This is a genomic window from Gordonia mangrovi (genome assembly GCF_024734075.1).
Classification (GTDB): Bacteria; Actinomycetota; Actinomycetes; order Mycobacteriales; family Mycobacteriaceae; genus Gordonia; species Gordonia mangrovi.
Genome location: NZ_CP102850.1, coordinates 3,160,819 through 3,276,161, shown reverse-complemented (window position 1 = coordinate 3,276,161; position 115,343 = coordinate 3,160,819). Strand labels below are relative to the sequence as shown.

Below are 115,343 nucleotides of genomic sequence, written 5' to 3'. Positions count from 1 at the left end.
GAGACGCCGCGTCGCAGCGACCCCGCGGCACTGTCCGGCAGCCCTGACCACGGGCCGCCGAAGTGATCCCTATCGGCTATTCAGACAGCCAGGACACCGGATTGTCGACCATCGCCGGAAACTCACGACCAAAGGTCTCGATGCTCTCGTGCATGTGTTTGCTCATGAGCTCCGACGCGAGCGTCTCGTCACCTGCCGCGATCGCCTCGGCAATACCTCGGTGTACATCGACGGTCGACCGCATCACACCCGGGTCGCCGGCGCGGTCACCGTAGACGTCGAAGAGCCCCCCGAGCGAGGTCGTCATCAACGACAGCACCCGGTTGTGCCTACCGCCGATATCAGAAACGAGTTCGTGGAATTCGTGCGCGTAGTGGACAAGCTCGTCGGTCGACCGCGCCTGCTCATGCCTGACCAGATTGGCCTCGAGCGAAGCGAGTTGTTCGTCGGTTCGACGGTGCGCCGCCAGCTGCGCCATCCGTGGCTCCAACACGACGCGCGCCTCGCCGAGCTGGCGGTAGCTCACACCGGCCATATGGAAATGCAGGGTGGCCATACGCGCGAAGTCGCGCGAGGTCAGCTCGGTCAGCTCCGGGCCGCCCTTCGGCCCCGATCGGACGCGGATCAGTCCGTGCACCTCGAGGATGCGCAACGCCTCACGCAAGGTCGTGCGGCTGACACCCTGCTCTTGGGCCATCACGACCTCGGAGGGAAGCCGATCTCCGGGCTGCAGACCCGAGCGCGAGATGTCGGTGACGATCTCGTGCGCCAACTGCTCTGCGAGCTTCATGCCGCGCCGAGGACGTCCGGGGGCCGCAGCCATCGTGCTCCCCTCCGCTCGTAGCTGTGCCTGTTCTTTGACCAATCATTGCACGAGATTTCGCCGGAACGACAGTGCAGAAGCGGTGTGGCCCACAATCCGCTGCCCGAGCGCTCTTGACCACGGAGCGATCGAGAAGTAGCGTTCCCCTATATTTATTACAGTAAATAGGCGAAGGAGCGGCCTGATGGCAGCGGAAGCAACGCGTGGTGGCCTACGAATCGGGAACTTCTCGGGCTTCTACGGCGACAGACACGACAGCATCAGCGAACTGCTCGACGCCGGTGTGGACTACCTGACCGGCGACTACCTCGCCGAACTGACCATGCTGATCCTCCGAAAGAACCAGCGCGCCGGTCGGCCGGCATACGCAGCCGGGTTCGTCGGCCAGTTGCGTTCGGTCCTGCCCCGCATCGCCGACGACGGCGTGAAACTGGTGTGCAACGCCGGTGGCCTCGATCCCCTCGGGTGCGCCGACGCGGTGCGCGAACTCTGCGACGAGTTGGGCGTGAACCTGACCGTCGCCGCGATCACCGGCGACGACGTGCTCGGCGATATCCCCCGCCTGGTCTCCGACGACCCGCAATCGCTGCGCAACATCGACACCGGCACCGATCTACCGGTGGAGCCGGACAGCGTGCTGGCCGCCAACGCCTATCTCGGCGCCTGGCCGATCGCCGCCGCCCTTCGCGGCGGTGCCGACATCGTGATCTGCCCGCGCGTCACCGATGCATCATTGGTGATCGGCCCGGCTGCCCATCACTTCGGATGGAAGGCAGACGACTTCGATCGTCTCGCGGGCGCATTGTGGGCCGGGCATGCCATCGAGTGCGGCGGCCAGGTCACCGGTGGCAACTACTCGTTCTTCTATGAGGAACCGGCGATGGGCATCCCGCCCATGCCGATTGCCGAACTCTTCGACGACGGCACCTCAATCATCACGAAGTCGAAGCCCGACGCCGGGGCGATGACCATCGACACGGTGAAATCCCAACTGCTCTACGAGGTTTCGGGACCGCTGTATCACAATCCTGATGTCATCGGCGATCTGCGCACGGTCCAGCTCGAAGCAGCCGGACCGGACGCCGTCCGGATCTTCGGCGCCACCGGGTATGCACCGACGGACACCGCGAAGCTCTCGGTGTGTTTCGACGGCGGGTACCGCAACTCGATCACCATCGGCCTGACGGGTCTGCGCGTCGATGAGAAGTTGACGTGGCTCGGCGCCCAGATCGACGCCCTCATGCCGAAGATCGACGAGCTCGACAGCTACCGCTGGACAGTGATCGGACCGAAAGATCCCGAACACGGAACCATCGCCGATGCCACCGCATGGCTGGTCATCACCGCCCGGTCGACGAATGCCGCAGCGGTCGGTCGTCGTGCGTTCACCGGCGCCATCACCCAACTCGGCGTGTCCAGCATCCCCGGCTGCTACTTCGCCGGGCCGCCCCAATCAGAACGGAGTGCCGCAGTCCAGTGGCCGTGTCTGATCCACAAACACCGAGTCGAGGCCCGCGTCCATCTGACCGCCGATGACGACGGAGAGCACGTCGACTGGCCTGCGTTCACGTCGGCGACCAAGCCTCCTGCCCTGGCCGCCGAAGATGCCGCCTCGGTTGCCCAGAGCCCGACCGAAGGACTCGTCGAGATCCATCTGAGTGACCACTTCGGCACCCGCTCCGGCGACAAGGCCGGCCTGGCGAACATCGGTGTGTGGGCGCGCGATGCCGAGAGCTTCGAGTGGCTGCGCAGGGAGCTGACCGTGGAGCTGTTCTCCTCGCTCGTTCCCGAGACCGCCGGCATGAAGATCGACCGCCACGTGATGCCCGGCATCCTCGGGATCAACTTCGTGGTGCACGGATGGCTCGAAGACGGCGCCGCATCGAGCACCAACATCGACAACCAAGCGAAGGGGCTCGGCGAGTACCTCGGGTCCCGAATCGTCGTGGTTCCCGCTCGCCTACTCGGTCCGACCGGCGGAAACGCAAACAAGTCCATCGGCCTGGACATCGCCCAGAACGCGGCGGTCACCGGCTGACGGTCGACCGGCGTTCATCCCCACTCATCCAACAGCACGACAACAAGGAGATCAGCTCATGCGGTCCGGATCCTTCCCACACCTCGAGACGAACAAGGACATCCGCGAGGCGGTGCGCGCCTTGTGCTCCAAGTTCCCCGCGGAGTACTGGGAACAGCACGACCGCGACCATGAATACGCCGCCGATTTCGTGCAGGCCTTCGCCGACGCCGGATTCCTCGGCATCCTCATCCCCGAGGAGTACGGCGGCGGTGGCGGCACGATCGCCGAGTTCTGCGCGGCGCTCGAGGAAGTCGCAGCAAGCGGCGGCGCCCTCAATGCCTGCTCCAGCGTGCACACACCGCTGCTGGCTGTCCCGGCGATTCTCGCTTTCGGCACCGAGGAGCAGCGCAAGACCTTGCTGCCCGAGGTTGCCGCGGGGCGTCTCCTGATCACCTTCGGCGTCACTGAACCCGACGCCGGCACCGACACCACCCAGATCGGCCTGGCCGCCACCCGCAAGGGTGACGGGTGGGTGCTCAACGGGCAGAAGGTGTGGAACTCCGGTGCACCGTACGCGCAGAAGGTCTTGGTGCTCGCCCGGACCGCCACGCCGGGCCCCGATGATCGGCGCGGCGACGGCCTGACGCTGTTCGTCACCGATCTGGATCGGCCGACCCTCGACATGCGCACGATCCCGAAGATCGGCCGCAACGCCTTCGGGTCGTCCGAACTGTTCTTCCACGACCACGAGGTTTCTCCTGACGATGTGGTCGGCGAGGTCGGTCAAGGCTTCTACCACCTGCTGCACAGCCTCAACGCCGAACGCCTCTACCTGTCGTCGGTCGCGATGGGCATCGGGCGCTGGTGCCTGGAGGCCGCCACCCGCTACGCCTCCGAGCGCGTCGTGTTCGGCCGTCCGATCGGAAAGAACCAGGCGGTGCAGCACCCGCTGGCGGCCGACTATCTCCAGTTGCTGGCCGCCGGACAGGTGTTGCAGGCAGCCGTCGACGCGTGTACCGCACAGGGCGCAGGAAGCATTGGAACGCTGGCGAACTCCGCCAAGTACCTGACCACCGAGGCGGCCTGGAAGACCGCGGACGACGCCATGCAGACCTTCGGCGGGTTCTCGTTCGCCCGCGAGTACCACATCGGCCGGCACTGGACCGAGGTCCGACTCCAGCGGATCGCACCGGTGAACAACCAGATGGTGCTCAACTACATCGCCGAGCGAGTCCTCGGCCTGGAAAAGAGCTACTGATGACGACACGTACACCGAGCGTGGTCTCGGCCGATGAAGCTCTGTCGGTAGTTCGGCCGGGCATGACGGTGGCGACCACCAGCCTCAGCGCCGAGCCCGTCGCATTGCTCGAAGCGCTGGCCCGCCGATGCGAGCAGGCCGCACCGATCACACTGGTCAGCGGCATGCTGATCAAGGGCTACCAGGCGCTGACTCCCCACCTCGGCAACGAGATCGAACTGCAGACCTGGTTCATGCCGCAGACACTGCTGGGTGACGTCGGTCTGGGCCCGAACGTCGACTTCCTCCCGCTGACGTGGGTGCAGACTTACCACTACGCGGCGGCCCGCGAATTCGATGTGTGCCTGATCCAGGTGTCGCCGGCCGATGCCGACGGCAACCACAGCGTCGGCATCAGCTCCAGCATGACCCGACTCCTCACCCAAATGGCGAAAGTGGTTATTGCGCAACTTAATTCAGAGATGCCCTACACCACCGGCGACACCTTGATCCACTCCTCGGAGATCGACTTCCTGGTCGAGCACGCCTCACCGCTTCACGCGTTCCCACATCGCACACCCGACGATCGCAGTGCCACGATCGCCGGCCATGTCGCCGACCTCATCCCGGACGGCGCGACGGTGCAAGCCGGTGTCGGCACGATCCCCGAATCGGTGCTCGCCGCGCTCGCCGAAGCCGGACGACGCGACCTGTTGCTCACTTCGATCTTCACCGATGGCGGTCGTGCGCTCATCGAAGCCGGATGCTGTGTGGACGACGGGCCCGCCGCCATCGTCGGCGAGATCATGGGCACCACCGACCTCTACCGCTGGATGGACCACAATCCCCGGGTGTCGATGCAGCACACCCTCAACACCCACTCGCTACCTGCGCTCGCGCAACGCTCGTCGCTGGTCTCGATCAACTCGACCCTCGAGGTCGACCTCTACGGCCAACTCAACTCCGAAGTCGTGGGCACCGGACAGGCCGGCGGCATCGGCGGCAGCGTCGATTTCATGATGGGAGCGCAACTGCCCGGTCACAAGAGCGTCATCGCCCTGCCCAGTACCACCAATCGCGGCGCACCCAAGATCGTGCCCGTGATCGACCGGGGCCTGGTCACCGTGCCGCGCAGTCTCGTTCAGTACGTGGTCACCGAGTTCGGGATCGCCGACCTGCGCGGCAAGACAGCGCGCGAACGGGCCCGGGAGATGATCGCCATCAGTCATCCCGATCATCGCGAACAGCTGCTGGTGGCGGCGAAGGAGCTGTAGGCGGACGGGGAGGCGACACTGCCACGTGAGCAGTGCCCTCACCTCGGGACGTCGTACGCCGGAAACTCCCCGGGCACGTTGCATGCGCCCGGGGAGTGACTGTCACGGTGCGGTTCTCAGGCAGCGGTGACGCTGGCGCTCCAGGTGACGCCGAAACGATCGGTCAGCATGCCGAATCCGGCGCTCCATGCCGATGCCGCGAGCGGTTCGACGATCGTGGCCTCGACCACGAGGAGATCCCAGAACGTTTGCAACTCTTCGAGGGAGTCCGCACCGAGCGACACGAACATGGCCTGGTCGGTCACCGTCGTGTTGTTCTCCCGACGAGTCGAACCGCCGCCGGCGATCGAACCATTGGTCTCGCCTGGAATGTCGTAACCCATGATGCTGAACCCGTTCTCGGCTGTGACGAGCCCAAAAACGACCTTGTCCGACCCGGGCACGTCGGCCGGCATGCCGACATCGGCGTAGGTGTTGATCGTGAGGTGTCCACCGAACACCGAGCTGTAGAACTCCAGCGCCGCTCGGGCGTCGCCGCGGAAGTTCAGGTGGGTGGTCGTCCGGATCGTCATCTCGTACTCCTTGATCGTGTCGGACCCCTTCGGCCCGACGACTCAAGGGTCCTGCCCGTATAGGTCAGTTCATGTCCTACAAGTCGCCTAGTCTCGGACAATGTCGAACACGACCACCCGGCTCCTCAGTCTTTTGTCGCTGCTTCAGACCCAGCGCGCATGGCCGGGGTCTCTTCTCGCCAGTCGACTCAGCATCAGTGCCCGGACCGTCCGGCGAGACATCGACCGGCTTCGGGAGATGGGATACAGCATCCACGCCACCATGGGCCCAGATGGTGGCTACCGCCTACAGGCTGGAAGCGAACTCCCCCCGCTGCTCTTCGAAGACGACCAGGCAGTGGCGGTGGCAGTCGCCTTGCAGACCGTCACCACTTCGGGTGTCGGTATCGAGGACGCCGCGATCCGGGCACTGGCCACCATCCGTCAGGTCATGCCGTCGCGACTGCGCCATCGCCTCGATTCGCTCGATATCGTTTCCGTCCCTTCGACTGCAGGTCACGGCCAACCCATGACCGTGTCAGCAGAGCTGCTGATCAGTCTGGCCAACACCATCCGAGTCAGGGAGGTCCTGCGCTTCGACTACGCGCCCCGCGGAGAACCGCAGCCATCAGACATAATTGTTCCGCCGCGCCGAGTAGAGCCGCACCACATCGTCACCGCGCACGGAAAGTGGTACCTCGTCGCGTGGGATCTCGAGCGCAAAGACTGGCGACTGTTCAGCGTCGACCGAATCACACCTCGGATTCCGACTGGTCCGGGTTTCACACCCCGCGAAGTACCCGGCGGCGACCTCAATGAGTTTGTCTCGGCACGATTCAAAGGCTCAGATGTCAACGAATGGCCATGTCGCGGGTCGGTCATCCTCGACATGCCTGTTCGCTCAGTGCTCCCCTTCGCCGGCGACGGCTCGGCTCGCGCCCTCACCGATGACAGATGCATCCTCGAGGCAGGTTCGTGGTCATGGGGCGCCCTCGCTGCTTCCTTCGGGAGGTTCGAGGTGCCGATGGAGGTGGTCGGCCCACCCGAACTGGCCAAGGCGTTTGCGACACTCTCCGATCGCTACGCCGCTGCCGCCGTTTCTGGCTAAGAGCTGCGCTCAGTCGTCACGATGCCCCAACGCTACGTGCTGTACGTGCTGCGCGTCCCTGCGAAGTGCTCTCGCGACGCGAGGGTCTTCCGCGTCATCTGCCGCCGCGTTCAACAGTTGCGCGATTCGGGGAAACAGTTCCGGCGGTGTGGAGATGCAGCCGCTGGAAGGACCTTCTGCCTGCAGCAGCCCACACACCGACACCGCTGACGCAAGTTCGATGATTCGCCGGTCCGCACCAATGTCATCACCTGACAGACCCGGTGGCAGTGACACGCAGATGCGCAGCGCCTCGGCGAGCGCCGCGACGAGCCGCCCCATGGCACTGACTTCAATGTCTATGGTGCGGTCGAGTTCGAAGAACTGCTCGGCCGCGCGTGTCGTAGGCACGGGCTCTGTCTGGGATGCCATCTGTCTCGTCCACCTCAACTCGATTGCGACGCCACCAGGCGCCTCGGATGTGCGGCCGGCCCCGCGATGAACGCGGCCTGCGCCAGTCCGCACCACACCGCGGTGAAGCACTTCACACCTGTAGCTAAATACTATGCCAGTCTGGTATAAAATAGCGCAAGGCCCGCAGAAAGTGGTGAAGTGTGACGACTACACAGATGAATTCCCTGATGGTCCGCGTAGCGGAAGTTGTACCCGAAACCGCCGACGCGGTGTCGATAGTCTTCGAGGAGAACGAGCTACTTCCCGCGTACCGCCCTGGCCAATACCTCACGTTGCGAGTGCCCAGCGACCTGACCGGCTCGGTCGCACGCTGCTACTCTCTCGCGAGTTCGCCCCACTCGGGCGAACCCGCACGTGTCATCGTGAAGCGCACGGCATCGGGGTACGCCTCAAATTGGTTGTGCGACAATCTCGCAGCAGGCGCCGAGATCGAGATCAAACCACCGGCAGGGGTGTTCACGCCCAAGTCGCTCGAGCACGACCTGCTGTTGTTTGCCGGCGGCAGCGGCATCACGCCGGCTTTGTCGATCGCCAAATCCGTGCTCCTCGCGGGCACCGGATCGATAGACCTCTTCTACGCCAATCGAGACGAAGCATCGGTGATCGCGGCGGACGAGCTGAAAGCACTCGAGCAGCGATTCCCTGAGCGCTTGTCTGTGCGACATTGGCTGGAATCGCTCCAAGGTTTGCCACACCCTGACGTCCTCCGCCGCATGATCGACTCCGCACCGACTCGACAGGCGTTCGTCTGCGGGCCGGCCCCCTTCATGGATGCAGTGCGGTCCGCGTGGACTGCCTCAGGCCGCTTACACTCGGAGATCCATATGGAGGTCTTCACGTCACTTTCCGGCGACCCCTTCGCTGAACGTGTACCGGCTCCCGCGGCCGCGGCAGATGCCGAGACGGTCCCCACCGAGGTCGAGCTCGAGGGTGAGGTCCACACCATCGAATGGCCGAAGGGCGTCACCTTGGTCGATCATCTGCTCAGCGTCGGCATCGAGGTACCCTACATGTGCCGCGATGGTGATTGTGGAACATGCATCGCCACCTGCACAGAAGGCAGCGTGGAGATGGTGGGCAACAATCTGCTCGAAGAAGAGGACATCGCGAACGGAGACGTCCTGACGTGCCAGTTGATGTGCGTCGGAGACAGCCCGGTGAAGGTTGTGTACTGACGCCGCGAGACCCCGAGGAATGAGATGAGTAGCGCTGAGCTGTCCGAGGACACCGTCGAGGTAGCGCGTGTCGGGCCGGGGAGGCCGCGGGATCCGCATGTCAATGACCGACTCCTCGAAGCTGCCCGAAATGAACTGGCTGAACGCGGTGTCGCGGCGTTCAGCATGCGCCGGGTCGCCGAGCGCGCAGGTGTGTCACGCCCGAGTCTGCTACTTCGCTGGCCTGATGCGGACAGCTTGATCGTGGACGCGCTCGACAGCTTGGCGCTGCCCGACCTGCCCAATCTCCCGGGACGCCTGGAAGATGACCTCATCGTCCTGGTCGACCTGGTAGCCGAGCAGTTCGGGTCCGCGATGCTCGATCTGCAGATGCGTATGGTCACCGAGGCCCGAGCGCACCCAGGATTGCTGGAACGTTTCCAGGAACGCGTCATCAAGCCCACTGCCGCGCGCTTCGACGAAGTGTTGAGCGCGGCAATCGACCGAGGTGAACTATCACCCGCCACCGACCGGGCCCTGTTGGCAGACGGGATCATCGGAGTTCTGCTGATCCGTACGTCTGCTTCGAAAGACCGGCGCCCGCCGGGTCCCGAGGCGCGCAGACGCCTGGTGCGCAAGATCATTCGATCGGTGACAACCGAGTAGCGACCGGACGACCACAGCTCAATTGCCGAACACGGAGTTTCCGGTTCGGCTATTGGCATTCCCAGAGTCAGGTCCGACACCCACAGCGAGCGCATACACCGTGTGGCAAAGGCAGGAGCCCATCATCTCGATGAATCGAGATGATGGGCTCCGCCTACGGCCGCAGTGGATCTCAGGTCGGTATCAGGACACTTGTCTCGCGCTCCCCGAGCACGCGGGTCTCGCGTTCGGCGGTGGCTTGTTCGGCCGCCTTCTGCGCCTCCTCTGGATGATCCAGCGGATAGAACCGCTTCGACCACTGACGCAGCTCTCGATACCCGGCAGTCTCCATGGCGGCCAGCGCCGGCGGATCGAGATAGATCTGGTTCTCCCAGATCTGCAGGTCACGTTCCACCTGCAGGTTCGCCATATCCATCCGCTTCTGCAGCTTCTCCGGAACTACGGGACCGTCTGCCAGGTCACGCTTCGGTAGCCACACAGTGGACCGCAGGGTCGAACGTGTGGAGTCAACCGGTGTGACACAGACGATCGTGCGCATGGTGTCGGCACCCCAGAACAAGGCCGAACCGATTCCCAGTCCGATAGACCGCGAGTTCGTGCCCCCCTTGATGGCACCATTAGGGGTCAGGGCAGTCGGTGCTTTGCCCTCGCCGAAGGTCATCGAAACCTCGAAAACCGAATCGTAGGCCCGGAAGTCACGCCCGACGAGTTCGGGCAGGCTCCCGGCCTTGTGCACGTACTGGAAATGCGCGAAGTCGACGCCATTTTCCATGACCCACTGGGGATGCAGGCTGACCTCCGAACGGATCATGGTGCCTTCGGGGTATGCGCGATAGTACTGATCAGCTGTGGCTTCGTCATCGAACAGTCCGTCGAAGACATCCGGAATATCAAACAGGGGGTCGCGCCCCAGCGCGTCGTTCCACATGAAGATGCACTCGTTCTGCTCGCGAACGTGTTTCGTCTCGATCCGGCGAACCTTGTTGGGGCGGTTCGCCTGGTAAGGGATAAGCTTGTTGCGCCCGTTGGCATCCCAGCGCCATCCGTGGAAAGGACACTGGATGCAGTTGTCCTCGGTGACCGTGCCGCCATGCCCGAGGTGTGCGCCGAGATGCTGGCAGAACGCGTTCTGGATGTGCACCACACCGTCGTTGTCTCGCCAGGCGACGAGTTCTTCGTCGAAGTAGTGCATGGGCTTGACCTCGCCAACGGCAAGCTCCTCGGACCACAAGACCTGGAACCAACCGGTGATGTCGGTCGTGGGCGTCGGGGATTGGTTCGGAACCGGTTTCATGAGTGCCTCTCGTTCACTTCCATCGGTCATCCGCGGGGCTGTCTCACGGATGAGGCATGCGCAGCAACACTGCGTGTACCTGCACAGATAATTGTGCCACTCTGGTCAGGTATTGTCGAGATGCGGCCGAGCCCGAGTTTGCGACATCCCCTCAGCCCGGCTGTCGGCCGAGTGTTGGACAAGGCTGAAGCCGCGCATGAGTTGACAACGCAGGTCACGAGCACGTCATACGTCCTCGGCTCTCCAGATACTGGACGGATCAGACGCTTCGCGGCGTGGAGCTGTAGGCGTAGACGGGGAGCTACGGGAGAATCGCGGTGCTGGTCGGTGTTGGTGAACTCCGTCGATCTCGACCATGGACTCTCTGGCGACGATGTGCTCATGGCTCGCAGTTTCCGCGAAGGTGAGCACCGGAGTCACGCACGCGTCCGACTGCGCGAAGATGTCCGCCCACTCATCGCGTGTACGGGACCGGAAGGATTCGGCAAACGTCTCGTAGAGGGACGCCCAGTTTTCCCGGTCGAATCGATCCGGCAGATCTTGGGCGTCGAGGCCAAGCCCGGCAACGAACTGTGTATAGAAGCCCTCTTCGAGGGCACCCACGGCGACGTATCCTCCATCGCCGGTTTCGTAGGTGCGGTAGAACGGGGCCGAGCCGTCCAACAGATTCGTGCCGCGCTCGTCCGAGAATTGGTCGATCGCCCGGAGGCTGCGAATGAAGTGCGACAGAGACAGCGTGCCGTCGACCATCGCGGCGTCGACCACCTGTCCTGCGCCCGACCGCTCCCGCTCGACGATCGCAGCAAGGACACCGATGACCAGGTAGAGCGAACCACCGCCGAAATCGCCAATCATGTTGAGGGGCGGCTGCGGGGTGTCGTGCGCCGGACCCATCGCATGCAAAACGCCCGACAATGCGATGTAGTTGATGTCGTGGCCGGCGTTCATGGCCAGCGGTCCCGCCTGTCCCCACCCGGTCATTCGGGCGTAGATCAACCGCGGGTTGCCCTCAAGGCAGGCATCCGGACCGAGCCCGAGCCGTTCCACCACACCTGGGCGAAAGCCTTCGATCACGACGTCCGCCCTATTGATCAGCGCACGAATCTCGGCTATGTCGTTCGGCGATTTGAGATCTGCCTCGACGACGTGACTCCGTCCGCGCTCCTGTTGGTCGGCGGTACGTCCAGGAGGGGGCAACAAACCAGGCCGTTGCACACGAACAACGTCTGCTCCCAGATCGGCGAGCAGCATGGCCGCATGCGGCCCCGGCCCGATACCGGCAAACTCGACCACTCGGATGCCGGCGATGGGCCCCGACCTGACGTCATTGTTGATCACGAGTCACTCCTGTTCACTCAAGCGCCGTGCGGGCGCCGGATTGCGTTGTTGCCGTCGACTTCCAACTGCCGCGCCACTGCGTTCCGAGCCGTCCCGAAACGCACCCGTGGTGCCCGCGAGGTATCGCGAGCACCACGAGTGCAACGGTTCGCCGGCCGAGTTCCGGGCTCGGCCGACCACATCCGCTTTAGCTGCTCGGCATGGTGAACAGACTAGGATCGTTGAAGGACTGGTAGTCACGCAATGATCCGTCCTCATTGGCGGTGGCGCGAATACCGCCAACACTGCAATCGTTCTTGGACAGCGGGAACGCCTCTCCATTGCACTGGAACATGATCCCATCCGTCAACGGATACTCTTGCGCGGGCGCCGAGGCCAGCCCGCTCTTGACGGTTTCGGGCGTCAGGTCCGAGACCTCGGCGGCATTCATCGCGCGCGCGAAACCGAGCAGGGGCGCCCAGCCGTAGCCGGAGGTCGCGGACACAGCCGTACCGTCCGAGTACTTGTCGAGAGCAGCAGCGAACAGCTTCACATCGTCGGTGTCCGGATCGAGGTTGACCGTGGTTCCCACTCGAACCCCTTCGTAACCACCCGGAATCGACTTGGCCGCACCGGGATCGATACAGCGATCGATAACGGAGAGGACTGCATCCGGCGCGATGCTTCGAATCGACTTGATGACCGGTGCACAGAAGTCCGCTGTTCCCAGGACCGAATAGATGCCGGGGTCGGCTTGGCTGGCCGCGGTGATCTGCGAGGTCGGGTCGGGAACGCCCGGCGCGATGGTGACGACATCGGTCTGGGCTCCGGCGTTCCCGAAGGTGAGTTTGCCGAGGTTGTTCGCTCCGGCCACCGCAGCCGGAACGTCGATTGTCACGATGGCCGCCTTCGTGATGCCCTCGTCTTTCGCGATCTCTGCGGGAGCACCGAAGTTGGAGGCGTTTCCGTTCATGAGTCCCCAGATCCCCGGTGTCGTCAGTGTCTTGGGCGAAGTGAGGTAGTGCAGAACCAGCGGTATCTGCGCCTTGGTCAGCACATCGACGGTTGCATCGACGGAACCCATGGCTCCCTCGAGGACGGCCGGTACCTGCTCGGTCACCATCTGGTTCGCGCAGTCCGTCGCCTCGGCGGGGTTGCCATGCGCCACACACACCTTCAGGTCGATTGGGTGTCCGTTGAGGCCGCCGAGATACTCGTTGATGTAACTCACCGCTGCCTGGGCACCGGCGATCTCATCGGTGTTGTCGAAGTAGCCGGTCTTGCCGTCGCTGATGAAGCCGAGCGTCACCGGTGTGCCGGTCGCCTGGTTCGGTTCGCCGAGAGCTGCCGGATCGACAGCGGCCGATGACCCTGCTGCCGAGTCGTCGCTGGTCGACGTGCAACCGGCAACGCCGACGACGACCGCCGCGGACACCGCGCAGGTGGCAGCCAACCTGCGGCGAAGCGAATGTGTCTTCATTCCTTGTTCTCCTTTATCTGACTGCGCCAACCGTTGCACCGGATGGGTCACAGGATCTTGATGGTGATGCGATCGCCGGCGTTCACGCCCCGCCGGAGTATGAACTGTCACAACGTGCTGCTGAGGTAAATCTTCTGCAATCTGTGCGGATCGGCGGAAAACTCTTCCGCCGGTCCGCGATCACGTACCTCGCCGTGCACCAGAACCATTGCCTCGTCAGCGATTTCCAAGGCGAGATGTACGTGTTGCTCGACCAGGATGATCACCGAGCCGATGTCGTCGGCAATCCGTCGCACCACCGGCAGAAGTTCCTCGACGATGACCGGTGCCAGCCCCATGCTCATCTCATCGATGAGCAAGACTTTCGGATCCTGCATGAGGGCGCGAGCGACCGCGAGCATTTGTTGCTCACCGCCGGACAACTCGCCCGCAGTGATATTCCGCCGACGCCCCAGGCTCGGGAACAGTTCGACGATGTCGTCGAACGACAGGCGTTTCGCCGAGTTCGCCACTCGCAGGTTCTCGCGAACGGTCAGGCTCGTGAACAGAGCCCGATCATCGGGCACCAGCACCACTCCGCGTTTGTTCGCCACTCGGGCGCGCCCTGACGGCAGCTTGACGCCGTCCACGCGGATCTCCCCTTCCAACGCCGGTAGCAAACCGGCCAGCGTCGACAGTAAGGTGGTCTTGCCCGCACCGTTGGGGCCCAGGAGCGCCAACACCTGACCACGGGATAGTGCGACGTCGATGTCCCGGGCCACGTTGACCGAGCCGTATCCGACGCCGAGTCCCCGGCATTCGATGACCACATCGGATCGCTGCCGATCCCGGACGGCAGCGTTCACCGAATTGACCTCATCCATTGACCGCCGCCTTTCCCAAGTATGCTTCGGCCACTACAGGATTCGCGCTGATCTCGTCAGGTGTCCCGAACGCGATCACCTTCCCGAAGTTGACCACGTACACCAGATCACAGGCGCCGAACACCAAGTCCATGTCGTGATCGACCATCAGTATCCCGATGCCGGAGTCACGTACCACCTGCAATCTTTGGCCCAACCATTCGCTCTCGGTGCTGTCCAGTCCGCCGCCGGGTTCATCGAGCAGCAGCACCTCTGGTCGCGCGGCGAGCGCACGCGCTATTGATACGAGCTGACGCTGCCCTTGCGACAGCTCACCCGCCTGCCGGTTTCGATCACCAGCGAGCCCCAGCAGCGCGAGTACTTTGCTGATCCGCTCTTCTCCGTCGGACCGCTTCTGCCCCGCCTCCAGCCGCAGGCCCACCTTCACGTTCTCGACAACCGACAAATCGTCGTACAGTTCGATGGCTTGGAAGGTCCTGCTCATGCCGGCGTCCACTCGGCGATGCGGAGCGAGTGTGTGGATTGGTCTCTCGTCGAGAAGTACCTCGCCGGTACAGTTGGCGAAGCCGCTCACAGCGTCGATCACGCTGGTCTTGCCCGCTCCGTTCGGACCGATGAGACCGACCATCTTGCCGGCCGGAACCGTGAGCGACACACCGTCGACCGCCGTGACGCCGCCATAGTGGACAGAGACGTCACGCAGTTCGAGCGCTGCGCGAGACACTGGCTCGGTCAGTGGCTGTGGATCCGGTAGCGCAGAGTCGATGCTGTCCAACAGAGTCGTCGATGCCGGCGCCTGTCGGGACGCTCGACGACGACTCCACCACTGCTGAGGCGGACCGACGATACCTTCCGGATTCAGGATGACGGTGAGGATCAACAACAGCGCCATGACCGCCGGGTACCAATCGCCAATCCCGATGACCTCGTCGAAAATGATGAAGAAGACTCCGCTGGCGGCCATCACACCTGCCAACAAGCCACCGGACACCGACGTTGCGCCGGCAAGGTAGACAGTGGCGAAGAACGCCACAGATGCCATTGCCGAGAAGGCCTCAAAGGTGACGGTTTGTTGCTGATACGCCAGTAGTGAGCCCCCGAGGCCGGCGATGAACGCAGCGATGGAGAACGCGAGGATCTTCACCCGCACCACGTGCACACCGGCGGCCGCGGCCGACTTCTCATTGGCCCGCACGGCGAGCATCTGCGAACCGAGTCGGCTGCGCCGCAGCAGGGCAACTCCGACGGCGACCGCGATGAGCACCACCAGACACAACACCCCGAAAGTGACACGCGGATAGTCGAGTCCGACGCCGATACTCAGATCGATGCCGAACAGTTGCGGAGGTGGCACTGCGACACCCGAGGACCCGACGATGTCGACGTTGCGGAACCAGATGGCCTCGACGGCGAAGGCCATGGCCAATGTCACCACCGCGACCGAAAGGCCTCGTATCCGCAGCGCGGGGATGCCGATCAAGACCCCGATGACCGCCGCAACGACCGCCGCGAGCAGTGGGGACCACGGAAACCCCAGGTTCCAGTTGTTCGCGATCGGCCCGACGAGGAAGCCGGCCACACCGGCGATGGTCAGCTGCGCCAGCGACACCTGCCCCGCGTACCCGGTCACCACCACCACCGACAGGCCGATGATGGCCATGATCATCGAGAGAATGAGACCCGCTCGCAGGCGTTCGTCGAGCAGGAGAAGTGCCAGGACCGCGATCACACCGAGTATCGCCGCGGGCGCCACGATGTGGTTCGGGCGCGGGGCCCGACCCAAGGTCTGCAAAACGATCGCGCCGCGCGTGGGCAAGGGCTTCGACCGCAGGAACAGCACAACCATGATCAGTACCAGCGGAACAAGCTCCGGCAGACCGGAACTCGGCAGAGCCTCGTGTGTGGCGGCGAGATTCTGAACCCACGACTGCAACATTCCGATCGCCAGGCCGGCCACGACCGCCACGACCACCATGTCGAAGCGCGCGAGCACCGCTGCGGCCAGCGCAGGCACGATGAACAGCGTGTACGCCACCGGCACCACGGGCACGATGGGCGTGATCAGGATGCCGGCGAACCCGGCCACTGCCGAGCTGATCATCCAGTTGACAGCAGCAAGACGATCGGGCGACAGACCGCTGACGTACGCGCCGCGCTCGGTCTCGGCTGCTGCGCGTGTGGCCAATCCGAAAGAGGTGTATCGGAACGCCAACCAGAGCAGAACGGCCAGCAACAACACGGTCAGCGCGAAGTAGACCCGGTCCAGTGGGACTGCGGCGTTACCAAGGCGAAAGGAGTTCGTCGGAAAGATCGGCGAGGCGGCGACGGCGCTTGTGCCCATTCGGACGACGAACATTGCCGAGAGGAGCAGGGAGACACCGAGGGCGGCCACAGCCTTGGCGACCGCAGGTGCGGTTCGCAGCGGCCGGAACACCAGCACGTACAGGATCAGCCCGAGGATGGCGCAACATGCGACGCTGACCAGCGCGGCGGGCACCATGTCCAGCTTGTAGCCCAGGTCGATGGTCGAGTCCATGCCGGGGATCAGGTTGATCAGTTCGCCCTCACGGAGATAGGCGTAAACGTAGGCACCGAAGAGCGCAATCGATCCTGTTGCGAAGTTCACCACTCCGGAACTGCGGTAGGTCAGCACGATACCGAGAGCGAGCGCTCCGAAAACGGCGCCGCTGCCGAGCCCGAGAAGTAGGAACGTGAGTTGGTCGATCATGTGCTGGGCACCTCACACGGTCGCACGGATCCCGTGACAACCACCGGACGACTGATGCTCATCTACCCTCCAGATTCAACTAAATCAGATAACTGATTGTTCTCTTTATAGTGACTTGTCTCACGAAGTGCAACCCGGGTTGTAGCACTCACACATAAACGGGAGTGTCGGCCACCTCGCGGGACGGCTCTCGGCCGCGTGATTCCTGTCTTTCTGGGAGCGACTCGGCGTCGTGCAATCGAGGACGGCATCGGCTGAGGCAACCCGTCGAGATCGCCTGGTCGCAGCTGTAGCCGAAATTCAGTCCGCCACTCGGACAGTAGATTTGGACACAACCATTGGGAGACTGCTGGCCCGAGGGTCTCGCCACGGCAAGTCGAGGCCGAGTTGCGAGCCAGGGGTTGCGCTACGAGAACAGGCTGCGTGGGCGAAACGAGTAGAGGGCGCGCACGGGTGCACAAGTCACCGACGAGGATTCACCAGACACGGGGCGCAGTGAGCCTGGCGACGCTGGAGCACTCAACGACAAACGAACAGCCCTAGCGGGACAGCGATTCGAAAGCCCTGTTGATCACCCGATGTCGCAAATGCCGACACCACCGATCGATTTCGAGCAGGCAATGATGTTCGCCTACAGTTGACCAACTGCGTTCACCGCCTCGGCGACAGTGGCCGAGGCGGCGAGTACGCGGTGGAGGTCACCACCAAGACGGTCGGATCAGCGACCGCTGTCGGTGATCACGTGCCACAACGAGTCTGCGCGACCGTCGTCAAGTGCGCCGAGCGCGAGCTGACCAAGGCGAACATTCCACTCACGCGCATCGCCGAACTCCTTGGCAGCGGCCATTGAGCGCAATGTGAAGTGCCGCAACTGGTGATCAAGCGTGAATCCTATCGCCCCGTGAACCTGATGGGCATGTTTCGAGACTGCAGATGCCGCACGAGCGGCCTGCGCCTTGGCGGCTGCAACAGCGAATTCCGCTGCCTTGGAGTCTATTCCGCATGCCACCGCGGCTGCGACCGCCGCGTTGTGAGCGGCCTGCGTCGCGGTCACCTCGCCGGCGATTGCCGATATCATGTGTTGCACGGCCTGGAACTTGGCAATCGGCCGCCCGAACTGAGTCCGTTGTGACGCATGGTCCACCGTGAGCCCAAGGATCCGGTCGAGGTATCCGACAGTCGACGCCGTCAGACCGAAGGCACCACGAACCCGCCACTCACGTAATGTATCCCGCGAGACTTCGACGATTGCGGTGTCGTCAAGGGTTGCATCGATGCGGACAGTGTCGCGCGGTTCGTAGGCGACGTTGGCCCCCTCCACCACCGTGAATTCGCCACGCGGGACTGTCATCACCACGGCGCGCGGGCCTGCTTCTCCCAGGACCACGACATGCTCGGCGACGCGCGCCCACGCAACACGTGGGAGCACTGCAGTGACCGCGGATCGCCCCTCCCCCGCCGGCGTTATCTCTAGCTGTCCGTGGGCTGATGCAAGCGGTCCGGCAGGAACGGACATCCCGGCGCGACGCAGCAACCAGGAGGCGAGTAGATCGGTGTCTGCGATGGGAGCGGGCGCTGCACTTCGCGCAGCGGACTCCAGAACAACCGATAGCTCGGCGAGTCCGGCCCCGCTCCCGCCACAGTCAATCGGCGTGGTGAGCAGAGTCAGGCCGGAGTCTTCCAGTGTCTTCCACAACTCCGCGTTCCAGCCGATCTCGGTGTGCGGAATCATCAGAGCGTCCGCGGCAAGGCCGTCGAAGATCGAGTCGGCGAGTTGGCGGAGTTCGCGAAGATCGGATTCTGCTGGCATCGTCATGGATATCACTCTCGTAGCGGCACTCATCGAAGACCCATTCCCCGTGCGATCACCCCGCGTAGCACCTCAGTGGTGCCGCCTCGAAGCGTGAAACCCGGCGCATGCAAGATACCTTCGGCCAGCAGGCGGGCGAGTTCGTCCTCACCGTCTGGTTCGGGCTCCAGTGGGGCGGCATCTGACACCGATTCGATGACCTCATGCTCGAACTGGGTGCCGAGATCCTTGACCACAGCCGCAGGAACATCCACCGGCAGCCCCTCGGTCAGCGCACCGGCAACCGACAGCGAGAGCTGCCGGAGGGTTGCGCCACGACCGACGATCTGGCCCAGTGTTTCGAGATCACGTTCGTCTGCAGACTTACCCTGCACCCAGGCCGCGTACGCCGACGCCAGCGGGAAGCTCGACAGGATGCGTTCGGGTCCGCTGCGTTCGACCCCCAGCTCGGAGGTGACCTGACTCCACCCGTCCCCGATATTGCCGAGCACGAGTTCATCGGGCACGAACACCCGGTCCAGGACGACCTCGTTGAAGTGATGATGTCCGGTGAGCAATTTGATCGGTCTGATCTCGATCCCCGGACTGTCGAGATCGACGATGAACTGGCTCAGGCCGTCATGGCGGTGGTTGGTGTCCAACGGCGCGGACCGGGCCAGCACGAAGAAGGCATCGGCGTGGTGAGCACCTGAGGTCCACACCTTGGTGCCGGTGATCTCCCAACCGCCCTCGACCTGCTTCGCGCGCGTCCGAACGCTGGCCAGGTCCGATCCCGATTCCGGCTCACTCATCCCGATCGCGAAGAACACCTCGCCCCGAGCGATGCCGGGCAAATAGCGGCGCCGCTGATAATCCGAACCGTGGCGCATCAACGATGGCCCCACCTGCCGGTCGGCGACCCAGTGCGCGGCGACCGGCGCTCCGGCGGCGAGCAACTCCTCGGTCACCACATACCGCTCGAGATGCGAACGACCATGCCCGCCGTATTCGGTGGGGATGGTCATGCCCAGCCAGCCCCGTGCTCCCAGCCGTGCGCTGAACTCGGGGTCCCAGCCGGCAATCCACGAATCGACCTGTGGCCTGAACCGTTCCGCGCCGAGCTCCTCCGCCAGAAACTGCCGCACCTCACCGCGTAGTTCCTCCATCGCCGGCGATATCGCCGGCGCAGCAGGCACCAGCCGCGCGCTCATGCGCAGTGCTCCGGGTTCGCCGCGCGGATGGCCGTTATGTGCGGCGCGACAGGGCGCGAAGCCAACGACTGAATATCTGCGCGGTCAGCCATCGATCTTGGCAATGTGGTCACGTTCGTCTCCTTGACGACTCTGGATAAGGTGCACCCGGACAATCTATTTCGGGAGTCCGAGGACCCGTTCACCGATGATGTTCCGCTGGATCTCGGACGTTCCTCCGTAGATGGTCTCCGCCCGCGACAGCAGGAGCAGACGCTGCGCGAAGGTGAGTCCCTCGACGCCGGGTCCGGAGGTGATGCCGCCGGCGGCGCCGGCCACATCCATCGCCAGTTCGCCCAGGACCTGATGCGCCTGCGACGCGAACAGCTTGCTGATCGCTGCTGCGGCGTCTGCCGAGGAATCATTGTTCATGACGCTCTCGACCACACGCATCGTCGTGGCGCGCATCAGCGATACGGAGATGTAGGACTGCGCAATCCGGTCGGGCAGACGCGGATCGTCGGGCTCGGCGAGGTTCTTCGCGGCCTCGACGATGGAGAGCACCTCGCGTTCCATCGACAACTGGACCGGCAGAAGTGCCGAACCGCGCTCGCGTCCCAGGGTGGACATGACGACCTTCCAACCGCCGTCTACGTCTCCGACGACCATCGACGCGTCGGTGCGGGCATCGGTGAAGAAGCACTCGCTGAACTCGCCCGACCCGGCCAGATTCTTGATGGGCCGCACGTCCACACCGGGCTGATCGACCGGCACGAGGAGCAGGCTCAGCCCGCGATGACGCAACGACTGATCCGGGTTCGTTCGGCACAGCACGTAGAGCCAGTCGGCCCTGTCGCCGAAGGTGGTCCAGACCTTCTGACCGTTGATGACCCATTCGTCGCCGTCGAGGCGCGCCTTGGTCGATACCGCCGCCAGGTCTGAGCCCGCGGTCGGTTCGCTGAATCCTTGGCCCCAGTGTTCCTCGGCGGAAAGGATTTTCGGGATGAACCGGCGCTTCTGCTCCTCGGTGCCGAAGTCGAGGAGTGTTGGGCCGAGAAGTTCCAGGGCTTGTTGGTTGACCCGAGCCGGCGCCGCACTTCGGGCGTACTCGTACTCGAACACGATCTCCTCGGTCAGTGACGCGCCGCGGCCACCGTATTCTTTGGGCCAGGTCAGCCCTAGCCAACCGCCCGCCGAGAGTTCCTTCTCCCAGGCGACTCGAATGTCCCATGCCGAGTTGTCGGTGGGGCTCCCGACACCGCGATGCGCCGCGAAATCACCGACGAGGTGTTCGTCCAGCCAGGTGCGGACTTCCTCGGCGAAGTCGGCGTGGTCGGCTCCGAAGTCGATTTCCATCGGGTGCCTTTCAGATGTTGAGGGGGCGATACGGGTTGAACTGTGGTGGCCGCTGCTCCACGAGAGCCCGAACTCCTTCTTGGAAGTCCGGCTGCGCCTTGGCCAACGTCAGCAGGTACTGCGCGCGCACCCTGGCTTGTTCCATGGTTTGTTCGCTGTCGCGCCACACCTGCGACTTGATCATCGAGATGGACACCGGCGACACGCTCGCCGCAACCGAGCGCGCGTACGCGACCGCATCGTCGAGCACAGATTCCGGTTCGCTGATGCGCTGCACCACACCGAGTTCAAACGCTTCGTCGCCGGTGAACACGCGGCCGGAGATCATCAGATCCATGGCGTGCGCAGGTCCCACCAGCCGCGTGAGCAGCCATGCCGACGCATCCTCGGCCGGCAGACCACGCTTGGAGAACGCCGTGGTGAACTTGGCCTTGGCGGTCGCGAATCGATAATCGAAACAGAGTGCCTGAACCAGGCCGATACCGGCACACGCCCCGTTGATCGCACCGATGATGAACTTCGGGACCGAAGTGGCGTAGGTCTGCGGCCGACGGTTGGTGGTGTAGGCCGATCCGGCCCGGACGTTGTCGAGCACGGCGGGATCCAGTCCCGGGCAGAAGGAGGTGCCGTGGCCGGTCACCACGATGACCCGAACGCGGTCATCATCGGTTGCACGGTCCAGCGCCGCGTAGAACGCATCCTCCATGTCCGCGGTCCACATGTTGCGGCGCTCGGGGCGGTGCAGCGTGAGGATGGCGACACCGTGGTCGTCGACCTCGTAGAGTACCGGCGCGTCGTTCTCGACCGCCACGTCCTGACTCCTCAACTCAGACATCCGGTGCCTCCCACAGTTCGGTCGCCTCGGGAGGTGCGGCGTGTTTGTCGCCGGTGAATTGCGGCGGTCGCTTCTCGATGAACGAGGCGACGCCTTCGGCCGAGTCCGGCTGACGTCCCATCCACCGGAAGATCTCCCACTCACGATGGAATGCGGCTTCCCGGTCGGTGGCCTGCAGCATCTCGTAGGCCAGTTGTTTGGTCAACCCGACAGCGAGCGGTGAGGTGTGCGTGGCGATCTCATCCGCGATCGCCAGCGCCCGCGGCAGCACTTCCTCAGCCGGAACCGCTTCGGTCGCCAGGCCCATGACCTTGGCGTCGGCCCCGCTGAACAGTCGCCCGGTGAGCAGCAGGTCCATCGCGGTGGACAAGCCGACCAGTTTGGGCAGCAGCCAGAGCGAATTCTGTTCGGGGATGAGTCCCCGCCTGGTGAAGACGAATCCGTACTTCGCCGTCTCGTTCATCACTCGGATGTCCCACTGCAGCGGGAAGGTCAGACCGAGGCCGACCGCCGAGCCGTTCATGGCGGCGATGATCGGAGTGCGAAGCTTCCACGGCCGCGGCCGCGCGGCCATCATGTTGCGGGCGCGGGCTGTGTGCTCGGCATCGAACGCGAAGTTCGCTCCGCCGGGCTCCATGTCCGCACCGGTGGAGAAGAATCGTCCACGCCCGGTCACCACGATCGCCCGGATGCCGCTGTCGGCATCCAGTTCGGCCAGCCGATCATGTAATTCGATCTGCATGTCGGAGATGAAGCCGTTGCCGCGGTCGGGTCGGTCGAGCCAAACGGTGGCTACCGCACCGGAGCGCTCGACACTGATCCCGTGAACAGGCGTCGCGTTGTCCGAGGTTGACTTGACAGCGGCCATTGTCAGCTCCGCGGTTGGCCTGAGCCGTCGGAGTTGGGCCGCGCCTGGGCAACCAGCTTCGGGATCACCTCACCGAGTTCGCCGGGAGCCCACTGCGACAGCTTCTCCTCGGACGGTCCGGCAACCCAGGTCTCCGCGACTCCGATGAGCCCGCCCTTGACGTTGAAAACGCGTCCGGTGATACCAACCGCCTCCGGCGAGGCCAACCACACCACGGGCGGCGCGATATTGGCAGGGGATCCGGCATCGAACCCCGTGCGTTCCTTGATCTCTTCCATCTTCGCGACGTACTGATCGAGGCCGGCGGTCATCTGGGTCAGTGCACTCGGCGCGATCGCATTCACGGTGATCCCGAGACGACCCAATTCGTCGGCCAGGATGACGGTGAACGCCGCGATTGCGGCCTTGGCCGCACCGTAGTTCGACTGCCCGACGTTGCCATAGAGACCTGAAGGCGACGAGGTGTTGATGATTCGCGGGTGCGCGACGGGTTGTCCGGCCTTGTGCCGTTCACGCCAGTAGTTCACCGCATGCTTCGTGGGGCAGAAGGTGCCGCGCAGGTGTACGCGCATCACGTCGTCCCACATCTGCATGTCCATGTTCACGAACATCTTGTCCCGCAGAATGCCTGCGTTGTTCACCAGAACGTGCAGATCACCGAAGGTGTCGAGTGCCGTGGCGATCAGTCGTGCGGCGCCGTCCCAATCGGAGATGTCATCGTTGTTGGCGACGGCCTCGCCGCCGGCGGCGATGATCTCGTCGACGGTCTCCTGTGCCGGTCCGAGGTCGTTGACGACGACCTTGGCTCCTTCGCGAGCGAAGGAAAGTGCGTGCTCGCGCCCGATTCCACCCGCAGCGCCGGTGACGACGACGACCCTTCCGTCATGCAATCCCATTGTGTCTCCCGTAAGTCAGTGTGTTTGGTCGATGAGTCAGGCGGCCGGCGGTTCGCCGAATACGCGAAGAGCGTTGAGTCCGAGGAAGTTTGCCCGCGATTCGGCCGGCAGGTCGATAGCGCGTCCTTCGTTGATGGTGCGCTCGAACGGCAGGATCGGGTAGTCCGAGGACCACATGAGCTTGGTGTTGTTGCGCTTGCGTTGCACATTCCAGATCTCCTCCGGAATGTACTTGGGCGCCCAGCCCGAGGTCATCGCGAACACGTTGGGATGCTTGATCAGCATCGCGACGGTCTCGCTGATCCACGGGTCGCCCATGTGAGTCATGACGATCTTGAGTTCGGGGAACGCAAGTGCCACCTCGTCGATGAGAATGGTGCGCTGCAGCTTCGCCGGCTTCATCGGGCCCGGTGCCCCCACGTTGAAGGTCATCACTGCACCTTCGTCACAGGCCGCCGTGTACATCGGATACGCGAGTTTGTCGTCGATCGGGATGCCGGTGAACATCGGGCATACGCGGATGCACTTGATGCCGTACTCGCGTACCGCGATCCGCACCAGTTTCGCCGCGTCATAGGCGAGGCGGGGATCGATTCCGACGGCGGTGACGAACCGTCCGGGATACTCCGCCTGGATCGAGGCCAGTCGCTCGCACGCGTTGCGCACGACCTCTTCACCGCTCTGGATACCGTGCACAAACGGGGGGGTGATATCACGTGGATACTTGGTGAGCACACCACCCGAGATGCCCAGACGATCCATCTCGGCAACGACATCGGCCATGGACTGACCGCCCTCATAGGCACTGTCGCCGCGTTTGAATCGCTGCACCACCGACGGGTCGGGCACGACCTCGCCGGGCGCGTAGGGAAGGTTGATCCACGTATCGAACACGCGGGGTTCGGTTTCCGCGGTCGTCGAATCGTCGGATGTCGGGTCAGACACCGTGGAGGTCATCGAGCACCTGCTTCCTGGGGTTGTCCGGTTGCGGCCACGGCCGCCTATCGACCGGTGAAATTGGGAGTACGTTTCTCCGACATCGCGGAGAGCGCTTCAGCTGCGTCGTCGGTGGCGGCGACCACCGCGAAGTGCGACGAGATCAGATCGAGAGCCGTCCGCAGATCGATGTTTGCGGACTGGTAGGTGGCACGTTTGATCATCCGTATGGTGACCGGCGGGCCGGCCGCGATCTGGGCGGCAAGGGCCCGGGTCGCGTCGGCGAGGTCGTCATCGTCGACCACCCGGTTGACCAGGCCGATACGGAGCGCCTCGTCGGCGTCGATGAAATCGCCGGTCAGCAGCAGTTCGAGCGCCTTCGACGTGCCGACCAGACGCGGCAGATAGTAGGCGCCGCCGTCACCGGGTGTCAGGCCGACTTTCACGTACCCCTCGGACAGCTTCGCGCTGCGCGCAGCGACGCGCAGGTCGCACATCAGTGCCATGTCGAGCCCGGCGCCGACTGCGGCGCCGTTGATCGACGCGATGACCGGCTTGTCGAGCGCCTCCAATTCCAACGCGACCCGATGGATCTCGTCGTGCAGTTGCGACTTACGCTCCAGCGGAGTCAGATGTGGATTGGCGTTCGAGATGCTGGAGAGATCAACTCCCGAGCAGAACGCCTTGTTTCCCGTGCCGGTGAGGACCACTACCCGGACGTCCGGGTCGGTTCGCGCCAGTCGCAGGTACTCAGCCCACTCCCGCACCATGTCCAGCGTGAATGCATTGCGTCGTTCGGGCCGGTTCAAGCGGATGATGGCGACACCATCGGCGACTGACCACTCGAGATCTGACACGGATTCACCTCCTCGCGCATATCGCTTAATTCGCTAATTATTTGTACTATAGATCGCCAGAGATGCCAACAGGCTCACGGCAGCCGAGAGAGGAACAGCCATGACCGACAGCGGCACCGCATTGCCACTCACCGCGGCCGATCGAGAATTCCGCGATGAGTTGCGCAACTGGTTGGCCGAAAACCTGACCGGCGAGTTCGTCGGTCAGAGCCATCGAGGCGGCCCTGACGATGACGACAATTGGGAACTGCGCCGCGCGTGGGAGCGCAAGCTCGGCGAGGGAAACTGGCTCGGCCTCTCCTGGCCGGTCGAATACGGCGGGCGCGGCGCCACCATGTCGCAGGAAATCCTGTTCGCCCTCGAGTACGCCAACGCGGGCGCACCACCACGCGCCGCATTCCACGGCGAGACCTTGATGGCCCCGACGGCGCTGCACTACGGGACGCCTGAGCAGAAGCAGCGATTGTTGCTGCCCATGTCGCGGGGTGAGGTGGTGTGGTGTCAGGGTTATTCCGAGCCCGGTGCCGGTTCCGACCTCGCCGCCATCAGCACGCGTGCACGGCTCGACGGCGACGAATGGGTGATCAACGGGCAGAAGATCTGGACGACGTTTGCCCACCATGCGGACTGGATCTTCGCGATCGTGCGCACCGAGCCCGGTTCGACTCGCCACTCCGGTCTGTCCTACATGTTGATTCCACTTGACCAGCCGGGTGTACGTGTCGTACCGATCCGCACGATGTTGGGCGACAGTGGGTTCAACGAGGTCTATTTCGACAATGCACGCACCACCACCGACAACGTGTTGGCACCGATCGGCGAGGGCTGGAAGGCGGCGATGACCACGCTCGGCCACGAGCGGGCCACCTCGGTACTCAACTACCAGTTCTCGTTTCGGCGCGAGATGGAGTCACTGCGGCGGGTTGCCGCGCGGCGTGGCGCCGGTCGTGACCCGATCATCCGTGACCGTATCGTCGATTCGATCATCGGCCTGGAGATCATGGGCTACAACAACCAACGGACGCTCGACAACGCCCTGCGCGCCGGCGAATTCGGGCCCGAAGCATCGATCGGCAAGTACTACTGGTCCACATGGCACAAGCAGTTCACCGAACTGGCGATGGACATACTCGACACCGATGGATGGCTCGGGAGCGAGTGGGGCTCCGGCCCCGACGAGGAAGCCGAGACGCTACGCCGCGCGTTCGTTCGTGCCAGGGCCGAGTCCATCTACGCGGGTACCAGTGAGATTCAGAAGAACATCATCGGCGAGCGCGTGCTCGGGCTTCCCCGCGAGCCGCGTGTCACCAAGGAGGCAGTGCGATGAGCAATACCAACCATCCGCCGCTGCGTGGAATCAAGGTTCTCGACCTCAGCCGCATCCTCGCGGCCCCGCTCGCCGCGCAGATGCTCGGCGACCTCGGGGCCGACGTGATCAAGGTCGAGCGTCCCAGCACCGGCGACGATTCCCGTAGCTACGGTCCGCCCTTCCTCACCGATGAGAACGGCGAAGAGAGCGACGAAGCCGGGTTCTACCTCAGCTGCAACCGCAACAAGCGATCCATCACCGTCGACCACTCGACGCCGGAAGGCGCCGACGTCATCAGGAGACTGGCGGCTGACGCCGACGTCCTCATCGAGAACTTCCGCACCGGGGTCTTGGCCAAGTACGGACTGGATTTCGAATCCCTCCGCGCGAACAACCCCCGCCTCGTCTACTGCTCGATCACCGGTTTCGGACAGGACGGCCCCTACGCGCGGCGGCCCGGGTACGACGGCATCTTCCAGGCGATGAGCGGGATGATGAGTGTCTCCGGCATCCCCGACGGCGAACCCGGTGCCGGACCGATGAAGATGGGGGTGTCCATGGTCGACGTGCTCACCAGCCTGTACGCGTCGAACGCAATCGTCGCAGCGCTGTGGAGCCGTGACCACGGCGACGGCGCGGGCCAGCACATCGACATCTCGCTGCTCGACTGCGGGCTCGCCTCGCTGTCGCACTACGCACAGAACTACCTGGTCTCCGGTGTTGCGGCTCCGCGCCGCGGGAACGGCGGGTTCGGCGGGATTCCCTCACAGACCTTTACCGGCTCGGACGGTGAGGAGTTCTTCCTCGTCGCCAGTACACCCAAGCAGTGGCAGGGCGTGACCGAGGTCATCGAACGTCCCGACCTTCTGGAGGACGAGAGGTTCGGTACTGTGTCCGCCCGGATCGCCAACCGTGATCTCGTTCTCCAGACGCTTCGAAACGCATTCGGTGCACGGCCGGCACACGACTGGGTGGTGGCGCTCGAGGCCAAGGAGGTCCCGGTCAGCCCGGTCAACGACATGGACGGTGTCTTCGCGAATCCACAGATTGCTCATCGCGACATGCGGATGCGGCTGGATCATCCGGTCTCGGGCACCGTCGATCTTCTGAGGAATCCGATCATGATGTCGGACACGCCGCTCAACGAATACCGGACGCCACCTATGCTGGGTGAGCACACCCGGGAGATCCTGGCGGGTGAGCTCGGCATGACCGACACGCAGATCGACAAACTGATCGCGAATAAGGCGGTCTGAGTCGACCTACACCAACGCACATGCGCACCAAATGAATCCGGCGCACCCAACTCGACATTCGAGGAGGTGCGCCGGATTCCGCGTCGTCAGGACAGCAGTTCGACCAGGGTCGTATCGGAGTCGCCGACCATGTGCTGCTCGACCTTTTTCAGATGCCTGCGCCACGCCTCGGCAGCTGTCGTGGCGTCGCCTGCACGCAGGTGCATCACGAGCTTCTTGTACGCGCGGTAGGCATGCTGATCGGCCTGCCATTCATTTTCTGCCCCATGCACCGACATGTACAGATCGTTGTGGGCATCCATGATGTTCAGCAACATGCCGGCGAGAACTGCGAGGGTTCGCAACCCGGACAGATCGACGATCGCCTGATGTATTTGGGTGTCGATCCGAGCGAACGCGAGCGGGTCATCCAGGGCCTCGCCCGCCTGATCCACCAGTTCCACGAGCGGCGCCAGTCGCTTTGCGGACACTCCGCTCAACGCCTGGACCGACGCGACTTCGATCTCGGTTCGGGTGCGGTACACATCGGCGAGTGGGACGCCCTGGAACTGCAGGAGCAAGCCGAGGTTGCGTGCCGCGATGGACGCATCCGGCGCGAGCGCACGCGCGCCACCATGGGCACCCCGTAATACGGTGATGATCGCCTCGGACTCGAGGATGCGAAACGCCTCGCGCATCGTCGGCCGCGACACCCCGTAGCGCTCCATGAGTACCGTCTCGCTGGGCAACGGGTCGCCCGGGCTGATTTCGCCAGTGACTATCTGTCGCCGCAACTCCCCCGCGACCAACTCGCCCGCTTTGGGCACGCGCACGACACTCGAACCATTTGTTGCCGCCATGACACCCCTCCGCGACTTTCCCATACGAGCATTACGATTGTTGCCGAGTATATCCGACTGCGACGTCACCGCTGATCAGCCAAGACCATGATGATTGCATTGATCTGCCGGATTCGATGCATCGCCTGATTCACAATCATTGTGCCGTTGTGGTGGCGGCACGCTGCTCAGCGCGCTCGATCAGTTTCCGGGTCAACTCGGCGTGTTCGACCGAGTTGACGCTCGCCCGCTCACAGGCCAGCGCTTGGTCGAGTAGCCCCGTCAGCACCCGCGTCGTGTGGACATTCAACAGGCGCTTGGTGTCGCGCACCGCCCGGATGGGGAGGGCGGCAACACGCTCGGCGAGTTCCGTCGCGGACGCGAGCACCTCGCCGGCGGGCACGACTGAGTTGACGAGGCCCAGTTCTTTCGCCGTGGTTGCGGGGATACGCGCACCGGTGAAGATGTACTCCTTTGCGCGCATCAGTCCGATCGTCATCGGCCACAACAGCGCGGCGCCATCAGCCGGCACCAATCCGACTCCCAGATGCGGGTCCGCGAGGAATGCCGTGTCTGCGGCCACCGCCATGTCACACAGGGCCACAAGGCTTGCACCCAGTCCCACCGCCGGTCCGTTCACCGCCGCGATGATCGGCTGAGGCAGTTCGACCATCGCATGCACCGTGCGACGAGCTTCGGCGAAGACCTCGTCTTGAACGTCCTGGTCCACCTGCGTCTCGACCATCCGCGGGAAGTCGCCGCCTGCCGAGAACGCCCGCCCCGCGCCGGTCAGCACCACCGCACGGCAGGCCGGGTCGGCACCGATTGCTTCCCACACCTCGGCGAGCTCGCGATGCATGACCGCATCTGCCGCATTCATCGCATCTGGCCGATTGAGCGTGACGACGGTGATCGACCCGTCGGACTTCACCTCGATCGTGTCGAACGTGGGACTGGTTGCGGTTCCGGGCATTTTCCCGCCTCTCGATGGTCGATCAACAATTGCCTTAATTAGTTCACCTATTGTACTGTTTATGCAACCGTCCTGACGAGATTCACAAGGAGTGCACCGATGAGCCTCACCCCCAGTCCTGAACGAGAGGAACTCCGCTCGGTCGTCCGGAAGTTCATGGCGACGCACTCGGATGAATCCCAGGTACGTCGCCAGATGGATCTCGGTGAAGGCTACGACACCGCGGTCTGGCGGAAGATGGCCGAGCAACTCGGCGTGCAATCACTGATGATCCCGGAGGAGTACGGCGGCGCGGGTTTCGGGTTCGGTGAACTCGCGATCGTGCTCGAAGAAGCCGGCCGGGCACTGTTGTGCGCACCGCTCATGTCGACCGCTGTACTTGCCACCAGCGCGCTGTTGTACTCGAACGACGAAACCGCCGCCAAGGATCACCTACCCGGCATCGCCGAGGGGACCACGGTGGCGACGGTGGCGATCATCGAGGATGGCGGCAACTGGGCCGAGGACGGCATCACGCTGCAAGCGAAGGCAACCGACGACGGATGGCACCTCACCGGCGTCAAACCTTATGTGCTCGACGGCACCGATGCCGGCCTGATCATCGTCGCCGCTCGGACCGAGTCGGGGGTATCGCTGTTCCTCGTGGATGCCGGCGCGCCCGGGTTCACCGCCACCAATCTGTCCACGCTGGATCTGACCCGGCGCCAAGCACGACTCGAGTTCTCCGACACTCCGGCACGGTTGCTGGGCACCGACGGCAGCGGTTGGGAAGTTCTGGAGAAGGTGCTGCGCGTCGCCGCCATCGCGCTGGCGTGTGAGCAGGTCGGAGGCTCGGCGCAAGTGCTCGAGACCACCGTCGAGTACGCCAAGACACGCGAGCAGTTCGGCCGGCAGATCGGGTCATTCCAGGCGGTCAAGCACAAGCTCGCCGACATGCTCGTCGAACTCGAATCGTCGCGATCGGCTGCCTACTTCGCGACGGCAGCGCTGGAATCCGATTCCGACGACTCCTCTGTGGCGGCATCCATCGCCAAGTCGTACTGTTCGACCGCGTTCTATGACATCGCCGCCGAGAGTATCCAGTTGCACGGCGGTATCGGCTTCACCTGGGAACACACCGCCCATATGTATTTCAAACGCGCCCGAGGCTCGCACAGTCTTTTCGGCACGCCCGCCTATCACCGCGCACTCATCGCGGCTCAGCTCGGTGTCTGAGTACCAGTACCCCGCGGCCGCCCCGGTCAGGAGCCTCGCGGACGCACTCTCGGTGACCCAGAATGGCGAAACAACCTTCGAGAGCGCTCTCCCGGACAGCAATCTCGCACGGCTGTTCGGCGGTCAGGTCATCGCCCAGGCGCTGGCAGCCGCCGGACACGGCGTCACCGACGAGCGACCGCCACACTCACTGCACGCGTACTTCCTCCGACCCGGCCGGGTCGACACGCCGGTCCGTTACGATGTCGAAACCCTCCGCGACGGACGATCATTCACCTCACGCGTGGTCACCGCTAGCCAGCAGGGTAAGCCCATCCTGACGATGAGCACATCCTTTCACGCACATGAACCCGGGATGGGACACCAGATCCCGATGCCGGACGCGCCAGACCCGGAAGGCCTGCGCAGCGTCCATGACATGTACGAGTCGGAACCGGCCATCTACCAAGAGTGGCCGTGGGTGGACCTACGGCGGGTGCCCCGCGCGGCCGGCGACTCGAACACTCATATGCAGGTGTGGATGCGCACGGACGAGCCGGGCACGCCCACTGCACTGGCCCGCGCCTGCGTGCTGGCAGCGCTGAGCGACCTGAGCTTCCTGTCGGTGGTTCTCGGTGCACATGGGATCGACACCCTGCACACCGACCACCAGATCGCCTCCCTCGACCACGCCATGTGGTTCCACCGTGATACGCCTGCAGACGACTGGCTTCTCTACGACCAGACCACGCCGGCGGCCTCCCACGGCCTTGGGTTGGCACACGGTTCGATCTTCACGCGGGACGGACTCATGGTGGCATCGGTCGCACAAGAGGGACTCGTCCGGCCGATCACGTCCGGCTGACGGACCACCCGGCCGCACTTGAAACCAGTACCCATTTCATCGTCACTCACCAATCGACCCCCGGACGTCGTTCTCCGGGGGTCGATTGCGTTGAAGTATCGGGCTGCCTACTGCAGTCGTTCCAGGATCATGGCCATGCCCTGACCACCACCCACACACATCGTCTCGAGCCCGAACTGCTTGTCATGCCAGCGCATCGAGTTGATCAGGGTGGTCGCGATCCGTGCACCGGTCATGCCGAAGGGGTGTCCGGCGGCGATGCCGCCTCCGTTCACGTTCAGCCGATCAAGCGGGATGTCCAGCTGCTTGTACGAGGGGATCACCTGAGCCGCGAACGCCTCGTTGATCTCGACGAGATCGATGTCACCGATCGTCAGTCCCGCATTGCGCAACGCATCCCGACTTGCCTCGACGGGACCGAGCCCCATGATCTCCGGAGATAGTCCCGATACACCTGTCGACACGATGCGCGCCAGCGGCGAGAGCCCGAGTTCTGCGGCCCTGACGTCCGACATGATGATCAGGGCGGCCGCACCGTCGTTGAGCGGACAGGCGTTGCCCGCGGTGACGGTGCCGTTCGGACGGAAGACCGGAGCCAGCCCGGCGAGCTTCTCCACGGTGGTACCGGCTCGGGGGCTCTCGTCGGCGTCGATCACCGTACCGTCAGCCAATGTGACCGGGCTGATCTCGCGCTTCCAGAAACCTGTCTGGGCAGCGCGTTCATAGAGCTGCTGGGAACGCGCCGCGAACTCGTCCTGCTCCTGTCTGGATACCCCACAGATCTGCGCGACGTTCTCGGCAGTCTGCCCCATCGCGATGTAGACATCGGGAAGCTCACCCGCCTCTCGCGGGTCGCGCCACTCGTCGGCGACCTCAGCTTCGGCACGTGATCGTGTACGCGCCTGGGCATCCGCGAAACGCGCATTGGTCCACGGGTTGCGGCTGCGATCGCGTGGATCTGCGTCCGGGGCCACCGGCGGCGTGTCCGAGTGTCCCAGGCGGCCACGGCTGATGGCTTCTACACCGGCTGCGATGAACACGTCGCCTTCGCCGGCTCGCACGGCGTGCATGGCCATCCGTGCGGTTTGGACGCTCGACGCGCAGTAACGGGTGATCGTCGTACCCGGCACATCGTCGAGACCGAGCAAGGTGGCCACCACCCGCCCCATGTTGAATCCCTGCTCCCCGCCCGGCGCGCCACAGCCGAGCATCAGATCACGCACCGAATGCGGGTCCAGGGCGGGAACCTGGTCCAGCGCAGCCCGAATGGCTTGCGCGGCCAAATCATCCGGGCGCATGTCCTTCATCGCCCCCTTGTACGCGCGTCCGATCGGCGTTCGCGCGGCCGCGACGATGACTGCTTCGGGCATGAGAACTCTCCTTATGTTGCTGCCGCGAGTCTCGCGGTCCTAGTACCTCATGTGAATGCCGGCGGCGATGTTGACGATCTCGCCGGTGATGGCCCCGGAGCTGTCGGAGATCAAGAACGCACCGGCGTCGACAACGTCCTCGACGGTGGCGAGTCGACCCAGCGGAGATTTCTTGATCTCCCCCTCCTTCATATCCGGGTGCAGTGCGTCGATGAACCTGGTGCCGGTGACCATGCCCATCGACAAGGTGTTCACCCGGATGCCGAAGGGGCCTCCCTCGTGTGCGCAGGCACGCGTCAATGTGTTGAGTCCACCCTTGGACACGGCATACGGCGCCTCGATCCCTTCGCCACCGACGTCCGGCGCATACGTCGAGACGTTGAGGATCACCCCTGGGGTTCTCGCATCTCGCATCTGCGTCATCGCGAGCTTCGACAGCATCCACGGACCGCTGAGGTTCACCGCGAGAACACGGTCCCAATCAGCCGGGTCGTAATCGAAGATCGGTCCCATGATGTTGTACGCGGCATTGTTGACCAGGATGGAGATCGGACCGAGCTCGCGGCCCACCCACTCGACGACCTCGACGATCTGATCACGATCGCCGACGTCGAGCTGCTTCGCCACTGCGCGCCCGCCATAAGTGTCCGCGATGGAGTCGGCGACGGCCACCACCCGCTTGGCGTGCGAATCGGTGACCACCACCGTCGCTCCGTCTGCGGCAAGCCGTGTGGCCAACGCCTGGCCGATCCCGCCACCGGCCGCCCCGGTCACCAAAGCTATGCGTCCTTGCAGGGCGTCACTCATTCGTCCTCCATCGAATTCCCACCTGGTCACCTCACCGAGCTCTGCCCGTGTTGACAACACGAACCCGGCTGACGGCGAAGGTCAAGTCGCGGGGCTCGCCACCGTCCGATCCCACGTCGCGAGGCGCACGGAGTTCTCGACCTTGCCCGCACCGAAGGATGCACAGCACCGTTCCCGACGGGCGTGCATCCGCACCAAGCCCACCCACGTCCCATCGATCGCGATCGGCTCGACGTCGTATCAACGACGTCGGAACGCGACCGTACCTGTCCGTGGACTCGCTGGTGCGACCTCAGCGTGACATGATCGCCACGGCGCCGGTCCCCGGCGAGCCGTAGAGATGTGTGTAACCCACCTTGTGTGGCCCGGCGATCTGCCGTTCACCGGCTTCACCGCGCAATTGCACAACGATCTCGTGCACCTGCCGCAGACCGGAAGCGCCGATGGGCTCCCCGTTGGCCATCAAGCCGCCGTCGGTGTTCACCGGAAGTCCACCGTCGATATTCGTCCAGCCCTCGGCGATCAGCTTCTCCTGGTCGCCGTCGGCGCAGAAACCGTTCTCCGCGAGGTGAATGATCTCCGAGCCGGCATCGGTGTCCTGCAGTTGGGCGACGTGGACGTCTTCCGGCCCGACACCGGCCACGGCGAAGGCTGCGCGCGACGCGTCGACCGTCGGGCTGGGCGTTCCGTTGGCCGGCAGCGATGGGCTCTGCATCTCGAACGCACCGAACCGACGCGTGCGGAGCTCACTGGCCAGCAGGTGAACTGCCCGATCCGTGTATTTGGAGGCCTGATCGCGACGGCACAGGACCACGGCCGCAGCGCCCTCATTCGGAGCGCAGTACATGTATTGCGTCAAGGGATAGTTGAGGTAGGGCGCGTCCAGGATCGCGTCCTCGTCCATCGCAGTGCGACGCCATGCCTTCTCGTTGCGCGCTCCGTTGCCGAAGTTCTTCGCCGCGACCCTGGCGAGGGTTCGTTGCGTGATGCCGTACTGGTTCATGTAGCGGTTGATCTTCATGCCGAAGAAGTGCGTCGTCAGGAACAGGCCGGTTTCGCCGTACCACGCAGGCAGCCCGAGGACCGACGGGTCGCCCCCGAACGCGCCACGGGGGTGCTTGTCGAAACCGACCGCGATGGCGATGTCGGCCTCGCCGTTCTCGATGGCATTGGCGGCCATGGTCAGCGAGGTGTTGCCTGTTGCGCAGCCGTTGAACACCCCGAAGAAGGGGATGCCGGTCAGGCCCATCTTGCCCACGATGGCGTCGGGATTGGAGACCTCATGGCTACCGGCGAAACCGCGCTGCACCTGGTCCCAGGAGATACCTGCGTCTGCCAAGGCGAGGTTGATGGCGTCGCGGCCCATCTCCAGTGCTTGCTTGTCGCCGAATCGGCCGAACGGATGCAGGCCCACACCGATGATCGAAACATTCTTCATTACCGGGCTCCCGTCTCTGCCGCATCCACGCCTGCTTCATCACGTGCACCCGCCGGGGCAAACGCAAACGTCTCGACCTCGTGGGGCGATTCGCCGGCGACGGTGAACGGCACGAGAACCACCGTCATCTCCTGACCGATCGTCAGCTGTTCCGGGTCGCGCACGGTGAGCCGGCCTTCTACCAGGACGCCTTCCGGGAACTCGACGTATCCGACCGCGTACGGCTCGAACGACGTCTTGTCGACGACGCCGGCGTACGGCGGAGACGGCGGCGGGAACTGCTGAGTTGTCCAGGTGAACAACGTTCCGGTCGAAGACAGCAAGATGGTCTCGACGTCGTCACCCTCCGGGGCAGCGGGGAATGACACCGAACCGTCACTCAACCGTCGAGAGGCAATCAATTGCGCCTCGCCGTCCGCTCGGGTGAACAACCCCTCCGCAACGGGAGTTCTCGTGGTCTCCACAGCGCCCTCCTCCAAACTCGAATCAGCATAATTAGCTAGCTATTTATAGCTTCGGCGCGACCGCTTCGTCAACCCGGCGTGCATCGCTGTTGACTCTTATTAGTTAATGCATTGTACTTATTAGATCTGCGACGGTCGCCAACTGGAGCGCCGCCAGGGCCGACACGGGTCGGCCGCAGACGTTGAAGAAGGAGAATCACATGCGCGATGCCGTCATCGTGGAAGCGGTCCGCAGCCCTATCGGGAAACGAAATGGTGCGCTGAGTGGTGTGCACGCGGTCGACCTGTCTGCCCAGATCCTCACCGCCCTTGCCGAACGATCGGGTATCGATGTCAATCTCATCGAGGACGTGCACTGGGGCAACGTCATCAGTATCGGGCAGCAATCGGGCAACATCGGACGTATGGCCGTGCTCGGCGCCGGCTGGCCCGAAGCCATCCCGGGCTTCACCGTGGACCGTCAGTGCGGATCGTCGCAGCAGGCGATTTCAACCGCTGCCGCCACCATCGTGTCGGGCCAGGCCGACATCATCGTCGCCGGTGGTGTGGAGATGATGTCGAATGTGCCGATGGGCGCCGCCAGCGTCGAGGGCACCGGAGAGATGGGTGGGCCGGCGGTGGACCGCTATGCCGACGAACTCAGCCGCTTTCCCGGCTTCCACGGCCGATTCAACCAGGGTGCCGGCGCGGAGAAGATCGCTGCCGACTACAAGCTGACACGCAGTCAGGTCGACGAATACTCCGTCCAATCGCATGAGCGGGCCGCCCAGGCACGTGAGACCGGACTCTTCGAGGACGAGATCACCACCGTCAGCGCGAACGGCACCGCATTTGCCGCCGACGAGGGCATCCGGCCGGGTTCCACCGTCGAGAAGCTCGGCGGGCTCAAAACCCCCTTCCTGGCCGACGGTGTGATCACCGCGGGCAATGCGTCGCAGATCTCCGACGGTGCCGCGGCACTGCTCATGATGACATCTGAGAAAGCCGCCTCACTGGGGCTCAAGCCCCTGGCCCGTGTGCACACCGCAGTGGTGACAGGTGACGATCCGGTGAAGATGCTGACCGGCCCCATCCCGGCGACGGCACTGGCCCTGAAGCGGTCGGGCCTGTCGATCACCGACATCGACGCGTTCGAGATCAACGAAGCGTTCGCGCCGGTACCGTTGGCCTGGCAGATCGAGACCGGCGCAAGCGGCAAGCGTCTCAATCCGCTCGGTGGCGCGATCGCGCTCGGTCATCCGCTCGGCGCATCGGGTGCACGTCTTGCGGTGACGCTCGTCCACCACCTCAAGCACACCGGTGGCCGCTACGGACTGCAGTCCATGTGCGAAGGTGGCGGCACCGCCAATGCGACCATCTACGAAGCCCTCTGAGCATGAGTGAGCCCGAGGTGATCGTCGAGCAGCGCGGGCGTGTGCTGACGATCACGATCAACCGGCCGAATGCACGCAACGCCATCAACCGCGCGGTGAGCCACGGTCTCGCTGCTGCGATCGATCGACTCGACAGCGACCCCGGCCTCTCGGTGGCCGTTGTTCATGGGGCAGGCGGATCGTTCAGCGCTGGAATGGATTTGAAGGCCTTCGCCCGCGGCGAAGACATCCTGGCGGGCGACCGCGGATTGGGATTCACCGGCAGAGGGCCGGTCAAACCGCTGATCGCCGCAGTCGAGGGCCCCGCGCTGGGCGGCGGCTGCGAGTTGGCTCTGGCCGCCGACCTCATCGTCGCAGCCGAATCCGCGCGATTCGGATTGCCAGAGGTCAAGCGCGGGCTGGTGGCCGGCGGCGGGGGGCTCATCCGTCTCCCCCAACGCATTCCGCGACAGTTCGCCATGGAAATGGTCCTGACCGGGGCGGACATGCCGGCGACCCGCGCTCACGAACTCGGCTTGGTCAATCGGATCACCGAGGCAGGCGCGGCGTTCGATGGAGCGCTTGCGCTGGCCGAGGAGATCACCGCGAATGGTCCACTCGCGGTCGCCGCATCAAAGCAGGTCATGGTCGAATCCCAGGACTGGCCTGCCGCAACGATGTTCGAGAGTCAGGACAAGATCATCGTGCCCGTCTTCTCGTCCGCCGACGCCCGCGAAGGCGCTGCGGCATTCGCCGAGAAGCGCGCGCCGCAGTGGACTGGCGCCTGAGCGAGGACATGATCGAACGACTCCGGGGCCATGCGGATCGCATGGCCCCGGAGTCGTTTTGCGTAGTTCGACGAACTCGGACGGTCAGAACATGATGCGGCTGAGGGTCTCGGCGACGACGGCCGGCTTGTCGTGCCCCTTGATCTCGATCGTCTGGCCAACCGCGAGTTGCAGCGCGCCACCGCCGACCTCGTCGATGGAGTTCAGTACGCACCGGAGTCGAACCTCCGAACCCACCGGCACGGGACTGGGGAATCTCACCTTGTTGGAACCGTAGTTGATGCCGAGTTTGGTGTTCTCGATCGTGTAGATCGTCCAACCGAGTCCCGGCAGCAGTGAGAGAGTGAGGTATCCGTGCGCGATCGTCCCTCCGAATGGACTCTCCCGGGCAGCCCGTTCGACGTCGACGTGAATCCACTGGTGATCATTCGTGGCGTCGGCAAAGGTGTTGACCTGCTCCTGAGTGATGGTCACCCAGTCGCTCACACCGAGTTCGGTGCCGACGGCCGCACGCAGGTCGTCAGCGGATGAGAATACTCGCATAAATTGCCCTTCCTAGGTGTCGTGCGGTGGACCGTTCGGCTTACTTCGGACCAAACCGTTGCGCGCCGTCGAGTCGGATCACCTCACCGTTGACATAGCCGTTGGTGGCCAGGAAGAGCGCGGCGTCGGCAAACTCGGAGGGGTCGCCGAGCCGCTTGGGGAACGGGACGTTCTTCGCGAATTGCGCAAGCGCTTCCTCGCCAACGCTCTCCATCATGGCGGTACGCATCGTACCCGGGGCGATCGTGTTGTATCGGACCTTGGTGGCACTGAGGTCGCGGGCCGCGGCGATCGTCAAACCGATGACGCCGGCCTTTGCCGCGGCATAGGAGGCCTGACCGATCTGCCCCTCGTAGCCTGCGATGGAAGCGGTCGTGATGATCGCGCCACGTTCGCCTGTCTCCTGCTCCGGCAGCTTCGACATATGGGCCGCAGCAAGTCGGGCGACGTTGTAGGTACCCGACAGGTAGAGGTCGAGGGTCTTGGAGAAGTTCTCCAAGGGAGCTGGGGTGCCATCGCGCGAGACGATCCGCTCCGTGACGCCCCAGCCACCATGCGAGACAACGACGGTACGCAGATCGCCCTTCGAGGACGCGAGTTCGATGGCGGCGAGAAGGTCGGCTTCTTCAAGAACGCTGGCTCGCGCATAGGTAACCGAGTCGCCGAGCTCGTTCGCCAGCTTCTCACCTCGCTCATCGGCCAGGTCGGCGATGACGACCGAGGCCCCCTCGTCGTGGAAGCGACGTACGACTGCCTCGCCGAGGCCACCGGCGCCACCGGTGACCAGCGCAACGGTTCCGTCAAGTTTACTCATGTTCTCCCTTTCACCAACGAATCATGGCCTAATTCACTAATTAATTGTACTATACAACCTGGACGTAGCCGATGGAACCCCGAGCCGCGACCCGAGACGGCCGACGGTCACCGACGACAGGAAAGCCAGGAACAACAAGTGCCCGAATACATCACCGAGGAACGTCTGAGTGACGGACGCATCGCGCGGATCACCCTGAATCGACCCGAAGCACGCAACGCCCAGAATCGCGGGATGTTGGTCGAACTCGACGAGGCACTCCGCCGGGCAGAGCGCGACGACGAGGTGGCGGTCATCATCCTCGCCGGCAGCGGCAAGAGTTTCTCCGCCGGACACGACATGGGTTCGCAGGTAGCGGCCGACGAAGAGCTGCCCGGACCCCGTCAGCATCCCACCTTCCGCATCGACGGCGGCACCGCGCAGTCCCACGTCGAACGCCGAACCCTGCAGGAATGGCACTACTACTTCGACTGCACTCGGCGCTGGCGCGATCTACGCAAGATCACCATCGCCCAGGTGCACGGCAACGTCATCTCCGCCGGCCTGATGCTGATGTGGGCCTGCGACCTGATCGTCGCGTCCGAGAACACCACATTCGCCGACATCGTTGCGAATCGACTGGGGATGCCGGGTGTCGAATACCTGGCCCATCCATGGGAGTTCGGCCCACGCAAGGCGAAGGAACTGCTTCTCACCGGCGACTCGATCGATGCCGAGGAAGGGCACCGGCTCGGCATGGTCTCCAAGGTCTTCCCCGACGACGAGCTCGCGACGCGCACACTCGCCTTTGCCGAGCGAATCGCACATCGCCCGGCGATGGCTCGCTTGTTGATCAAGGACTCGGTCAACGACGCCGTCGACGCCATGGGATTCTCCGAATCCCTCAAACACAGCTTCTACCTCCACCAACTGGGCCACGCTCACTGGACCGCACTGCACGACGACAAGTTCCCGGCCGCAAAGCCGGGCCCCGACATAGAGGACTGGCGCGCAGCCGGCCCCATTCGCCCGAGCCGACGCGATGAGCCATAACCCTCGTATCGGCACACGACGCCCCAGTCGCCCGAGAACGGGTCTGGATCGATCCCCCTTAATCAGCTAACGTATTAGACTAATTGGCCGCGTTTGCGCGCGGCAACGCAACCAACACTCATCGGAGGCATGAGCCATGGAACGAAAGATCTTTGAACCCGAACACGACGAATTCCGGTCCACCGCACGCGCATTTTTCGAGACCGAGTGCGTACCGCACGTCGAAGAATGGGAGGAGCGCGGTTACGCCGACCGGGAGGCCTGGTTGAAGGCCGGCAAGTTGGGCCTGCTCGGGTGGGAGATGCCCGAAGAGTACGGCGGCGCCGACATGCAGGACTTTCGCTTCAACGCGATCCTCAACGAGGAGTATCACGCGACCGGCGCGGTCGGTATCGGACTGGGCGTCCAGAATGACATCCTCTCGGGCTACTTCCGCGACCTCACCACCGATGAGCAGAAGGCGCGGTGGCTGCCCAAGTACATCAGCGGTGAATACATCACGGCGATCGCCATGTCGGAGCCCGGCGCCGGATCGGACCTGGCCAATGTGAAGACCTCGGCCCGTCGGGATGGTGACCACTATGTCGTCAACGGGTCCAAGACGTTCATCTCCAACGGGCTGCTCGCCGATCTCGTGGTGGTCGTGTGTCGGACCGATCCCGATGCCGAGAAGCCCCACAAGGGGATCAGTCTGATCGTCGTCGAAACCGGCATGGAGGGCTTCACTCGCGGTCGCAAGCTGGACAAGATCGGCCAGAAGGCCGCGGATACCGCCGAACTCTTCTTCGAAGACGTCCGGGTGCCCGTCACCAACCTCCTCGGCGAGGAGAACCGCGGGTTCTACCACCTGATGCGCAACCTGCCGGCCGAGCGCCTCGGTATCGCAGTGCACGCCGCGGCTCAGGCTCGTCGCGCGGTGAAGCTGGCCACCGATTACGCGCATGAGCGCAAGGCGTTCGGGGAGCCGATCGGGAACTTCCAGGTGAATCGGCACGCACTCGCGCAGATGCACGTCGAGGTCGACGTGATGCAGCACTACATCGACCAATGCATCCTGGCGGTCAACGCAAACGAGCTCACCGCCGAGGAAGCGGCGGGCGCAAAGTGGTGGGCCACCGAGACCCAGTGGCGGATCATCGATCGCTGCCTCCAGTTGCACGGCGGCTACGGATACATGAACGAGTACGAGATCGCGCGCCTGTGGCGCGACGCCCGCGTACAGCGAATCTATGGCGGCACCAACGAGATCATGCTCGATATCATCGGGCGCAAACTCGGCTTCTAGACGGGTGTCCCAAACACCACGCACGACAGTCGCCGGACGGCCCGGTATGACCAACGGCTCGGCAACGTCGCCGACCGGAGAGAAGGAACCCGCATGCGAGTAGGCCTCTACTTCGATCTCCGCAACCCGCCGCAATGGCAGACCGACCCACAGCGGCTGTACTCGTTCACACTCGAGTTGTGCGAAGAGGCCGACCGGCTCGGCATCGATTCGCTCTGGTTCACCGAACACCACAAGTTCGACGACGGGTACCTGTCGCAGCCGTTGACTCTTGCGGCCGCGGCAGCGGCACGCACGAAGCAGGCACGCATCGGGACGGGCATAGTCGTGGCCCCCTTGCATCACCCGGCAGAGTTGGCCGAGCAAGCAGCGATCGTCGACCTGATATCGGGTGGTCGACTCGACCTCGGAATCGGAGCTGGATACCGCCACCCCGAGTTCGAGCTCTACGGCGCAGAGCACAAGAAGCGCTACGGGACCACGGACGCCCGGGTCGGTGAACTGCGTGACCTGTGGTCGACAGGTGGTGTCACACCGGGCCCCGTGCAGCAGCCGATTCCCATCTGGATGGGCTATCTCGGACCCAAGGGAGCCGCCCGTGCCGGTCGCCTCGGCGCGTCATTGTTGACACCCAACGCGGAGATGTGGCCGCACTATCGCGCCGCCCTGAGTGAAGCCGGCCATCCGATCGAGCTGGCGCAGATGGGTGGCGGCATTCAGGGATGGGCGACCGAGGATCCCGACAAGGACTGGCCGACGGTCTCCAAACATCTTGCATATCAGCTCGATTCATATCGTCGCCATATGGTTCAGGGGACCGATGCGCCGATACCGCGACCGGTCGACCCGGAACGGGTCGCCGGGCGTCACCCTCGCGCCAGCCTCGACTACTTCTTCTATGGCACGCCTGAATCGGTGGCGGATCGTGTCCGCGCATACAGCGACGGCGCGCCGGTGGACACGGTCTATTTCTGGGCTTCGTTGGGCGGTATGCCGGAGGAGATGGTGCGCCGCAACGTCACCCTCATCTGCGAACGGATGCGCCCCCTCCTCGCCGACGCTCCGGCAGAAGATACGTAGGGGCAGCGCCGAACCCTCGGCAGCTTGCGCCACCGGTAACCCACAACCAGACAAGCCCAACTACTCCGGCTCAGCAGTCATCGATCACGAACGTTCTCGAACTGTTGACCCTCAGGAAAGAGGAGACAGTGCACACCAAACGCGACCTGCTCGCAGGCATCCGAGTCGTCGAATCGGCATCGTTGCTCAATGGCGACACCCTGGGGATGTTGCTGGGCGATCTCGGGGCCGATGTGATCAAACTCGAGAGCCCGGGTCGCGGCGACTACCTGCGCGACTTCATGGGTCAGATCACTCCGCATAACAGCCCCGCGCATGTTCAGGTGAACAGGAACAAGCGCAGCGTCGCGATCAATGCGAGATCGGAGTCCGGAAGCCAGGCCGTGTGGCGACTGCTGGAGAGTGCAGACGTCTTTGTGGACGGCAATGCGGGCGGCGCCATGGACCGTCTCGGGATCGGGTACGCCGCCCAGCGTGAACGCAACCCGGGGGTCGTATACGCCGCCGTGTCCGGATTCGGCATTCTCGGGCCCTACGCCACGATCCCCACGCACGGGATGCTGATGACCGCACTCGCCGGCGCGAACCCGGTCGAACGGGGCGCCGACGGACTCATGCATCCCATTCCTCCATCGGGAATCGGGGGAGCCGAACAGGGCGGGCAGGCGACCACCGCCGCGGCCGCACACGCCGCGATGAACATCTGCGCGGCCCTGGTGGCGCGATCACGCACTGGCGAAGGGTGCATGATCGACGTGGCCGGTTCCGACGCCGTCGTCGCCCAGGCGTTGACCGGAGTGACTTACCAGCTCAATGATTCTCGGCTCACCGACCGAAGCTCGCTGCCCACGGTTGACGGCGGAGTGTGGACGGGCGCCAAGTATCAGTTCTACGAAACCAAAGACGATCGCGTCGTCATCCTCGCCGCCATCGAAGACAAGTTCTGGCAGAGCTTCTGCACGGCGATCGATCGGCCGGATCTCATCACCGACGCCACCACGAATACCGGCGGCGTCGACTTCGGTGCAGACGAGAACGCGCTCCGCGAGGAACTGAATGAGGTGTTCCGGACCCGGACGAGCGACGAGTGGGTCGAGCTGGCGATCGCCTACAGATTCCCGCTCGGGCCGGCCCCGTCAACACTGCTGGAGATGGCACAGGACCGCCACATCCGGTCGAGGTCCATCATCGTCGACGGCGAGCACCCCGACGCCGGGCCGTTCACGTACGTGGGTTCACCGGCGATGATCGACGGTGAGCGATTCACCGTCAACAGGCCTGCACCTGCGCTGGGACAGCACACCCGGGAGGTACTGGCCGAATTGTCGTATTCCGAGACCGACATCGACGCCATGATCTCGGCGGGGGACGCGGCGCAATAGGCGTCTCCCGCGTCCACGGCTCACGCGTGTTTACGCGGAGCGAGGCCATTGACGTGGCCCAATGCCCAAAATATAGTAATTTTATTAAGCTAATTAAGAGGCCGTAGGAGGACTCGGTGTCACACGTGGAATCCGCACCCTACTCACGAGGTCGGTCGCTGGACCGCACCATTCTCGACATCGGGAGCCGTCGATGAGAACCGAGACGCAACGACTCGAGCGCATCGAGGCTCAGCTCGACATCCAGCAGCTCGCGATCCGATACGCCATCGCAGTGGATGAACGCGACGTGGAATCGTGGATCAATCTGTTCGTACCGGATGTGGGCGCCGGCCCCTATGGCTCCGGGCGCGACGCGCTGCGTGAGTTCATCACACCGCAGATCAAACAGTTCTACCGCTCGATCCACAACATCATGGGACATCGGATCATCCTCGACGACAGCGACTCCGCGCACGGCCATGTGTACTGCCGCGCCGAGCACGAGGTCGGCGATCGATGGATCGCGATGGCAATCCGCTACGACGACCGCTACCGACGAGTAGACGGAGAGTGGCTGTTCAAGGGCCGCCGCGAATACCACTGGTACGCCGCAGACGTCACCAGAACCCCCCAGCAGGCAGGCTTCGACGAGTGGCACACGTCGCCACATCCGCCCACCGTACCCCTGTCGACGCCCTCGACCTGGCATGAGTTCTGGTCGGGACACGACACATCCGGCATCACTGCTTCGCCGCTCGATTCCTGATGGACAGCGTGTCCCTTCCGCGGGGGGATTTCGCACCTCCTGCATTCACCAACGACCTAGATGAAGCCGACAAGGAGTCGAAATGAGTGGTGTTCTGGCTGAACACGTTGCCTTGGTAACCGGAGGCGGGCAAGGAATCGGGCGTGGCGTGAGCCACGCACTGGCGAAGGCGGGCGCGGCCGTCGCGGTCGTCGGTCGAACGGAGTCGAAGTGTGTGGCCGTCGTCGACGAGCTGACCGCGCTGGGCGCGCGAGCCATCGCGGTAAAGTGCGATGTCACCAAGCGTGAAGACGTGGACGCGGCGGTGTCGCGAACGGTCGAGGAGCTCGGCGGACTCGACATCCTCGTGAACAACGCACAGTCCTCCAATCAGGGAGCACTGGTCGACGTGACCGTCGAGGACATCGAACTGTCGTGGAACAGCGGCGCCATGGCAACCTTTTTCGCCATGCAGGCAGCGTTCCCCCACCTGAAGGCGAGCGCCAATCCGTGCATCGTCAATTTCGGGTCAACTACCGCGATTGAGGGCAACAAGGGGTTCGGTGCGTACGCGATGGCCAAAGAGGCCATTCGCGGACTGAGTCGCGTCGCGGCCCGCGAGTGGGGCCCACACGGCATTCGGGTCAACATCATCGTCCCCAATGCCCTCTCCCCCGCGATGGAAGAGTTCCGCGATGCGAATCCGGAACGGTTCGAACGGATGCAGAAGGCCGTGCCGTTGGGGCGGGTCGGCGATCCCGAGACCGACATCGGCGGCGCGGTTGTTGCGCTGGCAGACAAGAACCTCACCTATATGTCGGGCCAGACGCTGATGCTGACGGGGGGTGCATGACAGCTTGCTCCGAAAAGCTTCCCGCAGAGCGAGCCTCAGGATCTCACCCTCGGTCCGCACAGACGAACGCACTGTAAACGACATAGTCACATCAGGAGAGAACAATGGCTGACCTCGAAGGCAAAGTAGCAATCATCACCGGTTCCGGATCGGGGATCGGTGAGACGACCGCAGAACTGTTCGCGGCAGAGGGCGCATCGGTTGTCGTCGCCGACATCAATACCGACGCCGCCGAACGAGTCGCGAAGTCCATCGTCGCGGCAGGCGGACAGGCGTCGGCATGCACGTTCGACCTCGGTGACCACCAGTCGATCGCGGCACTGTTCGACTACACCACTGACACCTACGGCGGTCTCGACGCGATCTTCAACAACGCCTCGGCCACCCACATCGCGAAGAACCTCGATCACGACATCGCGCGCGCCGACGCCTCGGCATGGGACGAGACGTTTCGCATAAACGTCAGCGGCACGATGTTGTGCACCAAGATGGCGGCCGAGCGCATCCGGGAGCGCGGCCGCGGTTCCATCATCAACGCCACCTCGGATGCGGGTGCGACCGGCGATCTCGGACATCCTGCCTACGGCGCGGGCAAGGCGGCGATCGCGCGCCTGACAACCTATGCGGCCGTGGAGTACGGACGCCACGGGATCCGGTGCAATGCGATCTCACCCGGCCTCATCGTCACCCCGGCCACCGAGAAGGACTGGGCGGCAGGAAAAATGGCCGAGATCATGACCCGCCAGCACTTGATGGGCCGACTGGGCGCTCGCGAGGACATCGCCCATGCCGCGATCTTCCTGGCGTCGGACAAATCGAGCTTCATCACCGGCCAGGTCATCCACGTGGACGGCGGCCTGCTGGCGCACGCGCCCTACGTCGCCGACATCAGCGACCTCATGGCCGGCGCCGGTTCCTGAAACCACCGAGACGTTTGCGGGCCGGCAACGGTCGGGCACCCTGGGCCTTCGCGGACAAGTCCGTTCGTTACGAACAGACTTGTCCGCGAGGTGTTTCCGGCGCTTCAACACGCTTCTGAGCAGCCCGTACCCACTGTGGCCCAATTCCGACAATTAGCGCGCGTGTGGTTGACGCCACACCGATCATATAGTTTAATAATTACGTCACATTGATCCGCGATGAGTCCCGCCCCGACGAGGGCCGACACTGGCAACGAAGAGAGTGCGAAGATATGACAACAGATCCCCTGAACAATCTCGCCCACCGCATTCCTGTCGATGTGCTCCGACTTCAGGCCGAGGAGCGGAGCGAACAGGTTTTCCTGCGGGACGCTGATACGTCATTGACCTACGGGGAGGTCGACGCACTGGCCGATCGCTTCGCCAAGGGGTTCAGCGACCTCGGTGTGGGTGTCGGTTCACGCGTCGCGCTGTTCATGGACAACTCCGCCGACCTGGCGGTCACAGCATTCGGAGTGAACCGGGCCGGCGGCGTCTGGTCGCCGTTCTCGACCGAGTATCGGGGCGACTGGCTCGCCGAACTGTTCAGGGCCAGCAAGGCCGAGGTCCTCGTCGTCGAGGCGCATCACCTGGCCGAAGTGGCGAAGCTCAATGATCTCCCGTTCAAGCACGTCATCGTTCGCGGAAGCGGTGGAAGCGAACTCGAGGGAGTGGTGTCGCATGACTTCGCGGATCTCGCGAAGAACGAGCGCTGGGAGGGATCGATCACACACGATCCACTCGACACCAGCGCCGTGCTGTGGACCTCGGGCACCACCGGCCGATCGAAGGGCGTCATGCAACCGCATGCCGTCTGGATGCTGTGGGCACAGCGCCACAATGACGTCTTCCGCAAGGTGCAGGGACCGGGCGAGGTGTTCTACTACCCCATGCCGATGTACAACTCCGGCGGTTGGGTCATGAACATCTTCCCCGCACTCGTCAGCGGCGGTACGGCATGTATCGATTCCCGCTTCTCCGTCTCCGACTACTGGGATCGCATCCGCCATTTCGGAGCCGAGCACACGATGACGCTGGGCACCATGCACATCTACCTGATGAACCAGCCGCCCAAGCCCGATGACGCCGACAATCCGCTGCGGTCGCTGGTGATGGCGCCGATCGTGCCGCAGATCATGAAGCCGTTCATGGAGCGTTTCGGTGTCGAACGGATCGCCGCCGGGTTCGGCACCAGCGAAGTGATGGGGGCCACGCTTTACACCTCCGATATGCCGCTGAAGTCGGGGTCGTCCGGGTACACCGTTGACGACGATCTGGTCGAAACCCGACTCCTGGACCACAACGACGCCGAGGTAGGGGTTGGCGAGGTCGGCGAGTTCTGCGTGCGGCCGCGCGTACCCGGTTCCCTGTTCAGCGGGTACCTCGATGAGCCCGAGAAGACCATCGAGGCCTTCCGCAATCTGTGGTTCCACACCGGTGACCTCGGACGCCGCGACGAAGACGGTGAGCTCTTCTTCGTGGACCGCAAGAAGGATGCGCTGCGCCACAAGGGTCGCAACACCTCCACCTTCGAGGTAGAGCACATCGCGCTGCGGCATCCGGATGTCGCAAATGCCGCCGCCGTCGGGGTCAAACTCGCCGACCTCGAGCATGAGGAAGAACTGATGCTGGTGCTGCAGCCGAACGAGGGGGCGGTGATCGACCCGCTCGAGTTCTGCAAGTTCATCGACGAGAATGCGCCGTACTTCTTCGTCCCGCGTTATGTGAAGATCGTGCAGGACTTCCCGATGACACCGACCGGGAAGATCCAGAAGTACGTCCTGCGGGACTTCGGCGTGACCAGCGACACCTGGGACCGTACAAAGGAAGCGCCGGACTGGGCTGAGCGTCGTCCCGCCAAGGCCGCCGCCATGAGCTGAGCGGAATAGTCTGTTACTGGCAATACGGCCGCGGTCGCGACGACGCGGCCGTATTGCCATGCGGGTACTGGGCGCCGAACCCCCTCACAGAGGAGCAACTGAATGGAACGCACGGCTCACGCGAACGCCGATCCGGTCGAGTTTCGCGGTGGCGCGGGCACAGTCCGCGGCGACCGCTGGCGCGTCGCGGAAGGTGTGGCACCGCGCGGCCGGATTCTGATGCTGCACGGCGGTGGCCAGACCCGGCACTCGTGGGACCGGTCCGCACGGGCATTGCAGGCCATCGGCTGGGAGGTCATCACCCTCGACGCACGGGGGCACGCGCAGAGTGACTGGTCACCCGAGGGCGACTATCGAATCGGCGTCCTGGTCGATGATCTGCTCGCCATCGTCGATCAAGTGTCCGACCTCGACGGCCCAGATCTCGGCCGCCCGGTCGTGGTCGGCGCATCCATGGGCGGGATGACGGGACTCATTGCCGAGGGCGAGCACCCGGGTCTGCTCCGCGCGTTGGTGTTGGTCGACATCACCCCCCGCATCGAGCCGGAGGGCGTGGCACGGATCGCCGAGTTCATGCGTTCGGCTCCGGACGGCTTTGCCGATCTCGAGGCGGTTGCCGACGCGGTATCCGCGTACCGCCCGAACCATCCGCGCCCCAAGAACATCGAGGGCCTTCGGAAGAATGTGCGGACGGGAGAGGACGGGAGGCTCTACTGGCACTGGGATCCCGCATTCCACCGGCTGGGGGCCAATCTCGACAACCCCGTGGACCGACGCGACCGGATGATAGCCGCGTGCGCGGGAATCACCGTTCCCACGGTCTTGGTGTCCGGCGGAAAATCCGACATCGTCAGTGACGACGGGGTCGACGAACTCCGCGCGCTGGTGCCGCATGCGTCCAGCGTGGTGGTTGCCGATGCGACGCATATGGTCGCCGGCGACGACAACGACGTCTTCGTCGCGTCGATCTCCGACTTTCTCGACGGGGTGTAGCCGCAGCACCTGTTGAATGCACCGCTGAACCGGTGCACGGTTACGTGGCTTGCCGCCGCGCGCTCACCTCATTGCCGAGCGCCAAGGAGCCTCTGGTACACGATGGCATCTTCGGCGAATGCAAAGGCGCGCAGATGATAAGGGCGCGCGGCCCACCCGAGACTGGTGTTGTGACCCGACGCAGCCTGCACGTCGGACCGCACCAACGGCGAGTTGACGAACAGGCCCGCGAACTCGTCGATATCGTCCGGCTGCACCGCCCAGTTGTACTCTTGCTCGGCGAAGGTCAGATGCACCGGGACAGTGACCCGTGCGGCCTCGTGAGCGACGCGTTCGGGCCATCGCACCGCGTCGATTCGTTCGACTTGGGGCACCGGCGCATGTGGACGCAGATCCAGTGAGCGGTCAAACGTCGCGGGTGGGTAGAACTCCTCGTCCCCCCAGTGCGATCGCCTGCTACGGAATTCGGTGGGCAGTTCTGCGTCACCGAATGTGGAGCTGTGCAGGTGAGCCCGGAGGCCATCGTCATACTTTGCGCCGACACCATTGACGTCCAGCCCGAGCAGCCGCGTGTCGTCGCCGAGCGCGGCTGCGAGCGTGATCGCGGTGATACCGCCGAAGGAATGGCCGACCAGGAAGATGCCTGCGCCGACGTCATAAGCCGACGCCAAGTGGCCTATCGCCTCAACCAGCAGGGCAACCTGGCCGCTGAGGCTGACGTGCTCGTCCTCGATATCTGTTGTCGTTCCGTACCCGGGCCTGTCGAGCGCGATCACCGAGTACCCGAGTTGATGTCCGAGGGTCAGCAGCGAGAGGTCCTCGTGGGCACCCCCATGGAAATAGCCGGCGTGCAGGCCCCCACCGTGTAGAGCCAGCACGAGCGCTCGTGGCGAGTCATGCAGCGCCGCCAATCCGGAGAGCGACACCGACCCCACGGGTACGCGGATCACCTCAACGGGACTGTCAGCGGCAGTCAATGCCTCACTCATCTGATTCGTCATCAGTCACCAATCTCCTGTTCTGCATGACTGCGTATCTGCGCCCCGTGGAGTGGCTGGTCGAGGTCCAACCGTCGGGCGAGATCGCTCTTGCGGATTTTTCCGGTGGATGTTCGGGGGAAGTCGTCGACGACGAACCACTCCGCCGGCTGCTTCTTGCGTGGAAGTCGCTCCGCTGCGAATGCCTGCAGATCGGCCACGTCCACCTGCGCATCGGGCGCCGGCCTGACCGCGGCCACCAGCCGCTCCCCCAGCCGTTGGTCCGGCAACCCGAAAACCGAGACTTCTCCCACGGATTCGCAGTCGGCGAGGATGGGCTCGATCTCGGCCGGGTACAAATTCTCGCCGCCGCGGATCACGACGTCCCGGAGACGCGAGTGAAACGTGACGATCCCGTCGGCCATCGAACAGAGGTCCCCGGTCCTCATCCAGCCGGCCGAGTCGGTCTCCGTCCGCACGGTGCCATCGGATTGGAGATAGCCGGACATGATCAGCGGGCCACGCACGCAGAGTTCACCGACCTCGCCGTCGCGGACGACCGCTCCATCGGCGATGATGCAGTAATCGCGCCCACCCAGCGGTCGGCCTATCGTCCGAGTCCTCGCCAGCACGGAGTCCGTCAGTCCGCTCAAGGACATGCACGGTGCTTCGCTCTGCCCGTATCCCACCAGGAAGCGGATTCCCAGGTCGCGTTCGATTCTGTCGATCAAACCCGCGTCCACTCGCGTCGCGCCACCGATCACCGAGGTCACCGACGCGAAGTCCGCCGCCGTTGCGGTACCTCGTTCCAGGAGATCGACCATCAGCGTCGGCACCAACCCGATCACGTCCGGCGAGGTGTGGCGGATGGCCCGCGTGATCGCATCGGGGTCGATGCTCGGCACCGCGACATAGGTCCCGTCGACGCTCAGTGCCCCGATCACCCCGGCCACCGACCCGCCGACATGATCGAGCGGCAGTGGGTTCACCAACACAGCGCCATCCTTGCCGCCGGCCCCGCGTACATAGCCTTCCGCCGAGCCGAGGACGGCCCGGTGGGACAACACCGCGACCTTGGGAGTGCCCGTGGTACCCGAGGTGAACTGGAAGAGGAACGCGTCGTCGGCTCGTGTCGGTGCCCGCTGCAGGCCGTCGACCGGGGGTGCGGTGTCAGCCATGGCGGACACACTCACCACCCGCACCCCGGGCAGCGCCTGGGCCGCGAACTGCAGGGTGTCATCTGTCGCGATCACCAGGTCGACACCTGTCTGCCCACAGCGTTTCATCAGGTCGTCCGCGGTGTCGGAGGGCGGCAGTGGGACCACGCCGTATCCGACGCACGCCGCGCCGAAGACAGCCTCGACCCATTGCACCCGATCGCGGCCGAGTACGCCGACTCGCGAATGCGCCGGCGTGTACGCCCGCAGTGAGCTACCCACGCGGATCGCCCGCGCATACATCTCTCGCCAGCTGACCGACCATACGGTGTCGTTGTCGTCCACCCACGACACCGCAGCTCTGGCGGGATGCCGCCCGGCCGCGATCGCGATGCGCTCGCCCACTGTGCTGCCGGCCTCACGTGCCACCTCGTCAGCGCGCAACCGCGCATAGGACCAACCAGAGCGAGGAGGTTCTGTCGGTCCCGGCAGCGAGGAGGATTCAGACATCGATGGTCCTGCCGTAGAGAATTGAGGGATCACAGCCGCGTATTAATATACAGATAATTAATCTATATCAACAGCGGACTCACGCCGAGGCGAGGCCGGCGGTTCGACCCCGGACCCTTGAATTAGTTAACGGATTGCTCTATATATGAATGGGGTGCCACAAAGCCCCACATACTCCCGCAACAGGGAGGAGTCCGTCGGCACAGTCGACGCGGCGCCTCGACTACTCCAGGTAGCCCACCGTCACAGGAAGACCAGGATGACAACCGACACGATCAATCTCAACGCCCAGTCGCCGACCGGCTGCTTCAACCATGCCTCGATCGTTTCATCCCGGGCGTTCGACCCGGCCGCGGCGCTCGATGTCGACCGAACCATTCATGGACTGACCCCAGAAGCCGGATACATGTGGGGCTCCCTGCGCGACGACGACGGCAACCTCTACTCGATCATGAGGCGCATCCCAGCCGTGCGCGACCCCGAGGCGAACGCCGACATCAAATCGCTCGGCGGAAAACTCATCCTGCTCGAGGGCGGCCAAGGATCGCAGATGCGACTGCGCCGCGAACCGCGACACGCGCCGGACAGCAACGAACTCGTCCGCGAAGTGATCGAGGATGGTTCGGCCGTGCAGTTCACCGGCACATCGAGCACGTCGACGCAGACGACACGGCTGTCGCTGTCGCCAGAACGCTTCGAATACGCGGAGAGTGGGGTCATCGACGTGACCGGCTCCTCCCTCGCAGCACCTCCGCTGCAATGGTTCCTGCCCGGTCCGGAATCGTCGCTGCTGTATCTCACCCAGACGTGGTTGGTGGAAGGACAATTACTCGACCGACATGTCCGCGGATTCCTCTTCTGGGAGGAGGCCTGGATGCCCCCGAACGCACGCCTCTACGTCAGCAAAGACCCGCTGCACGATGCCGAGTACACCACCTGGTACTCCTGGGCGAACCACTGGGACGACGGGTCGTGCGAGGTGGGACACTTTCTGTTCGGCAACGGCGATTTCCATGTGGCGGTCAGCGCTCGAAGCGACGGCACCGTCTCTGTCGGCAAGTCGATGGATACCACCATCATTCGCGATGCTGAAGGCTACTGGCACAACGGAATCGACTACACGATCGATGGCGAGCGCTGGCGCTGCGAGCCGGACCCGCACGGACGGATGGAAGGCCTTGGCGCCATCCCCAACCCACAGCAGGAAGGCCGCATCCACCGCGTCTCCGACACACGCACTCCCGACGTCTGGATGGCCTGGGGCGAATCCGTCCCTGCCAACGGCGAACGACGCCGATGGTGACATCCGCCCGGGCGTAGCGTCTCGCTCATGACGAACACCGACGAGCAGCCCCCGGCCGGCCGGCCGGGGGCAGAACCTTTCGCGCCCTACGCGCTACTCACAGAACTCGCCGCCCACCGCACCCCGGACCGTCCGGCGCTGACCTTCCAGGGGCGCACCTGGACGTATGCGCAGCTCGACGCTGTGGTGCGCAATGCCGTCGCGACGCTCGAGCACGCGGGCATCACCGCCGGTATGCGCGTGTTGCTCCTCATGGAGAACCGGCCCGAGTATCTCGTCTGCCAGTTCGCGCTCGCACGAATCGGAGCCGCGTTCGCCTGCCCGAACCCGTATTGGACGGCGCATGAAATCGGTCATGCGGCAGCGACACTCGACGCTGCCGCAGCGATTCATTCAGATCGGCATCGTGGTACGGCGGAGGGATATCGCATTGCCGTCGATGTGGCGGCGATCGTGCTCGATGCCGACACCACACCTCCGGGCGAACCGGTCCGCGAGCAACCGGATCCTGCCGGCGAGTTGTGCATTCCGTTCTCGTCGGGCACGACCGGACTCCCCAAGGGTGTGGTGCACACCCACGCGAGTCTCAGCGGCGGCATCGGGATCCTCGTCGATCAGCTCGCGCTGACCGACCGCGACAAACTCCAGATCTCCCTGCCGCTGTGCCATATCTTCGGGACGTCGATGCTGGGCGCCGCCATTGCCGCCGGGGCGCACGTCACCCTGTTCGAGCGTTTCGACTTCGACGAATGCCTTCGTCAACTCAAGACCGGTGAGGTCACGGTATGGCCGCTGGCCGGAACGGTGGCACACCGGCTCGCCTCCATGCCGCAGATCAGCCGAGCGGACTTCCCGGCGCTGCGCTACTTCATGTGGGGTGGCAGTGCGGTGCCCCAGCAGTTGGCCGCTGCAATCACCGGCAAGACCGGGGTCGGATTCCTGTGCTCCTACGGCATGACCGAGGCATTCGCGCCGGTGTTCAATCCGGTCGGCGAGCCGGAGCAGTGGCGGCTGGACTCACCCGGCTTCCCAGCACCGGGTATGGAGATCAGACTCGGCACCGACGACGAGATCGAGCTTCGCGGCCCGTGCGTCGCCCGGTCGTACACAGTGCAGCCGAGTCGAGAAGAAGACGACCCATTCGGTCCCGACGGCTGGTTCCGAACCGGTGACATCGGCCGCATCGATGACGACGGTCGGGTGTGGATCGTCGACCGACGTAAGGACATGATCAAGGTCTCCGGATTCCAGGTCGCCCCCACCGAAGTGGAGGCCGAACTGCTGCGGCACCCATCGGTCACCGACGCCGCCGTGATCGGCGAACCAGACGACCGCCGCGGCGAGCGGGTCGTCGCCTATGTCGTCACCTCGGCACCGGCCGCACTCGATGAGGTGCGCGCCACCGCATCGGAGCGACTTGCGACGTACAAGATCCCCGACCAGATCATCGCCGTCGACAGCTTGCCGCGCAGCGACTCCGGCAAACTCCAGCGCGCCCGCCTACGCCGCGCCTGAGACGCGCAGACCTGAGACGCGCAGCACCTACAGCAACGGCCGGTGGCGGCTGATCGCCACCACCGGCCGTCGGACGGCGCGTCGTCGGTCAGCGACCGGCGATCAGATCCAATCCGTTGTCACGCAAGAACAGTTTGCGGGTGTCGTCGCCGAGACCCTCCACGCGCGAGAAGAAGTCGGCGGGCTCGCGCAGCCCCTCCGCATGCGGCCAATCCGACCCCATCAGCAGGGTCTCGGTGGAGCCGAGCTTCTCCACCATGCCGACCGTGTCGTCCTCCGGGTAGGGAACGACCCGCACGTGCTTCTTGAAGATCTCGCTGGGGCGCTCCGACAGCTGGCCTCCCAGCCAGCGGCCGTTGCGCGCCATGCCGCGGCTCTTGTCCATGTGACGGATGAAGTGCGGCACCCACTCAGCACCGAACTCGCTGACCAGCACCTTGATGTTGGGGAATCGGCCGAAGAGGTTGTCGAAGATCAGGGCCGACAACGTGTCGGTGATCGGTCGCTCGCCGTACGCGTTCTGCCACTGCCACGCCGAGAACTGGAACGGCGGGACGAGACCCCAGCCCCAGTCCACCGAAACGTTCGACTGATAGTAGAACTCTGAAATGTGATAGCACACCACGGCTTTCGCCTCGTTGATCCGAGCCCAGAAGGGATCGAAATACGGGTCACCGGGCGACCGACCGTAGGCCGGACCGGCCGGCATGACGATGAACCGAGCACCCTTGTCCAGCACTCGATCGAGTTCCTGACATGCGCGATCGAGGTCACGCATGGAGATCATGGCCGGCGCATAGATGGTGTCCTTGTACGCGAAGCCCCAGTCCTCGTCGATCCACTTGTTGAACGATTCGATGTTGTCGTACAGCGGGTCGATACCGTCGAGGTATGCCTCGGCGAGCAGCGCCCAGCCGCCGGGGTACATGATCGCCTTTTCGATCTGCTGCTCACCCAGCTGGATGATGCGCTTGTCGCGATCTCGATACTCGGGCTGAATGGGTTCATAGAATCGGCCCGAGTCGGTGGTCTCTCCGGAGGCGCGCTGCTTGAGCATCTCCACCAGCGAGCCCGGAACGTACGCCTCGTCGAGATCGTTCTCGAGCGCGGTGACGATCTTGTCGTTGGCCAGCAGGACCTTTCGGTCATATCCGGGCACCTGGACCGGCCGGACGGCGGTGTGCAGCTTGTTCTTCGGCATGAATCGCGTGAACGCGTCGGTCGCCTCGTATGAATGCTGGTCAAAATCTGTCATCAGGTAGGGCAGGGTGCCCACGGTGTTCTCGATCAGGGCCATCGGGATTTCCTTCCTCGTGGTGGCGGTGGATGCGACGTTGCGTGATCGCCGGCCACCCACTTCCGGGGGGCTACTGGGACCGGCCGATCAACCCGAACCACTCATGAGAGAGGTTATCATCACGAGAGCTTCTCTCACAAGAGAGTAAGGCTGTTTTATTTAACTGATTGCCCGACGTGCACACCACCCGATCGGACTACAGTGAGAGTAAGTCTCATCATGATAGGATCTCGCACATGTCTACCCCGTCCACGACGACGCCGATGTCGCAACGCGACAAGAACCGCGCCCGTACCCGGCGCGACATCGAAACGGCTGCGCTCGAAATGTTCGAGACCCAGGGTTACCACGCGACGACCGTGGACCAGATCACCCGGCTGGCCGGGTGCTCCAACGCGACATTCTTCCGTCATTTTCGCTCCAAGGAGGACGTGCTGTTCGCCAATGACGACGCTGCGGCCCGTGAGCTCGCACGCTTCGTCGACGAGCGAGTCGATCGCGCCCATACACTCGGCGCACTGGCCGAACCTTTCGCGGCCTACGCGACGAGCCTTCTGGTCGAGGCCACATCTGATGCACAGCGTCTGACGCGGCTGGTGATGACGACCCCGGACCTGGAAGCACGTAGTCTACGAATGCGACTCAAATGGGAGCATGCGGTGTCGAGGACCCTGGCATCCGAGTCGGATAGCGACAGAACGTCCTTCGACGATGTACTCCTCGCGTCCTTGGCAGTGTCGTGCCTGTCGACAGCGTTGTGGCGCTGGCAGGAAGTCGATATCTCCGACGATGTCGGGACGCTGACGAAGGCGGCATTCGAATCTGCCGTGCGCCTCGGATCGCGCTGATTGAGTAGATAACTCGGGCTTCACCAAGCCGGCGGGCTCAGCTGGGCGCGTCTGCCGGTTGCGGCCGATAGAACAACGCCAGCTGAGCCAGGCCTGCGCCGACGCCCACGACCAGCGCGATGAGCGCACTCTGCCAGGAACCCGTCCCGAACCCGGCGACTTCGTCGATCGATGCGCTGCCCGGACCAGTTGTCGCGACGCTGAAGGCGATGACGGCGAGGATGAAGTTGTACTCCCACCCGTTGGAGACAATGAAGAATCCGTTCTCGCGGTGCGACGTCCACGCAGCGACGATCATCAGTGCGATCATCGCTGCCGCGGCCAGTGGAGTGAGGAAGCCCAGCGCGAAGAGCACACCGGCGACGACCTCGGTCGACGCTGCCAAGAGCGCGTGCACCCTGCCTGGCCTCATGCCCATGGAGTCGAACCATCGGCCAGTACCTGCAATCTTGCCGCCACGGAAGAACTTCACGTAACCGTGGGCAGCAAGAGTCAGGCCAGTGGCGACCCGCAGCACCAGGAGACCCATATCAAGGGCGGTCATTCAGAGGTCCTCTCTCTCCTCCGAGTCCTCAGCGGTCCGCCAGAAGATGCTTGCGCAGCTTGCCGGTCGGGGTGCGCGGAAGCTCGGTGACAATCCGAAACTCTTTCGGTTGTTTGAATCGCGCCAGCTCCTGCGTGCACAGGTCAGACAGTCCCGCGATCAGCTCGGTGGGGTCATCATCCGCTGTGACAGGTTGGACGTAGGCAACAACGCGATGTCCCATCTCGGCGTCTTCAACACCGACGACCGCGACGTCCAGTACGGCATCGTGCGCGATCAGTACATCTTCGATCTCGCGCGGGTAGATGTTCACCCCGCCAGAAATGATGAGATCCGAGCGCCGGTCCGCGAGGAACAGGTAGCCGTCCTCGTCGACCCATCCCATGTCGCCCACCGTGGCTCGTCCGTCTCCATCGTGTGCCGCCGAGGTCTTGTCGGCGTCCCCGTGATACTGGAAGTCGACGCCTCCGGCGAACCAGATCGTTCCGATCTCCCCCACGGCCATGGGCGCTCCGGCGTCATCGAGAATGACCGGCTCTCCCAGCAATGGCTTTCCCACGGAGCCCGGCTTCTGGAGCCACTCCTCGGAGAAGATGCTGGTGGCTCCGACCCCCTCGGTAGAACTGTAGAACTCGAAGAGAATTGGTCCCCACCAGTCGATCATCGAGCGCTTCACTTCGACCGGGCATGCCGCAGCGGCATGGACTGCGGTCCGATGTGACGAGAGGTCGAACTTGTCACGGACTTCTGGTGGTAGCTTCAGCATCCGCACGAACATCGTGGGTACCCATTGACTGTGGGTGACCTTGTACAGCTCGATGAGTTCAAGCGCATGCGCGGCATCGAACGACCGCATGACGACTACGGTTGCGCCATGTCGGAGTGCGCCCATCGACCATGCCAGCGGTGCGGCATGGTAGAGCGGGGCCGGCGACAGGTACACGTCGCCGGGTACGAGCCCGAGGAGTCCGGAGAGCCAACGCCCCGGGAGGTCCGGGTAACTTCCGAACTCCCCGCCCACGAGTTTGCGCTCGATGCCCTTGGGCCGGCCGGTGGTACCAGAGGAGTAGAGCAGGAAGTCACCTTCGGCCTGGTCCTCGATCGGGACACCGGGAAAGTCATCCAACCTCAGCGACTCCCAACCGTCGGGTAGGGAGGAGTCGTCGACAGAGAACTTCCGCACCTCATGACCTGCAACGGAGACCAACTCGCGACACTGATCCGATGAGATCACCAGCTTCGCACCACAGTCGCCGATGATGTAACCGGCCTCCGCAGGCGTGAGGTGTGTGTTCACGGCGGCATAGTAGAGACCGCTGCGCTGCGCCCCGAAGGCGAGGACGAGCAACTCGAGTCGGTTCTCCAGGACGAGAGCAACGGTATCCCCGGTGCGCAGGCCCTGCTCTCGGAAGAAATGGGCGGCCTGATTGGACTTCGCCTCGAGTTCGCCGAAGGTCAAGGAGTCCCCGCCGGGCTCCACCACGATCGCAGTACGCGACCACCACTCGCTTGGGAATACTCCAGCAGACATCGCCACCTCTTCGCCGCGTACGCCGTCGGTCGACCCCGGCACACCAGGACCATCCATCATCTAACTAATTACTATAGTCTAACTGATTAAGGGCCGGTCGCCTATACCCTATGCACCAGGGGATCTGTTCGCGATCACGCAACGAGACGTCTGGACATACCGCCCAGCAGGCGATGGGCCGTAGTCCACCCCGTCGGCGAGGTCGGGCCGCTCAGGGAGCACCTACCTCAGGCACCAACCGATCATGCAGTTCTGCCATGCGGCCGATGTAGGCATCATAGTCAGGGAACTTGCTCGAGAAGTCCTCGACCACGGCAGGATGGGTGATACCGAGGAAGTGACCAGACTCGATCGTGTCGAACAACATTGTCGCGGCAGCCTCCGGTGTGACCGCAGTGGCCATGGCATCGCGCCCGTATGCGGTTGCGCCGGCACCGGCTTTCATCATCGGTGTGAGCATCCCTTTGGGACAGAAGCACGAGGCTTCGATGCGCCGCGACGCATAGGTGAACGCGAGCCACTCGGCCAACGCCAGTTGCGCATGCTTGGTCACCGAGTACGCCAGCGCGACCGGATTCGAGGTGAGGGCGTTCGCGGATGCCACGGCGGCCAGGTGACCGCTGGACCGCGCCAGCATGCCCGGGAGCAGGGCTCGCGCGGCGTACACATTGGACATCACATGAATCGCATATTCCCGAAGCCAGTGGTCGTCTGATGTAAAGGGATCGCTGAACCCTCCGACGCCGGCGTTGGAGATGAAGATGTCGATGGCGCCGAGTTCACCTTGAGCCGAATCGATCGCGTTGCGTAGATCAGCCTCGCTGGAGACATCGCATCTCACCGCCAGGCCACCCACCTCACTGGCCACCGCAGCGGCCGCGTCGCCGTCGATGTCGAGTACAGCGATTGCCGCCGCTCCGAGTTCTTCGGCGCGCCGACAGGCGGCCGCCCCCAATCCGGCGCCACCGCCGGTGATTGCGACAACGCGGTCGTGAACCATCATTACTGCTGCCCTTCGCCCTTCCCCCTGGTCCTCGGCATCGGTATCCACGTCGGAACTCGTCGTCCGATATAGCCGCGTTGTGTGGAGGTCACACCAGATCACCCCCGGCGGCCAAAGCCGTCGAGCCGTGTTTCTCGTACGACGACAACACGTTACGGCCGACTCGCCATCGATGGACCTCGTCCGGACCATCGACGAGGTGTTGCATCCTGGCTTCTGCGTACCAGGCAGCGAGTGGTGTGTCCATCGTGTAGCCGAGCGACCCATGGATCTGCAGTGAGGTGTCGACCACGTTGCTGAGCATGTCTGCCATGAAGTTCTTGGCGATCGAGTTCTCGTTGGAGATGTCGAGTCCGCTCTCCATCCGGTAGGCGATGTGCATGACCATCAGTCGCGCGATGTAGAGGTCACGAGCGCAGTCGGCGAGCATCCACTGAATCCCCTGACGGTCGGCTAGTGGACGACCGAACGTGTTGCGCGACAGCGCCCGTTCGGCCGCCATGTCGAGCGCTCGCTGCGCACGTGCGATGCTCCACATCCCGTGGCGTATGCGCCCATAGCCGAGTCGGTGCTGACCCGACGCAAACCCTCCGCCTCGCTCGCCGACGATGTTCTCGACCGGAACGCGAACATCGGTGAGGGTGATCTCCGCGTGACCCGTCACGTACTCACCCTGATAGCCGGGGTCGACGGTGTCGTGCAGAGTCGGAACATCACGAACGATGGTGAGTCCCTCGGCGGGTAGTTCGACGAGAAAGGTGGTGAACTGTTCGTGCCGGGGAGCATCGGGATCTGTCTTGGCCATCAACAGCATGTAGTCAGACCGGCTGGCCCCGCTGGTGAACCACTTCTCGCCGTTGATGACCCAGTGGTCGCCGTCGAGGACCGCGGTGGTCTGCATACCCGTCGCATCGGCGCCGGCGCTGCGCTCGGTCATCGCGAAGCAGATGCGTTTGTCGCCGTCGATGAGCGGCTTGAGGTACTGCTGCTTCTGGTCTTCGGTACCGAGTTCCAAGAGCGTGAGCATGGTGGCATCTTGTGGTCCCATGCAGTTCATCGCCCAGCCTGCGAGCGAGGATCGTCCCACCTCCAACTGGATGACCGCGTTGGCCACATGACCCTGGCCCATGCCGCCCCACTCGACGGGAATGAATGGACACCACAACCCCGCTTCTTTCGCGCGCGTTTGGAGCTCGGCGACGATGCCGGCGAACGGCTCCTTGCCGACGCGCCCTTCGTGGGGAATGACCTCGCGGTCAATGAATTCTGCCACCCGGCCACGCAACTCGCGCACCGAATCGGGCAGGCTGAAATCGATCATGGCTACCGCCACCCTTCTTGTGGAAAAACTCTGCGCCGTAGCGTCAGCTGGTCTGCCGGTATCGGCCACCGTCGATTCGGATCAGTTCGCCGGTCACGAAGGACGACGAGTCACTGGCCAGCCACAGCGCCGCCCCGACGAAATCCTGGGGAGTGCCCATCCGCTTCAGGGGCGTCGCATACGTGGCGTCGCGCAACAGTTCGTCTGACCACACGCCGGCGATATCCGTTGCGACCGCTCCCGGCAGAATCGCATTCACACGTACCGAGGGCGCGGCAGCTTCCGCCAGACCGACCGTCAAGGCGTTCAAACCGGCTTTCGCACAGGCATAGACGAGCTCGTCTTTGCCTGGTCGCAACGAACCGATCGTGCTGATGTTGATGATGCTGCCACCCTGGCCGTTTGCCATCCTGTCTGCGAACAATGCGGAAAGACGAAAGGGGCCTTTGAGGTTGACGGCGCTCACCTTGTCGTAGTATTCCTCGGTGATCTCGACGATCGACGGGTATCGCGGTGACATTCCGGCGTTGTTGACGAGGATGTCGCAGCGGTCGAACTCGTCGAAGACACGCTGTGCCAATGCATCACATTCGCCCCAATGACCGACGTGGCAGCCAACTGCCAACGTGCGAACGCCGGTCTCCGCGGAGATCTCGGCGGCAGCTGCCGTGCAGGCATCGACCTTACGGCTGGCAATGACGACCGATGCCCCGGCCTGCGCGAGGCCGGACGCGATGGCACGGCCGATGCCTCTGCTGCCACCGGTGACCACCGCGGTCTTGCCGGCGAGGTCACCGACGAACCCGGTGCCGGTTGTTCGCGACGCGTTTCCTTGTGGCCTATCCATTGTCGATCCCTTCCCACGACGCAGTGAGAATCGCAAATGCATCCGCCAGCGCATCGGCCGGGTTGGTTCCGGTCTCGCCCTCTACCCAGCTCTGCCAGACGTCGTAGGCGACTGCGGATACTGCGGAGGCGATGACGCGCAGCTCGATTGCCCGCCCACCGTCGGAATCGCGACGGCGCGCGAGTATTTCACTGAGATCTGCCACACTGTTGACGATCTCCCCGTTGGTTCGCGACTTCAGATACGAACTCGATGCCAGCAGTTTTCCGCGCTGGCGCACCCATCCACGCATGTCCGACGGGGTAGACGACGTCTCGATGTACGCGCGAGTCAGCGCGGTCACCGGACCTTCATCGGACGGTCGACGCTCCAGCGCGTCGCGTAGGCGATCCAGCAGTGATCGTTCGTATTGCAGTACGATCTCGTCCTTGGATGCGAAGTAGCGAAACACCGTCCGTTGCGAGACACCGGCGCGGCCCGCAATCTCTTCCACCGACACCCCGTCGTACCCGTGGTCATCGAACAACTCCAGTGCGCATGCGCTGATTCGCTCCCGGACCGATACAGCGTGTAGCTCACGGGCCCGGCTCGCCACCGAGTTCATGCTCGGGTTCCCGAAGCGAACTGATACGCGACGTCCACCAGTCGATCCACCATCGCCACCCACGTGGCGGCCGTGTCCTGGTCGCGTGATCTCGTCGCCCGGGCCACTCGACCCTCCAGGATCGAGGCCAACTTGAACAACGCCAGAGCCTGATAGAACGGCAGATACGACATGTCCCGCCCGGTGCGTTCGACGTAGCGATCGGCCAGTTCCGCCCGGCTCGGCAGGCCTGCCCGAAGCTCGGCGACACCGTCGCCGATGTCCCAGGCGCCGATCGCCGGCTGCTCTCCCGGCTCGGTCCACCGAGCAATCAGATGACCGATGTCGAGCAATGGGTCGCCGATCGTGCCCGTGTCCCAGTCGACGACGGCCGCCAGCCGCCGCGTGTCGACCGGCGAGGCCATCACGTTGAAGGGGCTGTAGTCGCCGTGCATCAGCCCGACGTCGTAGGTTCTCGGGCGATTGTCGTTCAACCAGTGAGCCAGCTTGTCGTATCCGGGAATGTCTCGTGTCCGGTAGCCGTCGACCTGGCCCGACCACCGCGCGACTTGCCGCTCGAGGAAACCGTCCGGCCGGCCGAGGTCCTCGATCCCCGCCGCACGGTAGTCGAGATCACCGATGGCGGCCACCGCGTCGACCATCGCGAATCCCAAGTCCCTGCGCGAACTCGGACGGTCGTAGGGCGGCGGTAATGGTCCCACCGGTGTGAAACCGTCCACCTCGGCCATGATGATGAACGCGGACCCGAGCGGGCTGTGCTCCGCTGTGCCTTCCAGCAGCGGCGTCGGATGCGGAACATCCGACCCTTCCAGTGCCGTGAGAATCCGCCACTCCCGCTCCATATTTGACGCGCTCGGCACATCTTTCACAGCGGGTGGTGCGCGCAGCACCCACGTGTGTCCGCCTCGGCGCAACCAGAACAGCTGGTTCGCAACGCCCGTCCCATTGCCCAGTGCTTCTATCGACAGCGGATACCCGTGACCAGGGAGACGATCGGCGATCCATTCGTCCAGGGTCGAAACATCGACATCCGCCGTATTCTTGGCCGCACCCACCAGGGGTCACCTCGCATCCGCGATCTCATGACGACGTCATGCCCAGATGAGTCTGGACCGCGGATCCCAGAACGAGACGCGCTGACGCTTACCCTGTAATCAGTAATCTATATGTCAGCGTGTGTCAACCGTCGATCCTTGCCGTCACGACAGCCTCGGCGCCCGCGTCGTCACCACGCGAGCGGCAGGTATCGCCTTCCCCAGAAGTTGAAGGGTGTGATTCGTTCACTGAAGCCATCCAGTCGAAGGTCCGGGAACCGGTCCAGGAGTCCGTTCATCGCGATCGTGACCTCGAGGCGCGTGAGCGGCGCACCTGGACATGCATGTGGACCGCGACCAAAAGCCATATGCTGCAACACCTCACCGCGAGGGCGGTCGAGGCGGAACTCGTCAGGTTCGCTGAACTTCTCCGGATCTCGATTGGCCGACCCGTACGTCGCCATGATCTTCGTTTTCGCCGGTATCCCCACCCCGCCGAGCTCCGTCTCCGTCAGACTTGTACGGAACATGCCCAGTACCGGAGCGTCAAACCGCAGACTTTCCTCGATTGCGTTCGGAAGGAGCGACCGGTCGTCCTGAACGGTCTCCCATCGCGACCTGTCTTCGAGCAGACGCCACACGAGGTTCGTCAAGAGCGACGTGGTGGTCTCGTTGCCGGCGAGCAACATGTTCATCAGAGTGTTGTTGATCTCGAATTCACTGAGCGCCTCGCCGTCGTCGTTGCGGAAGAGAAGCAGGCGGGACATGATGTCGTCCGGTAGCTCGGCCCCCAGGTGGCTGGGGTTGGGATCGTCTACTTCGGAAAGCAGTGCGCGACGGGGCGCCAGCTGCTCGGCCCAGTAGGAGTTCAACTCGGCGAGAACCCGACGGAATCCCGCCCCGTCCGAATCGGCGTTGTTCATCCCCTCCTCCATCAGCGCATCGGACAGCTTCTTGAAGTGCCCGAGGTCGCCGGTGATGCCCATGAGTCGGGCGATGACACCGATCGGCAGCGGGGCCGCGAACATCTCGTGGAAATCTCCGGATGTCGTAGCTGCCATGTTGCCGAGGAGCTCATCCACGAGTTGACGGATCTCCGGCTCGACGACCTTCAGGTTCCGTGGGGTGAGGCTATCGACTGTGGCCTTGCGGAACTTGCGGTGCTCGGACCCCTCGTTGTTGAAGCCGACACCGCGCTGAAACCGTGGCGACAACCCGTATGTCGCTGTCCACTCATCGGGATTGGACACGACGGCCACCACGTCGTCGTAGCGGAATGCAGTGTAGAAGCCAGGTTCCTGCTCGGTGAAGTGATGAACGGGACAGCTACCGCGGGCCTCCCGGTAAGCGGGGAACGGATCGTCTAAAACCTCCCGATCGAACGGGTTGTAAGGGCAGTTTGTGGTGGTCAACGCATCTCTCCAATTTAGGTACCAGTGTGGTCCTTAATAGTGAGCGTCACGGGATACGTTGTCAATGGGAGACTGGGGACGTGACGAATGCGAGGACACGAGGGCGTCCCAAGGACGAGTCACTGCGGCCTCGAATCCTGAACGCCGCACGCGGTGAACTGGCGGATGCCGGCGTCGAGGGCTTCAGCATGCGGAGTGTGGCGGCGCGAGCGGGAGTGTCACGCAACGCCGTCGCCGCCCGGTGGTCATCGACAGAGTCGCTTCTGGAGGACGCCCTGGGCGAGATCGCACCGTTCACGTTCGAGACCTCGGGAGATCTGCGCACCGACCTTCTGGACCTCGGCGCACGGTTCATCGACAACCTCGCGTCGGGCGCGTTGGACCTACAGCTGCGTGTGGCGGCAGACGCGCAGCGGCATCCGGACACGTTCGCACGGTTGCAGCAGCGGGTACTCCAACCAATGTCTGAGGCCCTGGTGACCGCGTTCGAATCTGCCCAGAATTCTGGGCAGATTCAGCCGGGTGACGTCACCTGGCTGGTCCGGGCATTTGTGGGAGCGATCCTGGCGAGGACCTTCCAGCGCCACGACCGGGAGGTACCGACGCCAACAGATCTGCGGGAACTCGTCGACGAAGTGCTGAGGTGGAGTAACGCCACGCGATAGGTGGTGTTCGGTGCCAGATGTGGAGACACGACCTCCCGGTCGCCATCGAGAGCGAGGCGCTCAATTACTGATCGCCGGCGCGGCACCGGCATAGCGGTCGTCATCGACCTGCGCGGCAGTGAAATCCGCGATATCCGCACGGGTCACCGCGAAGCCGATCTTGTCGGTGCCGAAGAAACCGACCCGCAGATCACCCACGGCGGGACCATCTTTGGGCGCGGTGAAGCGGATGATTGTCCACCGCAGTCCCGAGTTGGTGATGAGGTCGGTCATGCCGAGTAGCTCGCGGTAGGCACGCGGGTACATCGTGCGGCCCATCAAGGAGATGAGTCGCGTCTGCAGCGTCGGCTTCTCACGAGGATCGAGGATGCTCGGGGTTGCGTGCCCCACAAAGCGATCGACGCCGTGCCGCTTCATCGAGTCCAGAATGTGTCGCGTGCCCTCGATCAGCGGATGACCGGAGGCTTTGCGGTCCAGACTCGGCCCCAGAGCACTGACCACGCAGTCCGCGCCAGCCACAGCGTCATCGATCGCACTCGTATCCGACATCTCGCCGATCACGACCCGCACGCGGTCGCGCCAGCTTGCCGGGAGCTTGTCGGGATTGCGGGCGTACGCGGTGACGTTGTGGCCGCGATCCAGAAGATCGGTGACGGTGAGTGTTCCGATGGCGCCGGTGGCGCCGAAGACGGTGACATTCATGACCTGTTCCCTGCCGGCCGCCTCACCGGACGGTGATCACGATCTTGCCGAGAGTGCCGCCGGCGAAGGCGTCGAACGCGGCGGCAGCCTCGTCGAGGGTGAAGGTGCGCTGCACGCTGACATTCGCGTCGCCCGCAGCGACGCTCTCGCCGAGCCGACCAAGGGTCGCAGCATCGGGTTGCGCGTAGATCCCGACGGTCTCCACATTCTCCGCGAGCTGCTGGCCGGGCGGGACGATGGTGGACACGATCCGTCCACCCGAGCGCACCAGGTCCACGAGAGCGGTGGGGTCACCGGCGAGGTGGACGACCACGTCGACCCCGGCGGGATGGGCACTCTTGACAGCGGCGCCGAGATCGTCGGTGTGGTCGACGATCTCGGCGGCACCGAGGCCGGTGAGATGTTGCGTCGCCTCCTCGGTGGCAGCGGTGGCGAGCACTTGCGCGCCGGCGCGTGCGGCCAGCTGGACCACCTGGTTGCCGACACCTCCGGTCGCTCCGACGACGAGCAACCGCTGCCCCTCGGACAGTTCGGCGGCGTCGACGGCCGCGAGCGCCGCCGAGCCCGCTAGTCCCAGTCCGGCGCCGGTGACGAAGTCGATGCCCTCGGGAAGCTTGGCGAGGCCGACAGCCGTGGGAACGGTGACGTACTCGGCGAACGACCCATCACCGAGGTAGGGCTTGGTCACCACACCGAACACTCGATCGCCGATGCGATAGTCGGTGACACCCGCCCCGACGGCGTCGATCTCGCCGGCGAAGTCCTTGCCCAGCACGACCGGGAAGCGGTGATCCATCATGCCGTTGAGTGAACCGCCCGCTACCGCGAGGTCGAAGCCGTTGATCGATGCGGCGTGAATTCGTACGCGCACCTCCCCCTCGGCTGGCTCGGGGATATCGACATCGATGACGTCGGGGGCGACGTCGAACTCGGGAAGCACGAATGCGCGCATGGTTTCTCCTTCATGAATGATGTTGCACCCCACCGCGACGAGATACGAACCGTTCGGTACCGGTCGTCCTTCGGCGCAGTAGAGCGATTGCTCCGCCTGCCACGTGTCAACCAAGCAAATGGAGCCGATATTCCACATATACCACATCGGTGACGCCAACCGGAAGAACCGCTCCGGATTGCTACCATAGGCCGATGGCACAAACAGAGGGCGCAGGCCCCAAACCGTTGCGCGCCGACGCCGAGCGCAATCGCCAGGCCATCATCTGCGCCGCCGCAAACGTGTTCGCCGAGAAGGGAACAACGGTCACCCTGGAGCACATCGCGGATATCGCCGGCGTCGGGGTCGGCACGATCTATCGCCGCTTCCCCACCATCGACGACCTCGTCGCCGTCGTGATGGAGGCGAAGATCACCCACTACGCCGACCGTTCCGAGCAAGCAGCTGAGCAGGCCGTCGACGACCCGTGGCTCGCGTTCGAGGAGTACGTCTTCTTCATCCTCGAACAGCAGGCCACCGACCTGGCATTCAGCGAGCTGATCTTGCGTCCCGACGAGGCCACCGCACTCTTCCGCAGCGAGATCACGCGCGCGTTCGAGGCCAGCGTGCTGCTGGTGGACCGAGCCACAGCCGCCGGCGCGTTGCGACCAGACTTCGACCACAGCGACCTGTATCTGGTGCTCAACGCCAACGCGGGCATCGTCGCCAACATCGGGCGAGAATCACCCGACAGTTGGCGCCGATTTGCTCAGTACATGCTACAGGCGTTCGGCCACGCGGGCCAACAGCAACTTGTCCCGCCTCCTCGGGAGTGGAAGCGGGACAGTTGATTGCGGCGCAATGACGGTCAGCTGACCGAGGTGGCCTCCGACGACTGGGAGGATTCGGTGGTCGCGGAACCCTCACCCGACTCCGTTCGGGTGGTTCCGACGAGAACCGAAGCGACCGTGCAGGGTTCAGTACCCTCGTTGCGCCAGTTGTGCCACGCACCGCGCATGATGATGGTGTCGCCCTTCTTGACCAGCACCTCGCGGCGGTCGAGTTCCAGGATCATCTCACCGGAGAGCACATGCACGAAGTCGATCGAGTCGGTGATGTGCATACCCGGTCGATCCTCGCTGAACGATTCCGCCAAACCCGGCATGTCCGAGGCACTTTCGGTGTCCTCGACCCGGTAACGGTCGATGTCGCCCGATCCCTCGGACTTGGGCAGGAAGGTGAAGAAGACGAAACGCACGCCGCCCACCGGCGGAAAGAACGGGTCGGTTTCCGGTTCGGGATTCTGACCCGGCCCCACCGTGCCGATCCCTTCTGAGGTCCCCCACAGCAGGCTGCCCTTGAAGAGCGGATTCTGGTCGGCGTCGTATTCGGTCAGCGCCTCCACTGTGCGCTCGTAGTAGTCCGAGGTACCGTCGTCCTCCACGCGGGTAACGACGACGCGTGCCGTGTCTGGGTGATGCATGAGACCTTCCTTCCGTTGGGCCGGTGTCGGCGCACGGCACCGGCACCGGCTCTCTCCACTACTTCGTGGTTTCGCCGGTCAAGGTGGACAGGTAGTCGGCGGGCAATCCGATCGCTCGTGGCTCCACATACGAGTCGAAGCCCTCCAGACCTGCCTCGCGACCCAATCCGCTCTGCTTGAAACCACCGATCGGGGCATGGAATCCGGACGGATTGCCGTTCAGTTCGACTGTGCCCGTGCGAATCCTGCTGGCTATGGCGAGGCCACGATCGATATCTGTGGTGAACACCGCACCGTTGAGGCCGTAGTCGGAGTTGTTCGCGATCGCGAGCGCCTCATCTTCGTCCCGATAGGTCAGTACTGCGAGCACCGGCCCGAAGATCTCTTCTTGCGCGATACGCATGTCCGGGTCGACATCGGCGAAAATGGTCGGCTCCACGAACCAACCGCGGTCGATGTCCGGCCGCCCGCCACCGGCCACCACCGTCGCGCCCTGCTCGCGGCCCGACGCGATGTAGCCCTCGACGACACCACGGTGTCGCTGAGTGACCATAGGTCCGATCTGGGTGACCGGGTGTGTCGGGTCACCGACGGGCATGGACTCGATGAGGGCCGTCAGGCGGTCGAGCACCTCGTCCTTGAGACCCTGCGGCACCACCAGACGCGTCTTGAGGCTGCAGACCTGCCCACTGTTACGCAGCGAGAGATAACGCAGCGACTCGACCGCCGAATCCAGGTCGGCATCGTCGAGGAAGATGGCCGCCGATTTTCCGCCGAGCTCGAGCGTGAGCCGCTTGAGATCCTGACCGCACACGCTGGCGAGATGTCGACCCACTGCGGTCGAACCAGTAAAAGCAACCTTGTCCACGTCGGGATGGGTGGCGAGGTACTCGCTACCCTCGCGACCGGCCGGCAGCATGTTGACCACACCCGGCGGTATCCCGGCCTCCTGCAGCAACTCCGACACAAGATAGGCGTCGAGCGGCGTCTCGGGCGACGGCTTGATCACAATGCTGCAGCCCGTCAGTAGCGCCGGCGCGAGCTTCATCATCAAGACACTCTGCGGCACATTCCACGGAACCACCGCGGCCACCACGCCGATCGGCTCCTTGGTGACCAACGCGCCACCCTTGGCCGACCGACGAATGGTGCGGAACGGATACTCGAGTGCCAGCTCCAGGTACGCATCGAGGATCGCCAACGGCGTGCCCGTCTGGATGACCGGGGACATGCTGATCGGACATCCCATCTCATGCGTGATCAGCGCGGAGAGGGTGTCCGCGCTGTCAGCATAGAGTGCACGGAACCTGTGCATCACCTCCAGTCGATGCTCCAGAGATGCCGTCGCCCACGGCCCCCGATCGAACGCGGCACGCGCCGCAGCAACAGCCCGGTCGACGTCCTCACGCCCGGCTTCGGCGACCGACGCAACCACGCGTTCGGTCACCGGTGAGATGACATCGATACGCTGATCTCCCACCGGGTCAACCCATTCACCATTGATGAACAGTTGGTCGAATCGTCCGGTCCAGGGCAGGTTCGACGCGCCGGCGGTGACGTCGGGGGCGGCTTGTGTTGTCACGTGGTTTCCCTTTGCATGCGGTGCGGCCGGAGGCCGATGGTCAGAGTGAGTGGGGTGGCCGGAAGTTCGACGCTGACACCCACGTCAGAATCGAATCGCGCCACGGATGAGCTTCCCGGCGCGCAGGTCGTCGACGAGGTCATTGACCTCATCGAGCGTGTAGTACTTGGTGATCAGCTCGTCGAGCTTGAGTTGTCCGGAGTCATACATCCGCAACAGTTTGATGATGTCGTACTGCGGGTTGCAGCTTCCGTACTGCGAACCCACGAATGACCTTCTCGTAGCGGACCATCTCTGCGCTGGGCACCTGGACGGTGAGCTTGCCCGGGTGCGCCTGGCCGGTCACCACCAGGGTGCCACCCTTGCCGATTGCGGCGAACGCGTCGGCGATCACTTCCTCGTCGACGACACCGACCGTGACCAGCGCCTGGTCGGCCCCCTGCCCCCAGGTGAGTTCGTTGACCTTCTCCCCTGCGGCCTTGGCGTCCGTGAACGCATGTGTCGCACCGAACTTCAGCGCTGTGTCGAGTTTGAACTGCACCGGGTCGACGACGACGACGAACTTTGCGCCGGCCGCGACGGCACCTTGCACGGCGTTGATCCCGACACCGCCGATGCCGTAGACGATGACTGTGTCGCCGGCTGTCACGCCGCCCGCATTCACCGCGGTGCCCCAGCCGGTGGGGACCCCGCATCCGACCAGGACGGCGACGTCGAGGGGCAGCCAATCGTCGATCTTGACCACCGACAGCTCCGAGAGGGTGGCGCGCTCGGAGAATGTACCCAGCATGGAGAAACTGCCGTAGTCCTTGCCGTCGGCGTGGTAGCGGAATGTTCCGTCGAATGCCGTGCCGTTCACGAGAGTGGCACCGTTGTCACACATGTTGGATCGCCCGGTGGCGCAGTAGCGGCAACGGCCGCAGGCCGGGATGAAGCTGCACACCACGTGGTCACCAGGTTGGACCTTGGTGACGCCGGGCCCGACCTCTTCGACGACGCCCGATCCCTCGTGACCGGCCACGATCGGGAACCGCGGCACGATGTCACCGTCGATCAGATGCAGATCGGAGTGGCACAGCCCGGCTGCCACGAATTTCACATGGACCTCGCCGGGGCCCGGCGGATCGACGTCGAGTTCCTTGATCTCGAACCTGGTGCTTCCTTCTTCCAGAACGGCGGCCCTGGTCTTCATCTACTCCACCTCACACGAGTTGCTGACGAAACGAAGCTCATCATCGGCGACAATTCCCTACAATAAATAGACATACTGATGTTGTCAACGTCACAGGCCATAGGCCGTCGATGCGGCGTCACAACCAACGGCAACACCGTCGATCTCACCGACTTATCCGATCAAGCAGGCCTGCGTGGGCGCCATGCGCGCGCACTCCCCGGGCACATCCGCCCAGCGGGTCGCCCGCGAGCCCGCGCGTTCGCACCCTATATTTACTACAATAAATACGCCGCGCTGCCGGATGCGCCACCTCTAATTTGGACACACGGCCTACCCAGGCGCGGCGCGCTTGATGCAGTAGATTCGGTGCGGATCCACTATCGGAGGCAGTCAGATGAGCGTGACCCCGCCAACGCGGGCCAGGCGCGGCGTGAAGCTCGCCGAGCAGCTGGCACAGGAGATCGTCGCGCAGATCTCGCAATCGGGGATGAAGGCAGGCGACCGGCTCCAATCCGAATTGTTGATGGCGCAGCAACGTGGTGTGAGCCGCGCATCGCTTCGCGAAGCCCTCCGAATACTGGAAGTTCACGGCCTCATCACCATCCGCACCGGCCCTAACGGCGGGCCCGAGCTGGCCGAGCTCACCGCACGCGACTTCTCCCGCATGGCGACCCTGCACTTCAACGCCGCTGGCGTCACATTCCGCGAACTCCTGGAAGCGCGGGTCGTGCTCGAACCGCGCATGGCCGAGCTCGCGGCCGTCAACCGGACACCCCAGCAGATGCTGGCGCTGCGGTCGAACGTCCGCGAGCATCGACGGGCGGACGATCTGGTGGAACTCGTCCGCTACGCCCATGACTTCCACGAACTGGTGGCGGACATGGCCGGTACCGATAATCGGGCATTGTCACTGATGACGGCCTCGATCCACGGGATCTTCGACGTGTACCTCCACCGCGGCCGCAGCGTCGAGGCGATGCAGTCGACGGCGGGCGTGCACGCCGAGATTTCCGATGCGATCGAGGAGGGCGATGCCGAGCGTGCCGCGTCATTGATGGAGTCGCACATGCAAGCGAGCGCCGACACGTTCGAGCGGGAGAATCCCACCCTGATCGACCAGACCGTCTCCTGGCTTTCCACCTGATCTCAGCAGCGACTCGCCCCGCCCCCGAACCGATCTGCCGAAGGATCTTCCTGCGCTCCGGGGGTTGACGAACAGGCCCGCCTCGGTTCACTGTATTTATTGCAATGAATACCGGGTGCGTTGGAACGGCACTCCGATGAAGGAGTTCAAGTGGAGATCATCAGGGGCCGTGTGCCCGACACCCCTACGCAGGAGCGGACCGGACCCTTCACGGGTACCGCCTGGGGTGACCACCTCCTCAACACCGACGACGTGGCGATGAGCACGGTGTACTTCGCACCCGGCGCGCGCACGTTCTGGCACCACCACGAACGGGGACAGTTGCTCACAATCACTTCCGGTGAGGGACTGGTCGTTTCGCGCGATGGCACGGTGGCGCGAGTCCGAGCCGGCGACATGGTGTGGACACGACCCGGCGAACAGCACTGGCATGGCGCATGCCATGACTCCTTCATGGCCCACACATCGACCACGCTGGGTGCCACCACGTGGCTCGAAGAGGTGTCGTGCCCGGATTACACGCACGCCAACGACGGCGTGACCGCAGAGTAGGGAGATTCGACATGTCCGAACGCCGTTACATCGTGACCGGTGCCGCCAGCGGCATCGGTCGGGCGGTCGCCGAGCAGGCAGCGGCCGAAGGTGCCGCACTCAGTCTGGTGGACATCTCCGCCGACGCTCTCGAGGATGTCGCCGCCAAGCTGCGGGCCAACGGCAATCGCGTTACCACCGTGGTCGCCGACCTGACGTCGGCCGACGAACCGGCCCGTGTGGTCGAGGAGTCGGTGAGCTTCCTCGGTGGACTCGACGTGCTCGTCAGCAACGCCGGTGCACCGGAGCTCTATCTGCTCAAAGATCTTCCGATCGAGGCATTCGACCGTGCGATCGCACTCAATGTGCGAGCGACCTGGTTGCTCGCGCAAGCTGCGCGCCCACACCTCATCGAGGCCGGGGGCGGCAGCGTGGTGGCCACCGGATCGGTCTGCGGACACCACCCCGCCCCACCGCAAGGCGCCTACGGCGTGGCAAAGGCCGGTCTGTTCATGCTCATCCGTCACATGGCGCTCGAGTGGGGACCCGAGGGCATCCGGGCCAACAGCGTCTCCCCCGGCCCGACGATGACCGGGCTCACCGAGGGGGTCTTCAACGACCTCAACGACCCGCAGCAACGCGCCGTCCGCGAGATGCGGGAGTCGAAACTGCCGCTTCGCAAGCTCGGCACCCCCGACGAGGTCGCCGCGGCCATCGTGTTCCTGGCGAGTCCGGCCGCTTCCCAGATCACGGGTATCGACATCGTCGTCGACGGCGGCATGTCGACGGTGTTGATGCCGTCGGCGGGCGTGTCGACCGGACAGACATAGGCCAAGTCGTCGACGCGCCTTCGGCGCGTCGGCGCACCGCCCGGAGCGCTGACCATCGCGGCGGTCAGGAACCGATCACCTGCCGGACCGCCGGCGCGACCACCTCGCCGAGCCGACGGATCGAACCGAGCACCAGTGGCCGCGGCAACCCGCCCAGATCGACCTGGCCGAGGAAGCGGTCCACGCCCAACTCGGCGTGCAGGTCGAGGATCTTCTCGGCGATCTCCCGGGGGCCGCCTACCATGAGCGCGCCGCGTCGACTCGCCAGGTTCGACATGTCGGCGCGGTCGACGTGCCAGCCTCGACCACCGTTGGTGTTAGGAGAGAGATATCGCTGGTAGTACGGAAAGAACTCGTCCAGCGCGGCCTCCCGCGACTCGCCGACATAGAAATGACTGGTGATCCCGACTTTCAACATGTCATCGGAGTGACCGGCGGCGCGGCCCGCCGCGCGGTAGGTGTCGACGAGCCGCTTGGCGTGATCGAGCGTGCCGCCGATGAGTCCGAGCGCCATGGGCAGTCCGAGCTGACCGGCGCGCTGCGCGCTGGACGGAGTTCCGCCCACCGCGACCCAGATCGGCAGATCTTCGCGCATGGGCGGATTCGGGGCGGCATCGCGCAGCGGTGGCCGATGGGCTCCGCGCCAGGTGACCTGTTGTTCCCCACGCAGGCGTATCAAGAGGTCGAGCTTCTCGGCGAACAAGCTGTCGAGGTCGCCGATGTTCTCCCCGAACAGGGCGAACGGCTCGGCGAATGCGCTGCGACCGGCGTAGATCTCGGTTCGGCCGTGGCTGATCATGTCGAGCGTGGCGAAATCCTGATAGGTCCGCACCGGGTCGAGCACGGACAACACCGTCGCCGTCGTGGTCAGCTGGATACGAGAGGTCGCCTGCGCGATCGCGGCAAGGTTGACCGCCGGCGACGAGACGGCGAACTGCCGCGAATGATGCTCTCCGATCCCGAAGACATCGAGTCCCGCCCGCTCCGCGGCGATTCCGTATGCGGTGATGTCGTCGGTGCGCGACGCCGCCGTATCGGTGGAGCCGGCATAGATGTCGGTCAGGGAGAAGACTCCGAGTTCCATAGGTGGTGTCCTTTGTCGTGTCCTGGCGCCGGCTGTTGAGGGCCGTAACCACACTGCCCTCGACGCACACATACCAGCGCATCAAATGGAGAAAGTATTCCACATGTACACTTCGGGGGTCTGCTAAGCCCTCCCACGGAGAGCTACCCGGGCATAGCCTTGGGGACATGACCATCAAGGACGATGTCCGCGAGTTCCTGATCACCCGCCGGGCCCAGGTTCGACCCGATCAGGTCGGTCTGCCCGAGTTCGGAAACGACCGACGCGTGCCGGGATTGCGACGTGAGGAAGTGGCGATGCTTGCCGGTGTGAGCCTGGACTACTACACACGTCTCGAGCGCGGCAACATCAAGGGCGCCTCGGACAGTGTGTTGAACGCCATTGCCAGTGCGCTGCGCCTCGACGACATCGAGCGGTCGCACCTGTTCGACCTCGCCCGACGCGCAGGTACACAGCGCTCCAGCCGCACTCCTGCCCGGCGACCGGCAGCGGTGCGTGTTTCGGTGCAGCGGGTGCTGGACAGCATGGCCCTGCCGGCGGTCGTCTACAACGCCGCCCACGACATCGTCGGGGTGAATGAGGCGGGACGCGCACTGTATTTCATCCATTTCGACACCGAGGCGACGCCGAACATCGCCCGCACCACCTTTCTCGACCCTCGCGCACGCACGTTCTACGCGGATTGGTCCGAAGCGCGTCGGATGACTGCTGCGATGCTCCGATTCGAGGTGGGCCGCAACCCACTGGACGAGGAACTCACCGCCCTGATCGGTGAACTGTCAACGCGCAGTACACTCTTCCGAGAGAGTTGGGCCGAGCACGACGTCCACGAGCATCGCAGCGGCGTGAAGACCTTCAACCACCCCGGCGTCGGCGCGATCACGGTGAGCTACGACGGGTGGCAGTTGCCGGGTGAGGACGGGCTGTCGATCGTGACATACAGTGCCGAGCCGGGCTCTGCGGACGCCGACCGCCTTGCGCTGCTTCCCGCCTGGGCGGCACAGCACACCGCGTCCGCACCGGAGAGCGCCGTCGACCACGGGTCAACGAAAGCGACGTCAACGCCCGAGTAGACACGGGCACAGGCGAACCGCGCTCCGCATGACAATCACAGTCGCGGGCGGAGCCGCCAAGCGTCAGAGAGGACACACATGAAGACACGCAGAATTGGTTCGATCGATGTCAGCGCGATCGGGCTGGGAGCGATGCCGCTGTCGCTGGGCAACCGCCCCGACGAGACACGCGCCATCGCAACAATTCACGCCGCGCTGGATTCGGGGGTCACCCTCATCGACACCGCCGACGCCTACCAAACCGGCGCCGACGAGGAGAACCACAACGAGATCCTGGTCGCGAACGCGCTGGGCCGGTATTCGGGCGACTTGTCGAAAGTAGTGGTGGCGACCAAGGGCGGCTATGAGCGCCCGGCGGACGGCAGTTGGGTCAACAACGGCAGGCCCGAACACCTCAAGGCCGCAGCCCGGGTCTCGGCGAAGAACCTCGGCGTGGATGCCATCGCGCTCTACCAGTTCCATCACCCCGACCCGGCGGTGCCGTTCGAGGACTCGATCGGCGCTCTCAAGGACCTCATCGACGACGGACTGATCCGCGCCGCTGGGATATCCAACGTCGACACCTCCCAAATCCGTACTGCGCATGGAATTCTCGGCGACCACCTGGTGTCAGTGCAGAACCAGTTCTCGCCTGCGCACCAGGACTCACGCCGCGAACTGGAGTTGTCCGCGGAGCTGGGGTTGGCGTTTCTTCCCTGGAGTCCGCTGGGCGGTATGAGTCGCGGCGGCACCCTTGCGGATGCGAACGCCGCGTTCGCGGCCATCGCCGCAGAGCGCGGTGTGAGCCCTCAGCAGGTGGCGTTGGCGTGGGAGCTGTCGCTGTCGTCGACGGTGATCCCGATTCCCGGTGCATCACGTCCCGAGAGCATCTCCGATTCCGCCTGCGCGGCCGACCTGCAACTCACCGACGCCGAACTCGCCCGCCTGAACGGCTGACCGGGACGCACAACCAGACGACCGACACGAAAGCGAAGGACAGACATGCGTGGAGTAATTCTCGAGGGACCTCGCGATATCCGGGTCATCGACCGCGAGGACCCGAAGGTCATCGAACCGACCGATGCGGTCATCCGGATCACCGCCACCTGCATCTGCGGGTCGGACCTGTGGCCCTACCGCGGCGACGACGACAGTGAGCACCAGGTGATGGGCCACGAGTACGTCGGTGTCGTCACCGAGATCGGCGACGACATCACGACGCTGAAGGTCGGCGACCATGTGGTGGGATCGTTTGTGATCTCCGACAACACCTGTGAGATCTGCCAGGCCGGGTACCAGTCCAAGTGCGTGCACGCCGAATTCGTCGCCGAGGCGATCGGAACGCAGGCCGAGTACGCCCGAATCCCCTATGCCGACGGCACATTGGTCGTCACACCGGGTGAGCCCGACCCCGCCATTGTCCCGTCGTTGCTGGCGGCTTCCGACGTGCTGGGGACCGGCTGGTTCGCCGCGGTGGCGGCCGAGACCGGCCCGGGCAAGACCGTCGCCGTGGTGGGCGATGGTGCCGTCGGACTCATGGGTGTGCTGGCCGCGAAACAACTGGGCGCGGAACGGATCATCATCTCCAGCCGCCACGCCGACCGGCAGGCACTGGCAAGGGAGTTCGGCGCGACCGATGTCCTCGCCGAACGTGGCGAGGAGTTCGTCGACAAGGTCAAAGAGCTCACGAACGGCTACGGCGCACACAGCGTCATCGAAGCCGTCGGCACCGCCGAGGCATTCACGCAGGCTCGCAAGTCGGTTCGCCCGGGCGGGCACGTCGGGTTCGTCGGCATCGCCCACGACGTGCAGATCCCCGGCGACGAACTGTTCTTCGACGAGATCCACCTCCACGGTGGGCCCGCCCCGGTCCGGCGCTTCCTGCCCGATCTGATCCAGCTGATCTGGGATCGCAAGATCGATCCGGGCAAGGTCTTCGATCTCACCCTTCCTCTGGCCGAGGCCGCCGAAGGGTACAAGGCGATGGATGAGCGCCGCGCCACCAAGGTGCTCCTGACCGTCTGAGATAGTCGCCGAGGCAGGCATTTCCGACGACTTTCGGGGCCGCGACGTTCACGTCGCGGCCCCGAACTGTATCCGCCGACTCAGACCGCCGCGCGTCCCCCATCAACGGGAAGCAAAGCGCCCGTGATGAAGCCGGCCCGGTCCGACGCCAGGAAGACCACCGCGTCGGCGACGTCGGTTGTCTTGCCGATCCGCCCCATCGGGATCGACTGGGCGATCAGGTCGAGGTTCTCGCCCATCGCCTCCACGACGGCCTGACTACCGGTCGCGCCCGGTGCGACCGTGTTCACCCGGACCCCGGCGTGTGCGAATTCCGCAGCCCAGCTGCGGGTCAACGATTCCAGGGCGGCCTTCGACGCCCCATACACCGACATGTTCGGAGTGCCGTGTCGGGCGACGAGGGAACTGACATTGATGATGCTGCCGCCACCCTGCGCGATCATGTGCGGCGCGAGCGCGGCGGTCAGGAAGAACGGCCCTCGGACATTGGTGGCGAACTCGGCGTCGAAGGCGTCCACACTCTGGTCGGTGGTGGGAGCGGCCGTCGCGGACGCGGCGTTGTTGACGAGGATGTCGACCGGGCCCGCCTGATCGGCCAGTCGCCGAACACTGTCGATGTCGGTGACGTCCGCGGTGATGAACTGCACGTCGTCGCCGAGTTCGGCCGCTGCAGCACGCCCACGCTCCTCGTTGCGTCCACTCAGGATGACCCGAGCGCCCGCCTGACGCAGGGCGGCGGCAATCTGAAATCCGATGCCACCGGTGGCTCCTGCGCCGGTGACCAATGCCGTCTTCTTGCCAAGTTCCATGCTCGCTGCATTCCTTCTGTCTCGGCTCGGCGCGTTATGCGCCTCGCCACACTCGGCGGGTCCAATCGGAGCCCGCGCTCCATTTCGCGGTAGCGTAGGGTTAACTGGAAAACATGCTCCATATATTCCCGTGGAGCGCATTCGGCTCGAAAGGAGCTCATCTGATGCCGACCATCGCAATCGTCGGAGCCGGCCCCGGCATGGGACTGGCCATCGCCCGCACATTCGGGGCGCACGGGTTCGACGTCGCTCTCATCTCCCGCACCCAGAAGAATCTCGACGCGCTCGCGGCCGAGCTGGCAGGCGAGGGTATCACCGCCAAAGGATTCGCCGCCGACGTGTGCGATCACACTGCCCTGACCGGGGCGTTGCGCTCGGCCGCAACCGAATTCGGACAGATTGACGTCCTCGAGTACTCGCCCGTCGACGCTGCGGGCACGCAGATGGTGTCACCGTCGACGGCGTCGCCCGCCGACATCCAAGCGCAGATCGAGCAGCAACTCTATGGTGCCATCGCCGCCACCCAGGCCGTGCTGCCGGCGATGCGTGAAGCCGGTTCCGGAACTCTGTTGTTCACGACCGGAGGCGGGTCGGTGGACCCCAACCCGATGCTCGGCAACGTGAACGCGGCCGCAGCGGCGTTGCGAAACTGGACTCTCAACCTACACAAGGAGCTCGCGGACACCGGTGTGCAGGCGACCCACGTCGCGATCAGCGTCTGGATCGGTGACGGCCCGGAAGGCGTACCCACCGCCTCCGCCGACCAGATCGCGCCGGTGTACTGGGATCTGCATATCGAGCGTGATCGAGCGGAGCATGTCTTCACCGGTTGAAATCCCCTGCTCCACAGCCACTGCGAGCATGCCAGAACCGTGAGTAGGCGTGAGTGCGCTCTCACCAGAAAACCACCGGTACAGGTACGGGTGGCGACGCGCCTGATCACATAACACGACGAATCGCCCCGGGAACCCCGGGGCGATTCGTTCATCGGACCAGTGTGAGTGCTCGCGCCGCCTACGAGGTCACGGCCGTCGGAACTCCATCGTCAGCGGCTTGCCGTTTCGACAGCGGACGGCGACGCCATACCTCGGCGAGGGCGAGACCGGTGATGGTGTCGACAATGCCCCAGTATGCGGCCGCCAATGCCGCACCACCGAATCCCTCGAAGTACATCAGGACCAGTGCGAGAGACAACGCGCTGTTTCGGACGCCACTCTCGAACGCAACCGCGCGGGCATCGGCGACGGGAAGACGGCAGGCACGAGCGACGCCGTAGCCGATCGAGAGTGACAGCACGTTCTGTACCAGGACAACGCCCAAGACCGCCGACAACCCGGTGATCAAGGCGCTCGCCTGACCGGCAAAGCCGCCCACCGCGATCATCAGCAACACGACCAGGGTCGCGATGTCCACCGGCTTGCGCGCAGCGAGGGCGAATCCCGGATACCGACGCGCAACAAGCATGCCCAGCGCGAACGGCACCGCGATCATGATGCCCACCTCGACCAGCATGTCTGAAATGCTGATCTGAATGTCCTCCAGGAGCGCCGAGACGTCAGACGACATCCCGCCCCACAGGGCGAACGACAATGGTGTCAGCACAACGCACAGTGCGCTCGAGACCGTGGTCAGGGACACCGACATGGTTACGTTGCCGTGCGATCGGTGGGTGAACAAATTGGACAACGTGCCCGACGGGCAGCATGCGACGAACAAAATCCCTAGTGCAACAGTCGGATTCGGGTTCATTATCGCAATGACACCCAAAGTCACGGCGGGCATCAGCACGTATTGCGTTCCGAGCGTGGCAGCCAGGGCGATCGGACGACGGAGAACGTTGCGGAAGTCGGAGGGCCGACTATCCAGGGCGACTCCAAAGAGGATAAAAGCGATCAGCACTTTCATGAGGAGGCTGAGCGCCGGGCTCAGCGTGAACTCGACGCTGTCGATGTCCGACGCGGCTATTGACTGAACAATCAAGGCATTACTCCGTAGGATCTGGTGGTCCGGATGGTCCCCGTGCCGACTCGCCCCTCCGGACACCAGTGGCGAGCGCACTCACGCGATGCCACGCCCCGATCGCCCCCACTGGGGCGTCCGCAGAAGACATGGCGGGTAACCCTGCCTCAGAGTGCGACGTCCGGACGGCGATCGGCCCACGGGAAGGCGGCCTCGAAGGCCCGACTGGCCCGCAGAACCAACGATTCATCGTTGGGTCGTCCGATCACGTGCAGTCCGACGGGGAGGCCGTCGATGAAACCGCAGGGAACAGACGCTGCGGTGAACCCGGTGAAGTTGATCGGTTCGGTGAAGCCGTAGTAGGCCAGGTTGGCGGCAGGATCGTCCAGTCCGACGGTATCGAGACCCGTCGCCGCCTGCGCGGGAAGCGCAGTGGTCGGAGTGAGCAGAAGGTCGTAGCCCTCCATGGCTTCGGTCAGGCGTCGTCGCGCGCCGAACTGCTTTTGAACCGCCCGCGAGTAGTCCGCTGCGCTGGTCGTGCTCGCCTGAGCAAATGTCCCCGCGCTATACATCGTGAGTTTCTCCCACCGTGCTGGGTCCTGGTGGATCGACTCACCCAGAGCCGCGTAGCGATCTGCTCCCGAGAGGACATGCGACGCCCAGGAATTGTCGCCGAGGTCCAGGTCCACCGCCTCGACCGTGGCGCCCAACTCCGCGAAACGATCGGCTGCTCGCCTGGCCATTGCCACGTACTCGGCATTGCCCGGGGCCGAACCGTCCCATCCGTAGGACTCGGTCCATCCGACACGAAGTCCGGTGATGCCACTTTCGAGCTCGCTCAGGTAGTCGGGCGGGTCGATCAGGACGCACGACGGATCCCGCGGATCCTGACCCGCGAGGACACTGAACATGATCGTCGCGTCGCGCACGTCGCGCGCGACCGGTCCGACACCGGAGGTGGTCAGCGAACCACCGAAACTGCCATGCCGCGGCACCCGGCCGCTACTCGGGTGCATGCCGAAGAGTCCGCAATAGGCGGCCGGCAGGCGGATCGAGCCGCCGCCGTCACTCGCGACGGCCGTCGGCATCATCCCGGCGGCGACTGCTGCGGCCGATCCGCCGCTGGATCCGCCGCTGGTCCGAGAAGGATCCCACGGGTTGCGGCACTCGCCGGCGACGCGATTCACCGTCCGCGGGTAGAGGCCGAACTCGGGGGTGTTCGTCTTCCCGAGGATCACCGCATCGGCGCTCCGCATTCTTTCTGCGTGGACCGAGTCTTCTTCGGGCACATAATCATCGAAGGCGAGCGATCCACCGGTGGTGCGCAGACCCTTGGTCCAGAACTGATCCTTGATGCCTAGAGGAACGCCCGCCAGCGGGCCGACCTCTTCCTTGGCGAGGATCTTCTTCTCGACTGCCGCAGCCTGTTTGAGGGCCCCATCCGCGTCCACGGTGATGAAGGCATGGAGGGTGCTCTCCAGCTTGTCGATGCGCCTCAAGAAGTGCTCGGTGACTTCCACCGGCGAGACTTCCTTCGCCACCATCATCTCGCGGAGCCGCCACGCGGGCTCCCACGTCAAGTCGTCCATGTCGCCTTGATTCCTTTCGCACTGCCGAAGCGAACCGACGGCGAATTCAACTATATGCCCTTCCGGGACCCGATTGGCTTGGATTCGACTTCCTGAGACATGCCGCACCAGAAAGCGGAACACAATTGACGGTAACCAAGCCCATGAGCAGCGTCAACGGGTTTCATCTCAATTAACAGAACAGAAACGTATAAACTCTCGAATATGGATAGACACTCGCCTGCGGGCACGGCCGAGACCATGACCGCGGAGACCGCGACAGCCGAGAGCGGGTCCTCCTATGCACGGGCGGACCTCGATGGCGACAGTCCGGCCATCCGGCTGTTCGGACTGATGGAACTCATCGTCGCGAAGGACTCATTCGTCTCTCTGCAGAGCCTCACGACCGAGACCCAGATCCCCAAGCCGACTCTGCATCGCATGCTCCAGCAGCTCGAGGGCGCCGATCTCCTGATCCGACAGGGGGACGGCCGCCACTACGGCACCGGTCCACGGCTCCGCCGGTTCGCGGAGTCCCTGCTTCTCAACGCGACCCAGCACGGCGCGCGCCGGGCCGTGCTCCGTGATCTCGTCAACGATCTGGGAGAAACCTGTGTCGTAGCGACGATCTCGGGCAATGAGGTCCTCTACGTAGACGTCATCGACACTCCACAGCCGCTTCGGTTCGTCGTCGAGGCCGGGTCCCGGGCGCCGATCCATTGCACAGCCAGCGGGAAGATGGGCCTGTCCCAGATGTCTCCGAGCCAGCGGCGCCGACTACTGGAGCCGGCCCGCCTGATTGCATCGACGCCGCGCACCATCACCGACCTCGACATCCTCGAGGAGGAACTCCTCAGCACCCGCCAGCGCGGTTGGGCTCTCGACGTGGAGGAGTATCTGCCCAGTCTGGTCTGCGCGGCCGTGCCGATCCCACAGACAGGACGGTCGAACCTGTTCCTTGCGGTCCAGGCGCCGGCGCTCCGAATGGCGGAGACCCGCGTCCTCGAGATCCTCCCGGCGCTCGAAGAAGCAGCTCGAGCGATCCGCAAGATCGAAGACGAAGGGATCGCCTGACGGCGCAAGCGCCTCAGTCTGCAGCCTCACCTGTCAACGGTGATCGTTTCAACGGTCAGGCTACTGTCCGCACGAGGAGCACGCTGCCGGCGATCAAGATCACGAGCGATGTGACCCTGCGTGCGCCGGAGACCGATATCCGGTTCGCGATCCGACCACCGGTGGCCCCCCCGAGTGCCACCGCTGGAGCCAGGACCGCCATGCTGCGCCAGTCGAATACCTCAGCACCGCCGGCAACATGCAGCATGATCAGCGAAACCACCGATACCGCAAGGAAGTACACAGATAGAGTCGCCCGCAGGGTGCGTCTATCGTCCGGGGCGTACGCCAGTGCGAGTGGGGGGCCCGGAAGTGCGGCGATCACCCCCATGAGACCACCGAGTGCTCCGGCGCCGGTGAGGATCGACTTCCGCTGAGGCAGCCGGGCTCCCGCGAATGCCGCCACGGCTGCGGCGATCGACATCGCGGCGGTCACCGCGGTCAGGACAACAGGGTCGACAGCGGAGATCAGCCATACTCCCACGAGGACCCCGGGCAACAACGCAATACCGAGCCGCACTGTTGTCCGCAGGTCGCAGTATCGTCCGTCACGCCAGAGGACCGAAGCCATCGCGACCACAGTGAGTACGAGCAGCGGGCCGGGTACGAGATCCGGATCAACCATCAGCAACAGTGGCGCCGCGACGAGGCCGAATCCGGAACCGGTGATGGACTGCAGCATCGAAGCGAAGAACAGTACTGCGATCGCTGCGAGGAGCGACGTCATGCGCGCGCTCTCAGTGCCCGAGACCGCGAGCCAGACACGCCTCCGCGACCCTGGCCACCGCGATATCGGTCGCCGCGGCACGCAAGCCGGTTCCGTCGGCGGCAGCCTTGCTGACGACCTGTTCCCAGGCCTGCGTCATCCGGAGATCGAGTCGACCACGAACCTCGTCGGCTTCCCACCACAGACCCTGTTGCGCCTGAACCCATTCGAAGTAGGAGACCACCACCCCACCCGCGTTCGCGAGGCTGTCCGGAACCAGCACGACCCCAGCCTCATTCAGAAATTCGCCCGCGGCGGTGGTGATCGGTCCGTTCGCACCCTCGACAACAACCGTCGCCTGAACCTGGCGGACATTGCCGTCGTGAATCACTCGCTCCACCGACGCCGGAATGAGAAGATCCACATCGAGGGAGAGAACATCGTCGGAACAACCGAGCGGCTCGGCCTCCCGGTAGCCCAGAACCGTTCCGGTCTCCGCGACGTGACGGCGCAGATCCGGGATGTCGAGTCCGGAAGCGTTGAACACCGCACCGAACCGATCGGCGACGGCGACCACTGAATGCCCCTTCTCGTGAAGCAAACTCGCGGTCCAGGCACCGACATTGCCGAACCCGTGTACCGCTGCGGTCGCCGGACGATGTCGTAGGCCGGCATGGTGCAGGGCCAAGCCGGCCACGTGCACGACCCCGTGCGCGGTTGCCGAGACGCGTCCCTGTGATCCGCCGAGCGCCAGCGGTTTCCCGGTCACCACGCCGGGCACCGACCGACCGGCACTGGTGGAGAAGGCATCCATGATCCATGCCATCGTGCGCTCATCCGTGCCGATATCCGGAGCCGGGATATCGGTGTCCGGGCCGATGATGGGCCCGATGCCGCTGACGAAGTTTCGGGTCACCCGTTCCAGTTCGGCAGCGGTGCAAGCGGCGGGATCGATCGTCACACCGCCCTTGGCACCTCCGTACGGGATGTCGAGCAGCGCACATTTCCATGTCATCCACATGGCCAGCGCCCGAACCTCGTTCAGGTCCACCAGCGGGCTATACCGGATGCCCCCCTTGCCGGGTCCGCGAGCCAGGTTGTGCTGCACACGATACCCGGTCAGCATCTCCAGACGACCGTCGTCACGTAGCAGCGGAACCGCCACTGACATCTCGCGCCGCGGATGCTCCAGCACCGAACGCACTCCCGGTTCCAGAGACAGCCGTTCGGCGGATGCCCGGTATTGGGACAACGCATCCTCGTACGGTCCTGTCGTCGACTCGACGGAATCTAGAATCGTCACCGGTCACTCACGGTGTGCGAGTCCGCGACGTCGAGAGCCGCGTCGAGAATCGCGAGACCCTCCCGGACTTCGTCGGGCGTGATGATACACGGCGGGACGATGTGCAGGCGATGGTACTGATTGAACACCAGCAATCCGTTATCCTTTGCCGCCGCAAGGGTTTCACCGATCGCCGGGCTGGTGCCGCCGTACGGGGCCAACGGCTCCTTTGTTTCGCGGTCACGCACCAGATCCAGTGCCCAGAACACTCCGAGTCCGCGGACGTCGCCGACGCTCGGGTGTTTGTCGGCGAGAGCGCGCAGCCCGGGACCGAGCACGTCACGACCGATTGCGGCGGCGTTCTCGACGATACCTTCGTCGCGCATTGTCTCGATGGTGGCGACCGCCGCAGCGCACGCCAGCGGGTGCCCCGAGTAGGTAAGTCCCCCCTGGTAGACGCGATCGTCGAAGGTCGACGCGATGCGCTCGCCGATGATGACGCCGCCCAATGGCACGTACCCCGAGTTGACGCCCTTGGCGAACGTGATGAGGTCGGGCGTGACGTCGTAGTGGTCGACAGCGAGCCACGCCCCGGTACGACCGAATCCGGCCATCACCTCGTCGCAGATCATCACGATGCCGTAGCGATCGCAGATCTCGCGGACGCCCGCGAGATATCCGGGCGGCGGCGGCATGATTCCCGAGGTGCCGGGAATGGTCTCGATCAGCAGAGCTGCGAAGGCTTGGGGGCCCTCGAACCGGATCAGCGAGTCGAGGTGCTCGAGCGCCCGCTCGCATTCCTGTTGCTCGGTCTCCGAGTGGAATTCGGATCGGTAGAGGAATGGGGCATGGAAGTGGACCGCACCGGCGCTGCCATAGTCGTTGATCCAGCGGCGATGATCGCCGGAGAAGTTGATGGTCTCGGCGGTGGCGCCGTGATACGACCGGAAGGCCGAGAGCACCTTGTAACGGCCGGTGTGCAAACGCGCCATGCGCACAGCGTGCTCGTTGGCATCGGCGCCACCGTTGGTGAAGAACACCTTGTCCATCCCGTCCGGTGCCACCTCGGCCACCAAACGTGCCGCCTCCGCACGCGCGTCATTCGCGTGGGCAGGGGCGATCGTGCACAACTTTGCTGCTTGCTCCTGGATCGCGGCGACGACCCGGGGGTGCTGATGCCCGATGTTGGTGAACACCAGCTGAGAGGTGAAGTCGAGATAGCTGCGTCCATCCCCATCCCAGAGCCGACATCCTTCGGAACGTTCGATCACCATCGGACGCAACGACTTCTGCGCTGACCACGAATGAAAGACGTGTGCACGATCGGTGTCGTAGGTCACTTGTGCGGTGGAGATGACTGGCGCGGCCACGGGCCCTCCTCTTGTGGATGGATGTATTCCACCCCATGGTGGGGCCGTACGATTCGATGCACCAGAGCCAGACCAGGACTTGAATGAGGGTGCCAGCGTTGCGGTGCAGCTGGCACCCTTGGATCACCCAGTCAGTGGCCCTGTCAGTTCAGCCGATTGTGCTTCACGATGGATTCATGAGTGAATCCATCCTTCCCAGTGACAGTTCGACGACGGTCGATCACCGGCCCTCGTCGACCACAGCATCCGACGATGCACATACCCCGGTCGCGGTGGTGACGGGCGCGAGCAGTGGCATTGGCGCCGCAACTGTCCGTCATCTGAGCAAGCTCGGCTTCCAGGTGGTGATGGGTGCACGCCGACTCGACCGCCTCGAGGCACTGGCCGAGGAGACCGGCGCAATCGCCCATCATCTGGACGTCACCGACAACGCATCGGTCGACGCCTTTTGCGCCGCGATCGGACGCTGCGACGTGCTGGTAAACAATGCCGGCGGCGCACTCGGCGCTGACCCCATCGAATCGGCCGACGAGGCCGATTGGATCGCGATGTTCGACGTCAACGTGCTGGGAGTGCTTCGGGTCACCAAGGGCTTGCTGCCCCGGCTGCGCGAGAGCACCAACGCCACTGTGGTCACCATCGGCTCCATCGCGGCCCGCGAACCATACCTCGGCGGCGGTGGGTACAACGCTGCCAAGCACGCGGTGGGCGCGCTGACGAGGGTCCTGCGTCTCGAGCTCCTCGGCGAGCCCATCCGTGTCTGTCAGATCGACCCCGGCCTTGTCGAGACGGAATTCTCGGTTGTTCGATTCCGCGGCGATCAGGACCGCGCGGATGCGGTCTACGCCGGCATCGAGCCGTTGACCGCCGATGACATCGCCGAATGCGTGACGTGGATCGTCTCCCGGCCCCCGCACGTGAACATCGACTCCATGCTCGTCCTCACGCGTGATCAGACGTCCGCCCAGCGAGTGCACCGGCGCACTGCCTGACACATGCATCAGCCACCGTCTCGTCGCGCCGCCAATGTCGCCGGCGCCACGTGACGGTTCCACAACACCACACCACCCGACGCTGGATCCGTCCTTGCACAGATTCAGGTGCGATAGCCTGGTACCAGCTCGCCGTCGGGAGGGGTATGCATGTCGGAGGACCCCGGGCCGATACCTGTGTATCGCCGTGTTCGCGCGCTGCTGGAAGAACGACTCACCGCGGGGTTGTACGACAACGGACGCCCCCTGCCGTCGACACGTTTCCTCGCCCAGGAGCTCGGTGTCTCGCGCAACACCGTGACCGCCGCCTACGACGAGCTGATCGCGCTCGGTGTGATCGAGAGCCGACCACGGATCGGACTGTTTGCGGCAGCACCGCTGGCAGCGCAGAGCTCACCGCAACCCGGTCCCGCCGCCTCGACTGCAGTGGACTGGTCGACGATCCTTCGTGTCCGTCAATCGCCGGAGCTGACTCGGACACTCGGCTACCCCGATGCCTTCGACTACCCGTACCCGTTCATCAGCTCTCAACCCGAGCTCCGGTCGTTCCCCGTGCGGGCCTGGATGCGGGCACTGAACGACGCCATGAGCGGGCCGCACCTGCGCTACAGCATCCGGGATTCGGTCGACGAGGACGATCCGCTCCTGGTCGAATCGCTATGCAGTGAGGTGTTGCCGGCCCGTGGCATCTCTGCCACCCCCGATCACGTCCTCATCACGAGTGGTGCGCAGCAAGGCTTGTCGTTGGTCACCGACGTGTTGCTCGGGCCCGACAAAGTCATCGGGGTGGAGAATCCCGGCTACCTTGACGCGATGCACATCTTCGCCCGGTCCGGCGCGAAACTTCTCCCCATGCCGGTCGATTCGCATGGCGCAGCAATCGACCAGGCCGAGCATTTCGATGCGGCGTATCTGACGCCTTCACATCACCACCCGACCAACGTGACCCTCAGTCTTCAGCGTCGAAATCTGCTGCTTCAGTTACTCGCTCAACGCAACGGCTTCGCAATCGAGGACGACTATGACAGTGAGTTCAGATTTCGCGGACGCCCAACCCCCTCGCTGAAATCGCTCGACACCGCAGGGCGGGTCATCTACCTCGGCTCGTTCACGAAGTTCCTTTCCGCCGGCCTCCGGATCGGTTTTGTGGTTGCCGAACCCGAAGTGATCGATGCCCTCCGCGCTGAGCGACACCATCGCACCAAACACCTACCAGGACAGATCCAGCGGGCATTGGGTCTGTTCATCCAGTCCGGCGAGTACCACAAGGTACTGCGGGCCCAACGCCGGCGACTCAAACAGAATTGGGCGACCATCACCACAGCAACCGTCCGGCACCTACCGGCCGACGAGATCGCGACATTCCCGCCCGGCGGGATGTGCATCTGGTACCGGGGCCCGAATTGGCTGAATGCCGAGGACGTTGCTCGGCGCGCTCATCAGAAAGGCATCCTCGTGGCCGACGGTTCGCGGTACTATCTCCCTGGCACCGAGCAGCCCAACTACCTCCGATTGGGATTCGGCTCGATCCCTCACGACGCCATCGAGCCGGGCATCGCACTCCTCGGGGAACTGATCCGCGAATCACGCGCCGCCACACAGGGCTAAGTGACTTCACCTACAGATTGTTCGATCTCATCGCCACTGCACCCTCCCGCCGGAACAACAGCAACAGAGGTAGGAAGTAGAGCGCGGCGACACCTGCCCCGACGACGATCGGTCCGGTGGCCCCGAGGGACGTGGCGAGGGCACGTCCGGCGAGCCACGATCCGACCGCAGTGCCCGCGTTGAACGACGCCGTGCTGAGCGCCGCGGCGAGCGTGGGCGCCTGATCTGCGAAGCGGACGGCCATGCCGACGAGGATCGGGTTGGTGGACATGCCGAACAAGCCCAGCAACACCACCAGCACAATCGTCGCAACCACATTGTGGGACAACAATGCGAGGGCAACCAGCACAAGCAGCGTGGCTGTGGCCGAGGTGAACAGGACGGCGAACGGCTTTCTCGCGCCGAAGGACCCGCCGAGGTTGGACCCGACGAAGGCGCCGACACCATAGCCGACGAGCACGAGGGGCACCGCAGACGGCGAGAGCCCCGTATTCTGCGTCAGCAGCGGCGCGATGAAACTGTATGCGGCCAGCGATGATCCGCACACAATCGCGGCGCCGGCCAGCACGAGCCAGACCCGCATGTCGCGAAGGCCGGAGAGTTCGGCACGCACGGATGGGGTCGAGTTCGGATCACGGTCGGCGGGGACCTGCCGATAGATCACGACAGCTGCGACCACCGCGAGGACAGCGAGCGCCCAGAAGGGGCCGCGCCATCCGATGGCCTGACCGGCGAAAGCGCCGATCGGGACGCCGATGACGTTGGCGAGCATTCCGCCGCCCAGCACGATGCCGAGCGCCTTGGACGCCCTCGCGGGCCCGGCGGCCTTGGCACCCACCACCGCGGAGACGGCCCAGAAGGCGCCGGTGGCCAAGGCGGTGAGAAACCGAGCCCCGAGGACCACTGCGAAACTGTCGGTCACAGCTACGATCAGGTGTCCGACGGCGAACACCGCCAGTGCGAGGGTCAGGGTGAGTCGGCGCGACAGCCGCAGCGTGAGAATGGCCATCGACGGGGTGCCGACGATCATGCCGACGGCGAACACGGTGATCATCAGGCCCGCGTGGGCGACGGTCACATTCATCCCGTCGGCGATTTCCGGCAGGATGCCGGCAACGACGAACTCCGTGGTGCCCATGAGGAATACCCCGGCGGCGAGTACGTAGATGACCGATGGCAACCGGCCGACCCGGGTGTCGTCGACGGTGGCAGCGGTTGTTGACATGGCAGAAGCGTCTTTCGTCGGTTGAGCGATGGTGAATGGTCTGTAGCGGCGAGAGCATCGCGGCCGACCACAACCGCTCGGGCGCGGACGTCGCGGACCACCCGAGAACCAGCATGAAGCCACTCGCTCCCCGTTGGGAGGTTCAGGCAGGCCCCCTCAGTGCGCGCGCAGGTCGTTGGCCACACCTCTCAGGTCGGTCCGTGCTATCGATCCGCCCGATACCACCTGACGCCACGGCGCGGCTACGGCGCGAACGAGCAGCTATGTCGCCGACTGGGTGGCCGACACCTTCACGAACTCACGGCGGGCGCCGACCGGTCGACCGACGACACGGTGGCAGCCACGCGCTCACCACGAGGCGGACGATGAGGTGGGGCGGGGCGAATCCACTTCGGCCCGGCCACCGCCTTGCCGCCCGGACCGACGGTGGGGCGGTCAGCGTGAATCCCGCAGACGCACCGACAGTTGCTGTGCCGAATCGAGGAGGAGCCGCCCCATCGCGATACGGCGTTCATCGGTGAAGCGTGTCTGCACCCCGGTCACGCTCAACGCCCACGCGGGCAGCCCGCGGCTGTCGAAGACCGCCGCGCCCAGTCCCCAACTGCCCTCGACGAGCAGCGCCGGATTCGTGGCATATCCGTCAAGACGCGTGCGGCCGATGCGCTCTCGCACGGCACTCTCGGAATGCGCCGGTCCCCACGCCGACTCCAGCTCGGCGCGGGCAAAGTAGTCGTCGATGTCGCGGTCGGGAAGATGCCCGAGGATCGCCAGACCGGCCGAGGCCACCCCCAGCGGGAACCGGACGCCCTCGTGCAACACATGCGATCTCAACGGGAAGCTGCCCTCCCGCCCGAGGAGACAGACCGTCTCGTCGCCGCGCCGGGCCGAGAGGAACGCACTCTCGCCGGTCTCACGTGCCAGACGCTCGACGATGTCACCCGCGGTGCCGGTGATGTCGTACCGAAGTGCGGCGCCGGCACCCAACAGATACAGCTCCGGGCCCAGCGACCATCGACCGCTGGACAGGTCCCGGTCCACCATCCCCTCCGCGGCCAGCGCGTTCAACAGTCGGTGCACCGTCGGCCGGGCGAGGTCGGTCGCCCGTGCCAGTTCCGAGGTGGTGGCGCCACCCACATCGGTGGCACCCACTGTGCGCAGCAACGCGGCCACGCGGGCGATGACCTGATTGTTCGACTCGGCGGGCATACCTCACCATAGCGTCCACTGAATGAACGCCAGGGTCCCAACCAGGTCAGCATGCGAGCAATTCCACTCCACGACGCAAGCGATATTGCAGGTTCTACCTGCTATGCAGAACACTCGGCGCCAGAGAAGTTGGGCGTTCACTGAACGAACAGAAAGGAACACGGTGTCTTCGAAGGTATTCGACACGCCGGATGAGGCGGTCGCCGACATCGGCGCGGGCGCGACGCTCGCGGTCGGCGGATTCGGGTTGTGCGGCATTCCCGACCGACTCATCGAAGCGATCGCAGAATCGGGAGCAGCCGATCTCGAAGTCTTCTCCAACAATTGCGGAGTGGACGACCACGGCCTGGGAATCCTCCTCTCACGCGGACGGATTCGTCGGGTCACCGCATCCTACGTCGGCGAGAACAAGGAGTTCGCCCGCCAGTACCTGGCCGGTGAACTCGAGGTGGAACTCACCCCGCAGGGCACCCTCGCCGAACGACTGCGCGCGGGCGGCACCGGCGTCCCGGCGTTCTACACCCCCGCCGGCGTCGGCACCCCGATCGCCGACGGCGGGATGCCATGGCGCTACGCGGCCGACGGCTCAGTGGCCATCGCGTCACCACCCAAGGAGACCAGGCTGTTCGGGGACACCCGGTACGTCCTCGAATCGGCGATCACCGCCGACTTCGCGCTCGTACACGCCCGCGTCGGCGACACCGCGGGCAACCTCGTCTTCGAGAAGACGGCCATGAACTTCAACCCGCTGGCCGCGATGGCCGGCCGGATCACGATCGCGCAGGTCGAAGAACTCGTCGAACCCGGCACCCTCGATCCCGGAAACGTCCACCTGCCGGGCGTCTTCGTCCAGCGAGTCGTGCACACCGGCCGACAGAACAAACGAATCGAGAAGCGCACCACCAGCTCGCCTCAGGAGGGCACCCGATGAGCACCGCCACCGTCACCGGCTGGACACGGCAGCAGATGGCCGCCCGGGGTGCACGCGAGCTGACCGACGGCGAATACGTGAACCTGGGTATCGGCCTGCCGACCCTGATCCCAGGACATCTCGACGCCGGTGTCCAGGTCACGCTGCATTCGGAGAACGGCATCCTCGGCACCGGCGGATACCCGGCGGACGACGAGGTGGACCCCGACCTGATCAACGCGGGCAAGGAAACGGTCACGGTGAACGCGGGAGCCGCCTTCTTCGACTCGTCGCTCTCGTTCGGAATGATCCGCGGCGGCCACATCGACACCGCCGTCCTGGGCGGCATGCAGGTGTCGCGCACCGGCGACCTCGCCAACTGGATGGTCCCCGGTGCGATGGTCAAGGGCATGGGCGGCGCAATGGACCTCGTTCACGGCGCCCGCCGCGTCATCGTGCTGATGGAACACACCACCCGCACCGGGGAACCGAAGATCCTCGACACATGCACGTTGCCACTCACCGGAGCAGGTGTCGTCAACCGGGTGATCACCGACCTCGGGGTGATCGACGTGGTCGGCGACGGCGTCCTGACGCTGACCGAAGTCGCTCCGGGGGTCACCGTGGAACACGTGATCGCCAGTACCGGAGCCGAACTCACCGTCGCGGTGGACTGAGATGTCGGCGCGCGAGGTACGCGCCGACATCCACACAGGCTCAGCTCACGTCAACCAACCGCTCCGACGCCCAACAGCGCCGTCGACGGCTCGCTGCGTAGCGCGAACGATCTGAGGCAGGACTTCCGGCTCGATCCGCAGTGTTGTCCGGCGGGGTGGTTGTCGCCGCGCACAGCTCGCGCGCAGTCCATCGCGCACCGCAGCCATTCGGGCTCCACTACCTCACTGGAACGCTCGAGCAGTATCATCCGCTGCGCACGCGTCCGGTTGCCGAATCGTCCACAGCCCGGACTGTGTCCGGAGACCGAGCCAGGTGGAGCTAGGTGGGAGCTAGGTGGAGCTAGGTGTGGGAAAGCGACCGGTCGCCCGGTGGGGAGGTCGACATGCCGATCCCCGGCCCGACCATCGCCGCGCCTGCGATATCCGGCACGTCGTCCGTCGAGCATCCCCTGCTGCACGAGCCAGGGCGCAGCACCTCCTCTGGGTCGCGCAAAAGAACTTTGGGTCGCAAGGACCCGCGGAACGGAGTGGACCGACTGGCGGCGATGCGCCTCGGACAGCGCCGGGCCACCTTGCGCATCGCGCTGGCGAACGCCCTTGCATCCAGGTGCCCGGCGCCGGCCAAATAGGGATGGCGTCTCTGCGACGGTCAGGCCGTTCAGGTCCGTGCGACGGCCTGGCAGCAACGCGACACGCCGTGCCGTGCCGAGCGGTTGGCGAACTGAACCGGACGTTCGTCGACGCCCTGAGTGGGTGCGCCGGTGCGGTGACCGCGCGCATCCGCGGATCGGGTGCCGGGATTCGGCGGCATAGGATGGATCCTTGTGTCCCGTCGACGTACGCCCGAGCTGAGAGCGGACGGCGAAACACCGACGGGCGCTTTGGCCTCTTTGTCCAACCCGAACTATCGGCTGTACTTCGCCGGACAGTCCCTGTCGCTGACTGGCACCTGGATGCAGATGACAGCCCAGGCGTGGCTGGTTCTGACGCTCAGCGGGTCGGCCTCGGTGCTGGGTGCGATCGTCGCCCTGCAGGCTCTCCCCATCCTACTGCTCGGGCCGTACGCGGGGGTGATCGCCGACCGGGTCGACCGCCGCAGGCTGATGATCGTGCTGCAGGCGATCATGGGGGTCCTCGCCGGCATCCTGGCGATACTCACGCTCGGCGGGTGGGTGCAGATCTGGCACGTCGCCGTGCTGGCTCTTCTCGTGGGCCTCAACAACGCCTTCGAGAACCCGGCCCGCCAGGCGTTCATCCATCAGGTGGTCGGCGAGGCGCTGATCCGCAACGCCGTCACGCTGAACTCGGTGATGGTCAACGCGGCGAGAGCCGTCGGCCCCGGCGTCGCCGGGCTCGTTCTCGCAGCGGTCGGCGCCGGATGGTGCTTTGCGATCAACGCGCTCAGTTTTGTGGCGGTGGTCGTGTCCCTGGTCGCGATGAACACTGCGACCATCCAGCACGAGGAACCCATCGTCCGAGCGAGGGGCCAACTGCGCGACGGGCTGCGTTACGTCCGCGGCTCCCCTGCGCTGTGGATTCCGTTGGTGATGATGGCGCTGGTCGGCACGCTGGCCTACGAGTTCCAGGTGTCGTTGCCGGCGGCCGCGGCGGGTACGTTCGACGGTGGCCCCGAGGCTCTCGGGTTCATGACCTCGGCGATGGGGGTCGGCGCCGTTGTCGGCGGTCTGATCGTCGCCGCGCGTGGCACCACCGGCCTGCGCCCGCTGACCATCGCGGCGGCGGGGTTGGGCGTGACAATCGCGGCCACGGCGATCGCGCCCTCGCTGCCGGTCGCGATCGGTGCATTGTTCTTTGTCGGATGGCTCAGCGTGACGTTCATGTCCACGGGCAACGCGACACTGCAACTCAACGCAGACCCGCAGATGCGTGGACGGGTGATGTCGCTGTGGTCGGTGGCATTCATGGGTTCGACCCCGATCGGCGGACCCATCATCGGCGCCATCAGCGAGGTCACCGATGCCCGTGTGGGTCTCGGCGTGGGCGCCGCCTCGTGTTTTGTGGCGGCTGCGCTCGGGGCAGCGGTGTGGCGCCGCGGGAATCGACAGGGGCCGGTGCGGATGACGTCGACCGAACAATGACGCTGATGGAACTCGGATAGCCGGGTTCACGTCGCCGGCGGCCGATATCGCCGAAACCGCCCACTCCCTCGACAACCGACGCTAAGTTGATTGGATCAACTGTCCAACTCTCTGGGGAGTCGGCTGTGTCTCACCGATCGCTGCTCGTCGACGCGCATCGATCCTCGCCCGGCCACCGGGCGCTGGTGTCGTGCGCACTGTTCGCCATTGCCGTGACGCTCGCGACGATGAGCGCCGCTGCCGCGAGCGCCGCCACCCACTACTTCCCCGACATCTCGGAGAAGTCGGTCGCGAGAGCGGAATGCGGCCCCGGCGACCTGCCCGAACGCGGGCTGCAGGGCGACGTGAGCGCCGAGGACCGCAACTCGGGGCGGTCCCGGCTTGGCTACCGCTGCAACATGTCCGCGCTCGGGAAGGTGCGCGGCTCCGGTGGCGGCATAGTTTCGGCGACCTTCGATCACTGCAGCTACACCGGCAGCCTGTTTCCCGGCACCAACCTGGTGCCGCAGCCCGGCGTGCAAGTGGTCGACGTGGCCGATCCCCGCAATCCCCGGATCGTCGGCTCACTGACCGAGCCCGCGATGCGCGGGGGAACCTGGGAGACGCTGAAGGTCAACAAGAAACGCAAACTGCTGGCCGCCACGTCTGTTCCGCTGCTCTGGGGTGGCGGCTTCTTCTCGGTGTACGACATCTCCGATTGCGCGCACCCAAAACTGCTGAACCGCGGCCCGGGCACGGCAACACCGCTGCCGTTCACCTCCCATGAGGGCGGGTTCTCACCCGATGGCCGAACCTACTGGGCGTCGGGCATCTTCCCCGGCCACCTGACCGCCATCGACATCTCGAATCCTGCTGTGCCACGCGTCATCTGGCAAGGTTTGCACAGCTTCCTCGGCCATGGCTTCGGCATCACCCCCGACGGAAACCGAATGTTCCTGTCCAATGCGGCGGGCGTGACCGTTCTCGACATCAGCGACGTACAGCGTCGTGCCCCCTACCCGCAGGTCCCGCACGAGGCGGCATACCTCTGGCCGGACGGGCAGGTGAATCAGCACACCATCCCGGTGACCTACCGGGGCCGCCCGCACATCATCACCGTCGACGAACTCGGTTCCGGCGGTGTGAAATTCTTCGATGTGAGCCGGGTGAACAAGCCCGGATACGTCGCCCAGATCAAACTCGAGATCAACCTGCCCGAAAACCTCGACACCAACCTGCGGTCATCGATGGGCGGCGGTGTCTTCAGCAGCAACCCGCACTACTGCGCGGTCGATCGACGCGACAACCCCACCGCACTCGCGTGTTCGTGGGAGTCGTCGGGCATCCGCGTGTTCGACATCCGGAACATCAAGAAGATCAAGGAGATCGGCTACTTCAATCCGCCGGCCCAGAAGAATGCGACGGTCGTCGACCTGCCCAACTCTCCGCATGTGTTGGCGTCGGCGTCGGGCGTGCCCGCCGTCGAGTTCCTCAGCCTGGGCATGTCGATCCTGAACGGGAAGGTCCGATTCGAGGAGATGATCGGGCCGCGCACGGGCATGCTGGTCGGCGGTGACATGGCCACCGACTGGTGCTTCTCACCGCCGGAGTGGCGCGGCAATCAGATCTGGACCACCTGCGCAGACGGTGGTTTCTACGCCATGAAACTGAGTTCCCGGGTGTACACCCCGCCGCCCGACCAGGACTCATACCTCGGATGAGCTCTGCGGTACGCATTCTCGGCACCCTGGGCGTCGCCACATTGCTGGTCACGGTGGGTGTGGTGTTCGGCATGGCCTGGCAGACCCACACTGATTCCGACGCACAGCCACCGGCGCCGAGCATCGTCGATGTGGGCTTCGCCCAGGACATGTCGACACACCACGATCAGGCAATCCTGATGTGCGCGAGTCTGTCCCGTGATGCGGCCCCGCAGATTCGCGGACTCGCCGACCGCATGACGGCTGCGCAGGCCGCGGAAGCCGCCACCATGCGCGGCTGGCTGACCTGGTTCTCACTGCCCGTGACCACCGAGCACCCGATGTCCTGGATGGCCACGACCGACGGGCACTCCCACGCATCGACCGCCGACGCACCGCCGATGCCCGGCATGGCCAGCATCGACGAACTGGACCGACTGGCCGCCGCACACGGCCGCGACGCGGAGATCCTGTTCCTGCAGTTGATGATCCGACATCATCGTGGAGGGCTGGAGATGGCCCAGGCGGCATACAACGACCCTCGGTCGAGCTCGCCGACCAAGCAGCTCGCGCTCACCATGATCGGGGAGCAGGGCGACGAGATCGGCCAGATGACGCTGATGCTGCGGGAGCGTGACGCGCAGCCCCTGCCGACGTGACACCCCCGAGCCGTCAGAAGATGTCCGGCAGGTCTGTGGAGACGCGGTCGGTGAAGGTGGCGGGCCGCTTCTCCAAGAACGAGGTGACGCCCTCGGCGACGTCGGCCATGGTGCCGCGGTAATAGATCGCCTTGGAGTCGGCGCGATGGGCGTCCCACGGGCTGGGCGCGCCGGCCATCCGCCACAGCAGTTGCCTGGTCAACGCCACCGAGACCGGGGCCGTCGTCGACGTCATCTCACGCGCCGTCGCGATCGCCGTCGAGAGCACCTCGTCCTTGGGCACCACCTGCTGCACCAGCCCCCGCTCATGCGCCTCGGCGACGGGCACCATCTTGGCGCCCATCGTCCACTGCAGGGCCGTCGGCAGTCCGACCAGTTTCGGCAGGAACCACGTCGAGGCCGCCTCGGGCACCAATCCCCGTTGGGCGAAGACGAAGCCGAACTTCGCGTCGTCGGAGGCGATGCGAACGTCGGCGGGCAAGGTCATGGTCACCCCGACGCCGGCGGCCGCACCATTGACGGCCATCACCACCGGTTTGAGTGATTCGAAGATGCGCAGTGTGACCTGCCCGCCCATGTCACGGGGCACCTCACCCGGTTCCTGCTGTTCGAGTTCGAACGTGGTGGCGCCGCCACCGAGGTCGGCGCCGGCGCAGAACGCACGGCCGGTCCCGGTGATCACCACGGCCCGCACCGAGTCGTCGGCGTCGGTCTCGTCGAAAACGGCGATCAGTTCCTCCCCCATCTGGTGGGTGAAGGCGTTGAGCCGGTCGGGTCGGTTGAGGCGGATGATCGCGACATCACCGTCGCGTTCGAGGACGGTGTGCTGTTCGGCGGTCTGCTCGGTCGGAGAGGTCACCGATTCAACGTACTCGACGACCGAGCGATCGTTCGTGAAGTCTCGCGAATGGGGCCCGGCACTCCACCAGACAGCCTCCGCGGCCGGCCGTCGAGAAATTATTCTGGGCGCAGTGTCGATCTGCGCTCGTCTCGTTCGACGTAGTGATGAGGGGCATCGAACGAGCCCTGATTCCCGAGAGATGTTCACCAGAGAAAGGCAAGACCATGAAGTACATGCTGATCATGCGCTCCACCGCCGAAGCCGAAGCCGCAGCCGCCGATGTCGACTTCACCGAGATCATCAACGCGATGGGCCGCTACAACGAGGAGATGATCAACGCCGGTGTGCTGCTTGCGGGCGAGGGACTTACGGATGCGTCAGAGGGTTTCGTGGTGAGCTTTTCCGCCGACGAGGACCCCCTGGTCACCGACGGCCCCTACGGGGAGATCCACGAACTGTTCAACGGCTTCTGGATTCTGCAGGTCTCCAGCAAGGAGGAGGCCGCGCAATGGGCGAAGAAGGCACCACTCGGTCCGGGCGTGAAACTCGAGGTGCGACGCGTGAGCGATGAAACCGACTTCGAGGAGTACTCCGACAACGAGTACGTCCAAAAGGAGAAGGGGTGGCGCGAACAGCTCGGGACGGCGTGACCGATCCCGAGATCCGACGCACGATCGATGCGGTGTGGCGCATCGAGGGCAGTCGTGTTGTGGCGACACTGGCCCGCATCGTCGGCGACGTCGGCCTCGCCGAGGATCTCGCTCAGGAGGCGGTGGCCGAGGCACTCGAGAAGTGGCCGGGCGCCGGCGTTCCGCGCAACGCCGGCGCCTGGCTGACCTCAGTGGCCAAGCGGCGGGCCATCGACGGATGGCGCAGGCAGGAACGGCTCGACGAGCGCTATCAGATGATCGCCCGCGACCTCTCCGAAGTCGACGACGACGAGTGGGTGCCCGTCCGCGACGACGTGCTGAAGCTGGTGTTCGTCGCATGCCACCCAGTCCTGAAGCGGGACGCGCAGGTGGCGCTCACGCTGCGGGTGGTCGGTGGCCTGAGTTCCGAGGAACTCGCCCGGTTGTTCCTCACCTCGGTCCCGACGATCCAGCAGCGGATCGTGCGCGCCAAGAAGACGTTGTCGGCGGCGCGAGTGCCCTACGAGGTGCCCGACCCGGCGCAATGGCCGCAACGGCTCAACGGTGTGCTCGCGGTCATCTACCTCATCTTCACAGAGGGATACGCCGCCACAGCCGGCGATAGCTGGATGCGGCAGGATCTGGCGGCGGAAGCCCTGCGGTTGGGCCGGGTGCTCGCCGCACTGGTGCCGCGGGAACCGGAGGTGCACGGTCTCGTCGCGTTGATGGAACTGCAGTCGTCACGGTTCGCTGCGCGGCGCGATGCCGATGGCCGTCCAGTCCTGCTCGCCGAGCAGGATCGTCACCGGTGGGATCGTGGTCAGATCTCCCGGGGGCTCGCGGCGCTCGACCGCGTCGACACCCTCGGTCGGGGTCGCGGACCGTACTCGTTGCAGGCGGCAATCGCGGCCTGCCACTCCCGCGCCACGACGGTAGAGGACACCGACTGGCCACAGATCGTGATCCTGTACGAGGCACTCGAACAGCTCACCGGCAATCCGGTGGTCACCTTGAACAAGGTGGTCGCGGTGTCGATGGCGGCCAGCGCGCACGACGCGCTCACGGTGCTCGACGCGGAGGTCGACGTGGCGAAACTGGCCGGATCTCATCTGTTGCCGAGCGTGCGCGGTGAGTTGCTCGCGCAGTTGGGCCGGACCGAGGAGGCGCGAGCCGAACTGTGCCGGGCCCGCGAGCTGGCCACCAACGGCGCTCAACGTCGGGTGCTGGAGGACAAGATCGCGGCGTTGTGACTGGTGTTCGAACCCTGGTCGAGTAGGCCTGCAGCGCAATCCGCTGATCGAGACATCCCTGAAGGTTTGATGTCAAGCCGCGGCGGTGGTTTGGTCCTTCCATGCGGTGGCGGGGTCGTAGGGGATACCGCGGGCCAGGCAGCCATGGAGTATGCCGACGAGGCGGTTGGCGAGTTGGCGTAGCGCGGCGTTGTGGTCGACGTCTCGGGCTCGTTGTTTGCGGTAGTAGGCGCGGGCGCCGTCGTCGTGCATGAAGGCTCCGTGGGCCTGGGCCATCAGGGCGTCGACGAGTCGGTCGTTGTGGACGTAGCGGGCGGAGACGATCCGCGATTTGCCCGACTGTTTCGTGATGGGGCTGGTGCCCGCCGCGTTGCGGCGGGCTTTGCTGTTGCGGAAACGTAACGGGTCGTCCCCGAACTCGGCGAGCACCCGGGGTCCCACGGTCGGCCCCATGCCGGGCTGGCTGAGGTAGATCTCATGGTCCGGGTGCTGGGAAAAATGGGCATCGACCTCGCCGGCGAGCTCGTCGATCTGCTCGATCACCACACCCAGCACCGCCACCGAGGCGCGCACCGAGGCCGCGTAGGCGTCGGTGACCCGATCAGGTTGGCCGAGGTGCTGTCCGCGTAGGATCTGTTGTATCTCAACAGCTTTGGTGTCTTTGTTGCGGCGACCCTTGAGGAGGGGCAGGATCTGGCTTTTGGTCAGCTTCGCCGCCCGCGCCGGGGTCGGCGGGAGGTGTCAGATGTTCTGTGTAAGTCCGGTGCTCGGTAGTGAGAGGAAGATCTATGAGCATGGCGACAGACAGCGACAATCAGCACGACGAGGAGCAGCTGCCGGAGTTGGCTGAGCCTCGCTCGACCGCGGAGGTGGCGCAGGCGTTGGAGGCCTCGGGCATGATCGATGGGCTGCTGGCCCAGATCGACTCTGGTCAGATCCAGATCACCGGCGAAGGTGGCCTGATCCCGGGGCTGATCAAAGTCGCTCTCGAGCGCGGCTTGAGGGCCGAGCTGACCGATCATCTCGGCTACGAGAAGGGCGATCCGGCCGGCCGGGAGCTACCGAACGCCCGTAACGGGACGACGGCGAAAACGGTGGCGTCGGAGGTCGGGCCGGTCACGTTGAACATCCCCCGCGACCGTGACGGCTCGTTCACCCCGCGTCTGGTGCCGCGCGGATCTCGGCGGCTCGGCGGGCTCGATGACATCATCATCTCGCTGTATGCCGGCGGGATGACAGCGCGACCCAGGCGTTCGACCGTGCCTGGGACCGGTTCATCCCGTTCTTGGAGTTCCCGCCGGAACTGCGCAAGGTCATCTACACCACCAACTCGATCGAGTCGCTGAACTATCAGCTCCGCAAGATCATCAAGAACCGCGGCCACTTCCCGAACGATGCCGCGGTCCGCAAACTGCTCTGGTTGGCGATCTGCGACATCGAGGACAAACGAGCCATCGCACGGGATAAACAACGCGGCAAACGCGGCCAGGGCAGCCCACAGGCCCCCGGACGGCTCGTCGAGGGCCAAGTCGTCACCAACTGGAAACGGGCCCTCGGCCAGCTCGCCCTGGCCTACCCCGAACGCATCGAACCGCACCTGAACTGACCCGCAGCAACCGACAGAAAATCAAGGAGCGACGTTCTTACACAGACATCTTGACAAGCTCGGTCGGCGCCTTGGTCAGCAAGCCCAGGATCGGCCGGCTCGTCAATTCCAGATCCAACGCCGAACACACCAGCAGGATCGCCGGGAAGTACTCGCGCAGCGCCGCACGCACCCGCAGCATGTGGCGCGTGCGTTCCCAGATCATCGTCTGATGCGCGCGGGCCACCACCTTGACCGCGTCCGCGATCTCGGAGTCCCCACCACTTTCCCGCAACTGGTGGCGACGACTCCGCAGCATCTCGGCCAGCGCATGCGCATCACCCTTGTCGCTCTTGGCGCCCGAACTGACCACGATCTCGCGGTAGCGATGGGCCTGTTTGGGATCGACTCCAAATACCCGATACCCCGCAGCGATCAACGCGTTGACCCACGGACCGCGATCGATCTCGATACACACCAGCACCTGGTCAGGCTGATCGCCCTCGTCGAGGAAGGTCGCCGCGATCTCCCCGAACCTCTCGATCCCGGCGATCCCCTCAGGCAACCGCGCCCGCCGCAACACCTGCCCACGCTCGTCTTGAAACTCGACATCGTGGTGGTCTTCGGCCCAATCATCCCCGACGAACAACACTGCCACTGCCGGTGCCTCCTCACAGCTACCAAGCCGTCGATTGTTCAACACGGCAGCTGGCCGGAGGACCCTCGCGAACTAATGGTTCAGTGCTCACACCCCGAAACCACATCGGAGCCGGCACGACATCCCAGCAGCAATCACACCCTCTTGGCCGACCACCAGGGGCACGGTCTCGATCCAGAACTCGCCATCAACGGTTCCGTAGGCACGAGTGCTCACCCAGCAGCAGCCACCAACACCAAGTCTGACCCAAACTCACGACCAGACCCAGTAGCTCCCATTAGTAGGCCGAGCCGCTAGGCGAGGGCGTATCGAGATCGCTTGCGGCTCAAGTGGTCTCGATACGACGCTCGCCTAGCGGCTCGCGACTACTCGACCACCGGAAACAGCGACCACTCGACCACCGGGAACAACGACCACTCGACCACCGGAAACAGCGACTAAACGCCCCGAAACGACGACACCACCTTGCTTCGGAAAGCAAGGTGGTGTCGTCGTTGTGGGGTATCTGCCTCGGGCTTAGCTCGCTTCGCCCTTGCCCTCGCCGGCATTGGTCAGCTCGGCAGGGGCGTCGGGCAGCTCTCGGGGCTTCTCCGAGCCGCTGAAGACGAACCGGGCGTCTTCGCCGTCGTCCTCGCCGTCCCAGCCTTCGACGTCGACCAGTACGATCTGACCCGCGGTCAGCTCGTTGAACAGGATCTTCTCCGAGAGCTGATCCTCGATCTCACGCTGGATGGTGCGTCGCAGCGGACGGGCACCGAGCACGGGGTCGAAGCCACGCTTGGCGAGCAGCCCCTTGGCCTTGTCGGTCAGCTCGATGGCCATGTCCTTGTTCTTCAGCTGCTGCTCGACGCGGGTGATCATGAGATCGACCATCTCGATGATCTCCTGCTGCGTCAGCTGGTGGAACACGATGACGTCGTCGATACGGTTGAGGAACTCCGGCCGGAAGTGCTTCTTGAGCTCGTCGTTGACCTTGAGCTTCATCCGCTCGTAGTTCGACGTCGAGTCGTCACCGGAGGTGAAGCCCAGACCGACGGCCTTGGAGATGTCACTCGTACCGAGGTTCGAGGTGAAGATCAACACGGTGTTCTTGAAGTCGACCGTGCGTCCCTGACCGTCGGTGAGGCGGCCGTCCTCGAGGACCTGCAACAGGGTGTTGTAGATCTCCTGATGCGCCTTCTCGATCTCGTCGAACAGGACCACCGAGAACGGCTTGCGGCGCACCTTCTCGGTGAGCTGACCGCCCTCTTCGTACCCGACATAGCCGGGAGGAGCACCGAACAGCCGCGACGCGGTGAACCGGTCGTGGAACTCACCCATGTCGATCTGGATGAGCGCGTCGTCCTCACCGAACAGGAAGTTCGCCAGCGCCTTGGACAGCTCGGTCTTACCCACACCGGACGGGCCGGCGAAGATGAACGAGCCCGATGGACGCTTCGGGTCCTTCAGGCCGGCGCGGGTGCGGCGGATCGCCTTGGAGACGGCCTTGACCGCGTCCTCCTGGCCGATGATCCGCTTGTGCAGCTCCTCCTCCATCCGGAGCAGACGGGTGGTCTCCTCCTCGGTGAGCTTGAACACCGGGATGCCGGTCCAGTTGCCCAGGACCTCGGCGATCTGCTCGTCGTCGACCTCGGCCACGACGTCCATGTCACCGCTGCGCCACTGCTTCTCCCGCTCCGCGCGCTCGCCGACCAGTTGCTTCTCCTTGTCACGGAGATTGGCGGCGGCCTCGAAGTCCTGCGCGTCGATCGCGGATTCCTTCTCCTTGCGCGCCTCGGCGATCCGGTCGTCGAACTCGCGCAGGTCCGGCGGCGCCGTCATCCGGCGGATACGCATCCGCGCACCGGCCTCGTCGATCAGGTCGATCGCCTTGTCCGGCAGGAACCTGTCGTTGATGTAGCGGTCGGCCAGCGTCGCAGCCGCGGCGAGTGCGCCGTCGGTGATGGACACCCGGTGGTGGCTCTCGTAGCGGTCGCGCAGACCCTTGAGGATCTCGATGGTGTGCTCCACCGACGGCTCGCCGACCTGCACCGGCTGGAACCGGCGTTCGAGGGCGGCGTCCTTCTCGATGTACTTGCGGTACTCGTCGAGGGTGGTCGCACCGATGGTCTGCAGCTCACCGCGGGCCAGCTTCGGCTTCAGGATGCTCGCGGCGTCGATCGCACCTTCGGCGGCACCCGCCCCGACCAGCGTGTGCAGCTCGTCGATGAACAGGATGATGTCGCCGCGGGTGTTGATCTCCTTGAGCACCTTCTTGAGGCGTTCCTCGAAGTCACCGCGGTAGCGGCTGCCCGCGACCAGCGAACCGAGGTCCAGGGTGTAGAGCTGCTTGTCCTTGAGTGTCTCGGGCACCTGGCCGTTGACGATGGCCTGTGCGAGGCCCTCGACGACGGCGGTCTTGCCGACGCCGGGCTCGCCGATGAGCACCGGATTGTTCTTGGTGCGGCGGCTCAGCACCTGCATGACCCGCTCGATTTCCTTCTCGCGCCCGATGACCGGGTCGAGCTTGGCCTCGGCCGCGGCTGCGGTCAGGTTGCGACCGAACTGGTCGAGCACCAGCGAGGTCGACGGGGTGCCCTGCTCGGTGGAGCGCCCACCGGTGCCGGCCTCCTGTGGTTCCTTGCCCTGGTAACCGCTCAGCAGCTGAATCACCTGCTGACGGACCCGGTTGAGGTCGGCACCCAGCTTGACCAGCACCTGGGCGGCCACGCCCTCGCCCTCACGGATGAGGCCGAGGAGGATGTGCTCGGTACCGATGTAGTTGTGGCCGAGCTGCAGCGCCTCGCGCAGCGAGAGCTCCAGGACCTTCTTGGCCCGCGGCGTGAACGGGATGTGCCCCGACGGCGCCTGCTGACCTTGGCCGATGATCTCCTCGACCTGGCTGCGGACACCCTCCAAGGAGATCCCGAGGGACTCGAGGGCCTTGGCGGCCACGCCCTCACCCTCGTGGATGAGACCCAGGAGGATGTGCTCGGTGCCGATGTAGTTGTGGTTGAGCATCCGCGCTTCTTCTTGGGCGAGCACGACGACTCGTCGAGCGCGGTCGGTGAACCGTTCGAACATTGTTCTCCCTCACGTTGCTAGCGCCCCGGCCGTCGGTGACCACAGCGGCGTCGACTGCAGCGGTGTCATGGGTGACGACCAGCCTGCTTCCACTCTAGTGGTCGCTTCAGGTGCAGCTACAGTTAACGCCGGTCGCAGATCATTCACGAAATGGTCATGGCGGGGGTTCTGCATGTACAACCGCGCACGTCGACGGTGTGTTCCGGGCCCAGTACGCCGAGAGCGAACGTACTGCTGAAAAGCCTATTTCTGCTGCAGGGCGAGCACGTTTCCGGACGGATCGGCGAACCAGGCGAGGTCTGGCCCGTCGTCGCCGCCTCGCGCTATCCCCCGCTCGTCGTGCTCGAAGTGGTCGTATCGCAGGAACTCGACACCTCGGGCGACGAGATCATCGACCGCCTGTTCCAGGTCAGGGACGGGGATGTTGAGGACAGTGAACCCGGCCGGCCGGTGGTCGGGCTTCGGGTAGACCAGCACCGTGGTGGTGCGGTTGATGCGCACGCCCAGCACCCCCATCTCCAGGCGCAGAACCCGCATCCCGAGCACATCGCGGTAGAACGTCGCCGCGGCGTCGAGGTCGCAGACCGCGAAACTGCTGTACGCCGACGTCGGCGCGCTCATCTGCGCCTCGAGTTCGTCGGAGATCCGGACGATCTGCAGCCAGTTGCCGTCCGGGTCGGTGAGGGTGCCGAAGTAGCTGCCGCCACCTTTGTCCTCGAGCGGGCTGATCCACTCGGCGCCGCTCGCATCGATCCGGGCGGCCGTGGCGACCGGGTCGTCGACCTCCACGTTCAGGATCTGGCGGGCACCCCCGACGTTGCGGCCCGACACGTCGTCGCGCTGGTCGAACATGATGTGGAACCCGTCGAGTTCCATGATCTCGTAGCCCGGCGCATCCGGGTCGGTCTGGATCTCGGCCTCGAAGACGGCGGCATACCAGCGCGCGAGGCGCTTCGGGTCGTCGCTGGACAGGAGCATGGAGGAAATCGTCGCGGTGGCCATGTTCCATACTGACCGGCCGCGTCCGCAGAAGTCATCGGTATCCGCATCGCCAGGGCGGCGACACAGCTCAGCGCCGGGACACAGCTCAGCGTCGGAACGAGTCGATGATCCGATCGAGCACGACGAGGACCTCTGCGGTGGCGGTGTCCTTGTCATCGGCGGCGGCAACATACAACGCGGATTCATCGAGCGCCCCGATGGCGACGTGCGCGATCGGGCGCACCGGCTGGTCGTCGATCTGCCCAACCGCAATGGCGGCCTGCAGTATGCCCTCGATCAGCGCGAAGCCGAACTCCTCGCCCCGGGCCCGCCACTCGCTCCACCCCAGCACTGACGGCGCATCCACCAGCGAGATCATGTGCACCGCCGGGTCGGTCACCCGGTCCAGAAAGACCCGCACCCCGGCCTTCAGTGCAGCCAACGGATCAGCGACGGCCAGATCTCCGACCCGGTCGGCCACCTCCGTGGTGATGTCCTGTTCAACCTGGTCGTAGACCGCGGCGAACAGACCCTTCTTGTCGTCGAACTGGTGGTAGAGCGCACCGCGGGTCACACCTGCGGCCGCCACGATGGCCTGGGTGCCGACAGCGGCGTAGCCGTGTTCACCGAACAGGCTTCGCCCCGCGGCGATCAACGCCGAGCGAGTCGCCTCTGTTCGTTCCGCCTGCGTACGACGATTGACTTTCATACAGCCTGCACGTAACTTTCATACCGAGTGTTCGTAAGTGAGATATCAGCCTATGCGAGAGGCCCCACCATCATGACCACGACCTCGACAATCACGCTTCCCTCCGGCACCGTCGAATACACGACGTACGGCCCCGACAAGAGTGCGCACCCGCCGATCGTGTTCATGCACGGCGTCGCCGTCGACCATCGGCTGTGGCAGCCGGTGGCCGAGATCCTGGCGGAGCGGGGATACCGCAGCTATGCGCCGACGATGCCGCTCGGGTCGCATCACATCCCGTGGGGCCCGTCTGCGGATCGGAGTCCACGCGGTGCGGCGCGGCTGCTCCGCGAGTTCGTCGACCGACTCGGCCTGGCCGATGCCACGTTGGTGGCCAACGACACCGGTGGGGCAATCAGCCAATTCGCGCTCGATGACGACCCGGGTTTCGTCGGCGCGCTGGTGTTCACCAATTGCGATGCGTTCGACCTTTTTCCGCCACAACCATTTCAGCTGGTGTTTGCGCTACTGCGACAACGACTGCTCCTCAAGCCGCTGATGGAGACGATGCGGTGGCGCACGCTGCGGCATTCGTCGCTCGGCGTCGGTCTGCTCGTCACCGATCCCGACCCCGGCCTGACCCGGTCGGTGTTCGAACCGCTGCGCACCGACGCACGCATCCGCGACGACCTCATCGCATTCCTGCACGAGATCGATCCCGCCGACCTCGCAGCGGTCACGCCACGGATGTCGCGGGTCCAGGTGCCGGTGACCATGGTGTGGGGTACCAGCGATCGGTGCTTCACCCTCGAGCACGGCCGCCGCTTCGCGGACGTCTTCGGCGACGCGCGGTTCATCGAGGTGCCGCACGCACGCACCTTCGTCTCGCTCGATCAACCTCAGGCCGTCGCGGACGGCGTGGTCGCGGCGTCGGCTCGGTCGGACAACTGACGCGGGTGCGGTCGGCCGGCGTGAACCGAACGGACCCGCGCGACCCGGCAGCACCGGCGTTCGCCGCGTCGCCCCTCGCCCGATCAGCAGAAGAATTTCCGCGATCAGGCGTCGGGTTTGGCCGCCCGCGGACGACGATGAAGGTGTGAGCGGCGAACAACAGGGCTCGCCCGACGGCGGGGCATCCGCATTGCTGGCGGTGTACGACGATGCACTGCCGGCCGTGTACGGCTACCTGCTGCGGCGATGCGCCGATCAGCGGGTGGCCGAGGACCTCACCTCGGAGACCTTCCTCGCGGCCATGGACACCGTGCGTCGCGACCGTGCGGCGCGGCCGACGACTCCATGGCTGATCGGCGTTGCCCGGCACAAACTGGCCGACCACTGGCGGCGGATGCAACGCACGCCGGACCCGGTGGAGGAGGTGCCGGAGCGCGGTGACGACGAGTGGGACGCGCATCTGGACCGGATGGTCGCCCACCACACCCTCGCCACCCTGTCCCCGACTCATCGCGCGGTGCTGACCCTGCGCTACGTCGACGATCTGCCGGTCGGCGACTGCGCGGCACTGCTCGAGCGCACCGTCGGGGCCACCGAAGCGCTGCTCACCCGGGCCAAGCGGGCCTTCCGCGCGGCCTATCCGGATACCGACACCCGATCCGGACCCACCGGCTCGCGGAGAGGAGGTCACGCATGAGCGAGTACAACAGCACCGACCGCGGCACAAGCACACCGCCGCCGGACCCGTTCGTCGCCCTGCGGGCCGCCGACTCCCCGGGCTGGACCGACCCCGTCGCACCCGACCCCGAGTTCGCCCGACGACTCCGGGACCGACTCGAACGCGGCGCGACCCTTCCCGAAGGAGTTCTCATGAGTACCGCCACCGAATTGAACGCACCGATCCAGGCCGAGGAACCCGCCGTCGAGCGACCGGGTGCGCTCCCCTATCTTACCGTGGCAGACGGACGGGCCGCCCTCGACTGGTACGTCGCGCATCTCGGCGCACGCCTGCGCGGTGAGCCGATCATCATGGACGACGGCAGCCTCGGCCACGCGGAACTCGAGATCGGCGGGGGCGCCGTCTATCTCGCCGACGAGTTCCCCGACCTGGGCCTGCGCGGACCGCAGGCCGGACAGGTGTCGGTCAGTCTGATGCTGGCCGTCGACGACGCCGACGCTGCCGTCGCGGCCGCCGAACGTGGTGGGGCAGCGGTGACGCGCGAACCGTACGAGGGCTACGGACACCGCACCGGGACGATCGTCGATCCGTTCGGGCATCGCTGGATGATCACCGGGCCGTCGGCGGTGGGCTCGGCTGCCGACGCGAACCGCATCCGACGCGGTGACATCGTCTACATGTCGCTGCAGACGCCCGATGCTGCGCGCGCGGCCGTGTTCTACGGCGCGGTGCTGGGTTGGGAATACGATCCGCCGTCCCGACAGGTCACCAATCTCGGCCACCGCCTGGGCATCTCGGATGCCGGTGGATACGGTTCGAACACGCTCTTCTGCGTGTACGCGGTCGACGATTTCGAGACCGCGCGCGCCGCGATCCGGGCCGCGGGCGGTAGCGCGGCCGACCACGTCGATGAAGTGGGCGACGGGGCGCGAGTGCTCGACGCCGTCGACGATCAGGGCGTGGCGTTCTCGGTGCACGTCCCCGCCCCCGGGGCGACGCGGACGGATCAGCATCCCCGCGGTCACGGCGAGATGTCGTATCTGACCGTGCAGACGCCGTCGAGCGCCCGGTTCCGCGCCTTCTACGGCGCTGTGCTCGGGTGGGAGTTCCACGCCGGGCGTGTCGACGACGGCTGGGAGGTCGACGACGTGCATCCTCAGATCGGGATCGCCGGCGGCTCGGCCACGTCGATCGCGGTGCCGATGTGGAATGTCGCCGACATCGACACGGCGATAGCGCGCGTCCGCGCGGGTGGGGGCCGGGTGATCACCGAACCCGACGCGCAGCCCTACGGTGTGATGGCCTTCTGCGCCGACGATCAGGGCGCCGAGTTCTATCTGGGTCAGCTCTACTGACCGGAGATCTGCACCAAACCGACCACGATGACGACGAATCCCGCTGTCGCCACCACGGCACGGATGATGTTCCAGCGCACCCACGGTCGGGCGAACTGCGTCCAGACCACGGGTGCGTCGCCGTCCGCGACGGTTCCTGCTGCGGCGAGGCGATTGTTCAACGGCACGTTCACGACCATGGTGATCGCGACTGCAGCAACGGTCAGACCGACTCCCGCCACCAACCACCAGCGCAGCGGCTCATCCCACCAGAACACGATTCCGAGGCCCCCGAATAGCAACGGACCAAAGAAGATGACCGCGAACAGCGGATTGATGATCGCCACATTGATCCGTTGCATCACAGCGACGGAGGACAGCGGTGACGCTCGCCTCATTCCCGGCATAACCGCGTAGGCGAACGTCGCCAGCAGGCCTGCGCTCAGACCCGAGGTCACGACGGTGAGAACCAGGAGCACATCGCGCAACGCGCTCATTGCGAGACCTTTTGCGCCATATCGGTGTTCACGAAATCTGCGAAGTCACGGGCCGGACGACCCAGCACACGCTCGACATCGCCGGAGATGCGACTGTTGCGGCCGTCGAACAAGGTACCGAACAGGGCCACCAGGAGATCGATATCAGACGATGCAAGACCGTACTGCGACAACATCTGTCGATACTCCTCGAGGGTGACCTCGGCGGCGGCGAGGTCGACTCCGCGCGCTCGGCCGATCTCTGCCGCCGCTTCGGCGAAGGTCAGCAGGCGGGGCCCGGTGAGGTCGTAGGTCCGGCCGGCGTGCGGGTTCACATCCGCGGTCCGGTCGAGCAGCGCGACGACCGCGACCGCGGCGATGTCCTCGGCGTCGATGAACGGTTCGCCGACCGCACCCACCGGCAGGGTGAGTGAGCCCATGGCGATCTCGGGTGCGAACCCTCCCTCGGAGAAGTTCTGGTCGAACCAGGCACACGAGAGGACCGTGGCATCGATGGCGCTCGCGTGCACGACGCGCCCGGCCGCGTCGGCCTCGGGTTCGCCCCGACCGGCGAGCAACACCAGTCGCGTGACGCCCGCCGACTCTGCGAGTCGGACGAGTTCGGCGACGTCGTCGACGGCGCCGGGGACGATCAGGTCGGGCTGATACGAGATGTAGACCGGCCCCGCTCCGTCGAGTGCCGGGGCCCAGGTGGTGCGGTCGGTCCAGTCGAACCGGGTCGCGCTCGATCGGCTGGCGCGCCGAACATCGACACCACGGGCGTCGAGCAGGTCCGCGACTCGCCGACCGACCTTGCCGGTCGCGCCGATCACCAGGACGGGCTTGGTTGTTTCTGAAGGTGTGTGCTGAATTGTCATGCCCTCAGTTCACCCTGTCCGAGTGAGACGATCCATGGCCGTTTCGCTCAATTCCATACGCGTTCGTCTCGATGGCGTAGCATTCGAACCATGGATGCGCTGGGAAGCCTGCTCAACGGACCACGTGCACAGAGTCCGATGATGCTGCGGATGGTGATGCGATCGCCGTGGTCGATCCGGATCGAGGACACCGCACCACTCACGGTGGTCACCGTGGCCCGGGGTAGCGCCGTCCTCACCTACGACGACGGAACCACGCACACCGTGGCTCCTGGCGACGTCGCTCTCGCGCGTGGCACGCACCCGTACACGTTCGGCGAACAACCGGGCACGGACTGGGTGGCCCGGATCGACGCCCACGGCGACTGTTTCGACCCGACCGGTACCCACAGCGTGGCCGAGGACATGTGCTTCGGGGTGCGGTCGTGGGGCAACTGCAACGACGACGAGGCCGCCGACGCCATCATGTTGATCGGCACGTACGCGACCGGCGAGGTCAGTCAAGGCCTGCTGGACGCGCTCGACCGGTGCACCGTCGTACCGATGCCGGAGCATCCCCTGGTGGGCTTGATGGAGGACGAGATCGTGCGTGATTCACCCGCCCAGGAGGCCGTACTGAATCGGCTGCTCGACCTGCTGCTCATCACCGGCCTGCGCCAATCGATGGAGTCCGGCCGAATGCACGCGACACAGTGGTATCGCGCGCACTCCGATCCCGTGGTGGGACATGCTCTTCGGTTGCTACACAACGACATCGAACAGCCGTGGACGGTGGGTTCCCTGGCCGCGGCCACGGGCGTGTCGCGTGCGGTGTTGGCTCGCCGGTTCACCGACCTCGTCGGTGAGCCCCCGATGGCGTATCTGACCGCCTGGCGCATGTCGGTCGCCGCGGACCTGCTGGCCGACCGCGCGCTGTCGCTGAGTGCCGTCGCCCGTCGGGTGGGCTACGGCACCCCATTCGCCTTCAGCGCCGCGTTCAAACGTCACCGCGGGATGAGCCCGGCGGCGTTCCGCGCTGCACGGCCGCGCGACGGCAGCGAACCGTCGGCGCGTGCCACATGATTCACTGATGGCCATGCCCGCCCGCTCCACGATGTCCGGTCTCGCACGGCGCCTACCCTTCGGCATGGGCACGGTCACCCTGATCCTCGTCGTCGCGATGGTCGCGGTGGTCGGCGCGGTACTGGCGATCGGCACCCCGGACGACACACACGAGGAGTACTCTGCCGGACGGCTTCGTGGCTACGAGCGCGAACCCGACGTGGCCTGGACACACTCCGACGACACCCTCCCGGGCTACGGCGCGGGCAGGCGCATCGAGGTCGCCGACACCTGGCAGGACCAGTGGCTGCTCAGCTACCCGTCCGGGATCGGACGCGCCTTCCTCCTGGTGCACAGGGCCTCGGGCACCCCCGCCTGGGACCGCCCGATCCTCGCCGGACTCGGCGACTGCGCCTTCGACCGATTCGGGCAGCTGGGGTGCGCGATCAAACTCGGCGACCTCCCCAACGGCTTCTACGTCATCGACGAGCAAGGCAACGCCGGCGCACCCGCGCCGCTCGACGACACCCAGCAGGTGGTCGGGGTGGGCACGAACTATCTGCGTATCGACCAGGCCGGCTATCACGTCACCCTGCGCACACCTGCCGGGCGGGAGATCTGGTCGCGCACCTTCGCCGCGGCGGCCACGGCCGATGTGCGACCGGACGGCACATTGCTGGTGTCCACCGCCGACGGCGGGAGGTTCATCCTCGACCCGGCGACCGGCGCCGACCGGCTGTCCTGCACGCAGTGCACCATCACGACCTATCCGACCGGAATCACCGTGCAGTACAACACGACCGCGGAGCAACGCGTGGAGACCTACGCCGTCGACGGTGACGTCCTGCGCACCCCGGCCACCTCGGTGTCCGACGGGCTGCGCGTCGTCGGCGGGCCGTCGGTCCTGCCGGTGCTCACCGGCACCGGCGACAGCCAAGTTCAGATGCCGCAGGGACGCTACGAGATCCGCGATCCCGCACAAGCTGATGCACTGTGGCAGATCACTGATCCCGAGTTGTCGAAGGCCAACACCAAACCCTGCGGGACCGAAGTGGCCTTCGCACTCAAGGATCGCTCACGCATCTTCTACCGCCTCGCCGATGGCGGCCGGGTCGGCGCCATGGCATCGCCCAGTTTCGAAACGCCCGGCGAGAACATCGACAATCTCGACTGCATCGGCTCTGCAGGAGCGATTCTCGTGTTCGCCAATGCCGATCAGGTGACCGCGGTCGACGCCGAGTCCGGTGAAGTCGCCTGGACCCGTTCGGTCATCGGCACCACCGAGGCCGTCGACGGATACCTCGTGCTGCACCAGGGTTCCACCCTGTCGGTGCTGCGGCCGAACTGATCCCTCTCCCCCGGAACGGTGTGTCACACATCACGATCACTCCGGCCACCCTCATGACCAGCCCGACGTCGTCGACGATCAGCAAGCGATCAGGAC

102 protein-coding genes and 4 pseudogenes are annotated in these 115,343 nt (G+C 64.8%); 49 read left to right on the top strand and 57 right to left on the bottom strand.

Features of this window, described 5'->3' with window-relative positions; genetic code table 11:
• Positions 1–76: 76 nt before the first annotated feature.
• Positions 77–823: a FadR/GntR family transcriptional regulator gene (locus tag NWF22_RS14840; protein WP_160903619.1), complete on the bottom strand. Its 747-nt coding sequence runs from the start codon at positions 821–823 to the stop codon at positions 77–79.
• Between the two features lie 184 nt (positions 824–1,007).
• Here NWF22_RS14840 and NWF22_RS14835 point away from each other — a divergent pair, with 184 nt between their 5' ends.
• Genes NWF22_RS14835 through NWF22_RS14825 form a run of 3 tightly spaced genes read left to right on the top strand, consistent with a single transcriptional unit; the run spans position 1,008 to position 5,354 of the window.
• On the top strand, positions 1,008–2,861 hold the full coding sequence (locus tag NWF22_RS14835; protein WP_160903620.1) for an acyclic terpene utilization AtuA family protein: 1,854 nt from the start codon (positions 1,008–1,010) through the stop codon (positions 2,859–2,861).
• 58 nt (positions 2,862–2,919) lie between these two features.
• The gene (locus NWF22_RS14830) at positions 2,920–4,101 is read left to right on the top strand and encodes an acyl-CoA dehydrogenase family protein (RefSeq protein WP_160903621.1); all 1,182 of its coding nucleotides are present in this window, start codon (positions 2,920–2,922) and stop codon (positions 4,099–4,101) included.
• Positions 4,101–5,354, top strand: coding sequence for an acetyl-CoA hydrolase/transferase family protein (locus tag NWF22_RS14825; RefSeq protein ID WP_160903622.1), 1,254 nt, complete (start codon positions 4,101–4,103; stop codon positions 5,352–5,354). Before NWF22_RS14830 ends, NWF22_RS14825 begins: the two co-directional genes overlap by 1 nt.
• 116 nt (positions 5,355–5,470) lie before the next feature.
• On the opposite strand, the gene NWF22_RS14820 is transcribed toward NWF22_RS14825, so the two are convergent.
• Positions 5,471–5,926 (bottom strand): VOC family protein, encoded by a 456-nt coding sequence (locus NWF22_RS14820; protein WP_160903623.1) that lies wholly within the window; start codon positions 5,924–5,926, stop codon positions 5,471–5,473.
• A 100-nt stretch (positions 5,927–6,026) separates the two neighbouring features.
• Here NWF22_RS14820 and NWF22_RS14815 point away from each other — a divergent pair, with 100 nt between their 5' ends.
• The gene (locus tag NWF22_RS14815; protein ID WP_160903624.1) at positions 6,027–7,013 is read left to right on the top strand and encodes a helix-turn-helix transcriptional regulator; all 987 of its coding nucleotides are present in this window, start codon (positions 6,027–6,029) and stop codon (positions 7,011–7,013) included.
• Positions 7,014–7,022: 9 nt separating this feature from the next.
• Here NWF22_RS14815 and NWF22_RS14810 read toward each other — a convergent pair whose 3' ends face one another.
• Positions 7,023–7,424, bottom strand: a complete 402-nt coding sequence (locus tag NWF22_RS14810) for a hypothetical protein (protein ID WP_160903625.1) — start codon at positions 7,422–7,424, stop codon at positions 7,023–7,025.
• 197 nt (positions 7,425–7,621) lie between these two features.
• Between NWF22_RS14810 and NWF22_RS14805 the strand changes: the two genes are divergently transcribed.
• On the top strand, positions 7,622–8,641 hold the full coding sequence (locus tag NWF22_RS14805; RefSeq protein ID WP_233751616.1) for a ferredoxin--NADP reductase: 1,020 nt from the start codon (positions 7,622–7,624) through the stop codon (positions 8,639–8,641).
• Between the two features lie 24 nt (positions 8,642–8,665).
• The gene (locus NWF22_RS14800; protein WP_160903626.1) at positions 8,666–9,286 is read left to right on the top strand and encodes a TetR/AcrR family transcriptional regulator; all 621 of its coding nucleotides are present in this window, start codon (positions 8,666–8,668) and stop codon (positions 9,284–9,286) included.
• A 172-nt stretch (positions 9,287–9,458) separates the two neighbouring features.
• Here the strand turns inward: NWF22_RS14800 and NWF22_RS14795 are convergent, their stop codons facing one another.
• The 13 genes from NWF22_RS14795 to NWF22_RS14735 form a co-directional block, all read right to left on the bottom strand.
• Entirely contained in the window at positions 9,459–10,580 is a 1,122-nt protein-coding gene (locus NWF22_RS14795; protein ID WP_160903627.1) for a Rieske 2Fe-2S domain-containing protein, read from the bottom strand.
• A 225-nt stretch (positions 10,581–10,805) separates the two neighbouring features.
• On the bottom strand, positions 10,806–11,918 hold the full coding sequence (locus tag NWF22_RS14790) for a CaiB/BaiF CoA transferase family protein (protein ID WP_160903628.1): 1,113 nt from the start codon (positions 11,916–11,918) through the stop codon (positions 10,806–10,808).
• Between the two features lie 187 nt (positions 11,919–12,105).
• Positions 12,106–13,377, bottom strand: coding sequence for an ABC transporter substrate-binding protein (locus tag NWF22_RS14785; protein ID WP_160903629.1), 1,272 nt, complete (start codon positions 13,375–13,377; stop codon positions 12,106–12,108).
• 107 nt (positions 13,378–13,484) lie between these two features.
• A complete protein-coding gene (locus NWF22_RS14780) occupies positions 13,485–14,240 on the bottom strand; it encodes an ABC transporter ATP-binding protein (protein WP_160903630.1) in 756 nt (251 codons plus the stop codon).
• The gene (locus tag NWF22_RS14775) at positions 14,233–16,968 is read right to left on the bottom strand and encodes a branched-chain amino acid ABC transporter permease/ATP-binding protein (protein ID WP_160903631.1); all 2,736 of its coding nucleotides are present in this window, start codon (positions 16,966–16,968) and stop codon (positions 14,233–14,235) included. Before NWF22_RS14775 ends, NWF22_RS14780 begins: the two co-directional genes overlap by 8 nt.
• 718 nt (positions 16,969–17,686) lie before the next feature.
• Positions 17,687–18,700, bottom strand: coding sequence for an acyl-CoA dehydrogenase family protein (locus NWF22_RS14770; protein WP_258321160.1), 1,014 nt, complete (start codon positions 18,698–18,700; stop codon positions 17,687–17,689).
• A gap of 107 nt (positions 18,701–18,807) precedes the next feature.
• A complete protein-coding gene (locus NWF22_RS14765) occupies positions 18,808–19,968 on the bottom strand; it encodes an acyl-CoA dehydrogenase family protein (protein WP_160903633.1) in 1,161 nt (386 codons plus the stop codon).
• Between the two features lie 156 nt (positions 19,969–20,124).
• Positions 20,125–21,303: an acyl-CoA dehydrogenase family protein gene (locus tag NWF22_RS14760; protein WP_160903634.1), complete on the bottom strand. Its 1,179-nt coding sequence runs from the start codon at positions 21,301–21,303 to the stop codon at positions 20,125–20,127.
• A gap of 10 nt (positions 21,304–21,313) precedes the next feature.
• The gene (locus NWF22_RS14755; protein WP_258321159.1) at positions 21,314–22,114 is read right to left on the bottom strand and encodes an enoyl-CoA hydratase-related protein; all 801 of its coding nucleotides are present in this window, start codon (positions 22,112–22,114) and stop codon (positions 21,314–21,316) included.
• A gap of 16 nt (positions 22,115–22,130) precedes the next feature.
• Positions 22,131–23,006: an enoyl-CoA hydratase-related protein gene (locus NWF22_RS14750; RefSeq protein ID WP_160903636.1), complete on the bottom strand. Its 876-nt coding sequence runs from the start codon at positions 23,004–23,006 to the stop codon at positions 22,131–22,133.
• A gap of 2 nt (positions 23,007–23,008) precedes the next feature.
• Positions 23,009–23,902 (bottom strand): SDR family oxidoreductase, encoded by an 894-nt coding sequence (locus tag NWF22_RS14745; protein ID WP_160903637.1) that lies wholly within the window; start codon positions 23,900–23,902, stop codon positions 23,009–23,011.
• A 36-nt stretch (positions 23,903–23,938) separates the two neighbouring features.
• On the bottom strand, positions 23,939–24,859 hold the full coding sequence (locus NWF22_RS14740; RefSeq protein ID WP_160903638.1) for an amidohydrolase family protein: 921 nt from the start codon (positions 24,857–24,859) through the stop codon (positions 23,939–23,941).
• Positions 24,860–24,903: 44 nt separating this feature from the next.
• Positions 24,904–25,695, bottom strand: a complete 792-nt coding sequence (locus NWF22_RS14735) for an enoyl-CoA hydratase/isomerase family protein (RefSeq protein ID WP_160903639.1) — start codon at positions 25,693–25,695, stop codon at positions 24,904–24,906.
• A 100-nt stretch (positions 25,696–25,795) separates the two neighbouring features.
• Here NWF22_RS14735 and NWF22_RS14730 point away from each other — a divergent pair, with 100 nt between their 5' ends.
• Positions 25,796–27,022 carry an acyl-CoA dehydrogenase family protein gene (locus NWF22_RS14730; RefSeq protein ID WP_160903640.1) on the top strand — a complete coding sequence of 409 codons (1,227 nt, stop codon included), beginning with the start codon at positions 25,796–25,798 and terminating at the stop codon, positions 27,020–27,022.
• Positions 27,019–28,260: a CaiB/BaiF CoA transferase family protein gene (locus NWF22_RS14725; protein WP_160903641.1), complete on the top strand. Its 1,242-nt coding sequence runs from the start codon at positions 27,019–27,021 to the stop codon at positions 28,258–28,260. The genes NWF22_RS14730 and NWF22_RS14725 overlap by 4 nt, the downstream gene beginning before the upstream one ends.
• An 86-nt stretch (positions 28,261–28,346) precedes the next feature.
• Here NWF22_RS14725 and NWF22_RS14720 read toward each other — a convergent pair whose 3' ends face one another.
• Together NWF22_RS14720 and NWF22_RS14715 are read right to left on the bottom strand one after the other, a co-directional pair.
• A complete protein-coding gene (locus NWF22_RS14720) occupies positions 28,347–29,099 on the bottom strand; it encodes a FadR/GntR family transcriptional regulator (RefSeq protein WP_160903743.1) in 753 nt (250 codons plus the stop codon).
• Positions 29,100–29,235: 136 nt separating this feature from the next.
• Entirely contained in the window at positions 29,236–30,051 is an 816-nt protein-coding gene (locus tag NWF22_RS14715) for an enoyl-CoA hydratase/isomerase family protein (RefSeq protein ID WP_160903642.1), read from the bottom strand.
• Between the two features lie 99 nt (positions 30,052–30,150).
• Between NWF22_RS14715 and NWF22_RS14710 the strand changes: the two genes are divergently transcribed.
• Together NWF22_RS14710 and NWF22_RS14705 are read left to right on the top strand one after the other, a co-directional pair.
• A complete protein-coding gene (locus tag NWF22_RS14710; RefSeq protein ID WP_160903643.1) occupies positions 30,151–31,266 on the top strand; it encodes an acyl-CoA dehydrogenase family protein in 1,116 nt (371 codons plus the stop codon).
• 52 nt (positions 31,267–31,318) lie between these two features.
• Complete coding sequence (locus NWF22_RS14705; RefSeq protein ID WP_160903644.1) at positions 31,319–32,110, top strand: acyl-CoA thioesterase; 792 nt, start codon at positions 31,319–31,321, stop codon at positions 32,108–32,110.
• Positions 32,111–32,217: 107 nt separating this feature from the next.
• Here NWF22_RS14705 and NWF22_RS14700 read toward each other — a convergent pair whose 3' ends face one another.
• The 4 genes from NWF22_RS14700 to NWF22_RS14685 all read right to left on the bottom strand — a co-directional run bounded on the left by NWF22_RS14700 (position 32,218) and on the right by NWF22_RS14685 (position 36,189).
• On the bottom strand, positions 32,218–33,480 hold the full coding sequence (locus NWF22_RS14700; protein ID WP_160903645.1) for an acetyl-CoA C-acetyltransferase: 1,263 nt from the start codon (positions 33,478–33,480) through the stop codon (positions 32,218–32,220).
• 39 nt (positions 33,481–33,519) lie between these two features.
• Positions 33,520–34,287 (bottom strand): SDR family NAD(P)-dependent oxidoreductase, encoded by a 768-nt coding sequence (locus tag NWF22_RS14695; RefSeq protein ID WP_160903646.1) that lies wholly within the window; start codon positions 34,285–34,287, stop codon positions 33,520–33,522.
• A 292-nt stretch (positions 34,288–34,579) separates the two neighbouring features.
• Positions 34,580–35,725: a thiolase family protein gene (locus NWF22_RS14690; RefSeq protein ID WP_160903647.1), complete on the bottom strand. Its 1,146-nt coding sequence runs from the start codon at positions 35,723–35,725 to the stop codon at positions 34,580–34,582.
• Positions 35,725–36,189 (bottom strand): Zn-ribbon domain-containing OB-fold protein, encoded by a 465-nt coding sequence (locus tag NWF22_RS14685; RefSeq protein WP_160903648.1) that lies wholly within the window; start codon positions 36,187–36,189, stop codon positions 35,725–35,727. The genes NWF22_RS14690 and NWF22_RS14685 overlap by 1 nt, the downstream gene beginning before the upstream one ends.
• Before the next feature lie 200 nt (positions 36,190–36,389).
• Here NWF22_RS14685 and NWF22_RS14680 point away from each other — a divergent pair, with 200 nt between their 5' ends.
• Entirely contained in the window at positions 36,390–37,562 is a 1,173-nt protein-coding gene (locus NWF22_RS14680; RefSeq protein WP_160903649.1) for a thiolase family protein, read from the top strand.
• 2 nt (positions 37,563–37,564) lie between these two features.
• Positions 37,565–38,329, top strand: a complete 765-nt coding sequence (locus NWF22_RS14675; protein ID WP_160903650.1) for a crotonase/enoyl-CoA hydratase family protein — start codon at positions 37,565–37,567, stop codon at positions 38,327–38,329.
• 84 nt (positions 38,330–38,413) lie between these two features.
• On the opposite strand, the gene NWF22_RS14670 is transcribed toward NWF22_RS14675, so the two are convergent.
• Together NWF22_RS14670 and NWF22_RS14665 are read right to left on the bottom strand one after the other, a co-directional pair.
• A complete protein-coding gene (locus NWF22_RS14670) occupies positions 38,414–38,872 on the bottom strand; it encodes a MaoC family dehydratase (protein WP_160903651.1) in 459 nt (152 codons plus the stop codon).
• Between the two features lie 40 nt (positions 38,873–38,912).
• Positions 38,913–39,686: an SDR family oxidoreductase gene (locus tag NWF22_RS14665; protein ID WP_160903652.1), complete on the bottom strand. Its 774-nt coding sequence runs from the start codon at positions 39,684–39,686 to the stop codon at positions 38,913–38,915.
• 138 nt (positions 39,687–39,824) lie between these two features.
• Between NWF22_RS14665 and NWF22_RS14660 the strand changes: the two genes are divergently transcribed.
• The 9 genes from NWF22_RS14660 to NWF22_RS14620 all read left to right on the top strand — a co-directional run bounded on the left by NWF22_RS14660 (position 39,825) and on the right by NWF22_RS14620 (position 49,877).
• Complete coding sequence (locus NWF22_RS14660; protein WP_160903653.1) at positions 39,825–40,718, top strand: enoyl-CoA hydratase; 894 nt, start codon at positions 39,825–39,827, stop codon at positions 40,716–40,718.
• 136 nt (positions 40,719–40,854) lie between these two features.
• The gene (locus NWF22_RS14655; RefSeq protein ID WP_160903654.1) at positions 40,855–42,003 is read left to right on the top strand and encodes an acyl-CoA dehydrogenase family protein; all 1,149 of its coding nucleotides are present in this window, start codon (positions 40,855–40,857) and stop codon (positions 42,001–42,003) included.
• 93 nt (positions 42,004–42,096) lie between these two features.
• Positions 42,097–43,083, top strand: a complete 987-nt coding sequence (locus NWF22_RS14650) for an LLM class flavin-dependent oxidoreductase (RefSeq protein ID WP_160903655.1) — start codon at positions 42,097–42,099, stop codon at positions 43,081–43,083.
• Between the two features lie 128 nt (positions 43,084–43,211).
• A complete protein-coding gene (locus NWF22_RS14645; protein WP_258321158.1) occupies positions 43,212–44,465 on the top strand; it encodes a CaiB/BaiF CoA transferase family protein in 1,254 nt (417 codons plus the stop codon).
• 193 nt (positions 44,466–44,658) lie between these two features.
• The gene (locus NWF22_RS14640) at positions 44,659–45,213 is read left to right on the top strand and encodes a nuclear transport factor 2 family protein (RefSeq protein ID WP_160903656.1); all 555 of its coding nucleotides are present in this window, start codon (positions 44,659–44,661) and stop codon (positions 45,211–45,213) included.
• An 82-nt stretch (positions 45,214–45,295) separates the two neighbouring features.
• Positions 45,296–46,045: an SDR family NAD(P)-dependent oxidoreductase gene (locus tag NWF22_RS14635; RefSeq protein ID WP_160903657.1), complete on the top strand. Its 750-nt coding sequence runs from the start codon at positions 45,296–45,298 to the stop codon at positions 46,043–46,045.
• A gap of 104 nt (positions 46,046–46,149) precedes the next feature.
• Entirely contained in the window at positions 46,150–46,965 is an 816-nt protein-coding gene (locus NWF22_RS14630) for an SDR family NAD(P)-dependent oxidoreductase (RefSeq protein WP_160903658.1), read from the top strand.
• A gap of 272 nt (positions 46,966–47,237) precedes the next feature.
• The gene (locus NWF22_RS14625) at positions 47,238–48,884 is read left to right on the top strand and encodes an AMP-binding protein (RefSeq protein WP_160903659.1); all 1,647 of its coding nucleotides are present in this window, start codon (positions 47,238–47,240) and stop codon (positions 48,882–48,884) included.
• 102 nt (positions 48,885–48,986) lie between these two features.
• Positions 48,987–49,877, top strand: coding sequence for an alpha/beta fold hydrolase (locus NWF22_RS14620; protein WP_160903660.1), 891 nt, complete (start codon positions 48,987–48,989; stop codon positions 49,875–49,877).
• 68 nt (positions 49,878–49,945) lie between these two features.
• On the opposite strand, the gene NWF22_RS14615 is transcribed toward NWF22_RS14620, so the two are convergent.
• Both NWF22_RS14615 and NWF22_RS14610 read right to left on the bottom strand, forming a co-directional pair.
• Positions 49,946–50,803, bottom strand: coding sequence for an alpha/beta hydrolase (locus tag NWF22_RS14615; RefSeq protein WP_160903661.1), 858 nt, complete (start codon positions 50,801–50,803; stop codon positions 49,946–49,948).
• A 74-nt stretch (positions 50,804–50,877) separates the two neighbouring features.
• Positions 50,878–52,521, bottom strand: a complete 1,644-nt coding sequence (locus tag NWF22_RS14610; RefSeq protein WP_160903662.1) for a class I adenylate-forming enzyme family protein — start codon at positions 52,519–52,521, stop codon at positions 50,878–50,880.
• 259 nt (positions 52,522–52,780) lie between these two features.
• On the opposite strand from NWF22_RS14610, the gene NWF22_RS14605 reads away from it, so the two are divergent.
• Positions 52,781–53,824 carry a hypothetical protein gene (locus NWF22_RS14605; protein ID WP_160903663.1) on the top strand — a complete coding sequence of 348 codons (1,044 nt, stop codon included), beginning with the start codon at positions 52,781–52,783 and terminating at the stop codon, positions 53,822–53,824.
• Positions 53,825–53,851: 27 nt separating this feature from the next.
• Positions 53,852–55,339, top strand: a complete 1,488-nt coding sequence (locus NWF22_RS14600) for a class I adenylate-forming enzyme family protein (RefSeq protein WP_160903664.1) — start codon at positions 53,852–53,854, stop codon at positions 55,337–55,339.
• Between the two features lie 88 nt (positions 55,340–55,427).
• Here NWF22_RS14600 and NWF22_RS14595 read toward each other — a convergent pair whose 3' ends face one another.
• Positions 55,428–56,636, bottom strand: coding sequence for an amidohydrolase family protein (locus tag NWF22_RS14595; RefSeq protein WP_160903665.1), 1,209 nt, complete (start codon positions 56,634–56,636; stop codon positions 55,428–55,430).
• A gap of 263 nt (positions 56,637–56,899) precedes the next feature.
• Here NWF22_RS14595 and NWF22_RS14590 point away from each other — a divergent pair, with 263 nt between their 5' ends.
• The gene (locus tag NWF22_RS14590; protein ID WP_233751619.1) at positions 56,900–57,484 is read left to right on the top strand and encodes a TetR/AcrR family transcriptional regulator; all 585 of its coding nucleotides are present in this window, start codon (positions 56,900–56,902) and stop codon (positions 57,482–57,484) included.
• A gap of 37 nt (positions 57,485–57,521) precedes the next feature.
• On the opposite strand, the gene NWF22_RS14585 is transcribed toward NWF22_RS14590, so the two are convergent.
• The 8 genes from NWF22_RS14585 to NWF22_RS14550 form a co-directional block, all read right to left on the bottom strand.
• Complete coding sequence (locus NWF22_RS14585) at positions 57,522–58,028, bottom strand: DoxX family protein (protein WP_160903666.1); 507 nt, start codon at positions 58,026–58,028, stop codon at positions 57,522–57,524.
• A gap of 28 nt (positions 58,029–58,056) precedes the next feature.
• On the bottom strand, positions 58,057–59,559 hold the full coding sequence (locus NWF22_RS14580) for an AMP-binding protein (protein ID WP_160903667.1): 1,503 nt from the start codon (positions 59,557–59,559) through the stop codon (positions 58,057–58,059).
• Between the two features lie 211 nt (positions 59,560–59,770).
• Positions 59,771–60,562, bottom strand: coding sequence for an SDR family NAD(P)-dependent oxidoreductase (locus tag NWF22_RS14575; protein WP_160903668.1), 792 nt, complete (start codon positions 60,560–60,562; stop codon positions 59,771–59,773).
• 88 nt (positions 60,563–60,650) lie between these two features.
• The gene (locus NWF22_RS14570; RefSeq protein ID WP_160903669.1) at positions 60,651–61,883 is read right to left on the bottom strand and encodes an acyl-CoA dehydrogenase family protein; all 1,233 of its coding nucleotides are present in this window, start codon (positions 61,881–61,883) and stop codon (positions 60,651–60,653) included.
• Positions 61,884–61,926: 43 nt separating this feature from the next.
• Positions 61,927–62,730, bottom strand: a complete 804-nt coding sequence (locus NWF22_RS14565) for an SDR family NAD(P)-dependent oxidoreductase (protein WP_160903670.1) — start codon at positions 62,728–62,730, stop codon at positions 61,927–61,929.
• Positions 62,723–63,325: a TetR/AcrR family transcriptional regulator gene (locus tag NWF22_RS14560; RefSeq protein WP_160903671.1), complete on the bottom strand. Its 603-nt coding sequence runs from the start codon at positions 63,323–63,325 to the stop codon at positions 62,723–62,725. Before NWF22_RS14560 ends, NWF22_RS14565 begins: the two co-directional genes overlap by 8 nt.
• A 5-nt stretch (positions 63,326–63,330) precedes the next feature.
• Positions 63,331–64,389 carry a phosphotransferase family protein gene (locus tag NWF22_RS14555; protein ID WP_160903672.1) on the bottom strand — a complete coding sequence of 353 codons (1,059 nt, stop codon included), beginning with the start codon at positions 64,387–64,389 and terminating at the stop codon, positions 63,331–63,333.
• 170 nt (positions 64,390–64,559) lie between these two features.
• Positions 64,560–65,780, bottom strand: a complete 1,221-nt coding sequence (locus NWF22_RS14550) for a cytochrome P450 (protein WP_233751624.1) — start codon at positions 65,778–65,780, stop codon at positions 64,560–64,562.
• An 80-nt stretch (positions 65,781–65,860) separates the two neighbouring features.
• Between NWF22_RS14550 and NWF22_RS14545 the strand changes: the two genes are divergently transcribed.
• A complete protein-coding gene (locus tag NWF22_RS14545; RefSeq protein WP_258321157.1) occupies positions 65,861–66,445 on the top strand; it encodes a TetR/AcrR family transcriptional regulator in 585 nt (194 codons plus the stop codon).
• 60 nt (positions 66,446–66,505) lie between these two features.
• Here the strand turns inward: NWF22_RS14545 and NWF22_RS14540 are convergent, their stop codons facing one another.
• Positions 66,506–67,147, bottom strand: a complete 642-nt coding sequence (locus NWF22_RS14540) for an NAD(P)-dependent oxidoreductase (protein WP_160903673.1) — start codon at positions 67,145–67,147, stop codon at positions 66,506–66,508.
• Between the two features lie 22 nt (positions 67,148–67,169).
• Positions 67,170–68,099, bottom strand: coding sequence for an NADP-dependent oxidoreductase (locus NWF22_RS14535; RefSeq protein ID WP_160903674.1), 930 nt, complete (start codon positions 68,097–68,099; stop codon positions 67,170–67,172).
• A 194-nt stretch (positions 68,100–68,293) separates the two neighbouring features.
• Between NWF22_RS14535 and NWF22_RS14530 the strand changes: the two genes are divergently transcribed.
• The gene (locus NWF22_RS14530) at positions 68,294–68,929 is read left to right on the top strand and encodes a TetR/AcrR family transcriptional regulator (protein ID WP_160903675.1); all 636 of its coding nucleotides are present in this window, start codon (positions 68,294–68,296) and stop codon (positions 68,927–68,929) included.
• Positions 68,930–68,946: 17 nt separating this feature from the next.
• On the opposite strand, the gene NWF22_RS14525 is transcribed toward NWF22_RS14530, so the two are convergent.
• The 3 genes and pseudogenes from NWF22_RS14525 to NWF22_RS14515 form a co-directional block, all read right to left on the bottom strand.
• On the bottom strand, positions 68,947–69,561 hold the full coding sequence (locus tag NWF22_RS14525; RefSeq protein ID WP_160903676.1) for a cupin domain-containing protein: 615 nt from the start codon (positions 69,559–69,561) through the stop codon (positions 68,947–68,949).
• 58 nt (positions 69,562–69,619) lie between these two features.
• A complete protein-coding gene (locus tag NWF22_RS14520; protein ID WP_258321156.1) occupies positions 69,620–71,143 on the bottom strand; it encodes an aldehyde dehydrogenase in 1,524 nt (507 codons plus the stop codon).
• A gap of 84 nt (positions 71,144–71,227) precedes the next feature.
• Positions 71,228–72,335: pseudogene (locus tag NWF22_RS14515) on the bottom strand (NDMA-dependent alcohol dehydrogenase).
• A 412-nt stretch (positions 72,336–72,747) separates the two neighbouring features.
• On the opposite strand from NWF22_RS14515, the gene NWF22_RS14510 reads away from it, so the two are divergent.
• The 3 genes from NWF22_RS14510 (at position 72,748) to NWF22_RS14500 (ending at position 74,822) form a co-directional block, all read left to right on the top strand.
• Complete coding sequence (locus NWF22_RS14510; protein WP_258321155.1) at positions 72,748–73,461, top strand: FadR/GntR family transcriptional regulator; 714 nt, start codon at positions 72,748–72,750, stop codon at positions 73,459–73,461.
• A gap of 150 nt (positions 73,462–73,611) precedes the next feature.
• On the top strand, positions 73,612–74,013 hold the full coding sequence (locus tag NWF22_RS14505) for a cupin domain-containing protein (protein ID WP_129913338.1): 402 nt from the start codon (positions 73,612–73,614) through the stop codon (positions 74,011–74,013).
• An 11-nt stretch (positions 74,014–74,024) separates the two neighbouring features.
• Positions 74,025–74,822, top strand: coding sequence for an SDR family NAD(P)-dependent oxidoreductase (locus NWF22_RS14500; RefSeq protein WP_160903678.1), 798 nt, complete (start codon positions 74,025–74,027; stop codon positions 74,820–74,822).
• A 64-nt stretch (positions 74,823–74,886) separates the two neighbouring features.
• Here the strand turns inward: NWF22_RS14500 and NWF22_RS14495 are convergent, their stop codons facing one another.
• The gene (locus NWF22_RS14495; RefSeq protein WP_160903679.1) at positions 74,887–75,906 is read right to left on the bottom strand and encodes an LLM class flavin-dependent oxidoreductase; all 1,020 of its coding nucleotides are present in this window, start codon (positions 75,904–75,906) and stop codon (positions 74,887–74,889) included.
• 167 nt (positions 75,907–76,073) lie between these two features.
• Here NWF22_RS14495 and NWF22_RS14490 point away from each other — a divergent pair, with 167 nt between their 5' ends.
• The 3 genes from NWF22_RS14490 to NWF22_RS14480 all read left to right on the top strand — a co-directional run bounded on the left by NWF22_RS14490 (position 76,074) and on the right by NWF22_RS14480 (position 78,983).
• The gene (locus tag NWF22_RS14490) at positions 76,074–76,979 is read left to right on the top strand and encodes a helix-turn-helix transcriptional regulator (protein ID WP_160903680.1); all 906 of its coding nucleotides are present in this window, start codon (positions 76,074–76,076) and stop codon (positions 76,977–76,979) included.
• Between the two features lie 78 nt (positions 76,980–77,057).
• A complete protein-coding gene (locus NWF22_RS14485; RefSeq protein ID WP_160903681.1) occupies positions 77,058–77,915 on the top strand; it encodes an aldo/keto reductase in 858 nt (285 codons plus the stop codon).
• Positions 77,916–77,960: 45 nt separating this feature from the next.
• A complete protein-coding gene (locus tag NWF22_RS14480) occupies positions 77,961–78,983 on the top strand; it encodes a zinc-dependent alcohol dehydrogenase family protein (RefSeq protein WP_160903682.1) in 1,023 nt (340 codons plus the stop codon).
• Positions 78,984–79,063: 80 nt separating this feature from the next.
• Here NWF22_RS14480 and NWF22_RS14475 read toward each other — a convergent pair whose 3' ends face one another.
• Positions 79,064–79,792, bottom strand: coding sequence for an SDR family NAD(P)-dependent oxidoreductase (locus NWF22_RS14475; protein ID WP_160903683.1), 729 nt, complete (start codon positions 79,790–79,792; stop codon positions 79,064–79,066).
• A 164-nt stretch (positions 79,793–79,956) separates the two neighbouring features.
• On the opposite strand from NWF22_RS14475, the gene NWF22_RS14470 reads away from it, so the two are divergent.
• A complete protein-coding gene (locus NWF22_RS14470; RefSeq protein ID WP_160903684.1) occupies positions 79,957–80,625 on the top strand; it encodes an SDR family NAD(P)-dependent oxidoreductase in 669 nt (222 codons plus the stop codon).
• Between the two features lie 181 nt (positions 80,626–80,806).
• Here NWF22_RS14470 and NWF22_RS14465 read toward each other — a convergent pair whose 3' ends face one another.
• Both NWF22_RS14465 and NWF22_RS14460 read right to left on the bottom strand, forming a co-directional pair.
• A complete protein-coding gene (locus tag NWF22_RS14465) occupies positions 80,807–81,772 on the bottom strand; it encodes a bile acid:sodium symporter family protein (protein WP_160903685.1) in 966 nt (321 codons plus the stop codon).
• A gap of 146 nt (positions 81,773–81,918) precedes the next feature.
• On the bottom strand, positions 81,919–83,463 hold the full coding sequence (locus NWF22_RS14460; protein WP_258321154.1) for an amidase: 1,545 nt from the start codon (positions 83,461–83,463) through the stop codon (positions 81,919–81,921).
• Positions 83,464–83,544: 81 nt separating this feature from the next.
• On the opposite strand from NWF22_RS14460, the gene NWF22_RS14455 reads away from it, so the two are divergent.
• Positions 83,545–84,393: an IclR family transcriptional regulator gene (locus NWF22_RS14455; RefSeq protein ID WP_233751628.1), complete on the top strand. Its 849-nt coding sequence runs from the start codon at positions 83,545–83,547 to the stop codon at positions 84,391–84,393.
• A 55-nt stretch (positions 84,394–84,448) separates the two neighbouring features.
• Here NWF22_RS14455 and NWF22_RS14450 read toward each other — a convergent pair whose 3' ends face one another.
• From NWF22_RS14450 to NWF22_RS14440, 3 genes are read right to left on the bottom strand one after another with little or no spacing between them, the layout of a single operon-like run.
• Positions 84,449–85,159, bottom strand: coding sequence for a sulfite exporter TauE/SafE family protein (locus tag NWF22_RS14450; RefSeq protein ID WP_160903687.1), 711 nt, complete (start codon positions 85,157–85,159; stop codon positions 84,449–84,451).
• Positions 85,160–85,169: 10 nt separating this feature from the next.
• Positions 85,170–86,441 carry a Glu/Leu/Phe/Val family dehydrogenase gene (locus NWF22_RS14445; protein ID WP_160903688.1) on the bottom strand — a complete coding sequence of 424 codons (1,272 nt, stop codon included), beginning with the start codon at positions 86,439–86,441 and terminating at the stop codon, positions 85,170–85,172.
• Positions 86,438–87,790 (bottom strand): aspartate aminotransferase family protein, encoded by a 1,353-nt coding sequence (locus tag NWF22_RS14440; protein WP_258321153.1) that lies wholly within the window; start codon positions 87,788–87,790, stop codon positions 86,438–86,440. The genes NWF22_RS14445 and NWF22_RS14440 overlap by 4 nt, the downstream gene beginning before the upstream one ends.
• Positions 87,791–87,966: 176 nt before the next feature.
• Between NWF22_RS14440 and NWF22_RS14435 the strand changes: the two genes are divergently transcribed.
• On the top strand, positions 87,967–88,782 hold the full coding sequence (locus tag NWF22_RS14435) for an SDR family NAD(P)-dependent oxidoreductase (protein ID WP_160903689.1): 816 nt from the start codon (positions 87,967–87,969) through the stop codon (positions 88,780–88,782).
• A gap of 150 nt (positions 88,783–88,932) precedes the next feature.
• Entirely contained in the window at positions 88,933–90,390 is a 1,458-nt protein-coding gene (gene pdxR / locus NWF22_RS14430; protein WP_160903690.1) for a MocR-like pyridoxine biosynthesis transcription factor PdxR, read from the top strand.
• Positions 90,391–90,400: 10 nt separating this feature from the next.
• Here pdxR and NWF22_RS14425 read toward each other — a convergent pair whose 3' ends face one another.
• Positions 90,401–91,615 carry an MFS transporter gene (locus NWF22_RS14425; protein WP_160903691.1) on the bottom strand — a complete coding sequence of 405 codons (1,215 nt, stop codon included), beginning with the start codon at positions 91,613–91,615 and terminating at the stop codon, positions 90,401–90,403.
• Positions 91,616–92,050: 435 nt separating this feature from the next.
• Positions 92,051–92,821, bottom strand: coding sequence for an IclR family transcriptional regulator (locus NWF22_RS14420; protein ID WP_160903692.1), 771 nt, complete (start codon positions 92,819–92,821; stop codon positions 92,051–92,053).
• 163 nt (positions 92,822–92,984) lie between these two features.
• Between NWF22_RS14420 and NWF22_RS14415 the strand changes: the two genes are divergently transcribed.
• The 5 genes from NWF22_RS14415 to NWF22_RS14395 all read left to right on the top strand — a co-directional run bounded on the left by NWF22_RS14415 (position 92,985) and on the right by NWF22_RS14395 (position 98,845).
• Positions 92,985–93,752 (top strand): CoA transferase subunit A, encoded by a 768-nt coding sequence (locus NWF22_RS14415; RefSeq protein WP_258321152.1) that lies wholly within the window; start codon positions 92,985–92,987, stop codon positions 93,750–93,752.
• Positions 93,749–94,408 carry a 3-oxoacid CoA-transferase subunit B gene (locus NWF22_RS14410; RefSeq protein ID WP_160903694.1) on the top strand — a complete coding sequence of 220 codons (660 nt, stop codon included), beginning with the start codon at positions 93,749–93,751 and terminating at the stop codon, positions 94,406–94,408. The genes NWF22_RS14415 and NWF22_RS14410 overlap by 4 nt, the downstream gene beginning before the upstream one ends.
• 824 nt (positions 94,409–95,232) lie before the next feature.
• Complete coding sequence (locus tag NWF22_RS14405; protein WP_373691905.1) at positions 95,233–96,507, top strand: MFS transporter; 1,275 nt, start codon at positions 95,233–95,235, stop codon at positions 96,505–96,507.
• A gap of 227 nt (positions 96,508–96,734) precedes the next feature.
• The gene (locus tag NWF22_RS14400; RefSeq protein ID WP_160903752.1) at positions 96,735–98,207 is read left to right on the top strand and encodes an LVIVD repeat-containing protein; all 1,473 of its coding nucleotides are present in this window, start codon (positions 96,735–96,737) and stop codon (positions 98,205–98,207) included.
• On the top strand, positions 98,204–98,845 hold the full coding sequence (locus tag NWF22_RS14395; RefSeq protein ID WP_160903695.1) for a DUF305 domain-containing protein: 642 nt from the start codon (positions 98,204–98,206) through the stop codon (positions 98,843–98,845). The genes NWF22_RS14400 and NWF22_RS14395 overlap by 4 nt, the downstream gene beginning before the upstream one ends.
• Before the next feature lie 13 nt (positions 98,846–98,858).
• Here NWF22_RS14395 and NWF22_RS14390 read toward each other — a convergent pair whose 3' ends face one another.
• Entirely contained in the window at positions 98,859–99,704 is an 846-nt protein-coding gene (locus tag NWF22_RS14390; protein ID WP_160903696.1) for an enoyl-CoA hydratase-related protein, read from the bottom strand.
• 206 nt (positions 99,705–99,910) lie between these two features.
• Here NWF22_RS14390 and NWF22_RS14385 point away from each other — a divergent pair, with 206 nt between their 5' ends.
• Both NWF22_RS14385 and NWF22_RS14380 read left to right on the top strand, forming a co-directional pair.
• Positions 99,911–100,336, top strand: a complete 426-nt coding sequence (locus NWF22_RS14385; protein WP_160903697.1) for a YciI family protein — start codon at positions 99,911–99,913, stop codon at positions 100,334–100,336.
• Positions 100,309–101,565 carry an RNA polymerase sigma factor gene (locus tag NWF22_RS14380; RefSeq protein WP_258321151.1) on the top strand — a complete coding sequence of 419 codons (1,257 nt, stop codon included), beginning with the start codon at positions 100,309–100,311 and terminating at the stop codon, positions 101,563–101,565. Before NWF22_RS14385 ends, NWF22_RS14380 begins: the two co-directional genes overlap by 28 nt.
• A 72-nt stretch (positions 101,566–101,637) precedes the next feature.
• On the opposite strand, the pseudogene NWF22_RS14375 reads toward NWF22_RS14380, so the two are convergent.
• Positions 101,638–102,297, bottom strand: a pseudogene (locus NWF22_RS14375) (transposase); the annotation flags it as partial.
• A 56-nt stretch (positions 102,298–102,353) separates the two neighbouring features.
• On the opposite strand from NWF22_RS14375, the pseudogene NWF22_RS14370 reads away from it, so the two are divergent.
• Positions 102,354–103,171: pseudogene (locus NWF22_RS14370) on the top strand (transposase).
• A gap of 61 nt (positions 103,172–103,232) precedes the next feature.
• Here the strand turns inward: NWF22_RS14370 and NWF22_RS14365 are convergent.
• The 4 genes and pseudogenes from NWF22_RS14365 to NWF22_RS14350 all read right to left on the bottom strand — a co-directional run.
• A pseudogene (locus NWF22_RS14365) lies at positions 103,233–103,808 on the bottom strand (IS110 family transposase); the annotation flags it as partial.
• A 516-nt stretch (positions 103,809–104,324) separates the two neighbouring features.
• Positions 104,325–106,871 carry an ATP-dependent Clp protease ATP-binding subunit gene (locus tag NWF22_RS14360; protein WP_160904185.1) on the bottom strand — a complete coding sequence of 849 codons (2,547 nt, stop codon included), beginning with the start codon at positions 106,869–106,871 and terminating at the stop codon, positions 104,325–104,327.
• Between the two features lie 243 nt (positions 106,872–107,114).
• Entirely contained in the window at positions 107,115–107,873 is a 759-nt protein-coding gene (locus NWF22_RS14355; protein WP_160904184.1) for a VOC family protein, read from the bottom strand.
• Between the two features lie 85 nt (positions 107,874–107,958).
• Entirely contained in the window at positions 107,959–108,561 is a 603-nt protein-coding gene (locus NWF22_RS14350) for a TetR/AcrR family transcriptional regulator (protein WP_160904183.1), read from the bottom strand.
• Between the two features lie 72 nt (positions 108,562–108,633).
• Here NWF22_RS14350 and NWF22_RS14345 point away from each other — a divergent pair, with 72 nt between their 5' ends.
• From NWF22_RS14345 to NWF22_RS14335, 3 genes are all read left to right on the top strand, one after another.
• The gene (locus tag NWF22_RS14345) at positions 108,634–109,491 is read left to right on the top strand and encodes an alpha/beta fold hydrolase (protein ID WP_160904182.1); all 858 of its coding nucleotides are present in this window, start codon (positions 108,634–108,636) and stop codon (positions 109,489–109,491) included.
• A gap of 145 nt (positions 109,492–109,636) precedes the next feature.
• Positions 109,637–110,188 (top strand): RNA polymerase sigma factor, encoded by a 552-nt coding sequence (locus NWF22_RS14340; protein ID WP_160904181.1) that lies wholly within the window; start codon positions 109,637–109,639, stop codon positions 110,186–110,188.
• Positions 110,185–111,525: a VOC family protein gene (locus NWF22_RS14335; protein WP_160904180.1), complete on the top strand. Its 1,341-nt coding sequence runs from the start codon at positions 110,185–110,187 to the stop codon at positions 111,523–111,525. Before NWF22_RS14340 ends, NWF22_RS14335 begins: the two co-directional genes overlap by 4 nt.
• On the opposite strand, the gene NWF22_RS14330 is transcribed toward NWF22_RS14335, so the two are convergent.
• Positions 111,519–112,001: an anthrone oxygenase family protein gene (locus NWF22_RS14330; protein WP_160904179.1), complete on the bottom strand. Its 483-nt coding sequence runs from the start codon at positions 111,999–112,001 to the stop codon at positions 111,519–111,521. The genes NWF22_RS14335 and NWF22_RS14330 overlap by 7 nt on opposite strands.
• Positions 111,998–112,858, bottom strand: coding sequence for an NAD-dependent epimerase/dehydratase family protein (locus NWF22_RS14325; RefSeq protein WP_160904178.1), 861 nt, complete (start codon positions 112,856–112,858; stop codon positions 111,998–112,000). Before NWF22_RS14325 ends, NWF22_RS14330 begins: the two co-directional genes overlap by 4 nt.
• 90 nt (positions 112,859–112,948) lie before the next feature.
• On the opposite strand from NWF22_RS14325, the gene NWF22_RS14320 reads away from it, so the two are divergent.
• Together NWF22_RS14320 and NWF22_RS14315 are read left to right on the top strand one after the other, a co-directional pair.
• A complete protein-coding gene (locus NWF22_RS14320; RefSeq protein WP_160904177.1) occupies positions 112,949–113,920 on the top strand; it encodes an AraC family transcriptional regulator in 972 nt (323 codons plus the stop codon).
• Between the two features lie 7 nt (positions 113,921–113,927).
• Entirely contained in the window at positions 113,928–115,247 is a 1,320-nt protein-coding gene (locus tag NWF22_RS14315; protein ID WP_309249710.1) for a PQQ-binding-like beta-propeller repeat protein, read from the top strand.
• The last annotated feature ends 96 nt before the right edge of the window (positions 115,248–115,343 follow it).

Bases quoted from the DNA above. Each gene is read 5' to 3' on its own strand.
- NWF22_RS14840 (WP_160903619.1), bottom strand. From the start codon at position 823: ATGGCTGCGGCCCCCGGACGTCCTCGGCGCGGCATGAAGCTCGCAGAG.
- NWF22_RS14835 (WP_160903620.1), top strand. From the start codon at position 1,008: ATGGCAGCGGAAGCAACGCGTGGTGGCCTACGAATCGGGAACTTCTCG.
- NWF22_RS14830 (WP_160903621.1), top strand. From the start codon at position 2,920: ATGCGGTCCGGATCCTTCCCACACCTCGAGACGAACAAGGACATCCGC.
- NWF22_RS14825 (WP_160903622.1), top strand. From the start codon at position 4,101: ATGACGACACGTACACCGAGCGTGGTCTCGGCCGATGAAGCTCTGTCG.
- NWF22_RS14820 (WP_160903623.1), bottom strand. From the start codon at position 5,926: ATGACGATCCGGACGACCACCCACCTGAACTTCCGCGGCGACGCCCGA.
- NWF22_RS14815 (WP_160903624.1), top strand. From the start codon at position 6,027: ATGTCGAACACGACCACCCGGCTCCTCAGTCTTTTGTCGCTGCTTCAG.
- NWF22_RS14810 (WP_160903625.1), bottom strand. From the start codon at position 7,424: ATGGCATCCCAGACAGAGCCCGTGCCTACGACACGCGCGGCCGAGCAG.
- NWF22_RS14805 (WP_233751616.1), top strand. From the start codon at position 7,622: ATGAATTCCCTGATGGTCCGCGTAGCGGAAGTTGTACCCGAAACCGCC.
- NWF22_RS14800 (WP_160903626.1), top strand. From the start codon at position 8,666: ATGAGTAGCGCTGAGCTGTCCGAGGACACCGTCGAGGTAGCGCGTGTC.
- NWF22_RS14795 (WP_160903627.1), bottom strand. From the start codon at position 10,580: ATGAAACCGGTTCCGAACCAATCCCCGACGCCCACGACCGACATCACC.
- NWF22_RS14785 (WP_160903629.1), bottom strand. From the start codon at position 13,377: ATGAAGACACATTCGCTTCGCCGCAGGTTGGCTGCCACCTGCGCGGTG.
- NWF22_RS14780 (WP_160903630.1), bottom strand. From the start codon at position 14,240: ATGGATGAGGTCAATTCGGTGAACGCTGCCGTCCGGGATCGGCAGCGA.
- NWF22_RS14775 (WP_160903631.1), bottom strand. From the start codon at position 16,968: ATGATCGACCAACTCACGTTCCTACTTCTCGGGCTCGGCAGCGGCGCC.
- NWF22_RS14770 (WP_258321160.1), bottom strand. From the start codon at position 18,700: ATGATTCCGCACACCGAGATCGGCTGGAACGCGGAGTTGTGGAAGACA.
- NWF22_RS14765 (WP_160903633.1), bottom strand. From the start codon at position 19,968: ATGAGCGCGCGGCTGGTGCCTGCTGCGCCGGCGATATCGCCGGCGATG.
- NWF22_RS14760 (WP_160903634.1), bottom strand. From the start codon at position 21,303: ATGGAAATCGACTTCGGAGCCGACCACGCCGACTTCGCCGAGGAAGTC.
- NWF22_RS14750 (WP_160903636.1), bottom strand. From the start codon at position 23,006: ATGGCCGCTGTCAAGTCAACCTCGGACAACGCGACGCCTGTTCACGGG.
- NWF22_RS14745 (WP_160903637.1), bottom strand. From the start codon at position 23,902: ATGGGATTGCATGACGGAAGGGTCGTCGTCGTCACCGGCGCTGCGGGT.
- NWF22_RS14740 (WP_160903638.1), bottom strand. From the start codon at position 24,859: ATGACCTCCACGGTGTCTGACCCGACATCCGACGATTCGACGACCGCG.
- NWF22_RS14730 (WP_160903640.1), top strand. From the start codon at position 25,796: ATGACCGACAGCGGCACCGCATTGCCACTCACCGCGGCCGATCGAGAA.
- NWF22_RS14725 (WP_160903641.1), top strand. From the start codon at position 27,019: ATGAGCAATACCAACCATCCGCCGCTGCGTGGAATCAAGGTTCTCGAC.
- NWF22_RS14720 (WP_160903743.1), bottom strand. From the start codon at position 29,099: ATGGCGGCAACAAATGGTTCGAGTGTCGTGCGCGTGCCCAAAGCGGGC.
- NWF22_RS14715 (WP_160903642.1), bottom strand. From the start codon at position 30,051: ATGCCCGGAACCGCAACCAGTCCCACGTTCGACACGATCGAGGTGAAG.
- NWF22_RS14710 (WP_160903643.1), top strand. From the start codon at position 30,151: ATGAGCCTCACCCCCAGTCCTGAACGAGAGGAACTCCGCTCGGTCGTC.
- NWF22_RS14700 (WP_160903645.1), bottom strand. From the start codon at position 33,480: ATGCCCGAAGCAGTCATCGTCGCGGCCGCGCGAACGCCGATCGGACGC.
- NWF22_RS14695 (WP_160903646.1), bottom strand. From the start codon at position 34,287: ATGAGTGACGCCCTGCAAGGACGCATAGCTTTGGTGACCGGGGCGGCC.
- NWF22_RS14690 (WP_160903647.1), bottom strand. From the start codon at position 35,725: ATGAAGAATGTTTCGATCATCGGTGTGGGCCTGCATCCGTTCGGCCGA.
- NWF22_RS14680 (WP_160903649.1), top strand. From the start codon at position 36,390: ATGCGCGATGCCGTCATCGTGGAAGCGGTCCGCAGCCCTATCGGGAAA.
- NWF22_RS14675 (WP_160903650.1), top strand. From the start codon at position 37,565: ATGAGTGAGCCCGAGGTGATCGTCGAGCAGCGCGGGCGTGTGCTGACG.
- NWF22_RS14670 (WP_160903651.1), bottom strand. From the start codon at position 38,872: ATGCGAGTATTCTCATCCGCTGACGACCTGCGTGCGGCCGTCGGCACC.
- NWF22_RS14665 (WP_160903652.1), bottom strand. From the start codon at position 39,686: ATGAGTAAACTTGACGGAACCGTTGCGCTGGTCACCGGTGGCGCCGGT.
- NWF22_RS14655 (WP_160903654.1), top strand. From the start codon at position 40,855: ATGGAACGAAAGATCTTTGAACCCGAACACGACGAATTCCGGTCCACC.
- NWF22_RS14650 (WP_160903655.1), top strand. From the start codon at position 42,097: ATGCGAGTAGGCCTCTACTTCGATCTCCGCAACCCGCCGCAATGGCAG.
- NWF22_RS14640 (WP_160903656.1), top strand. From the start codon at position 44,659: ATGAGAACCGAGACGCAACGACTCGAGCGCATCGAGGCTCAGCTCGAC.
- NWF22_RS14635 (WP_160903657.1), top strand. From the start codon at position 45,296: ATGAGTGGTGTTCTGGCTGAACACGTTGCCTTGGTAACCGGAGGCGGG.
- NWF22_RS14630 (WP_160903658.1), top strand. From the start codon at position 46,150: ATGGCTGACCTCGAAGGCAAAGTAGCAATCATCACCGGTTCCGGATCG.
- NWF22_RS14625 (WP_160903659.1), top strand. From the start codon at position 47,238: ATGACAACAGATCCCCTGAACAATCTCGCCCACCGCATTCCTGTCGAT.
- NWF22_RS14620 (WP_160903660.1), top strand. From the start codon at position 48,987: ATGGAACGCACGGCTCACGCGAACGCCGATCCGGTCGAGTTTCGCGGT.
- NWF22_RS14610 (WP_160903662.1), bottom strand. From the start codon at position 52,521: ATGTCTGAATCCTCCTCGCTGCCGGGACCGACAGAACCTCCTCGCTCT.
- NWF22_RS14605 (WP_160903663.1), top strand. From the start codon at position 52,781: ATGACAACCGACACGATCAATCTCAACGCCCAGTCGCCGACCGGCTGC.
- NWF22_RS14600 (WP_160903664.1), top strand. From the start codon at position 53,852: ATGACGAACACCGACGAGCAGCCCCCGGCCGGCCGGCCGGGGGCAGAA.
- NWF22_RS14595 (WP_160903665.1), bottom strand. From the start codon at position 56,636: ATGGCCCTGATCGAGAACACCGTGGGCACCCTGCCCTACCTGATGACA.
- NWF22_RS14590 (WP_233751619.1), top strand. From the start codon at position 56,900: ATGTCGCAACGCGACAAGAACCGCGCCCGTACCCGGCGCGACATCGAA.
- NWF22_RS14585 (WP_160903666.1), bottom strand. From the start codon at position 58,028: ATGACCGCCCTTGATATGGGTCTCCTGGTGCTGCGGGTCGCCACTGGC.
- NWF22_RS14580 (WP_160903667.1), bottom strand. From the start codon at position 59,559: ATGTCTGCTGGAGTATTCCCAAGCGAGTGGTGGTCGCGTACTGCGATC.
- NWF22_RS14575 (WP_160903668.1), bottom strand. From the start codon at position 60,562: ATGATGGTTCACGACCGCGTTGTCGCAATCACCGGCGGTGGCGCCGGA.
- NWF22_RS14570 (WP_160903669.1), bottom strand. From the start codon at position 61,883: ATGATCGATTTCAGCCTGCCCGATTCGGTGCGCGAGTTGCGTGGCCGG.
- NWF22_RS14565 (WP_160903670.1), bottom strand. From the start codon at position 62,730: ATGGATAGGCCACAAGGAAACGCGTCGCGAACAACCGGCACCGGGTTC.
- NWF22_RS14540 (WP_160903673.1), bottom strand. From the start codon at position 67,147: ATGAATGTCACCGTCTTCGGCGCCACCGGCGCCATCGGAACACTCACC.
- NWF22_RS14535 (WP_160903674.1), bottom strand. From the start codon at position 68,099: ATGCGCGCATTCGTGCTTCCCGAGTTCGACGTCGCCCCCGACGTCATC.
- NWF22_RS14530 (WP_160903675.1), top strand. From the start codon at position 68,294: ATGGCACAAACAGAGGGCGCAGGCCCCAAACCGTTGCGCGCCGACGCC.
- NWF22_RS14525 (WP_160903676.1), bottom strand. From the start codon at position 69,561: ATGCATCACCCAGACACGGCACGCGTCGTCGTTACCCGCGTGGAGGAC.
- NWF22_RS14500 (WP_160903678.1), top strand. From the start codon at position 74,025: ATGTCCGAACGCCGTTACATCGTGACCGGTGCCGCCAGCGGCATCGGT.
- NWF22_RS14495 (WP_160903679.1), bottom strand. From the start codon at position 75,906: ATGGAACTCGGAGTCTTCTCCCTGACCGACATCTATGCCGGCTCCACC.
- NWF22_RS14490 (WP_160903680.1), top strand. From the start codon at position 76,074: ATGACCATCAAGGACGATGTCCGCGAGTTCCTGATCACCCGCCGGGCC.
- NWF22_RS14485 (WP_160903681.1), top strand. From the start codon at position 77,058: ATGAAGACACGCAGAATTGGTTCGATCGATGTCAGCGCGATCGGGCTG.
- NWF22_RS14480 (WP_160903682.1), top strand. From the start codon at position 77,961: ATGCGTGGAGTAATTCTCGAGGGACCTCGCGATATCCGGGTCATCGAC.
- NWF22_RS14475 (WP_160903683.1), bottom strand. From the start codon at position 79,792: ATGGAACTTGGCAAGAAGACGGCATTGGTCACCGGCGCAGGAGCCACC.
- NWF22_RS14470 (WP_160903684.1), top strand. From the start codon at position 79,957: ATGCCGACCATCGCAATCGTCGGAGCCGGCCCCGGCATGGGACTGGCC.
- NWF22_RS14455 (WP_233751628.1), top strand. From the start codon at position 83,545: ATGGATAGACACTCGCCTGCGGGCACGGCCGAGACCATGACCGCGGAG.
- NWF22_RS14450 (WP_160903687.1), bottom strand. From the start codon at position 85,159: ATGACGTCGCTCCTCGCAGCGATCGCAGTACTGTTCTTCGCTTCGATG.
- NWF22_RS14435 (WP_160903689.1), top strand. From the start codon at position 87,967: ATGAGTGAATCCATCCTTCCCAGTGACAGTTCGACGACGGTCGATCAC.
- pdxR (WP_160903690.1), top strand. From the start codon at position 88,933: ATGTCGGAGGACCCCGGGCCGATACCTGTGTATCGCCGTGTTCGCGCG.
- NWF22_RS14425 (WP_160903691.1), bottom strand. From the start codon at position 91,615: ATGTCAACAACCGCTGCCACCGTCGACGACACCCGGGTCGGCCGGTTG.
- NWF22_RS14420 (WP_160903692.1), bottom strand. From the start codon at position 92,821: ATGCCCGCCGAGTCGAACAATCAGGTCATCGCCCGCGTGGCCGCGTTG.
- NWF22_RS14410 (WP_160903694.1), top strand. From the start codon at position 93,749: ATGAGCACCGCCACCGTCACCGGCTGGACACGGCAGCAGATGGCCGCC.
- NWF22_RS14400 (WP_160903752.1), top strand. From the start codon at position 96,735: ATGAGCGCCGCTGCCGCGAGCGCCGCCACCCACTACTTCCCCGACATC.
- NWF22_RS14395 (WP_160903695.1), top strand. From the start codon at position 98,204: ATGAGCTCTGCGGTACGCATTCTCGGCACCCTGGGCGTCGCCACATTG.
- NWF22_RS14385 (WP_160903697.1), top strand. From the start codon at position 99,911: ATGAAGTACATGCTGATCATGCGCTCCACCGCCGAAGCCGAAGCCGCA.
- NWF22_RS14360 (WP_160904185.1), bottom strand. From the start codon at position 106,871: ATGTTCGAACGGTTCACCGACCGCGCTCGACGAGTCGTCGTGCTCGCC.
- NWF22_RS14355 (WP_160904184.1), bottom strand. From the start codon at position 107,873: ATGGCCACCGCGACGATTTCCTCCATGCTCCTGTCCAGCGACGACCCG.
- NWF22_RS14350 (WP_160904183.1), bottom strand. From the start codon at position 108,561: ATGAAAGTCAATCGTCGTACGCAGGCGGAACGAACAGAGGCGACTCGC.
- NWF22_RS14345 (WP_160904182.1), top strand. From the start codon at position 108,634: ATGACCACGACCTCGACAATCACGCTTCCCTCCGGCACCGTCGAATAC.
- NWF22_RS14335 (WP_160904180.1), top strand. From the start codon at position 110,185: ATGAGCGAGTACAACAGCACCGACCGCGGCACAAGCACACCGCCGCCG.
- NWF22_RS14330 (WP_160904179.1), bottom strand. From the start codon at position 112,001: ATGAGCGCGTTGCGCGATGTGCTCCTGGTTCTCACCGTCGTGACCTCG.
- NWF22_RS14325 (WP_160904178.1), bottom strand. From the start codon at position 112,858: ATGACAATTCAGCACACACCTTCAGAAACAACCAAGCCCGTCCTGGTG.
- NWF22_RS14320 (WP_160904177.1), top strand. From the start codon at position 112,949: ATGGATGCGCTGGGAAGCCTGCTCAACGGACCACGTGCACAGAGTCCG.
- NWF22_RS14315 (WP_309249710.1), top strand. From the start codon at position 113,928: ATGGCCATGCCCGCCCGCTCCACGATGTCCGGTCTCGCACGGCGCCTA.